Annotated in this window: 103 protein-coding genes and 2 tRNA genes (2 of these 105 only partly in view); 58 read left to right on the top strand and 47 right to left on the bottom strand. The window is 32.5% G+C overall.

What is annotated here, in order from left to right:
• From AAFU52_RS18150 to AAFU52_RS18140, 3 genes are all read right to left on the bottom strand, one after another.
• Nucleotides 1–1537, bottom strand: partial view of a leucine-rich repeat domain-containing protein gene (locus AAFU52_RS18150; protein ID WP_438422952.1) — the 5' portion only. It extends 3434 nt beyond the left edge of the window; the window shows 1537 of its 4971 coding nt (coding positions 1–1537); it begins with the start codon at nt 1535–1537; its stop codon lies off the left edge, out of view.
• Nucleotides 1538–2386: 849 nt separating this feature from the next.
• The gene (gene ccsA / locus AAFU52_RS18145) at nt 2387–5572 is read right to left on the bottom strand and encodes a cytochrome c biogenesis protein CcsA (RefSeq protein WP_024771104.1); all 3186 of its coding nucleotides are present in this window, start codon (nt 5570–5572) and stop codon (nt 2387–2389) included.
• Nucleotides 5573–5810: 238 nt separating this feature from the next.
• On the bottom strand, nt 5811–7139 hold the full coding sequence (locus tag AAFU52_RS18140) for a hypothetical protein (RefSeq protein WP_438422950.1): 1329 nt from the start codon (nt 7137–7139) through the stop codon (nt 5811–5813).
• 300 nt (nt 7140–7439) lie between these two features.
• Here AAFU52_RS18140 and AAFU52_RS18135 point away from each other — a divergent pair, with 300 nt between their 5' ends.
• The 3 genes from AAFU52_RS18135 to AAFU52_RS18125 are packed head-to-tail and all read left to right on the top strand — an operon-like array spanning nt 7440 to nt 9321.
• Nucleotides 7440–8204 carry a Rossmann-like and DUF2520 domain-containing protein gene (locus tag AAFU52_RS18135; RefSeq protein WP_438422949.1) on the top strand — a complete coding sequence of 255 codons (765 nt, stop codon included), beginning with the start codon at nt 7440–7442 and terminating at the stop codon, nt 8202–8204.
• Nucleotides 8188–8712 carry a KdsC family phosphatase gene (locus AAFU52_RS18130; RefSeq protein ID WP_438422948.1) on the top strand — a complete coding sequence of 175 codons (525 nt, stop codon included), beginning with the start codon at nt 8188–8190 and terminating at the stop codon, nt 8710–8712. Before AAFU52_RS18135 ends, AAFU52_RS18130 begins: the two co-directional genes overlap by 17 nt.
• A 39-nt stretch (nt 8713–8751) precedes the next feature.
• Nucleotides 8752–9321 (top strand): non-canonical purine NTP diphosphatase, encoded by a 570-nt coding sequence (locus AAFU52_RS18125; protein ID WP_438422947.1) that lies wholly within the window; start codon nt 8752–8754, stop codon nt 9319–9321.
• Between the two features lies 1 nt (nt 9322).
• Here the strand turns inward: AAFU52_RS18125 and AAFU52_RS18120 are convergent, their stop codons facing one another.
• A complete protein-coding gene (locus AAFU52_RS18120; protein WP_438422945.1) occupies nt 9323–9955 on the bottom strand; it encodes a CPBP family intramembrane glutamic endopeptidase in 633 nt (210 codons plus the stop codon).
• 864 nt (nt 9956–10819) lie between these two features.
• On the opposite strand from AAFU52_RS18120, the gene nhaC reads away from it, so the two are divergent.
• On the top strand, nt 10820–12304 hold the full coding sequence (gene nhaC, locus AAFU52_RS18115; protein ID WP_438422944.1) for a Na+/H+ antiporter NhaC: 1485 nt from the start codon (nt 10820–10822) through the stop codon (nt 12302–12304).
• Nucleotides 12305–12590: 286 nt separating this feature from the next.
• Nucleotides 12591–13835 (top strand): S8 family serine peptidase, encoded by a 1245-nt coding sequence (locus AAFU52_RS18110; RefSeq protein ID WP_438422943.1) that lies wholly within the window; start codon nt 12591–12593, stop codon nt 13833–13835.
• 469 nt (nt 13836–14304) lie between these two features.
• Here the strand turns inward: AAFU52_RS18110 and AAFU52_RS18105 are convergent, their stop codons facing one another.
• The 4 genes from AAFU52_RS18105 to AAFU52_RS18090 are packed head-to-tail and all read right to left on the bottom strand — an operon-like array spanning nt 14305 to nt 19180.
• A complete protein-coding gene (locus AAFU52_RS18105; protein WP_438422942.1) occupies nt 14305–14862 on the bottom strand; it encodes an OsmC family protein in 558 nt (185 codons plus the stop codon).
• A gap of 30 nt (nt 14863–14892) precedes the next feature.
• Nucleotides 14893–16710, bottom strand: a complete 1818-nt coding sequence (locus AAFU52_RS18100) for a trans-sulfuration enzyme family protein (protein WP_438422941.1) — start codon at nt 16708–16710, stop codon at nt 14893–14895.
• Nucleotides 16711–16723: 13 nt separating this feature from the next.
• Complete coding sequence (locus AAFU52_RS18095; RefSeq protein ID WP_206538799.1) at nt 16724–18166, bottom strand: aldehyde dehydrogenase family protein; 1443 nt, start codon at nt 18164–18166, stop codon at nt 16724–16726.
• 3 nt (nt 18167–18169) lie between these two features.
• A complete protein-coding gene (locus AAFU52_RS18090) occupies nt 18170–19180 on the bottom strand; it encodes a homoserine dehydrogenase (protein ID WP_438422939.1) in 1011 nt (336 codons plus the stop codon).
• Nucleotides 19181–19296: 116 nt separating this feature from the next.
• On the opposite strand from AAFU52_RS18090, the gene AAFU52_RS18085 reads away from it, so the two are divergent.
• On the top strand, nt 19297–19767 hold the full coding sequence (locus AAFU52_RS18085; protein WP_024771116.1) for an Lrp/AsnC family transcriptional regulator: 471 nt from the start codon (nt 19297–19299) through the stop codon (nt 19765–19767).
• A gap of 21 nt (nt 19768–19788) precedes the next feature.
• Here the strand turns inward: AAFU52_RS18085 and AAFU52_RS18080 are convergent, their stop codons facing one another.
• On the bottom strand, nt 19789–20181 hold the full coding sequence (locus tag AAFU52_RS18080) for an acyl-CoA thioesterase (protein ID WP_024771117.1): 393 nt from the start codon (nt 20179–20181) through the stop codon (nt 19789–19791).
• Nucleotides 20182–20271: 90 nt separating this feature from the next.
• Here AAFU52_RS18080 and AAFU52_RS18075 point away from each other — a divergent pair, with 90 nt between their 5' ends.
• Together AAFU52_RS18075 and AAFU52_RS18070 are read left to right on the top strand one after the other, a co-directional pair.
• Nucleotides 20272–20901, top strand: a complete 630-nt coding sequence (locus AAFU52_RS18075) for an NAD(P)H-dependent oxidoreductase (protein WP_024771118.1) — start codon at nt 20272–20274, stop codon at nt 20899–20901.
• A gap of 142 nt (nt 20902–21043) precedes the next feature.
• Nucleotides 21044–22249 carry a DegT/DnrJ/EryC1/StrS family aminotransferase gene (locus tag AAFU52_RS18070; RefSeq protein WP_438422937.1) on the top strand — a complete coding sequence of 402 codons (1206 nt, stop codon included), beginning with the start codon at nt 21044–21046 and terminating at the stop codon, nt 22247–22249.
• Nucleotides 22250–22264: 15 nt separating this feature from the next.
• Here the strand turns inward: AAFU52_RS18070 and ribB are convergent, their stop codons facing one another.
• From ribB to AAFU52_RS18025, 9 genes are all read right to left on the bottom strand, one after another.
• Nucleotides 22265–23386, bottom strand: coding sequence for a 3,4-dihydroxy-2-butanone-4-phosphate synthase (gene ribB, locus AAFU52_RS18065; RefSeq protein ID WP_438422936.1), 1122 nt, complete (start codon nt 23384–23386; stop codon nt 22265–22267).
• 77 nt (nt 23387–23463) lie between these two features.
• Nucleotides 23464–24909, bottom strand: coding sequence for an LptF/LptG family permease (locus AAFU52_RS18060; protein WP_438422935.1), 1446 nt, complete (start codon nt 24907–24909; stop codon nt 23464–23466).
• Between the two features lie 116 nt (nt 24910–25025).
• The gene (locus tag AAFU52_RS18055; RefSeq protein WP_438422934.1) at nt 25026–25661 is read right to left on the bottom strand and encodes a LolA family protein; all 636 of its coding nucleotides are present in this window, start codon (nt 25659–25661) and stop codon (nt 25026–25028) included.
• 55 nt (nt 25662–25716) lie between these two features.
• Entirely contained in the window at nt 25717–28218 is a 2502-nt protein-coding gene (locus AAFU52_RS18050; protein WP_024771123.1) for an FtsK/SpoIIIE family DNA translocase, read from the bottom strand.
• 67 nt (nt 28219–28285) lie between these two features.
• Nucleotides 28286–28654 carry a diacylglycerol kinase gene (locus tag AAFU52_RS18045; RefSeq protein WP_024771124.1) on the bottom strand — a complete coding sequence of 123 codons (369 nt, stop codon included), beginning with the start codon at nt 28652–28654 and terminating at the stop codon, nt 28286–28288.
• 6 nt (nt 28655–28660) lie between these two features.
• Nucleotides 28661–29161 carry a thiol peroxidase gene (gene tpx / locus AAFU52_RS18040; protein WP_024771125.1) on the bottom strand — a complete coding sequence of 167 codons (501 nt, stop codon included), beginning with the start codon at nt 29159–29161 and terminating at the stop codon, nt 28661–28663.
• 116 nt (nt 29162–29277) lie between these two features.
• A complete protein-coding gene (locus AAFU52_RS18035; protein WP_024771126.1) occupies nt 29278–29535 on the bottom strand; it encodes a DUF6952 family protein in 258 nt (85 codons plus the stop codon).
• Nucleotides 29516–29830: a thioredoxin family protein gene (locus AAFU52_RS18030; protein ID WP_024771127.1), complete on the bottom strand. Its 315-nt coding sequence runs from the start codon at nt 29828–29830 to the stop codon at nt 29516–29518. Before AAFU52_RS18030 ends, AAFU52_RS18035 begins: the two co-directional genes overlap by 20 nt.
• Before the next feature lie 74 nt (nt 29831–29904).
• Nucleotides 29905–30543, bottom strand: coding sequence for a peroxiredoxin (locus AAFU52_RS18025; RefSeq protein ID WP_024771128.1), 639 nt, complete (start codon nt 30541–30543; stop codon nt 29905–29907).
• A gap of 279 nt (nt 30544–30822) precedes the next feature.
• On the opposite strand from AAFU52_RS18025, the gene AAFU52_RS18020 reads away from it, so the two are divergent.
• From AAFU52_RS18020 to AAFU52_RS18005, 4 genes are all read left to right on the top strand, one after another.
• On the top strand, nt 30823–33057 hold the full coding sequence (locus tag AAFU52_RS18020; protein ID WP_024771129.1) for a tetratricopeptide repeat-containing hybrid sensor histidine kinase/response regulator: 2235 nt from the start codon (nt 30823–30825) through the stop codon (nt 33055–33057).
• A 121-nt stretch (nt 33058–33178) separates the two neighbouring features.
• Nucleotides 33179–34348, top strand: coding sequence for a trans-sulfuration enzyme family protein (locus AAFU52_RS18015; RefSeq protein ID WP_438422932.1), 1170 nt, complete (start codon nt 33179–33181; stop codon nt 34346–34348).
• 3 nt (nt 34349–34351) lie between these two features.
• The gene (gene bshB1, locus AAFU52_RS18010) at nt 34352–35068 is read left to right on the top strand and encodes a bacillithiol biosynthesis deacetylase BshB1 (protein ID WP_024771131.1); all 717 of its coding nucleotides are present in this window, start codon (nt 34352–34354) and stop codon (nt 35066–35068) included.
• Between the two features lie 58 nt (nt 35069–35126).
• Nucleotides 35127–35202, top strand: a tRNA-His gene (locus AAFU52_RS18005).
• Nucleotides 35203–35275: 73 nt separating this feature from the next.
• Here the strand turns inward: AAFU52_RS18005 and AAFU52_RS18000 are convergent.
• Nucleotides 35276–36334: a M28 family metallopeptidase gene (locus AAFU52_RS18000; RefSeq protein WP_024771132.1), complete on the bottom strand. Its 1059-nt coding sequence runs from the start codon at nt 36332–36334 to the stop codon at nt 35276–35278.
• A 172-nt stretch (nt 36335–36506) separates the two neighbouring features.
• On the opposite strand from AAFU52_RS18000, the gene AAFU52_RS17995 reads away from it, so the two are divergent.
• Nucleotides 36507–36591, top strand: a tRNA-Ser gene (locus tag AAFU52_RS17995).
• 133 nt (nt 36592–36724) lie between these two features.
• Here the strand turns inward: AAFU52_RS17995 and AAFU52_RS17990 are convergent.
• From AAFU52_RS17990 to AAFU52_RS17970, 5 genes are all read right to left on the bottom strand, one after another.
• Entirely contained in the window at nt 36725–37396 is a 672-nt protein-coding gene (locus AAFU52_RS17990) for a DUF4332 domain-containing protein (protein ID WP_438422930.1), read from the bottom strand.
• A 182-nt stretch (nt 37397–37578) separates the two neighbouring features.
• The gene (locus AAFU52_RS17985; RefSeq protein ID WP_024771134.1) at nt 37579–37974 is read right to left on the bottom strand and encodes a DUF302 domain-containing protein; all 396 of its coding nucleotides are present in this window, start codon (nt 37972–37974) and stop codon (nt 37579–37581) included.
• Nucleotides 37975–37994: 20 nt separating this feature from the next.
• Entirely contained in the window at nt 37995–38528 is a 534-nt protein-coding gene (locus AAFU52_RS17980) for a flavodoxin family protein (RefSeq protein ID WP_024771135.1), read from the bottom strand.
• A 122-nt stretch (nt 38529–38650) separates the two neighbouring features.
• Complete coding sequence (locus AAFU52_RS17975; RefSeq protein ID WP_024771136.1) at nt 38651–39250, bottom strand: hypothetical protein; 600 nt, start codon at nt 39248–39250, stop codon at nt 38651–38653.
• A 150-nt stretch (nt 39251–39400) separates the two neighbouring features.
• The gene (locus AAFU52_RS17970) at nt 39401–39787 is read right to left on the bottom strand and encodes a hypothetical protein (protein WP_438422928.1); all 387 of its coding nucleotides are present in this window, start codon (nt 39785–39787) and stop codon (nt 39401–39403) included.
• Nucleotides 39788–40007: 220 nt separating this feature from the next.
• Between AAFU52_RS17970 and AAFU52_RS17965 the strand changes: the two genes are divergently transcribed.
• Entirely contained in the window at nt 40008–40250 is a 243-nt protein-coding gene (locus AAFU52_RS17965; protein ID WP_438422926.1) for a BRO-N domain-containing protein, read from the top strand.
• A gap of 490 nt (nt 40251–40740) precedes the next feature.
• Here AAFU52_RS17965 and AAFU52_RS17960 read toward each other — a convergent pair whose 3' ends face one another.
• The 6 genes from AAFU52_RS17960 to AAFU52_RS17935 all read right to left on the bottom strand — a co-directional run bounded on the left by AAFU52_RS17960 (nt 40741) and on the right by AAFU52_RS17935 (nt 45826).
• Nucleotides 40741–41484 (bottom strand): sulfite exporter TauE/SafE family protein, encoded by a 744-nt coding sequence (locus AAFU52_RS17960; protein ID WP_024771139.1) that lies wholly within the window; start codon nt 41482–41484, stop codon nt 40741–40743.
• Between the two features lie 180 nt (nt 41485–41664).
• Complete coding sequence (locus tag AAFU52_RS17955; protein ID WP_438422925.1) at nt 41665–41910, bottom strand: hypothetical protein; 246 nt, start codon at nt 41908–41910, stop codon at nt 41665–41667.
• 208 nt (nt 41911–42118) lie between these two features.
• Complete coding sequence (locus AAFU52_RS17950; RefSeq protein WP_438422924.1) at nt 42119–43039, bottom strand: lysostaphin resistance A-like protein; 921 nt, start codon at nt 43037–43039, stop codon at nt 42119–42121.
• Between the two features lie 115 nt (nt 43040–43154).
• A complete protein-coding gene (locus tag AAFU52_RS17945; protein WP_438422923.1) occupies nt 43155–43937 on the bottom strand; it encodes a helix-turn-helix domain-containing protein in 783 nt (260 codons plus the stop codon).
• Nucleotides 43938–44133: 196 nt separating this feature from the next.
• On the bottom strand, nt 44134–44586 hold the full coding sequence (locus AAFU52_RS17940; protein WP_438422921.1) for a GNAT family N-acetyltransferase: 453 nt from the start codon (nt 44584–44586) through the stop codon (nt 44134–44136).
• A 1-nt stretch (nt 44587) separates the two neighbouring features.
• Nucleotides 44588–45826 carry a hypothetical protein gene (locus AAFU52_RS17935; protein ID WP_438422920.1) on the bottom strand — a complete coding sequence of 413 codons (1239 nt, stop codon included), beginning with the start codon at nt 45824–45826 and terminating at the stop codon, nt 44588–44590.
• A 277-nt stretch (nt 45827–46103) separates the two neighbouring features.
• Between AAFU52_RS17935 and AAFU52_RS17930 the strand changes: the two genes are divergently transcribed.
• Nucleotides 46104–46895, top strand: coding sequence for a LytR/AlgR family response regulator transcription factor (locus tag AAFU52_RS17930; RefSeq protein ID WP_438422918.1), 792 nt, complete (start codon nt 46104–46106; stop codon nt 46893–46895).
• A 1-nt stretch (nt 46896) separates the two neighbouring features.
• Nucleotides 46897–47973, top strand: a complete 1077-nt coding sequence (locus AAFU52_RS17925) for a sensor histidine kinase (protein WP_438422917.1) — start codon at nt 46897–46899, stop codon at nt 47971–47973.
• Between the two features lie 28 nt (nt 47974–48001).
• Here the strand turns inward: AAFU52_RS17925 and AAFU52_RS17920 are convergent, their stop codons facing one another.
• A complete protein-coding gene (locus AAFU52_RS17920) occupies nt 48002–48676 on the bottom strand; it encodes an SGNH/GDSL hydrolase family protein (RefSeq protein ID WP_438422916.1) in 675 nt (224 codons plus the stop codon).
• 548 nt (nt 48677–49224) lie between these two features.
• Between AAFU52_RS17920 and AAFU52_RS17915 the strand changes: the two genes are divergently transcribed.
• The 4 genes from AAFU52_RS17915 to AAFU52_RS17900 all read left to right on the top strand — a co-directional run bounded on the left by AAFU52_RS17915 (nt 49225) and on the right by AAFU52_RS17900 (nt 54270).
• Nucleotides 49225–50121: a LysR family transcriptional regulator gene (locus tag AAFU52_RS17915; protein WP_024771148.1), complete on the top strand. Its 897-nt coding sequence runs from the start codon at nt 49225–49227 to the stop codon at nt 50119–50121.
• A 91-nt stretch (nt 50122–50212) separates the two neighbouring features.
• Nucleotides 50213–51148 carry a YeiH family protein gene (locus AAFU52_RS17910; protein ID WP_024771149.1) on the top strand — a complete coding sequence of 312 codons (936 nt, stop codon included), beginning with the start codon at nt 50213–50215 and terminating at the stop codon, nt 51146–51148.
• 543 nt (nt 51149–51691) lie between these two features.
• The gene (locus tag AAFU52_RS17905; protein ID WP_438422915.1) at nt 51692–53896 is read left to right on the top strand and encodes an ATP-binding protein; all 2205 of its coding nucleotides are present in this window, start codon (nt 51692–51694) and stop codon (nt 53894–53896) included.
• On the top strand, nt 53893–54270 hold the full coding sequence (locus tag AAFU52_RS17900) for a response regulator (protein ID WP_024771151.1): 378 nt from the start codon (nt 53893–53895) through the stop codon (nt 54268–54270). The genes AAFU52_RS17905 and AAFU52_RS17900 overlap by 4 nt, the downstream gene beginning before the upstream one ends.
• Nucleotides 54271–54312: 42 nt before the next feature.
• Here the strand turns inward: AAFU52_RS17900 and AAFU52_RS17895 are convergent, their stop codons facing one another.
• The 3 genes from AAFU52_RS17895 to AAFU52_RS17885 form a co-directional block, all read right to left on the bottom strand.
• A complete protein-coding gene (locus AAFU52_RS17895; RefSeq protein ID WP_106792965.1) occupies nt 54313–55422 on the bottom strand; it encodes a DEAD/DEAH box helicase in 1110 nt (369 codons plus the stop codon).
• Between the two features lie 89 nt (nt 55423–55511).
• Complete coding sequence (locus AAFU52_RS17890) at nt 55512–55907, bottom strand: hypothetical protein (RefSeq protein WP_438422914.1); 396 nt, start codon at nt 55905–55907, stop codon at nt 55512–55514.
• 212 nt (nt 55908–56119) lie between these two features.
• The gene (locus AAFU52_RS17885) at nt 56120–57010 is read right to left on the bottom strand and encodes a DUF72 domain-containing protein (protein WP_438422913.1); all 891 of its coding nucleotides are present in this window, start codon (nt 57008–57010) and stop codon (nt 56120–56122) included.
• A 158-nt stretch (nt 57011–57168) separates the two neighbouring features.
• On the opposite strand from AAFU52_RS17885, the gene AAFU52_RS17880 reads away from it, so the two are divergent.
• The 4 genes from AAFU52_RS17880 (at nt 57169) to AAFU52_RS17865 (ending at nt 61952) form a co-directional block, all read left to right on the top strand.
• Nucleotides 57169–57906: an outer membrane lipoprotein-sorting protein gene (locus AAFU52_RS17880; RefSeq protein WP_438422912.1), complete on the top strand. Its 738-nt coding sequence runs from the start codon at nt 57169–57171 to the stop codon at nt 57904–57906.
• Between the two features lie 66 nt (nt 57907–57972).
• Nucleotides 57973–61041 carry a WD40/YVTN/BNR-like repeat-containing protein gene (locus AAFU52_RS17875; RefSeq protein WP_438422911.1) on the top strand — a complete coding sequence of 1023 codons (3069 nt, stop codon included), beginning with the start codon at nt 57973–57975 and terminating at the stop codon, nt 61039–61041.
• A gap of 229 nt (nt 61042–61270) precedes the next feature.
• Nucleotides 61271–61675, top strand: a complete 405-nt coding sequence (locus AAFU52_RS17870) for a hypothetical protein (protein WP_024771157.1) — start codon at nt 61271–61273, stop codon at nt 61673–61675.
• 112 nt (nt 61676–61787) lie between these two features.
• A complete protein-coding gene (locus AAFU52_RS17865; protein WP_158237243.1) occupies nt 61788–61952 on the top strand; it encodes a hypothetical protein in 165 nt (54 codons plus the stop codon).
• A gap of 71 nt (nt 61953–62023) precedes the next feature.
• Here the strand turns inward: AAFU52_RS17865 and AAFU52_RS17860 are convergent, their stop codons facing one another.
• Both AAFU52_RS17860 and AAFU52_RS17855 read right to left on the bottom strand, forming a co-directional pair.
• Nucleotides 62024–62971: a phosphoribosylaminoimidazolesuccinocarboxamide synthase gene (locus AAFU52_RS17860; RefSeq protein ID WP_024771158.1), complete on the bottom strand. Its 948-nt coding sequence runs from the start codon at nt 62969–62971 to the stop codon at nt 62024–62026.
• 59 nt (nt 62972–63030) lie between these two features.
• Nucleotides 63031–63987, bottom strand: a complete 957-nt coding sequence (locus AAFU52_RS17855; RefSeq protein WP_024771159.1) for a PhoH family protein — start codon at nt 63985–63987, stop codon at nt 63031–63033.
• A 264-nt stretch (nt 63988–64251) separates the two neighbouring features.
• Between AAFU52_RS17855 and AAFU52_RS17850 the strand changes: the two genes are divergently transcribed.
• From AAFU52_RS17850 to AAFU52_RS17790, 13 genes are all read left to right on the top strand, one after another.
• Nucleotides 64252–65082 (top strand): SAM hydrolase/SAM-dependent halogenase family protein, encoded by an 831-nt coding sequence (locus AAFU52_RS17850; protein WP_106792973.1) that lies wholly within the window; start codon nt 64252–64254, stop codon nt 65080–65082.
• 66 nt (nt 65083–65148) lie between these two features.
• Entirely contained in the window at nt 65149–65433 is a 285-nt protein-coding gene (locus tag AAFU52_RS17845) for a putative quinol monooxygenase (RefSeq protein ID WP_035092304.1), read from the top strand.
• A 54-nt stretch (nt 65434–65487) separates the two neighbouring features.
• On the top strand, nt 65488–67887 hold the full coding sequence (gene gldG / locus AAFU52_RS17840; RefSeq protein WP_438422910.1) for a gliding motility-associated ABC transporter substrate-binding protein GldG: 2400 nt from the start codon (nt 65488–65490) through the stop codon (nt 67885–67887).
• A gap of 56 nt (nt 67888–67943) precedes the next feature.
• Entirely contained in the window at nt 67944–68738 is a 795-nt protein-coding gene (locus AAFU52_RS17835) for an ABC transporter ATP-binding protein (protein WP_024771162.1), read from the top strand.
• Nucleotides 68739–68900: 162 nt separating this feature from the next.
• Nucleotides 68901–69923, top strand: a complete 1023-nt coding sequence (locus AAFU52_RS17830; RefSeq protein WP_438422909.1) for a hypothetical protein — start codon at nt 68901–68903, stop codon at nt 69921–69923.
• Nucleotides 69924–70055: 132 nt separating this feature from the next.
• Nucleotides 70056–70412, top strand: coding sequence for an MmcQ/YjbR family DNA-binding protein (locus AAFU52_RS17825; RefSeq protein ID WP_438422907.1), 357 nt, complete (start codon nt 70056–70058; stop codon nt 70410–70412).
• 82 nt (nt 70413–70494) lie between these two features.
• Complete coding sequence (gene rmuC / locus AAFU52_RS17820) at nt 70495–71841, top strand: DNA recombination protein RmuC (protein WP_024771165.1); 1347 nt, start codon at nt 70495–70497, stop codon at nt 71839–71841.
• Nucleotides 71842–71865: 24 nt separating this feature from the next.
• The gene (locus tag AAFU52_RS17815) at nt 71866–72204 is read left to right on the top strand and encodes a hypothetical protein (RefSeq protein ID WP_438422905.1); all 339 of its coding nucleotides are present in this window, start codon (nt 71866–71868) and stop codon (nt 72202–72204) included.
• Between the two features lie 10 nt (nt 72205–72214).
• Entirely contained in the window at nt 72215–72568 is a 354-nt protein-coding gene (locus tag AAFU52_RS17810) for a hypothetical protein (RefSeq protein WP_024771167.1), read from the top strand.
• A 13-nt stretch (nt 72569–72581) separates the two neighbouring features.
• Nucleotides 72582–73742 (top strand): serine hydrolase domain-containing protein, encoded by a 1161-nt coding sequence (locus AAFU52_RS17805; protein ID WP_024771168.1) that lies wholly within the window; start codon nt 72582–72584, stop codon nt 73740–73742.
• Nucleotides 73743–73744: 2 nt separating this feature from the next.
• Entirely contained in the window at nt 73745–74113 is a 369-nt protein-coding gene (locus AAFU52_RS17800) for a hypothetical protein (protein ID WP_024771169.1), read from the top strand.
• A gap of 43 nt (nt 74114–74156) precedes the next feature.
• Nucleotides 74157–74699 carry an acyl-CoA thioesterase gene (locus AAFU52_RS17795; protein ID WP_024771170.1) on the top strand — a complete coding sequence of 181 codons (543 nt, stop codon included), beginning with the start codon at nt 74157–74159 and terminating at the stop codon, nt 74697–74699.
• Between the two features lie 70 nt (nt 74700–74769).
• Nucleotides 74770–75150, top strand: coding sequence for a c-type cytochrome (locus tag AAFU52_RS17790; RefSeq protein ID WP_024771171.1), 381 nt, complete (start codon nt 74770–74772; stop codon nt 75148–75150).
• A gap of 97 nt (nt 75151–75247) precedes the next feature.
• Here AAFU52_RS17790 and AAFU52_RS17785 read toward each other — a convergent pair whose 3' ends face one another.
• Complete coding sequence (locus tag AAFU52_RS17785; protein WP_024771172.1) at nt 75248–76465, bottom strand: S8 family peptidase; 1218 nt, start codon at nt 76463–76465, stop codon at nt 75248–75250.
• Between the two features lie 696 nt (nt 76466–77161).
• On the opposite strand from AAFU52_RS17785, the gene AAFU52_RS17780 reads away from it, so the two are divergent.
• A complete protein-coding gene (locus AAFU52_RS17780) occupies nt 77162–79414 on the top strand; it encodes a TonB-dependent receptor (protein WP_035092311.1) in 2253 nt (750 codons plus the stop codon).
• Nucleotides 79415–79605: 191 nt separating this feature from the next.
• On the opposite strand, the gene carB is transcribed toward AAFU52_RS17780, so the two are convergent.
• Complete coding sequence (gene carB / locus AAFU52_RS17775; RefSeq protein ID WP_438422901.1) at nt 79606–82458, bottom strand: carbamoyl-phosphate synthase large subunit; 2853 nt, start codon at nt 82456–82458, stop codon at nt 79606–79608.
• A 101-nt stretch (nt 82459–82559) separates the two neighbouring features.
• Nucleotides 82560–82718, bottom strand: coding sequence for a 50S ribosomal protein L34 (gene rpmH / locus AAFU52_RS17770; RefSeq protein ID WP_074410140.1), 159 nt, complete (start codon nt 82716–82718; stop codon nt 82560–82562).
• Nucleotides 82719–82894: 176 nt separating this feature from the next.
• Between rpmH and AAFU52_RS17765 the strand changes: the two genes are divergently transcribed.
• From AAFU52_RS17765 to AAFU52_RS17750, 4 genes are all read left to right on the top strand, one after another.
• Nucleotides 82895–83779: a DUF6263 family protein gene (locus AAFU52_RS17765; RefSeq protein ID WP_024771175.1), complete on the top strand. Its 885-nt coding sequence runs from the start codon at nt 82895–82897 to the stop codon at nt 83777–83779.
• A gap of 8 nt (nt 83780–83787) precedes the next feature.
• On the top strand, nt 83788–84303 hold the full coding sequence (locus tag AAFU52_RS17760; RefSeq protein WP_024771176.1) for a hypothetical protein: 516 nt from the start codon (nt 83788–83790) through the stop codon (nt 84301–84303).
• A gap of 150 nt (nt 84304–84453) precedes the next feature.
• Complete coding sequence (locus AAFU52_RS17755) at nt 84454–85263, top strand: TlpA family protein disulfide reductase (RefSeq protein ID WP_438422900.1); 810 nt, start codon at nt 84454–84456, stop codon at nt 85261–85263.
• Nucleotides 85264–85421: 158 nt separating this feature from the next.
• On the top strand, nt 85422–86294 hold the full coding sequence (locus tag AAFU52_RS17750) for a hypothetical protein (protein ID WP_438422899.1): 873 nt from the start codon (nt 85422–85424) through the stop codon (nt 86292–86294).
• A 7-nt stretch (nt 86295–86301) separates the two neighbouring features.
• On the opposite strand, the gene AAFU52_RS17745 is transcribed toward AAFU52_RS17750, so the two are convergent.
• The 3 genes from AAFU52_RS17745 to AAFU52_RS17735 all read right to left on the bottom strand — a co-directional run bounded on the left by AAFU52_RS17745 (nt 86302) and on the right by AAFU52_RS17735 (nt 88571).
• Entirely contained in the window at nt 86302–86670 is a 369-nt protein-coding gene (locus tag AAFU52_RS17745) for a sulfite exporter TauE/SafE family protein (protein WP_438422898.1), read from the bottom strand.
• Between the two features lie 211 nt (nt 86671–86881).
• Nucleotides 86882–87832, bottom strand: a complete 951-nt coding sequence (locus AAFU52_RS17740; RefSeq protein ID WP_024771180.1) for a lytic transglycosylase domain-containing protein — start codon at nt 87830–87832, stop codon at nt 86882–86884.
• 67 nt (nt 87833–87899) lie between these two features.
• Nucleotides 87900–88571 (bottom strand): alpha/beta hydrolase, encoded by a 672-nt coding sequence (locus AAFU52_RS17735; protein WP_438422897.1) that lies wholly within the window; start codon nt 88569–88571, stop codon nt 87900–87902.
• Nucleotides 88572–88868: 297 nt separating this feature from the next.
• Between AAFU52_RS17735 and AAFU52_RS17730 the strand changes: the two genes are divergently transcribed.
• Nucleotides 88869–89180: a GNAT family N-acetyltransferase gene (locus AAFU52_RS17730; protein WP_084050413.1), complete on the top strand. Its 312-nt coding sequence runs from the start codon at nt 88869–88871 to the stop codon at nt 89178–89180.
• Between the two features lie 79 nt (nt 89181–89259).
• Here AAFU52_RS17730 and mtaB read toward each other — a convergent pair whose 3' ends face one another.
• Nucleotides 89260–90573: a tRNA (N(6)-L-threonylcarbamoyladenosine(37)-C(2))-methylthiotransferase MtaB gene (gene mtaB, locus AAFU52_RS17725; protein WP_438422896.1), complete on the bottom strand. Its 1314-nt coding sequence runs from the start codon at nt 90571–90573 to the stop codon at nt 89260–89262.
• Nucleotides 90574–90705: 132 nt separating this feature from the next.
• Here mtaB and AAFU52_RS17720 point away from each other — a divergent pair, with 132 nt between their 5' ends.
• Complete coding sequence (locus AAFU52_RS17720; protein WP_438422894.1) at nt 90706–92337, top strand: ABC transporter substrate-binding protein; 1632 nt, start codon at nt 90706–90708, stop codon at nt 92335–92337.
• 108 nt (nt 92338–92445) lie between these two features.
• The gene (locus AAFU52_RS17715; RefSeq protein ID WP_438422893.1) at nt 92446–92613 is read left to right on the top strand and encodes a hypothetical protein; all 168 of its coding nucleotides are present in this window, start codon (nt 92446–92448) and stop codon (nt 92611–92613) included.
• 194 nt (nt 92614–92807) lie between these two features.
• Here the strand turns inward: AAFU52_RS17715 and AAFU52_RS17710 are convergent, their stop codons facing one another.
• The 3 genes from AAFU52_RS17710 to AAFU52_RS17700 all read right to left on the bottom strand — a co-directional run bounded on the left by AAFU52_RS17710 (nt 92808) and on the right by AAFU52_RS17700 (nt 95411).
• The gene (locus AAFU52_RS17710; RefSeq protein WP_438422892.1) at nt 92808–93986 is read right to left on the bottom strand and encodes a GlmU family protein; all 1179 of its coding nucleotides are present in this window, start codon (nt 93984–93986) and stop codon (nt 92808–92810) included.
• 600 nt (nt 93987–94586) lie between these two features.
• On the bottom strand, nt 94587–94838 hold the full coding sequence (locus AAFU52_RS17705; RefSeq protein ID WP_024771186.1) for a type B 50S ribosomal protein L31: 252 nt from the start codon (nt 94836–94838) through the stop codon (nt 94587–94589).
• Between the two features lie 114 nt (nt 94839–94952).
• Complete coding sequence (locus AAFU52_RS17700; RefSeq protein ID WP_438422891.1) at nt 94953–95411, bottom strand: hypothetical protein; 459 nt, start codon at nt 95409–95411, stop codon at nt 94953–94955.
• Between the two features lie 325 nt (nt 95412–95736).
• Between AAFU52_RS17700 and AAFU52_RS17695 the strand changes: the two genes are divergently transcribed.
• From AAFU52_RS17695 to AAFU52_RS17655, 9 genes are all read left to right on the top strand, one after another.
• Nucleotides 95737–96243: a DUF4199 domain-containing protein gene (locus AAFU52_RS17695; RefSeq protein ID WP_438422890.1), complete on the top strand. Its 507-nt coding sequence runs from the start codon at nt 95737–95739 to the stop codon at nt 96241–96243.
• 164 nt (nt 96244–96407) lie between these two features.
• On the top strand, nt 96408–96929 hold the full coding sequence (locus AAFU52_RS17690) for a DUF4199 domain-containing protein (protein WP_438422889.1): 522 nt from the start codon (nt 96408–96410) through the stop codon (nt 96927–96929).
• Nucleotides 96930–96932: 3 nt separating this feature from the next.
• Nucleotides 96933–97880, top strand: a complete 948-nt coding sequence (locus AAFU52_RS17685) for a glycosyltransferase family 2 protein (protein ID WP_438422888.1) — start codon at nt 96933–96935, stop codon at nt 97878–97880.
• A 121-nt stretch (nt 97881–98001) separates the two neighbouring features.
• Nucleotides 98002–99729: a phospho-sugar mutase gene (locus AAFU52_RS17680; protein WP_438422887.1), complete on the top strand. Its 1728-nt coding sequence runs from the start codon at nt 98002–98004 to the stop codon at nt 99727–99729.
• A 31-nt stretch (nt 99730–99760) separates the two neighbouring features.
• Nucleotides 99761–101587 (top strand): ABC transporter ATP-binding protein, encoded by a 1827-nt coding sequence (locus AAFU52_RS17675; RefSeq protein ID WP_438422886.1) that lies wholly within the window; start codon nt 99761–99763, stop codon nt 101585–101587.
• 483 nt (nt 101588–102070) lie between these two features.
• Nucleotides 102071–104629, top strand: a complete 2559-nt coding sequence (locus AAFU52_RS17670) for a GEVED domain-containing protein (protein WP_438422885.1) — start codon at nt 102071–102073, stop codon at nt 104627–104629.
• A 1533-nt stretch (nt 104630–106162) separates the two neighbouring features.
• Nucleotides 106163–106711, top strand: coding sequence for an RNA polymerase sigma factor (locus AAFU52_RS17665; protein ID WP_438422884.1), 549 nt, complete (start codon nt 106163–106165; stop codon nt 106709–106711).
• Between the two features lie 31 nt (nt 106712–106742).
• Nucleotides 106743–107267, top strand: a complete 525-nt coding sequence (locus AAFU52_RS17660; protein ID WP_024771032.1) for a hypothetical protein — start codon at nt 106743–106745, stop codon at nt 107265–107267.
• Nucleotides 107268–107375: 108 nt separating this feature from the next.
• Nucleotides 107376–107822 (top strand): sensor of ECF-type sigma factor, encoded by a 447-nt coding sequence (locus AAFU52_RS17655; protein ID WP_438422883.1) that lies wholly within the window; start codon nt 107376–107378, stop codon nt 107820–107822.
• A gap of 49 nt (nt 107823–107871) precedes the next feature.
• Here the strand turns inward: AAFU52_RS17655 and AAFU52_RS17650 are convergent, their stop codons facing one another.
• Nucleotides 107872–108936, bottom strand: a complete 1065-nt coding sequence (locus tag AAFU52_RS17650) for a WD40/YVTN/BNR-like repeat-containing protein (protein WP_438422882.1) — start codon at nt 108934–108936, stop codon at nt 107872–107874.
• Nucleotides 108937–109020: 84 nt separating this feature from the next.
• Here AAFU52_RS17650 and AAFU52_RS17645 point away from each other — a divergent pair, with 84 nt between their 5' ends.
• The 4 genes from AAFU52_RS17645 to AAFU52_RS17630 form a co-directional block, all read left to right on the top strand.
• On the top strand, nt 109021–110229 hold the full coding sequence (locus tag AAFU52_RS17645; protein ID WP_024771029.1) for an RsmB/NOP family class I SAM-dependent RNA methyltransferase: 1209 nt from the start codon (nt 109021–109023) through the stop codon (nt 110227–110229).
• Nucleotides 110230–110480: 251 nt separating this feature from the next.
• Nucleotides 110481–114155, top strand: a complete 3675-nt coding sequence (gene purL, locus AAFU52_RS17640) for a phosphoribosylformylglycinamidine synthase (protein ID WP_438422881.1) — start codon at nt 110481–110483, stop codon at nt 114153–114155.
• Nucleotides 114152–114709 carry an isochorismatase family protein gene (locus AAFU52_RS17635; protein WP_438422880.1) on the top strand — a complete coding sequence of 186 codons (558 nt, stop codon included), beginning with the start codon at nt 114152–114154 and terminating at the stop codon, nt 114707–114709. The genes purL and AAFU52_RS17635 overlap by 4 nt, the downstream gene beginning before the upstream one ends.
• A 333-nt stretch (nt 114710–115042) precedes the next feature.
• Nucleotides 115043–115343, top strand: partial view of an AMP-dependent synthetase/ligase gene (locus tag AAFU52_RS17630; protein ID WP_024771026.1) — the beginning only. The gene runs 1472 nt beyond the window's last position; only the first 301 of its 1773 coding nucleotides appear in the window; the start codon lies at nt 115043–115045; its stop codon lies off the right edge, out of view.

The raw sequence follows: 115343 nt of genomic DNA, 5'->3' as shown, positions 1-115343 counted from the left end.
CATCGGTTTCACTTGCATTTGTAATCGTATATTCTCTATTAGTTGCTCCAGAAATAGCAGTAGTCCCTTTATACCACTGATACGTATTATTAGGATTAGTAAATACGTTTGATGTTAGTGTTATACTTCCACCTATAGACACATTAAGTGTTTCTTCGACATCTGCATTTTTTTGTTTATTATAGTTAAAACTAGACAAGTTTGCTTTATACGTAGCGAACTCAGGTTCGAAATCAGAAAACACAAATTGATTTCCCGAAATTCCCAAATTACTAAGCTTGGGTAACGTACTTATTTCTGGTGGAATTTTTCCAGAAAAGTTATTATTATAAAGGTATAATGATTTTAAATTAACCAATTGTTTAAATGATATTGGAACCGAACCGGTTAACTCATTATTATGAAAGTGAATGTGTTCTATTTTTGTTAATTGGCCTAATTCTGAAGGAATACTACCGCTAATTTTATTACCAGATAAACCAATTCTCACCACATTAGACAATAAGCCCATTTCTGCAGGAATACTACCAGTAAGTTGATTCGCTCCCAATTGTAAATTTTCTAATTTAGACAACTGCCCAAAACTAGAAGGAATACTTCCTGAGATTTGATTATCTGCAATATACAAACGTTTCATATTTGCCAATTGCCCTAGTTCTGAAGGTAATGCCCCAGTTAAATTATTGTCATTTAGGCTTAAAGCATACAATTTTGATAGTTGCCCTAATTGAGGAGGAATAGTTCCTGTAAGTTGATTACCACTAAGCGATAAAGATCCAAGCTTAGTCAATAAGGCAAGGCTTTCAGGAATAGTACCTGTAAGTGTATTATTTGCTAAGGAAAGTTTTTGAAGATTAGCTAATTGGCCTAATTCTATAGGTATAGCTCCTGTGAGTTTATTATTTGTTAAATATAAGGATCCTAATTTTGAAAGCTGAGCCAGTTCAACCGGTATCGCTCCAGTTAACTGATTATATCCCATATTAATAAACAAAAGATTTGTTAATTGACCTAATTGAGGCGGAATCGTACCCGAAAAGTTATTACTATCAAAATATAAATGTGTTAAACCTGGTGCATTTAATAATGTAGTTATTGGCAGTATTCCAGAAAACTCATTACCACTCAAATGAAGAGACTTTAATCCTGTCATTTGTCCCAAACCTGCAGGTAATGCTCCTCCAATATCATTGCTACTAAGTACTAGTTGAGTTATATAAGGTAAATCCCCTATAGAGTTTGGCAGAGTACCAGTTAAATTATTTTTAAAAAAGTCTAACTTTACAACCTTACCATTAGATACTGTAACACCATACCAATCATTCACTAAAGAATTAGGGTCACTAATTAACCAAGGTTGATTTCCCGCTATTGTATTTTTCCAATTATTTCCATTAGTAGAATTATATAAATCTATCAATGCCTGGCGTTCTGTCGAAGAAACTTGAGCCAGTAAAGGAAATGTTAAAACAAGAGTTAAAAATACTGTTAAGACAAATGCAATAGAATCACTAAAACGTGCTTTTATCTGCTTCATTTATTTTTTATTTTTAGTCAGTTAGTTACTTTTAATTAATGTGAAAAATGGTTTTGAAATAAGCCAAATACCCCCTACCCAACAGCTTAACGCTATTAGCCATAATCAATACATATCGCTCAAAATCAAACGTTTAAACGCTTCATATTAAGTAATACTTTTTTTAATATTTATGAAATTATCTGTAGGACTAGCACTAAAATTAATGGGGTTTTATATTAATCTCATTGCTCGGGCAAACATACTATTTTTTCAAATCAAAATAAAACAATTTATGGTTAACTTATCTTTAACAGGATTGGTATTTTTAAGTAAAAAAGAGTAAAACAATTGAACACTAAATACTTAAAAAAAACTTCATCTCTTAAAAACTTTATTTAAATTTATTTATTAATAATAATCTAAAATCACTAAATAAAAACTCTACTTTATCTAAAGTTTATTTTCATTAGTTAAAGAGTTATTACACTAGTTTTAGATACTACAATCTCAAAGTTTAATACTAAACAAAGAAGCTCTTAATTTGCTACTTCGTAAAATTTATAATTTTCTTTAAAATTAGCTTTCGTTAAACTAAGTATTACTCTTTATTATTTATTACAGTACAAGAATACGAGTATTGAGTCCCATTTTTCGGGACTGAGGAATATATTTTTTTATTTTTTTTAAGATGGTCTTAAATAAAACATAAAAACTGCAGTATACAGTGAGTTTTACAGTACAGTTCTTCTTAAAATTATTTTTAATAATCGCAAAAAACATGTAGCTCTATCTTTTAAGAAAACCACAAGATGATTATCAAAATATCATAGAAATGAATTTTGGAGATTTTAGAAATAAAGATTATAATTATTTTTCTGTAGAAATTATTTTTTTAGTTTTCTTATAGTGCACCTTGTTTCTCCAATATGAAACAGCTCCAAAGACAGCTAAGAAAGCAACAGAATAGTAGACGGCATTAGGGGTAATCACCTTATCCCCACTAGCATACGAATGTAATCCTTTTAGGTAAAAATTAACTCCAAAATATGTCATTAGAATACTATAGACAGCAATAACAGAAGCCAGATTAAACCACCATCTTCCTCGTAATCCTGGAACTAATCTCATATGAATTATAAAAGCATATACCATAATACTTATCAAAGCCCAAGTTTCTTTTGGGTCCCAACCCCAGTAACGTCCCCAACTCTCATTGGCCCACATTCCGCCCAGAAAATTACCTATAGTAAGCATCACTAATCCAATAGTAAGAGCCATCTCATTGATAATAGTTATCTCTTTAATATTAAGATCCATTCGTTTCTTATTCGATTCTGTTGTCAATATCATTAATAACAACGATAGAATTCCTAAAATTGCTCCTACAAAGAATGGACCATAGCTACCTACGATAATAGATACATGAATCAATACCCAATATGAATCTAATACAGGTTGTAAGTTTGCGATAGCTGGATCTGTCCAGTTTTCATGCGCAAAAAACAAGATGATCGCAGCAACAAAGGTTGTAGCTGCAATAGTTAGATTACTTCTTTTACCAAAAGCAAGGCCTATTGCCAGAGTCATCCAGCCCACATAAATCATAGATTCGTATGCATCACTCCATGGAGCATGCCCAGAAACATACCAGCGTATAATCAATCCTGCCGTATGCAGAATAAAAAGAAGAATAACGATCCCTATCGAACCATTAATTAATCCTCTAACAATTTTATAATCTTTAAATATTCTTACAATTACAAAAATCATTAGCAGTAAACCTATCACCCCGTAGTATTTATATAATGTTCTAAAAACATCATATTTATTCAATGCAATTTCTGCTTTGATTTTTTCATCAGTTGGCAATACTTCACTCCCAAATTTTTTCTGAAAGCTTTTAATACTTGATATATATTGATCTGGCTTACTATAATCTCCTGTTTTTCTGGCTTCTCGTAAAGACTGGCGATAAATCGGAATAATCTGTTTAGTATATACAGAATCCATCCCAGTAAATTTAAATTCATTTAATTCGGGAACAGAAACCCATTTGTTACCTTCATCACCTGGAACTGGAAAAATTCTTAAAATTCCTCCTCCTAAAGCCTGATTTAGTAAATAAAATTTCTCGTGAGTCTTAAGGAAATCTTTTTCAAAACTACTAGGCGTATTGGTACTACTAGCTTTTTCTAAATAAGGAGTTAATTTATAAGACCCATCTGGTTCTACAAGATCTATTAAAGATACTCTTCTTTCAGTTTTTGGAACTCCTAATATTTTACGTATACTATCATTTTCTTTTTGGATTTCTATAATCGGAATACTATACCAGATAAATGGATTCTCTACCATAGACACAAAGACCTGATCTGCATTTAATCCTTCATAAGTATCCTTTTTGCTAAGTTTACGTAATAATTCTGAAGAAAATGTATTTACAGGTTTCATTCTTCCTCTTTCATCCTGAATCACAATACTACCAAATTTAGCCGCATGAACAGCAGGAACAACATTAGCCAAAATAACCGAATCCAATTGTGCTTTGCTAGGCAACGATGGTAAATGATTTGTATGATCAGGTTGAGATTGATCTTGTGCGAAAGAAAAAGTAGATATTATTAATGCCAAAAATATGGTTAATGCTTTTTTCTTTTTCTTCACTTTACTCAATTTATATTCTATTTCCTTAAAACGTGATCCTTTAGTAAAAAGAATTAGCATTAATCCTAAGTATAACAACATATAGCCTATGTAGGTAATCCATGTACCCCAACGATCATGATTTACAGAAAGTACAGTTCCTTTTTCATCCTGATCAAAAGAAGCTTGAAAAAACCGATACCCTTTATGATCTAGTACATGATTCATATAAATATCATACGGGCGAGAAGAATTTCCTTCTACAATATCAACTTTACTCTTAAAAGATTTATAAACACTCTCTGTACCAGGGAATTTTTCGGCTATAAAGTCATTCAATTTTAATGCAAAAGGTAATTCCATTTGTTTAGAACCATAACTAAAATACATATCCAAACCTCCTAATGAGATTTTGCTCATGTCATTATTATATCCTTTTCCTCCCAATAATTTAACTTCTTTGGTTTCTCCATTAGTAGAAACATTTATTACCAAAGCATCTTCTTGTCCTTTACCTTTAACTTCTATAGGAACTACATCATATTTACCGGTAATTACAGGATCGGGGATTACAAATTGCATTCCGGCAGTTTGATATAGAGATCTAAGCATCAAAGGCTGAAGACTGTCCTTAAATACTAATCCTTGCATCTGATCTGCCATTCTCATAAATGATCCATCAAAAGGAGATTCTATAAAGTAATCATCATTTTTATATGTGATATTTATTGCTCCTTTGGTTGGCTTATTAAAACTAACCAATATATTATGAATATTAGAAACCTCTCCTTCTCTTAAAAAATGATCATGACGATTACCATCTCCTGCTTCTACTACTTTAAGATAGTTTTCTCCATCTTCTGTCTCAACTAATCCCATCTCTGCTCCCTGGATATAGTTTTGATATGTTATCGTAACGGGTTGCTTATTATAATCTGTATTAATCGTAAAATCATTATTGGTCGCTTCGGCTAGTTCTAAGGCTTCCGCAATTATACGTCTGCGAGGTTCTCCATTAATTTCTCCATCCAAAAAAACGGATAAGTATGTTTTTTCAGAAAGAAAAGTGGATGTAGTTTCACCTTCTCTAATAGGCATAACTCCTTCATAGCTTATATATCGGGTAACAAAAGCTCCTATGATAATTAAAATAAAAGATAAATGGAGTAGTAATGTTGCCCATTTACCTTTCTTATATAATTTGTAACGTACAATATTTCCACAGAAATTAATAACGAAAAACACCATTATAGCCTCAAACCACCATGTGTTATACACCCAAATTCTAGCGGCTGTAGTTCCATGTGCATCTTCTAAAAACGTTCCTACTCCCATAGAAAACGCAAAAACAATAAATAAAACTGCCATTAATCGTGTGGAGAACAAAATACTCGCTAGCTTATCTTGCATAGTAACCTTTCTTTTTTTGCTGGGCAAATTTACTATTTTTGGCAGGATAATATACCATGATCGCCTTTTGATTTTATGGTTTTAACAGAAGTATAAGTATAAGTGATATTACTTTTTCGTTTTTCGCAAAAACATATCGCATTAGATATACTTATAATTCTAACTACTTATGAAAAAAAATATCAAAAAAAGTAAGGCCAAAACCCATTATAAATATAGAATTTGGCCTTTTTTTCTTCTATAGTGCTTTTAGATATTCGACCAGATCATCTTGTTCCTGATTTGTTAACTCCAAAGCAAAATGATCATTATAATGCATAACCACATCATTAAGAGTAGTAAATCGTCCGTCATGAAAGAAACCATTGCCTTCAGATTTAACAAATATTCCTCTTAACGGAGGTGTTCTATACATTTCTGTCGGAGATCTCTTTGCTTCAAAGTCATCGATCCCGATTTCTTCTGGAGTATGCAATATATTATCTGCAAAAGCGCGCCCCGAATGGCAAGAAGTACAATTTGCTTTGCCATCAAACAATATTTTACCCCGAATTGCCGAAGTCTCATCATAACTATCCGGATCTGGATTTGGGGCTAAGATTGATAATTGATATACTCGTAAACCTTCTAGTTTCGAATCTACCATATCTACAGGAGCACTAACATCAAACAATCCTCTTTCTACCGCAAGTGGAAATTTATCAGGATCATTTAACCTCTGATCAGAAAAATTTCCTTGTCCTCCCATGACCAAAACACCAATAAACCTATTCCAATAAGATACTTCGCCCCAACCGGTATATGTTTCATGTGTTATCCCTTGTAATCCATAGGCTGGTGGTATCACCAATGTTGCCAGTTCTCCATTCGGTTTAGTTACTTTTCCGTCCATTAATAATGTAGGTGCAAACCTTCCTGGGCCCCATGCATTAACAACACTATTAAAAGTCTCGACATCAACACTTAGAATATCAGCGAGAGCAGCATTTTTAACAAATCCCAAAATAGCTCCCACATTAAGATCGGTATTTGCCCAACCATCTTTTCTATTTCCTATTCCTGAAGTAAATGAATCATCAACTGTAGAATGACATAAGGCACATGTGATCCCAACGGACATTAATTTTTTATTTTCATTAAAGCTCCCTTTTACACCAACAACAGCATCCAAATCTAATAAAGCTACTGTGGTCATTGGATCGGTTAAATCAATACTTCCATCTGTAATACCATCTACCACAGCTTGTGGTAATACTTCGGCATCTACTTTAAGCCCTATTGCTAAAGCTGTAGCTGGATCAAGGCCAGGTCCAAATCCACCATTTGATTCTCCCAAAATAGCTTTATCCAACTCTAATAAATCTGTCCATTGTGCTTCGCTTCCAAAAGTATCGTGTCTAAATACTTCTTTTCCTTGAGCGACCAAAGCAGGATCTAAATTAAGTTCAATCGGAGGTGATATTACCAGTTCATCTGGTATCGGAATCAAATCATCATCCTTACATTGAATAAAAATTGTACTAATGCCAAATAGCATCAGAAAGAATATTGTTTTTCTTAGTTTCATAGCGGTCATTTTTATGAGTTATGTAAAAGTTTTAATTGTTGATTTACTATTGATTTTTAAGAGTCCTTCTATTTGTATAAACTAAATGAGGGTCTATTGTAAACCTTAGATAAATGGGTTTGAAAAAGGTTACAAAATTTTGCTTTTTTTTAAATCAGGATTAATTTTGGTGAGCATTATGGTTGCAATATTTTATTCTGAATTAACCTAAGCACTCCCTTTTATCTTAGAACTTGTTTAAAATAAAAATGAAAAAATGTATTGCTCTGCTTTTTAAGGGAACTTCCTTATTTTAGCCAAATGATTAGAGTTATAATTCTTGGTGCCGGTAATGTGGCCAAACACTTGTATACTGCTTTTTACAATCAAAAATCGGTAGAGGTTGTGCAGTGTTATAATCGTAAAGGATTGTCCTTACATCCTGATCAGAGAGAAGATACTATTACACAAGGTTTTAGCTCACTAAAAGAAGCTGATATTTATATTTTGGCAGTAAGCGATGATGCTATTGAGGAAGTTTCTAATCTATTACCATTTACGAATAAACTTATCGTTCATACCTCTGGCAGTGTTCCTATGAATGTCCTTACAGATACGAATAAAAGAGGTGTTTTTTACCCATTACAAACATTTAGTAGAGATAAAGCCGTTGATTTCACCACTATTCCTTTTTGTTTGGAAGCTGAAAATGAAACAGATCTTACCTTATTAAAAAAACTAAGTTCTACTCTTTCTAAAAAAGTATATGAAGTTTCTTCAGAACAACGTAATGTGCTTCATGTTTCTGCTGTATTCGTAAATAATTTCACTAATTATTTGTTTTCAACAGCAAACGATATTTGTAATGAACATGATGTCCCTTTTGAAATTTTGCATCCTTTGATTCTGGAAACCGCCCAAAAAATTACAAAAATGAATCCTGACCTGGCCCAAACAGGGCCTGGGATACGTAATGATTCTAAAACTATAAATCGGCATTTAAAAATTTTAACAGATACTACACAACAAGAACTATATAAAACCCTTACCAAAGCAATTCAATCTAAATATGGAAAAAAGTTATAAAGAATACCTGCAGCACGTTACCACCTTTATTTTTGATGTAGATGGTGTACTTACCGATGGCACTGTTATTATCAATACAGATGGCCAATTACTAAGAACAATGAACATTAAAGATGGATACGCTTTGAAAACTGCAATACAACAGGGTTTTAATATTTGTATTATTTCTGGAGGTACAAATGAAGGTGTTCGCCAACGCTTAAAAGGGTTAGGAATAACCGATATATATCTTGGAGCACATCAAAAAGTAGAACAATTAAACGAATATCTCGATACAAATAATATCAATATTAAAAATGTATTATACATGGGAGATGATATTCCCGATTTGCCGGTCATGAAAATGGTAGGATTACCAACTTGCCCTCAGGATGCAGTTGCAGAAGTAAAAGAAGCCTCTAAATATGTATCCTATAAAAAAGGAGGCAAAGGATGTGTAAGAGATGTTATTGAACAAGTACTCAAAGTTCAGGAGAAATGGGTATTAGATTTTGATGCAAAAGCATAACAATATCATTTTTTCAAAAACTAAAAACTACTTATTTAAATGAAGATCGTATTTGCTACCAACAATCTTAATAAAATAAAAGAAGTACAGGCTTTAATGCCTTCTGCTATTCAAATAGTAGGACTTAGTGATATAGGTTGTATAGAAGACATTCCTGAAACTTCTTCTACTATAGAAGGTAATGCACTACAAAAGGTAAATTATATCAAAGAGCATTATGGGTTTGATTGCTTTGCCGATGATACGGGTCTTGAAGTCGAATCGTTGCATGGTGCTCCCGGGGTATACTCGGCGAGGTATGCCGGCGAAGCCAAAGATTCGAATGCTAATATGGATAAACTTTTAAAAGAACTAAAAGAAAAAGAAAATCGCAAAGCGCAATTTAAAACTGTGATCGCTCTGGTGTTAAATGGAGAATTAAAAACATTTACAGGAGTATGTTCTGGTTCTATTACCGAAGATAAGAGAGGTAAAGGAGGTTTTGGATATGATTCTGTTTTTTTACCAGATGGGTATCTTGAAACATTTGCCGAACTTTCTTTATCAGAAAAAAACAAGATTGGTCATCGTGGAAAGGCAGTACGACAGCTTATAGAGTATTTTTTGTGATTTATCCTGAACCAGGAAAGGCCAACATTTCTCCCATACCAACAGTGAATAACCAATTACCATAAATCGCATGTTCTATAGAAACCAAGGTAGTCGATTTTGTTTTTTGATAGGTATAGGCAAATAATAAACCACCTACAAAAGTTAATACTTGTACTAAAAAACTACCCAAAAAAAGATGGGCTAAAGAAAAAAGGATTGCGTTTATAAAAATAAATAACCACTTATTATTAATTAGTCCCTCATAACGCTCATAAAAAAAAGTTCTATATATAACTTCCTGTGGCCAAACAGACAAAAATGTATACACAAAAAGAATAATTATCCATAACCCCGGTCTTTTTATCAGCACAGAAAACAACTTATCCGGAGCTATTAAAAAGACATATACTCCAGTTACTATAACTATAATGCTAAACTTAACAATGATCTCCCTCCAAAAAGGTTTCCAATATTCTTTAACAGGAAATTTCAATCTCAACAGACCTTTCTTTTTAAGAAGAATTAAAATATAAGCAAACCCCAAAACAGTAGGTATAACTTTAAAAAGAAAGTGAGAATCTAATAAAAAACTTACCGGCAGTAGTATAAAAAAACAAAATAACTCTAAGCCTTTATACATATTAGTTTCCATCCAATTAGTTTTTGACTAATTTCAGTATAAAAAATGAAACTTACACTACCAAACCCCTATTGAGACAAGAATAATGAATATTTAGCTATAATAATATGTTGTGGTATATCTATAATAATAAAAAAAGCCTCTGGGGTATGAGGCTTATTAGGGCTTGGGGCGAAATAAATTTGGGGTAAAAAAGACTAATTCTAGTTCAATGGGCTAATCAATATTTTAATTTCTTTATGTTTCTTTATTTGTATACATCAAAAGTATGTTGTTATCACTAAAATCTTACAAAAAGGCAATATAAAAAACAATCAATTATCGATAAAATGCAATAATCATAGATAAAAAACAATATTTGTTTAACATTTAATTATGATTAGGTTATAATCAACTCACAAAATATCGTATCTCTATTAGAATAAAAGTTAAAAAATCAGAGAGATAATGTATACCGGTATGACCGATTATTGTTCATACTATATTTTATACATACATATATAAAAAGCAAAAAGCCTCTGGGTATGAGGCTTATTAGGTTTAGTGGTTAAAATAATTACTCAGAATTATTTTACTGGGACAAAAAAAGTCACAAAACAATCAAAAAATTCCAATTTTTCTCTTACTCTTCTTCTTTCGTACTCCAAAAATAGAACATATCACAAAATTTATCATAAAATAGCTATGTAATAAGATTAATAATATCGACAAAAAGCACAAAAATCCGATTAAAGAATGTTTTCGTTATTATAAATCAACATTCTATCCTTTTACATCTTTTTTATTTAGGTTTAAAAGTAATTAAACTCAATGTAGACGTTGCATAGCTTTTATTAATATCGTAACATTACATCCATAAAATTTCGAATTTAGCATATGGAAAGTCAAAACATCACACCTACTGATCCCCAAAACGAAGATATCATTGAAAATAAAGAATTAAACATCTGGGAAGCATTAATCCCAATTATAGCATTGGTTATCATGTTATTCTTTAATGTCTACTATGTTTATGGAAATGAGGCAATTGATGGAAGTAATCAATTTGTTCTGCTCATGGGAGCTGCAGTAGCTGCTATAGTAGGATTCTATAATAAGGTATCCTATAAGCAAATGATGGAAGAGGTTGCCAAAAATATAAAATCGACCTCTAGTGCACTAATTATACTATTATTAGTAGGATCATTAGCAGGAACCTGGTTGATTAGCGGTATTATCCCTACAATGATTTATTATGGTTTACAAATCCTTAATCCAACCATATTTCTGGCTGCCTGTGTGATTATTTGCGCCATTATATCTATCGCAACGGGTAGCTCCTGGACTACTTCTGCAACTGTAGGTATTGCACTTATCGGTATTGGTGATACCTTAGGAATCTCTCTCGGAATGACAGCAGGTGCTGTAATATCTGGAGCTTATTTTGGAGATAAAATGTCTCCCCTATCCGACACCACTAATTTGGCCCCGGCAATGGCCGGTGGAGAATTATTTTCTCATATAAAATATATGGCGTATACAACTATACCAACTATAGTAATCACGCTACTAGTTTTTATTGTTATAGGATTTACAATTGATACATCTGGAACTCCAGAAATTAGTGAGCAGTTAAATGCTATTGATAGTGCTTTTAATATTTCTCCCTGGTTATTTATTGTTCCTGTTTTGATAATCGGTCTAATTATTAAAAAAACACCTCCTGTAGTTGCCTTATTTATAGGTACATTGCTTGGGGCTATAGCAGCAATTATTGCTCAGCCAGAAATTGTAACGACCGTTGCCGGAAGTGACGAATTCACATTCAATTCTGCATATAAAGGAGTGATGAATGCAATGACAACAAAAACATCAGTACAGACATCCAATGAAGACCTTACTAAACTCTTTACTTCTAAAGGAATGTTTGGAATGCTAAATACCATTTGGCTAATATTATGCGCTATGGTATTTGGTGGTGTGATGGATGCTATTGGAGCGTTAGCCAGAATTAGTAAAGCCTTATTGAATTTATTTGATTCTGTATTTGGGCTTTTTGCCAGCACAGTAGTAAGTTGCCTTGCATTAAATATAACTGCTTCTGACCAATATTTAGCAATTGTTGTACCGGGAAGAATGTATGCCAAAGCATACGAAGATAAAGGACTGGCTCCAGAAAACCTTAGTCGTACTCTAGAGGATTCGGGAACTGTTACTTCTGTTTTAATTCCCTGGAACACTTGTGGAGCATATCAAAGTGGAGTACTTGGTGTACCTGTAGTAGATTATTTCTTTTTTGCTATTTTTAACTGGCTTAGTCCATTTATGACATTACTTTTTGCTGCTTTCAGAATTAAAATAAAACAATTAGCTCAAAACTAACCTGCAAACAAAATATAAAGTAAAAGCACATTGAGATCAATGTGCTTTTTTTTATTCCCGAATGTTTTAAAAGTATACTTATTCGAAATAAGGAAAACAGTAATAACCTATTAAACAACTCATTACTCCTCTCTACTTACTTACGAGACACTAATAAAATTCGAATACAGCATCAAAAAACCTTCTTTTTTAGAATTTTTTTCAGTTTTTAACAAAAAAGTTAAGAATACGATTGTCAAATACATGTATTTATAGATTTTTGAAACCTTAACATAAACTTAATATTATGAAAACAATTCAAAAAATTATTCGCATTAAAATGGTTCTAATCATGTTTGGAATCGCAATTTTTTTAAATTCTTGTTCTAAAGAAGAAGTTTCTGAAGAACTATCAACAGAAATTCCTTCTACAGATATTAGCGCTGCTCAAGCAGTTCCTAATAGCTATATTATTGTTTTTAAAGAGGATGAAAAATTAAAAAAGAACAAACAAAAAGTAACTCAAAAAGCATCTGGTATCTTATCGAAGTACAAAATTTCTTCAAAAAAAATGAAATTTGTTTACGAAACTGCGATACAAGGATTTAACGTTGACGATATTTCTACAAAAGAAGCTGAGTTACTTAAAAATGATCCTGACATTCTTGCTGTAGAACCTAATTACATTGAGAAGTTAGACGTTACTGTAGAACAAGGAGTAATGCCTACTGTAACAACAGGAAAAGACTCTAATAAGGCTGCAGCTACCACTGGTTATTTTGAAACCGGAGGAGATTATGTAGACTGGGGAGTTGCAAGAGTTGGAGGATACACCTACTCTACCGGAAAAACGGCTTGGATTCTGGATAGCGGTGTGTATGCACACCCTGATCTTAACATCGATTATAACCGTAGTACCACTTTTGTAGACAACAATTGGGGAGACAGAAATGGGCATGGTACTCACGTGGCAGGAACCATTGGTGCAATGCACAATGGAGATGGTATTGTTGGAGTTGCTCCTGGGGCTACAATTGTTGCTGTAAAAGTATTAAGTGATGGTGGAGGTGGAACACAGGCACAAATTATTGCAGGAATCAATTATGTTGCTAATAATGCGAGTTATGGTGATGTATGGAACTATAGTATTGGATTTAAAAAAAGGACTACTAGTACAGCTTACGAAACTGCTTTTAAGAATTTAGCCAAAGTTACTTTTGGAGCTATGGCCGCGGGTAATAATAATGATGATGTACAATATTACTCACCACAAAGAGCATATATCGAAGGATGCTGGGTAGTTGGAAACATGACCAATACAGATGCTGCTGCAAGTGGTTCTAGCTACGGAGATAATGTACATGCATGGGCTCCCGGAACAGGAATCTGGTCTTGTGGTATAGGTGGTAATGAATTTGCACAAAAATCTGGTACTTCAATGGCTTCTCCTCATTTGGCAGGTATATTACTTATAAATGATGGTAAGATTTATAGTGATGGTGATGTTACTAAAGGAGGACATACAGCTTCTATAGCAGTTGCAAAAAAATAAAATCATTCTAATGATATATTCTTAGAAATTAATTAGTTGTAAATAAGCAAACTTAGTTGTTTGTGTATTCTGTAAAAGGCTGTTTAACATGTTAAACAGCCTTTTTTATCACTATACACAGTACAATGAGAAACTTTATAAATTCATCTTTCAATTTACTGCTCATATCTTTATGCATGACAAAAATTTACGTAATATAAAAATGCGTTGATTTGTCATTCCGTTGAAGAATAAAATCTATTCATTAATAAAACAATTCCAGCCTTTAGTTTATCTGAGTAAGTTAAGTCGATGGACTGAAATAACAAAAAACAACGAAGCCACATGCAGGTTACTGATTATCAATAACCCATATTGAAATATGGATCTCTTATCTTGTAGTTAAACATCATATATGTTAAAAGGCTGCATGAAAAATATCATACAGCCTTTCCTTTTTACCGCCAAACGGTAATTCAAACTAAACTAACTAGTTTTTTACCATAGTAGGATTAACTACCAAGCTAGAAATCATTTTCACTTTATTTGATACCGTAGCATAGTTTGGTGAAAATTGGATAACCTGATCAGCAATTTCTTTAAAATCTTGCTCTGTACCGTTTCCTTCAACAGTAAAACAATATTCTACCGCATCATATCCCACAGGAGAAGTTTCGTTTATACCCAGAAATCCTTGTAAATCCAAAGTTGATTTTATTTCTAAAGAAACTCCTTCTAATTCGATTCCCTTTATTGAAGCCATAGCAACAAAAGTTACCATCATACAGCCAGAAAGTCCACCTAATAAATAATCCTGAGGTGTTGGAGAAGAATGCTCTCCTAATAATTGTTCTGGCTCATCAATAACAAAAGAAAAACTGTGAGGTATTTTCTCATCTCCAAGCTGTAATGCATTGGTTTCAACCCCTACTTTTGTACCACCTAACCAGGTTGCTTTAATACCACCAGAATACATTCCATTCTTAGGATCCTGCTCAACTGTATTTTTGTAAGCTCCTAAAGCCTCTAAATTAATTCCGTTAATCATAATGTTTAAAGTTTTAAATTGTTAATGTATTTAATTTAAGTATCCGTGATCTATTAACTGTTGTTGTACTTCCATATATGTATCTGCATATAATTTATCTACTTCACCTTTAGATAAGAAAGAACTAGAGAATCCTGGTTTTTCTGGATCTATCATTAGTTTTACAGATTGCATAAAGTGTTGTATCAATTCTTTTGGATTCTCATTACCAACAGATACTCTCATTGTAGTTTTGTGAATACCTGCTTCTAGTAATGCTTCTTTATTTAACTCTGAGTGAGATGTAAATGCAGGACATAAAAGTGTAGTGTTAATCTGTCCTAAACTTACCTGAAGACCAAATGCAGGAGCCAAAGTATCAAAGAACATTTTAAATGCCTTATCCGATACTTTTGCTTTTTCAAAATCAATAGTAAATAAAGGCGAAGCTAATTGATACTTACTAATCTTCTTCATAATCTCATGATTATGATTATTTTCTAATCCATTGCAGTGTACTGTTATACCAGGATTAGAGTCAAAAAACTTAGCCAGCACCAAAGTATTTACGCATTTTTGAGCCATTCTCATACTTAGTGTTTTCATACCCGATAACACCTCGAATGCAGTATCAGAATTTAAGAAAGCACCCTTGATGTAGTATACATTCCAGAATAAAGTTTCATCCCATTTTATACCATCTACTTCATCCCCTTTAGGTAAGAACATTAAGTTATTTTTACCTATAATACCTCCCGCTATTGCATTACCAGATCCAGTAATATCTTTGGTATAACTATGAAATAAGAAATCTGGTCTACACTCTTCATCTTCATGTTGTAGTGGTTTGATCAGGAATGGTGTTGCTACCGTAGCATCCAGCATTACTGTTGCTCCGTTTTGCTTAGAAAATTTACAAATAGCAGGCACATCCAGCATATAACCATGAGGATTACATGGAGACTCCATATACACATGTAATTTATTACCAGAAGAGAGTATATCCTGGTAATCTTCTTTGGCTTTTTCTAATACTGGTTTAAAATCTTCTATAGAATATCCATCAAACCAAACTACATTAATCGCGAACTTATTCTTTTTAGCAAAAAAATCTTCGATTAACTGGTAAACTCCTCCATAGATATTTCTAGAAAGTATAAGAACATCTTTATGATTTAATACATTACTCAATAGCGCATCTACAGCAGCCATACCACTATTAAAATTCCATGCGGTATACTCATCTGCATATTTACCTGCTTCTATATGTACCATATGGGTAGCCAGAGCCATAGAAGTAGGGTTTAATAATCTGGAGTATATATGATGTATCGATTCTTTACCATTAAAAGCATCGTCAACCCATTCTGTACAAGAGTAATCATATGTAGAAGTACGTGCAATCACTGGAGTCGCAGAAAATAAAGCTGCAATATTATTAAACAAAGGATGAGGTCCTTTGGCTTGTAAAGACTCATCTGATTGCCCTAAAGACTGATAAGTTTTACTTAATGGACTTTGTAATGTTTCTAATACTTTTGCTATTTGGAAAGATAAAAAACGCTTAGCATTAAAATATGCTACTTTTTCTCCCTGATCTAATTTTGCAATGGTATTATTTGTTATTTCCTGTAATTTAGAAATATCTGATTGTGCATTGTAAATATCCATAGCAGCACCTTTCAGGGCTTCTCCATATGCACTATCAACATCTATTTGAAAATGTTCTAACTGTTCGATTGCCAACTCTTCTATAGTTGTACTTGCTGTAGATTTTCTTCTAGGTGATAATACTTTAGCTATATCTATGTTTTCATTTTTTGCTATAGCTTCGTCTGATAACATCTCTACGTTTTCTATACTATTCATATCTATAATTTATTTAAAGGTTAAAACATGCGATTTTAGTTGTGGTCATTTCCCGTATAGCAGATTTTACTCCTTCCCGGCCAATACCACTTTGTTTAATTCCGCCAAAAGGCATCATATCTATTCGGTAATCTGAAGAATCATTAACCATAACCCCACCACACTGTAATTCGTTAACCGCTTTAAATGCGGCTTCGATTGAATTTGTAAAAATCCCTGCATGCAATCCGTAAGGAGAATCATTACTTGCGTTGATACCTTCTTCTAATGAACTAATTCTGGAAATTGTTGCTACTGGCCCAAAGATTTCTTGTTTACCATTTAATGGGTGATCATGATTTCCTTCTATAAGCGTTGCTTCAAAAGCATTGCCTACCCGGTTTCCTCCACATAAAACTTCGTAACCAGATTTTTCTAAATCAGAAATCGAATGCTCTATAACATCAATTGCATCTTGAGTAATAATAGGTCCCATGTCGGTATTAGCATCATTAGGATCTCCAAGTTGTATTGATTTAGAAAGAGTAACCACTTTTTTCTTGAACGCATCGTAGATCGTATCATGAACATACATACGTTTTACGCCCACACAGTTTTGGCCTGCAGCCCATACCATACCTCCTACACAGTTTTCTGCGACAGCATCTATATCAACATCATCCATGACTATTACCGGAGAGCTTGAACCAAGTTCCATTGCCACTTTTTTAATTCCTGCAGCTTTTATGATTGCCTCTCCGGATTTTGTTCCCCCAGTAAAACTTACCATATTAACACGCGAGTCTGTAATTAATGCATTTCCAAAATTACTTACCGGCCCGGTTATGATATTTAGAATATGATAAGGTAAACCAGCTTCTAGGAATAACTCACCTAGTTTTATTGCAGAAATAGGAGTGAAATCTGAAGGTTTAAGTATAACTGCATTACCAGAGGCTATTGCAGGGCCTAATTTATGTGCCACCAAATTAAGAGGGTCATTAAATGGTGTGATTGCTGTAATGATACCTATTGGATCATATACATAATAACCTGTTCGGGAAGCAGCACCAGCGAATGCATTAAAAGGCACAGTTTCTCCCGTAAGCCTTTTAGCTTCTTCACTACAAAGGGTTAATGTATTGATACATCTATCCACTTCTTTAGCCGCCTCAATTTTAGTTTTAACTCCCTCGTTTACTATAGTTTGGGTAAACTCTTCTTTTCTTTCTTTTAAGAAAACAACTACCCTGGCTATAATTTCACTTCTATCATATGGTGATAAATTTCTGGATATCTCTTTTCCTAACTCTGCAGATTTCAAAGCTTTTTGTATGTGATCAGCATCAGCACAGGAAACAGAATACACCTCTTTTCCTGAATAAGGATTTAATACCGATAATTTTGTTGAACTTTCTACCCAATCTTCTCCAATTAACATTTTCATGGAATCAATCTTGTCTAAAGTGCTTATCATACCTCAACTATTTTTAATTATTGATAATACATCTGAGAATACAGAATAGCCTGTTTCAAGTTTTCCAGCTCCAGGTCCTGTAACCATAAGTTTTCCTAAGTATGCAGTAGAGACTTCTATCGCATTAGTAACACCTCCTATATTTGATAGCGCATCTTCGTTATCCAAAGCTTCTGGCTGTACTCTTGCTTTTATAGTCTTACCAGTTTTTGTTAGACTCCCTATAAGACGAATGTTTTTTCCTTCCTTTTTAGCAGCATCCAGTTCTTCTATAGAAATAGCATCAATACCAACAGTAGGTATATTTTCTAATCCCAGATCAACACCAAAGACTTTATGAGAAAGTATAGCTACTTTTCCTCTTGCATCATACCCCTTAACATCATTAGTAGGATCTGCTTCTGCATATCCCTTTTCTTGAGCAACTCCTAATGCATTTTCAAAAGAGTCTCCCTGGGACATTTTTGATAGTATATAATTACTTGTCCCATTGAGAATTCCTCGTATACTTAGGATATCATCTCCAGCAAGGCATTCTTCTATTAATGAAAATGTAGGAGTACCACTTAGTACTGTACCTTCATATCGTAACATCGCTTTATTATCATTTGCTAACTTGTTTAGTTCTGTATAATGCAATGCAACCGGACCTTTATTTGTAGTAACCACATGTTTACCATTAGTAAGAGCGTCTTTAATGAAAGTATATGCAGGATCTCCTGTTGTATAATCACTATAAGTTGCCTCTACAATAAGATCTACACTATCTATTTCAGAAAGAGAATCCCCATCTTTTAATGAAGTATCACTAATTTTTTCCCCATTATTAAGTTTTTTTAAAAGCTCACTAATATCTATCCCCTGTGGATTATATATGTTTCCTCTTGCAATATCTTTGACAGCTACTACCTTGATATCACTTCCAAATTTTTGAGAAATCCAATCTGTTTTTTGCTCCAGAATTTCTAAAAAACCTCTACTTACGGTACCCAATCCTATTATACCTATATTCATTTTTGAATTTAATTTTATAAGTTCACGAACAAAATTCACTATATTTACAAATTATATGAATTATATTCATATTAAATTTTAGTAAAACCGAAATAAATTCTAAATAGATAGTAGATATGAAGTTAGATCAGAAGGATATTCAGATTTTGAACTTATTACAAAATAATGCTCGGCTTTCAAATAAAGAGTTAGCTGCAGAGCTAGATATTGCGCCCTCTACCTGCCATGAGCGATTAAAAAGATTAACAAGAGAAGGATTTTTTAAAGCTTTTAATGCTGATCTTAATTTAAAAAAATTAGGAATCAATGTACAAGTAATAGTCGCTATACGTTTAAAAAAGCATGAAAGAGAAATTATAAATTCTTTTATTAAAAGAATACGAACACTTAAAGGAGTTATTAAATTTTATCATATGGCCGGTGATACCGATTTTATGATCCACATTGGAGTAAAAGATTCTGATGATCTTAGATCTTTTATTCTTGATAAATTAGCAAACTTTAGTTACATAGACCATATAGAAACGGCTATGATTTTTTATGATGAATGTGTATGTAATCTTTCTATTTTCGAATCTGAAAACTAAAAACAGCTAATTCACAAAGAACTACTTGTTAACTATAGGAATTGGATTTTTATTATTATCTATGGCAACAAACTTGAAGTGCCCAGAAACTGCAAGTTCTCTATCATTGCTATACATATCTTCTTTGTAAATATCAACTTTTACCAAACAACTAGTTCTTCCTACTTCTGCAATTCTTGCTACGAGTTCTATAATGGTTCCTTCGGGTATTGGTTTCCCAAAATCAATTTTATCTGTAGAAATGGTGACTACTTTCTTTCTGCTAAAACGAGTAGCACATATAAAAGACACTTCATCCATAAGCTGTAATGCTGTACCACCAAATAAAGTTTCGTAATGATTGGTAGTATTAGGGAATACAGCTTTAAAGATTCTTGTTTCAGATTTATTAATCAATTCTTCTATAGCATTCATACAATTGTGATATAGTTTTTTCTTATCATTTTACCTGTCAAAGGTAAATCTTATCATACTATCTTTGCCATATACTTAAAAAAACTTCGAATGAATATTATAGAAAGTTTACATTGGCGTTATGCCACCAAAAAATTCGATAATAAAAAAATCCTTTCTCAGGAAAAAATAGATATATTAACAGAAGCTTTTAACCTTACTGCCACTTCATATGGCTTGCAACCCTTAAAATTAGTGGTAATTAAGAATAAAGACCTGCAAAAAGAACTTACTCCACACTCCTGGAACCAACAGCAAGTTGCCGATGCATCTCACGTGCTGGTATTTTGTATCGAAAAGACAATAGGAGAACAATACATATCTAAATATTTTGATAATGTAAAAGAGATAAGAGATACTCCCGAAGAAATATTAAAACCTTTTAAAGAGCATCTTGTAGATTCTTTTACTTATAAATCCCCTGAAGAGATATCCAATTGGGCAGCAAAACAAGCATATTTGGCCTTGGGAAATATACTTACCGTATGCGCTATCGAAAAAATAGATTCCTGTCCTATGGAAGGTTTTATACCAGAAAAATATGATGAGGTCCTTAATCTTAATGATTTAGGATTAACATCAGTACTGGTACTACCTATTGGGTATAGAGCAGAAGATGATATGTTTTCTGAGTTCAAAAAAGTAAGACGCCCAATTAAAGATACTATCATTACTATCTAAATTTTGGTTTCTTAAATTTTTATTCATTCTATAAAAATTATTCTATATCATCGTAATTAAAAAAATCTAGTATATCCACTGTAAAATCAAAACTCTTTTCGGTATTTTTGCCGGAAAGAGTTTTTAATTTAACACTATACCTATGCCAGGATTTGAGTTATTTGGTGCTGAAGAGCAAAAAGAAGTTCAAGATGTTTTAGATAATGGAGTTTTAATGCGATATGGATTTGATCCTATGAGAAATGGTCATCATAAAGCGTTAGAATTAGAAAGAGATTTAGCAAACAGAATGCAATCCAAATACGCTCAGGTAGTATCCAGTGGAACTGCAGCTTTAACAGTTGCATTGACATGTGCTGGTATCGGATCCGGAGATGAAGTAATTATGCCTACATTTACTTTTGTAGCAAGTTTTGAAGCTATATTATCTGTTGGAGCCACCCCAATACTATGTGATATAGACGATACACTTACTTTGGACCCTAAAGCTGTTGAAGCATCTATAACTTCAAAGACAAAAGCAATCATGCCCGTGCATATGTGTGGATCTATGGCAGATCTTAGTGCATTAAAAGTAATTTGTGATACGCACGATCTTATTTTATTAGAAGATGCTTGTCAGGCTATCGGAGCCACTTACGATGGAAAACCATTAGGAAGTTATGGAGATCTGGGTTGTTTTTCTTTTGATTATGTTAAAACAATTACTTGTGGTGAAGGTGGGGGTATAATTACTAATTCTGAAACCTATGCAGATCGGGCACACAAATACCAAGATCATGGTCATGACCATGTTGGTAATGATCGCGGTGCAGAGACACATCCATTTTTAGGATATAATTATAGATTATCCGAACTAAATGCGGCAGTGGGAATTGCACAGCTAAGAAAATTAGATCACACACTAACAATCCAGGAAAAAAACTATACTATACTTCGCAATGCTTTAGCAACAGTTCCCGAAGTTTCTTTTAGAAGAGTTCCAGAAACAGGAGTAGAAAATCATTCATTTTTAAATATATTTTTACCTACAGAAGATATTGCCAGAAAAGCACATAAAGCTTTAGGAGAAAACGGTGTAGATGCTTGTTTTTATTGGTTTGATAATAACTGGCATTACTATAAAAAATGGGAACATCTTTTAGAACAAAAATCTCTTAGTAAACTATCTCAGGAAATACAATTAGGGTTACAAAAAAACAATCGGTCATTTGATGCCAGTGATCTATGGATGGGGCGTACTATTTCTTGCCTTATCAAATTAAACTGGACTGAAACAGAAGTAGCAGATAGAGCTTCAAAAATGGTTGAAGCTTTAAAAGGTGTCCTTGTAAAAAGTGTACTATAAGATAAATATCAGATTTTAATACTCAACATAGTCTACGATTTCTAAACCGTATCCAATCATTCCAACACGTTTTTGTTGTACTGTATTAGATACTAATCGTAGTTTATGAATATTAATATCATGTAGAATCTGTGCTCCTATACCAAAGTCTTTAGTATCCATGGCAATTTTTGGTGCTTTTACTATATCTTTTCCATTTTGAATTTCTTTTAAGGCACTTAAACGTCCTAAAAGATTAAGGGATTGACTTTCTTGATTAATAAAAATTATCGCTCCTTTACCTTCAGCATTAATACGTTGAAACATAGCATCCAGTCGCTTATCAGCGTTATTGGTTAGCGTTCCCAGAATATCATTATTAAACAAGGTAGAATTAATTCTTGTAAGCACAGGTTCGTTTTCTTTCCAAGAACCCAATGTCAAGGCAATATGCACTTGATCATTGGTTGTTTGCTTATAAGCTCTAAGTCTATAACTTCCAAAACGTGTGGTAATATCAAAATCTTCTTTTTTCTCGATCAGAGAATCATGTTGCATACGATAAGCTACAAGGTCTTCAATCGATATTAATTTAAGGTCGAATTTCTTAGCAACCTCTACCAATTGAGGTAAACGCGCCATAGTACCATCTTCGTTCAAAATTTCGACCAAAATCCCTGCTGGTTTAAATCCTGCAAGTCTTGCAAGGTCTACAGCTGCTTCGGTATGCCCTGTACGCCTTAATACTCCTCCATTTTTCGCTTTAAGCGGAAAAATATGCCCCGGTCTTCCCAAGTCATCAGGTTTTGTATCTTCCTGGATCAATGCATTTATAGTCTTGGCTCTATCATGTACAGAAATCCCTGTTGTACATCCATGCCCAATTAAATCTACCGATACGGTAAATTGGGTTTCGTGCAAAACGGTATTGTTCTGAACCATCATATTAAGATTTAACTCCTCACAACGATCTCTTGTGAGTGGAGCACAAATCAATCCACGTCCATGGGTTGCCATAAAATTGATCATCTCTGGAGTTACTTTCTCTGCAGCAGCAATAAAATCTCCTTCATTTTCACGATCTTCATCATCTACCACAATAATCACCTTTCCTTGCCGAATATCTTCAATGGCTTCTTGAATGGTGTTCAGTTTCATTTTGTTTGTGGTATTAGTTGCTTGTGACATAATCATACTCTTAAATTTATTACCGGCAAAGATATTTAAAAAGAAATCTATTTTTTGGATTTAGAAGATCGTTTTGCAAAGAAATTCTTTATTGGCTGGATAAAAGTATCCATATTAAAGATTCCTTGATCCGTAGTTGCTCTATATGTTAGGAATATACTTAGCGGAAATATAATACATGTAGAAAGCCATGAGCCTACATATGGAGGAATCCCACCTTCTTCTGCGCTATTTTTAGCAAAAATTCCTATAAAATGGTATGTCAAAAACAATACTACTCCAATAACTATAGGTAATCCTAACCCTCCTTTACGAATTATAGCCCCCAAAGGAGCTCCAACAAAGAACAATAAAATGCACGAAATCCCTAAAGCATATTTATCATGCAATGACATTTCATATTTATTTAGAGCTCTTTTCTTAAAACTTAGATTTTTTTGCGTCGAATTTAGTTTTCTTAATACTCCATCTACAGTAGATGAAGCAATCTGGTATATCTGTATTTTTTTAAGTGTATTAAAATGATCTTTTACATGCAATGTATCATTACTTGTTTTTGAAAGAGAATCAATTATTTTTATATTTTTATTTAATCCTTCAAACCCAATCATTCTATCAATTTCAACCGTCATATTCTTCACACTCTTATTAACTTCAATAGATATTGTGTCTATCTGATCCTTTAGTTCATTAACATTAAGCATATTATACCCTTTACTATATTGTTGTTCATCCATATCTACATTATCCAGAGATGACAAATCTATATTAAGAACATATTTTTTAAAATGCGTTTTGACAAAAGGTAATCTATTTCTTTTTTGAGGAGAGTTTTGCTGAACCTCCTTATAATAATTACCATCATTGAGGGCCAAAGTAATTAAATCAGAATTGATATTACCTTTCAACTCTCCTCCTACTGCTTTTATAACCGTAAAATTACCAGGTCTTGCAGCTTTCTTATGAATGATAACGTCTCTAAGAAACTCATCATTATCACCATATTTTTCTGCTACTTTTATATTTATATCCCCTAGATCATTAAACTGATTAGGGGTTATTACCATTGCTGGTTTTACTTTAACTATATTTTTACGAAGATTTATAAATCTTTTCTCTGAGGACGGAATTACTGTATTCGAAAATAGAAAGGCTCCTATTCCTACAAAAAAGATAAAAACAGATAATGTTCTCATAGCTCGTTGCAGGGATATCCCAGAAGATTTCATCGCGGCAAATTCATAATTCTCGGCAAAATTCCCAAAAATCATAATAGACGTTAGCAAGATGGTAAGCGGCAAAACCATAGGGATTAATCTAGGTGTTGCAAACGTCAAAAACTTCAATATTACTGAAAAATCCAAGTCTTTTCCTGCCAATTCTGATATAAACAACCAGATGGTTTGCAATAAAAGGATAAACATAATAATTACAAAGAGCGGAAAAAATGTCTTCACAAAAGTTGTTAAAATATACCTATCTAGAATCTTCACTCGTTTTCTGTTTTCTAATCGCTAAAAATATACATTAATTAAAAACTAAAGAACGTGTGTAAATTTTTACACCCGTTCTTTTCTATACTTTTGTATTTTCTTATGTCTTATTGTTTCTAATCTAAGCGATTGATATAATAATTTTCATATTTTGATTTATCAAACACAAATAATGTTTTTGAAAGCGGTTGATTAGTTTTGAAACTATTAACCGTAATTGTAACATTAGTACCATTATTTTGTTTCTGAATCATTTTGTAAATATGCTTTGTTTGCTTATCAATACCAAGCAATATTTCTTTTAAATCACTTTTTGAGTCAATAGGTATTAATTTTACATATTGAATTTTTCTACCTTTTATATCCTGAACAATATCCATTTTATAGGTATAACCATCTTCATAAAAAGTTAACATTTTTGAAGGAGTCACACTGGTACCATCATCTTCATCTTGTGAAGAAATATTGATTTCTTCGTCTTCTGGGACAATTACATGTAACTTTTTACCATCATACATACGTTTGGTTCCCATGATATTAAGCAGATACTTGTTTCCTTGTAATGTTACATCTCCTCTGGTTTCCTGAGCAACATTCTCTGCCTGATTATTAATAGAATATTTAAAGTCAATAACAATATTGGTGTAGCTATTTACTTTTTTGGAAACCTCATCCAAAAGATCTTTGGCACTTTGAGCTTGTGCAGTACTTATGCCTAATACAAATAGTAAAAATATAGCCTTTTTTATCATTTTATTTATTCTTCTTTAATTACTAATTATCATTACCATATTATTAATCAGCTCATTACTCATTATCCAGTAACTGCTGAAGCGAAATTAAATCGGGTACTAAAACCTGTCTTGCTTTACTTCCTTCAAAGGGACCAACAATTCCGGCAGCTTCTAATTGATCTATTAATCTACCTGCCCTATTGTACCCTAATTTTAATTTCCTTTGTAATAAAGACGCCGATCCTTGTTGAGCTGTTACAATTACCTCTGCAGCTTCAGCAAAAAGTTTATCTCTATCCTTTTTATCTATATCAAGACTTGTGCCACTTTCTTCACCTACATATTCTGGTAACAGATGTGCATCGGGGTATGCTTTTTGGCTACCAATATAATCTGTTATTCGTTCTACTTCTGGAGTATCTACAAAGGCACATTGTATTCTTACAATATCATTTCCTTGTGTATACAACATATCCCCTCTACCAATTAATTGATCGGCTCCTCCTGTATCCAAAATTGTACGAGAATCTATTTTAGAAGTTACCCTAAATGCTATTCTGGCAGGGAAATTAGCTTTAATCATACCTGTTATTACATTTACAGATGGTCGTTGCGTAGCTATAATAAGATGTATACCTATTGCGCGGGCCAATTGAGCCAATCTAGCTATAGGGGTTTCTACCTCTTTTCCTGCAGTCATAATTAGGTCTGCAAACTCATCTACTACAAGTACAATATATGGTAAAAATTTATGTCCGTTCTCGGGATTTAACTTTCTTGCTTTAAACTTTACATTATACTCTTTAATATTTCTAACCATTGCCTGTTTTAACAGGTCATATCGGGCATCCATCTCAATACACAAAGAATTAAGTGTATTAATCACTTTAGTATTATCTGTAATAATAGCTTCTTCTGTATCGGGTAATTTGGCCAGGTAATGTCGTTCGATTTTATTAAACAATGTAAGTTCTACCTTTTTAGGGTCTACCAAAACAAATTTTACTTCTGCGGGATGCTTTTTATAAAGCAACGACGTAAGTATCGCATTAAGTCCAACAGATTTTCCTTGTCCCGTAGCCCCTGCCATAAGAAGGTGAGGCATTTTGGCAAGATCAACCACAAACGTTTCGTTCGAAATCGTTTTACCCAAAGATAATGGTAATTCCATTTCTGCATTTTGAAACTTAGAAGACGAAATTGCAGATCGCATTGATACAATAGTAGCTTTTTTATTTGGTACTTCTATACCAATGGTTCCTTTACCAGGTATAGGAGCAATTATACGAATCCCTAACGCTGCTAATGATAATGCAATATCATCTTCCAGGTTTTTAATTTTAGAAATTCGAATTCCAGCTTCGGGTACAATTTCGTATAATGTTACTGTAGGACCAACTGTAGCTTTAATTTGAGCTATTTCAATTTTATAATTCTTAAGCGTCTCTACAATACGGTTTTTATTTTCTTCTAACTCTCCTTGATCAATTGTAATTCCTCCCGATTGCGTAGTATAATCTTTTAATAAGCTAATTGCAGGAAACTTATAGTTCCCTAACTCTAGTTTTGGATCAAATTCGCCAAAATCTTTAACCAGCTTAGCACTTAGGTCTCCAACTACTTCTTCTTCTACTGTAGTTTCGACCTCCATTGCAATATCCTCTGGATTATCTTCTGATTTTATAATTAGTTTCTCGGGAACCTCGTTATCTTGATTATTCGGATCTCCATAAAAATCATTAATTGTAGGATTTAATGTAACCTCTTTGGTATTACTATCTTTTTTGATTGCTTCTTCTTTCTCCTTTTGCTTTTTCTCGTCATACTTTTTATTAAAGTCTTTGGATTTAGCAATAATAGAATCTATTTTTTCTTTAATACTAGAACTAGAGTTATCAGTATCGGATGAAGGAGTTGATACTACTTGTCCATTATTTGTTTCTGGTGTTACTTCAAAATCCTTTGCAATAGCTTTTTGAGTATTTTTTAAAGAATCAGATATTTTCTCTGGAGTATATCTTAGACGTACTACAATATATACTATTGCAAAAAAGGCAAGTACAAGAACAGTCCCTATAAAACCTATATAGTCTCTTAAAAAGTCATTAGTTTCATATCCTATAATACCAGCTAATAATCCCCCATCTTTTTCTACAAAGCCCAAAACAATAGATATCCATAGCATGACTAGTCCACCCCAAAACCAAAATCCAAATAGCTTTTTTTTGTTGAGGTCAAAGAACAAATACACTCCTGTTAATGAGGTTAGCACAGGGATAATCAATGCAGAAATTCCAAATCCTTTAAAAATAAAGAAATGACTTACTGTAGCTCCAAATTTACTTAACCAGTTCTTTGGAGATGATGTTCTATTATAAAATTGTGATATTTCACTTTGATCAATTTTCCAATTAAAGAAAAACGAAACAAAAGCAAAAAATAATCCTATCCCTAAAAAGAACAAGAAGCTACCCAAAACAACTTTCTGCTGTCTCGATAGCGTAAATTTTTCTTTTAGTGATGTTTTAGGTTTTTTTGTTGTTTTCCTTTTTGTACTTACCTTTCTTTTGGCCATTTTTTGGGTATCTTATCGCAAAAATACGAATATCTATATTGGAACGTAAAAATGACTAAAAAATTTTCTAAACTAAATATGGGATATAAATTAATAATCCAATTATTATAGCTGTAATTGCAGCAATAAAAACGGCTCCCGCGGCTATATCTTTTATAATACCTATCTTATTATGAAAATCCGGGTGAATAAAATCTGCAATTGCTTCGATTGTGGTATTTAGCCCTTCGATACTCATTACCAAACCAATAGCAAAAATTTGTAAAATCCACTCGATCGAAGTAATCTCGAAATAAAAACCTAATATCGTCATTAATATTGCAATACCAACCTGTACTTGTATACTTGGTTCTGTCTTTATCAATAACAAAGCTCCTTTAAAAGCATAACCACAACCCCGCAATCTGCCAACCACAAATTTTATTACTTTACTCATAGGGCATTAAGACAATATTTCTAGTGCCGCAGAATAATCTGGTTCCTGTACAATTTCTGGCACTTGTTCTGTATACAATACGGTTCCTTTCTCATCCAAAACGATAACTGCTCTAGAATGTAACCCTTGTAATGGCCCATCTACAATTTCTAATCCATAGTTTTTTCCAAACTCTCCGGTTTTAAAATCAGAATGATTGATTACATTTTCTAATCCTTCTGCTCCACAAAAACGACCTTGAGCAAAGGGTAAATCACGTGATATACACAATACTTTAGTGTTTGATAAATTGCTTGCTTCCTTATTAAATGCTCTTACTGAAGCTGCGCAAATTCCGGTATCTATAGAAGGAAAAACATTTAAAACTACTCTATTTCCTTTATAATCAGATAATTTTGCAGTAGATAAATCAGCATTCACCATCTCAAAATCTGGTGCGTTTTGTCCTACTTCTGGTAAATTTCCACTAGTGTGGATTGTATTTCCTTTTAATGTTATTGAAGCCATAATAAATGATTGTTGTTTTAAGAGTTATAAAATTAGTAAGATTATATTGTAATATTAATAAAGTTTTTAGAAAATAAAAAAACCTACTATTTAGTAATAGTAGGTTTTTTTATTTCTCAGGTATCTATAGATCCAAGGACTCTTTTCATGAAGCTGTTTAGGGCTTCTTTTTTTGGAGTACCTTCTTTAATCATTTTATCCACCTCTAGAGCTCCATACATATTCGAGATTAGTTCTCCTATAACATCCAACTCTTCATCTTTTAATGAAGGCACTTCTGTTAAAGCCTCTAGGGTTTCAATAGTTTCTACGATAAAATCTTCATCGTTTTCTTCGATAAAGCCTGTAAGGTGTTTAATTACTGGTAACTTCATCTACCAAATTTTTTAGAATATCAAATTTATTAGTTTGAACCTGATTTACAAAAGCTCCACCTTTGAATGTAGCAAATGTTGGAAGATTATCTACCGTAGCAAGTTTTCTGGATTCAGGATATTTCTCAGCATCAACAATAACAAAAGTTGTATCCCTATTTTCTGAGGCCAGTTTTTTGAATTTTGGTTTCATAATCCGACAATTACCACACCAAGTGGCAGAATACTGCACAATCACAGTATCACTATCCTGTATTAGCTGTGAAAGATTGTCTGTTGCTAGTTCTTGTACCATACTATTTGAATTAAAGTTTAGAAAAAATTTCTCTGGGTAAAAATCCCAGAGAAATTTTTAATTCGGATTGTCAATTAATGAGCTGCCAGGTAAGAAGCCACTCCTTTTCTATCCGCGTTCATTGCATCTTTTCCTTCTTCCCAGTTTGCCGGGCATACTTCTCCATTTTTTTGTACATGCGCATATGCATCGATCAATCTTAAAAACTCAGCTACATTTCGACCAACAGGCATATGGTTTATTCCTTCATGAAAAACTGTACCTTCTTCATCGATTAAATAAGTCGCTCTATACGTTACATTATCACCTTCTACAGTTACAACTCCAGTTTCTTCATTATAAGTTTCATTTGTAATATCAAGGATACCTAATGTACTAGAAAGATTACGATTAGAATCTGCAAGAATTGGATATGTAACTCCTTCTATACCACCATTATCTTTAGAAGTATTTAACCATGCAAAATGAACTTCTGGAGTATCACAAGAAGCTCCAATCACAATCGTATTTCTTTTTTCAAATTCATTTAAAGCCTCTTGAAAAGCATGCAGTTCTGTTGGGCAAACAAATGTAAAATCCTTAGGGTACCAAAAAAGCAGTACTTTTTTATTTTTATTTTTAGCTTCTTCTAAAACATTAAGCTTAAAAGTATCTCCCATATCGTTCATTGCATCAACGTCCAGATTTGGGAATTTTTTACCTACAAATGCCATTTTTTTACTTTTTAAAATTTATAATTGATTAATTTTTTGACAATGCAAATATACACCTACTTATAGAACAATAATTACTGTATAATTTTAATTATTTATATTTAAATAGTTTTTTCTAATCATAGAAAGATTTCTTATAAAACGAATCAAATTCCTACACAAACATCTAATTACCTACAAAAATTACGGATAAATAGCACTTTTTTTACGGTGAATTACACTATGTTAAATCTATTTTTGTATTTTCGTCAACGTAAATAAACCAAGAATTATTGAACGTTGAAAAATTTTATTCAACATATAATAGTAATATTTTTAGTAAGCTTTAGTCTTACTGTACAATCTCAATCTTCTATAACTTCTGATAGTATTCAAAGTTATATTGAAAAGGCTGAAAAATTACAGGAAGAATACAAGTACGAGCAATCATTGGAAATAGCTCAAGCTGCACTTCATTATGCGCAATACAATAATGATGACAAAAGTCTTGGGTATATCAATAATATTATTGCCAAAAATTACGAAACTAGCGAAGATGATAATGAAGCAAGAAGATATTACAGAAGGGCATTAACCTATGCCCGAAGTTCAAAGAGCGAAGTATTAGAGACAGATCTTTATAATAACCTTGCACGAGTATACACCAAACACAACCTTACACGTAAACAAGGAGTTGGTTATTACAAAAAATCTTATGAGTTTGCAGTACGATTAAAAGATACCATAAGAATGATACGCCCATTATTAAATCTTGGAGAATATTATATTTCCAGAAATGATTTTGACAGTTCTTATGAATACCTCGCACCTGCAAGAAAATTGATTCATCAAAAGTCTTCTAACCTTGATAAAACCAAATTAAATAGTCTTTTAGGAAAATACTTCCTAAGTGTACGAAAATTTAAAAAATCAGAAGAATATACAGATAAGGCAATATCATATGCCATTGGCGAGACTAAAAATAAGAAAAATAATGATGAACTTATTTCTAGATATTATGAAGAGTTAGCCTCGGCCTATGAAACCAAATCTGGTCTATATGTTAAACAAGATGATTATCAAAAAGCATACAGTTATCAGAAAAAACAATTTCAAAATATATTACAAGCTAATAACCATAAGAAACTAAAAGAGCTGAGACGTGCTAATATTAAGTACGAGGTTGATATTTTTGAAAAAAGAGCAAAAAAGGCAGAATCAGAAAAAAAAGAAAGTGAATCAGAAGTTGTAAAATGGAGAATCAGTATTATCCTAGGCATCATCTTGATTCTAATATCATTAGCTTTCTTAATTAGTTCCTATAAAAATAATATACAAAAGAAAAGGCTTAACAATGATCTTATTGACAAAAACAAGGAATTAATAGGTGCCAAAGAGACTGCAGAGCAAGTATCTACTTTAAAATCCCAGTTTATCTCTACTGTAAGTCATGAACTTAGAACACCTCTATACGGTGTAATTGGGCTTACCTCTTTATTGATGGAAGACCCTGACAAAAAGAAGACCAATGAATATCTAGAATCTTTAAAATTTTCTGGTGATTACCTTTTGGCTTTAATTAATGATGTTTTACAATTAAGTAAAATAGAAACTAATGAAGTTAAACTCGAAAAGGTTTCTTTTGATATCAAAACACTAATCGAAGGAATTGTTAATTCTCTTCATACCAAACAAAAGAGCAACAACAATACTGTTCATATTGATATAGACAAAAAAATAACCGCTACTTTACTTGGAGACTCGGTAAGATTATCACAAATACTAATTAACCTGATCGGTAACGCGCTTAAATTCACCAAAGATGGAAACATCTGGGTTAGTGTAAAATGTATCGATGATAAGGATGATAACTATGCTTTACGCTTTATTGTTAGAGATGATGGAATAGGAATACCTAAAAATAAGCAACAGACAATTTTTGACAATTTTGCTCAGGTAAAGAACGAAAATCAAGAATATGAAGGTACAGGATTAGGATTGGCAATTGTTAAGAAACTAATTCATCTTCATAATAGTGAAATTCATATAAAGAGTAAAGAAAATCAGGGATCTGAATTCTATTTTGATCTATTTTATGAAAAAGCTGTAAAAGAACAAGAGATTTCATTAAAAACAGGAGAGAATCTAAGTATCGGAACAAGCAATTTCTATGTTCTTATTGTAGATGACAATAAAATAAATCAAATTGTTACTCAAAATATCCTAAAAAAGAAAGGATACACTTGTAGTATTGCAAACAATGGTATGGATGCAATCGAAATGTTAAAAAATGAAAAGTTTGATTTGGTATTAATGGATATAAATATGCCCGAAATGAATGGCCTTGAAGCCACCAAAGTAGTACGAACTTTTAATACCACTATTCCAATTATAGCATTAACAGCTGTTGAAGAAGGAGAAATAAGAAATCAAGCTTTATCAGTAGGCATGAATGATGTAATCATTAAACCCTATGATACTCAACAATTCTTCCAGACAATAATGAGAAACATCTCAAAAGTAAAAATGATATAGCCAAGTTAAAAAAGGCGAAACGAAATCTGTAATATCTATCATTTAATCTGTTAAATCTTATTTGATTTCTTCTGAAAATCTTAATTTAGATGCGATAACTATAAGATTTACCGCATTCATTATGGACACAAAAAACATGGGATTTAATACCATCTGCACTCACCTTGGCGAAATCAAAGATGAACAATTTAAAGGAGCTATATCACCGATATATATGTCTACCTCTTATGCTTTTGAAGATGTAGATGTAAAACGTTATCCGAGATATTTTAATACTCCCAATCAAGAAGCATTATGCAAAAAAATAGCTAAGCTCGAAAAAGGAGAATCTTCTCTGATTTTTGGTAGCGGTATGGCAGCAATAAGTACTACACTATTTGCATTTTTACAGAAAGGAGATCATATTGTTTTGCAACGCACACTCTATGGAGGAACTGCTAATCTCATCAATGAAGAGTTTGAAAAACACGGTATAGAATTTTCTTATGTAGATTCTCATACCACAGAAGGTTTTAAACAAAAAATACAACCCAACACCAAGGTAATTTATATAGAAACTCCTTCTAATCCTTTGCTCACAATTATTGACATTAAACCTATTGCAGAGTTAGCAAAGGAAAATGATATTATTACTATTATAGACAATACCTTTGCATCTCCTGTAAATCAAAACCCAATTCTATTAGGTATAGATATTGTTATTCACTCTGCTACCAAATACCTGGGAGGCCATAGTGATATCCTTGCAGGAGCTGTCATTTCTACCGAAAAAAATATAGATCAAGTATTTCAGGTTGCTAAGAACTTTGGCGGTAGTTTAAGTGACTTTACAGTATGGATGTTAGAGAGAAGTATAAAAACATTAGGGATTAGAGTACAACGCCAGAATAAGAATGCCCTAAAGCTTGCTAAATGGCTTAAAAAGCATGAAGACATCGCTACAGTCTATTATCCCGGGTTAAAATCACACCCCGACCATGAAATTGCAAAAAAACAAATGACTGGTTATGGTGGCATGTTATCTTTTGAATTAAAAGAAGGATTGGATGCCAGTAAGTTTCAAAAAGAATTAAAATTAATTAAAAGCTCTATGAGTCTTGCCGGAGTCGAAAGCACCATGCTATCCCCTACTCTTACCTCACATGCTTTACTTACCGAAGAAGAACGAAATTTACAAGGAATTAAAGATGGATTAGTGCGATTTAGCGTAGGTATAGAAGAAAAAGAAGATTTAATGCAAGATATACAACAAGCCATAGAAAAAGTAAAAGTCCCAGAATTAGAACATTAAAATATGAAGTTAGATATTCTAGCCATAGGAGCTCATCCTGATGATGTAGAACTAAGTTGCTCAGGAACCATAGCCAAAGAAGTTAGTAGAGGTAAAAAAGTTGGAATACTCGATCTTACCCGCGGAGAGTTAGGAACAAGAGGTACTCCCGAAATTAGAGATCAGGAAGCAAAAAATGCTTCTGAAATCTTAGGAGTTGTCACTCGTGAAAATCTAGGTTTTAAAGATGGGTTTTTCACAAATGATCAGGATCATCAATTAGAGGTCATAAAAAAGATAAGAAAATATAAACCTGAGATTGTACTTTGTAATGCAATTATAGATCGCCATATAGATCATGGTAAAGGAAGTAAGCTAGCTAGTGACGCTTGTTTTCTGTCGGGATTAAAAAAAATTGAAACTACTCTTGATGGCGAGAATCAAGATCCCTGGAGACCAAAACAAGTGTATCACTATATCCAATGGGCTAATATTGAACCAGATTTTGTAGTTGACATTAGTAACTATATTGATAAAAAGATAGAAAGTGTAATGGCATATACCTCTCAATTTTATGATGCAGGTAGTAAAGAGCCTGTTACTCCTATATCAAGTAAGAATTTTATAGAAAGCGTAAAGTATCGTGCTGCCGATTTAGGGCGAATAGTAGGTGTACACCATGCCGAAGGCTATACCGTAGAACGCTATGTAGCAGTCGATTCTATTTTTGATTTAATTTAATTCAAAAAAATGTTTGTAGAAAGGTAGAAATACTTTATTTTTGCACCCGAAATTAAATGGTGGTTGTAGCTCAGTTGGTTAGAGCATTGGTTTGTGGTACCAAGGGTCGCGGGTTCGAATCCCGTCTTCCACCCCTAAAATTTAAAAAGCCCTTTTTCAAGGGCTTTTTTATTTTATCACAATGGTGTTTTTTATCTTAACATCTGGTTATTCACCTTCTTTAGCACCATCAACTATAATTCTTTCTGCTCTATTAGCTACCTCCCAGGCAGTATAAAACACCAACTTTGCTCTTTTAGTCATAAGTTCATATTCTATTTTATCTGGCGTATCTGTTGGTTTATGATAATCCTCGTGCACTCCATTAAAATAAAATATGATCGGAATATTATGTTTTGCAAAATTGTAATGATCACTTCTAAAATAAAATCGATTTGGATCATTTTCGGCATTATACGTATAATCCAAATCCAATTTGGTATGCTCTGTATTTGCTTTTTCGCTAATATCATGTAATTCTGTACTTAATCGGTCACTACCTATCAAGTATATATAGTTACTTTTATCCTCTCCCTCATGTTTCTTATCAATTCTTCCTATCATATCAATATTAAGGTCTGTTACCGTATTTTCTAAAGGAAAAACAGGGTTTTCTGTATAAAATTTTGAACCATATAGTCCTTTTTCTTCACCTGTAACATGCAGAAACAGGATAGATCTCTTTGGTCCAACCCCATCTTTCTTTGCTTTCATAAATGCATCTGCTATTTCTAATAAACTTACGGTTCCAGAACCATCATCATCGGCACCATTATGAATATTACCCTTTTCATCGGTTCCTACATGATCATAATGAGCAGAAATCACGACAATCTCATCAGGTTTTTCTGTACCTTCAATAAACGCCAATACATTCTCTGAAGATTTAATGCCTCCTCTAAAATAACTTTCGGGTATTTCCTGGTAGTAATCATCTCCACCTAAAGGAGAAGGAATACCCATTCTTTGATATTGTTTTTTTAAATATTCTGCAGCTTTTTTCTGACCTGGTTCTCCTGTATCACGCCCTTCGAAATCATCACTAGCAAAAACGTATAAATATTCTTTTAATTCTTTGGCAGTAATGCTTTCAGCATAAGTAACAGCAGTTAATTCTGTATTCACACTAGTATGTGAATCTATCTTTGGATTAGTAGGTGTAGAATTTTGAGAGGTTCCACAACAACAGACTATAAATGAGCTGACTAGTATTATAGTATTTTTCATGAAATTATTTAATTAAAGATGTACAATATACTCAATTCATCCCATATGAATATGCGAATGTTTTCTTAAAAGAAAATAACTCTTAAAATTTTTTAAAATTTTTCTTTTTAGAATTAAAAAAGGTTTTATATTTGCACCCGCATTCAGGGAATACCTGATGAGACTAAACACTGGAGAATTGGCAGAGTGGTCGAATGCGGCAGTCTTGAAAACTGTTGAGGGTCACACCTCCGGGGGTTCGAATCCCTCATTCTCCGCAAGGAATTTACTAAATTCCATAAAAGCCCATAACATAATGTTATGGGCCTTTTTAATTTTTACACTTTTAAAAGAAAGCCATCCGAATCAAAAACATTAAAATATATGTTGTAATTGCTCTTTTCACTTCTTTTAATATTCAATATCAAGAGGTAACATTTCTGCACATTCTACAAGCATTTTCATATCATTTAAACCAATATGAGCTGGATAAAACTTTCTTTCTGCATTCAATGTTGTTATTTTCTTGTATAATAGATCTGGATTAGTATTTGTTATTTTTTCTACTGCATCATACCCAGCTTCGTACAGGACATAAGCAAAAGTATGATTCACCCATCGAATTCTAGATAGATCAGTTAATTTGGCTAATCTCAAAATTTCTTCATCATTTATATTTATTTGTTTAGAAAGTAAAGTTCTGTCACCTATGGTTATAATTTTATCAAATAAATGACGTGTGTGTTTAATCCCAATTTTTTCTAATTTTAATACAACATCTGCAGAAGTTTCAGGAAAATCTTTAATCCTATTGGGTTTTCGAAGACACCCATTGATCATTCTTCGAAGTACATTAAGATACTGTTCTGATAAACCACTTTGTTTTGAAAACTCAAGAAGTTGATCCTTTTTCTTCAGTCTTTGCTGCAGTTCTTTCAGATTACAAATACCATGTTTTTTAATCGTATTAAGATAATCTATATTCTCTTTCAGCACTTTCCAACTAGGAATAAGATGTGTAGATTCTAAAATCTTCTTATAATCATCTATGCTAATTTTTGATAAATCAATATCATATCCCATTGTATAGAATTATTAATGTTCTTTCTGTTTTTATACCTCTGCAAAGAATACCATATAATTATGACCAGCCTCTTCACTTTGATCAGCTAGATAAGTATTGATTTCTTTTTAATAATTAGACATTTCATTAGGAGAGGCATCAATTATCTTAGATATAATTTTTCCTAATATCCCCATAATATCTATTCTTTTAGGCTGCTAATTACTCTTATCAATTTTTCTCTAACCTTTTCGGCTGTTTCAATCAAGTCCTTATTCTCTACTGCTATCATAGAAGCGGCAGGATCTACCCCAGATACTTCTATCATTCCTTTATGTTTTTCCTGAACGATTACATTACAAGGAAGCATGGTTCCTATTTTGTCTTCTGCCTGTAATGCTTTATAGGCAAAAGAAGGATTACAAGCTCCTAAAATTTTGTAGTTATAGAAATCTACATTCAACTTCTTCTTTAAAGTAGCTTTCATATCTATTTCTGTTAATATCCCGAAACCTTCATTTTTTAATTCATGAATCACTTTTTCAGTAGCTTCATCAAAAGAGACATTTTTTAATATAGTGGTGATATGATAATTCATTTTTTTTGTTTTTATAATGTTTATACAGTTTCTTTTTTGGCTACATATGTTTCTAAAAATTTATGGTACGCCTCTTCTTTTTTTAGCTTCTGTACATCTTCTTTAGTTAATTTATAAGCTCCTTTACTCTCTTGTTCTGAGGTAATGAATGTTCTGGTTTCTAATTCTATAACAACTTTAGGCTCATAGCTTGCCAACTTTTTTAATTGAGCTGCTATCTTTTCTTTTTGTGTATCACGCCCCGAACAAAGTGTTATAAATGAATAGTTTTTTAGATGTTCTTTATTTTTTTTGATAAAGGTTTTCATTGGGTGAGCTATGATATAGTTCCAGATTGGGGCTATCAAAACGATATGATGGTAGTCACTCCATAAGATATCCAGTTCATTGATCTTGGGAAAACGATTAAATAACATGTCCAATATAACCTTGAACATCCCTCGTTTTTTGGACTCGGTGATCTGCAATAGATCGGCTTCCAGGTCTTTGGTTAGATCTTTGGCCAGTAATTCATTATTTCCAGAAAAGGAAAAGTAAACGATAAGAGTTTTCATTACAGCACTATTTTGTATAAGAATTATTTAAAAAGCAACTTAAATTTCGGTAACTGTAAAAACAAAAAAAAAGACAGCTAACCAATTATAGATCAAATAGTAAAAACCATAAATATTTTGGATTATTTTTTAATTCTTTCAGCTACTTCTTTTCCAAAATTATTTGCTTTTTCTACAGCGATTTTACTATTCGATCTTTTTGTTTTTGATTCAGTGTTAGGTTTCATTAACCAAAATGTTCTTGAATCAATAAGTATAGCGTCTTTTTGTTTGATCAGATCTTCAAGCAAACGTTGGGATCTTTTTGTAGAGCCACTACCTAAGGTAATAGCAACTACATGCTCTCCTTGTAAGTAATCATTATTTTTTATATGATTGCGAATTGCTCTGTCAGGAGCCCAATTATAAGTATTCGCACAGAACACATATAAGTCAAAAAACTCCTTTTCAAAATTTTTAGCAGCAGCAACTGTCACTACTTTTGAGACCCAACCTTTCTCGGATAAGCCTTCTGCAAACGATTTACTTATCTTTTCATCAAGGTTATAAATCGGATCAGGATCATATACGATCAGCGCCTTGTGACCGGCGTTAGGCATCCCTATAACAGCAACTTTCTCAGGTCCTTTTTTACCCACAACAACAGTAAGCACTATCCAAACAATCAACGTTGATCCTAATATCACCAGAATATTCGTCATCATCCTTTTTCCTCTTTTCATTATCAGTAACTATGTTTTTTTTATTGAAACAGAGTTTTTTAATCAGCGATAGTGGTTATATATGACTTTACTTTGTTAATGTTTTTTATTTCTTTCTTCAAAGTAACAGTAAACTCACTAGCCTCTTACTCCTTCAATCTTTTTAAAAGATTAATACGGAACTATCTCATACCCTGCATTTAACAAGAGAATCCCTGTTAAAAATAGTAGTATGTATAGCACTTGTACCAATTTTATATTAATAAACTCTAACCATTTAGCGGTTCCTTTCGGAAAGATAAATAACAGCAAACCTATACCTAATGAAATCCAACCTATAGCAGTGACGATAAATTTCCAGTTTGGTTCCCATATATTATGAAAAAGGATATTGAGTAATCCTACTATAATCGCTACAAACGAAGTTACAATTACAAATTTTTGGTCCTTCAGGTCCTCAAAAATCTGTTTAATCCTGTTGGGATTAAAGCTCAATATGAAAAAAAATATAATTAAATACCAGCCCCAAAATTTTGCTAAAAACATAGATGTGTCCATAATAAATTTTTATATGATCTATATCTCAAATATAAGGACTACACTTCTTTTTTAATATGACCAATATCATAAGAACAATCTATAAAATTGAAGTTTAATTTTTAAAATTCGCTCATAAGTCAGATGCTATACTATTTTTTTAAAGATTACAAAACCTGATAATTATCATAGTGAGATAATCTATATGCGATTATTTTTATTTCTCTTGAAAATCACCATGATGAAAACAGGAATAGTAAAAAAAGAAACTAATTATTTTCAGCAGCTAACATCTGTAGAAATCAACAATCAAATCTGGTTTATAGTTGATGAGGTAGTGGATGTACTGGAGTTAGGAAATCCAAATGAAGTGTGGAGTACACTGGACATAGAAGAACGTTTTGCTACCGAAATATTTCATAATGGAGTTCAAAAAAATGCGAACCTGATTTCTGAAAGCGGTTTGTATTCTTTAATTTTTTAAGAGTACTACAGGCAGTGCCAAAAAATTTAGGAAATGGGTTACTAATCAGGTATTACCACTAATACGAATTAGAGGGTATTACACTACAAAACGGCTAGAAATACCTAATTTTGTAATCCGGTTTAATGACAATTGGGATCGTATATCTTCTGGGTATTTTTCAATATTAAGCGAGCTTTTTATTAGATTATATGGGCGGTTTGAACAAGAAGGTTATATTCTACCCAACAAAGCTTTAGACGGTAAAGAAATAAGACCCGATATTAGTGTTTCTCTTCATTTCGAAAAACATCTTGAAGAAAAGTTCCCACAATATAATCGTGAATTTAAAACATACCTTCATCGATTACCAAATGGTAAAGAAATAGAAGTAAAACAATACAGAAATCATTTGCTACCCATATTTATAGATTTTATTGACAAATATTGGTTACCTGAACATGCATATGTATATTTTGAAAGACGAGATAAAGAAGCCTTAAAATACTTATCAAAATTGATTAAATAAGAAATTTGATATTACACTAGCTATTCCGATTCCCAAAATAAGAAAAAGTACAAATTTTCTAAATTGTTCTTGAGATATTTTATTAAGAATCTTTTTTCCAATCCATGTGCCTACAACACTTACAACAATCAAAATAGGAACTAAATACAGATCATGTGAATGCATATAGCCATTATAGTAGTAAACAATTGTTCTACTAAAATCTACACCAAGATCAATTATCGCTGATGTTGCAATAAATTTTTCTTTATCCATCTTGAAAGCTGCCAAAGTTATCCCTCTTATTGCTCCACCTGTTCCTAAAAGCCCTGCGCTTAATCCAGATAGAGAACCTCCCAACATTGCGTTTCCTGTTTTAGGTTTTATTCTAAGTTGTTTAAATAGTAAAAACAATAAGCTTAGGGAAATCAGGAAAATCCCAAGGAAGTATGTTAGCATTTTGGGATCCAGATATTTACTAAAATGTGCTCCTACTGAAACAAAAAGGATTGCCGGAATACCTAAAGTCAATACTATTTTTTTATCAAAACCTTTTTTGAATAAAGCAATTTTTGAAACATTACTCGATAAATGAAATAAAGCAGTAATACCTAAAACAGATTGAAAATCAAGAAAGAAATTTGCAATTGGAACAAAATATACTGAGGAACCAAAACCGCCAACGGTTCCCAGTATTTCTGAAAGGATCGCTAAGATTACAAAAACGGGAAGGTATTTACTTAACATAAGCTTCAATTAAATATTTTAAATGTATTTTAAACTATAATTAGAGACTATGTATTTGTACAGCTATTTAACTGAATATATGCATCATTTATATAGCCTTTATTTGTCCCTTATTTACGTTTGCCATAATCAAATATACAATACCAAAATTTGGGGTTTTTAGCATTCACAAACTTTAATCTAATATTTCGAAACTGAATACCATATATCAATATTGTCTTTCTTTACTGCTATATACTGTTCAAATATTTTAGAAGGCGAAGTGGTTCGAGCATCAAAAATAGGTACTGTTGAAGTTTTCCCCTTTATGTAAACACGATCTCTAAAATTTAATCTTCCGCTAATAGTATAAGTATCAGCTTCAACTTCAACCGTATCTCCGCTACTTCCCAAAGCCAATACAGCATTTAATTCTGAAAACATCATTCAGTTAGTAATGGTGTAAGTAGTTCCTCTTTTTTGTGATGTTTCTAGCTGTGGTTTGTCTTCATTAATTCATTTTGTAATTCTTTAAATTGTAATTCTTCATCTTCAGAATTACATGAAATAACTGTAATGAAACTAAATAAAATAACTGGAAAAATAAGAGTGTCCTAATAAGTTTTATACCCCATAAAAAAGATGAAAAATTATCTCAGATATCATTTTTAATAAGCAAAGGATTAACTATAGCACTGTATCCTTTAATTTTTTTCCATAATAATAGTAGTGCTACAGCAATTACACATATAAATAGAAATAGCAAACTTCCTTCTGGTCCAAAAACTCCACCAGTTAAAGCATTGTTAGACACATCCACACTAATTATGGATACTTTTGTACTATTGCCGCTAACTGCAAAACCAAAAAAGACTCCTTGCACCAGATTCCATGAAAAATGCATTCCGGTTGACATCCCTAATCGGCCAGTTATCAAAAACGGAAGGCATAATATAATTCCGTAAAGACCTAAATTGATAGTCGAAACAAAAGTTGCTCCTTCATTATCCATATGAGCAATACCAAATACTATAGAAATAATAAAAAGAACGAGTATAGCTCTTTTTGCAGGGTCTTTTTTTACGTTACGTAAAACTTCATATAGTATATAGAACAGAAAAGCTCGAAAAAATATCTCTTCAACAGAAGTCCCAATAATCAGACTAAACACTTCAGAAAGGAAACCTTCAATAAATGTGAAGTCAGATGATTGAGTTGTAAAATAATCAACAATCTTTAAATTACCCGTTAGATACATTATCAGAAAAAACAGAGATAGTTGAAGCAATGAAAAGGCACAACCGACAAAGAACTCTTGCACCCATTTTTTACTAAGTTTTAATCCATATTTTTCAAAAGATGATTTGTCAAGGTATTTTATTTGAACAAATAAACTCAAAAGAACAGATACAAAATATATTGAACCAGATATATATCCACGAAAAAGGCTTTGATCTAGGATTTTTTGTAACCCAATTTGTAACGGGATATTAATTGCAAAAGTTATGAATAGAAAAAGTAGTAAACGCCATATTGGCCGTACCTTATTTTTAGAATTGAAGATAATTTTGTTCATATGTAAGACTTAATTTAAAATAACTCTTAAAAGGAATTATTTTAGTTATTTAATTAATCGCAAATTAAGTCTGATAATGCTAAAAAAATAGAATGGTATTAGTCAAATAGAAATTTTAGAATTGACGAATCTTTTTAGGATTAAAACCAACATAAATTCTAAATACTCTTATCATATGGCTATGATCAGAAAAGCCACAAGTAAAAGCTATTTCTGTAATCGACATATCTGTATAAAGTAAAAAGTGTAATGCTTTTTTAACTTTAATTTTCCTCATATAATCCCCCAAAGTACCATTGTAATATTTTTTAAAGTATTTTGAAATTGTAACAGGGTGAACATTAAGTTCTAGCGCTAATTCGCTCAAAGAGATAAACTCGTCCCAACGGTCCTCGATTATTTCTCTTAGTCGTTTTATCCAAGAAGGCATAAACGAAGATTCATTGTTCATAGCAAACAATGATTTTAAGGAAAGGTCGATAGAATCGCTTGTATAGTAATCATTAATACACAACTCATGATAGATTTTTATAAAATCTAAATATGCACCACTGTTTTTTGTTAGGGACAAATTCAAATTAATAAATTCTAAATCATTAACAGAGAAGAATTCTTTTTGTAGTTCTAGATTAAGATTTTTTGATGGAAATGCAGTAAATCGATTGCGATGCAACTCCCCTTCATTATAAACCATTATTTTTCCCTCAGACACCTGGACATCCTCTTTTTTTCTAGACTCTAGATTACCTCCCTGGAGAATTAATGACATATGAATATTCTCATGAGAATGCCAATCTTCTGAAACGGGCTTTGTATAGTTTACTAATGATACAGTACAATATTTTGAATGAAATTTATCCGACGATGTTCCTAAAAAGTTATTGTATTTCAATTTCATTTAAAGTATAGTTTTAATTATCACTTGCAGATAAAAAAGGGTGTTCTTTCTATAATAAATGACGATTTAAGGTCAATTATGTTACTTTAAACTACACAAACTTTGTTTCTTTTTAATTTCAAATTCTTATCCCGAAAAAAACAGAACCTCCTTGTAGTACCTCTTAGGAGTATCATATTATATTCATTGTATCTTATTAAAACTCTTTTCTCGACTTCATTTTATAAAGATGTAGGTTTTTTTCCCAATAATGCTCTTCAATATGGTATGTTTCTAATCCAAATTTGGCATAAAATTGATAGGCATGTTGTGAAGTCCAAACCTCAATATTATGTATATCTGGATCTTTTCTTATCTCTTCAATACAATGTGAAATCATTTTTCTCCCTATGCCTTTACCTTTGAACTCTGGGTGAATAAAATCCCACGAAAGCCTTGCTGTATCTGGAGTACTTTTATGATATCCACCGCAACCAATCATTTTATTTTCATTCTTTGCAAGAAAATATGTAGTACTATGCAATTTTAAATACGCTGTAAAATCGTCCCACTCTTTTTTTGCAAAATACTTAGGAACATTTAGAAAAAATATGCTCTTGATTTCGGGCAACTGCTCTTCTGTATATCTAATAATTTGCTCTTCAAGCATTTTAAAGGGTATTGAAAATTCTTATTCTTTGTGGCTCCCATTGCTCTATTAATGGGGTATTCTTTTTATCATAAAAAGGCCATTGACTATTCGAAATATAAAGATACCCCATTTCTTTATAGAATTTACCATTAGTAGGCTCTCCTTTATACGGTAATGCATTATCCAAAATTTCTACTTTAGTTACCTTATTAGAATCTATACTAAGCTTTACTACCTTTTTTGGGTTCGAATTATTTTGAATGGCTATCAATGTTTTATCATTAATATAACTTAAACCATCTATTCCTTTTAATAAATACTCTTTGGATTCATACCACTTTCTATTTGAAAAATCAGCTAAACTTAATTTCATGATTCCTTTTATATAATCGGCTATAAACACATATTCATGTGTATTATCAAGTGTTATCCCTTGTAGGTTAAAAGCTTCTTCAATTTCAAAAGAATTTTCGAGTATTGCTTTATAGGTATCTATTACAAATATTTTTGGTGATACCGAATTAGTCGCATAGATTTTATTATTCTTAGCTAACACCATACTCCCAATAACAGCTTCTTCCGGTATTTCTATTTTAGCAATCACATTTCCATTTTTGGTGTTTATCTTATAAACAAATGACTTATTATTTTGCTCTTTATCATATTTACTATAGTTCGGAAACATAGATGATGATACCCAAATAGAGTTCTTATCCACTCCTTTTATAATTGCAAAAGCAGAGCCTGCTAATGATAGAAATTCTTTAGATTTTTTAGTTTTTAGATTATATGTAATGACAAGTCCATTTCTCACATCTGTTAGGTAAGCAATATCTTCTATTACCACTATGTCTTCGATATGGTATTTACCTGGTACTTCGAAAAAAACAGAGCTTGATTCTTTTTGAGTTGAAAAAAAGGAGGCTTTTTTCTTTAAATCGTTTGTAAACTTTTCCTCTTCTAAAAGGTTTTTAAAATCTTCATCCTCAAATTTTAGTTTGGCATTCCAACTCAATAAAGTACTCAAAAGCTCAAAAGATTGCTTATTCTTACTATTAAGAGCATAAGAAGCTGCTAAATTAAACAATATTGTAGGCTGTGAAGGATGTAATTCCAAGGCTTCTAAATTAAGTTTTTCGAATGCTTCATAATTTTTATTTTTATAAGCTTCTACACTCTTCTTGTAGAGTTCATTTAAGCTTTGCGTATAGCCGGTTACGGTCGAAAAAAATATGATTGCTAATATTTTAAGTTTCATGGTCTTTATACTTTTTGTAAAAACATCTTCTAATATTTCTAGAGGTTATTTTTTGATAATTTATAGATCAAATATGATAAATTACTGTGTAAATAATTAGGTGAAAATATCATGAAATGGTTTGTAAATATCATTTTTTTGACAATTTGATAAACGTTTCGTTTACTTACAGTCAATTTTATACTTCGGTCTGTATAAAAAATGATTTGATACTATGAATTAAAAGTTTAAATTATGAACGGCATAAAAAACGATATACTTATCTAGATTCATTATTATGAAAATACTTATTGTTGATGATGAGGCTTTGGCTAGAAAAAGGATTTTAAAATTAATTACAGAAGCCGAAGTAACAGATTCTATTATTGAAGCATCTTCTGGTAAGGAAGCAATACAATTTATTCTTAAGTTAGAACCTGATCTTGTTTTCTTAGATATACAAATGACAGATATGACAGGTTTTGATGTGCTAAAAGAGGTACATGCAGAATATATTCCTAATATCATTTTTGTGACTGCTTTTGATAGTTTTGCAGTAAAAGCATTTGAAGTACAAGCCATTGACTTTTTATTAAAACCTTTTAAAAAAGATAGATTCTTTGATGCTTTACATAGAGGAATTAATCGTATTAAATTGAATGAAAAAGAAATTTTTACATCAAAAATGAGTAGCTTGATTCAATTTCTAAAAAATGAAGAAACAAGTATCTTAGAAGAGCGTAATACATACTTAGAGCGAATTGTTTTAAAACTTGGTAAGAAGTATTATTTTGTTGAGACCAGTACTGTAAAATATATCATTTCATCTGCATATTATGCCGAAATCTTTACGTATTCGGATCAAAAACATGTGTATCGAATTTCTATGAGTGAGTTTATTAAAAAATTGGACCCAAAAGAATTTATTCGTATAAACAGGTCAACTATCCTAAGATTAAAAGAAATTAAAGAGGTTATCGGAGAAGGTATGGGAGATTATAGCATTACTATGAATGATGGAAAGTCATTCTCTTTAACAAAAACATATAAAGCCTCTTTTTTAAAGAAAATTGATATTAAGAATTCTTAAGATGCTAGATAAAAAACTTTTTAGATTTATAGTTCTCTTTTATATTTTGGCATGCCTTTTTGCTCTTGTAAATGCTCTCTTTCAAAAAATAAGTGGAGTTTCATTTAAATCATTTACCTGGACTGGACTCATCATGAATTATTTATTTAATTATGGCACCAAGTTCATATTTATTATAGCTTCAATCATATTTACGAGAGTCTATATTATGCGCAAATTCTCTCTACCCATTAGTATTATTCTTCATACTTTAATTTCTGTTTTATTATCGCTCTACAGTTCGATTCTATTATTAGGGTATGAGAAATATATTTTGGGGTATACCGATGTTATAGATATCAAAGTAATTTTATCGAGATTAGCCTATAGTTCGAATTTTAACTTTTTTGTCTATTTTACATTAATCACCATTCTGTATGCCTATTACTATTTTCAAAAACAAAAAGATCAGGAGATAAAAGAATCCAATTTAAAAGCACAATTACTGGATTCAAAAATTAAAGTCTTACAGTCACAGCTTCAACCACATTTTCTATTTAACGCATTAAACGACATTTCTTCCTTAATGGATATTGATATTGAAAAATCGCAAGATGCAATAGCCGATTTAAGTGAAATGTTAAGAAAGACACTTAGCATTAAAGATGTAAAATATATTACTTTAAAAGAAGAGTTATCAATTTTAAACAAATATTTAGGGATCGAAAAATTGCGGTTTGGCGATAAGTTAAATTTTGATATTGATACTACCAACTCCATGTTGTCTGAAAAAATCCCACCACTTATTTTACAACCTATTGTAGAAAACTCTATAAAACATGGTTTTTCGTATACTCATGATACTGTCACTATTGGTATAAAAATTTTTATTCACCATGATGATATCGTTTTTGAAATAACTAATAATGGGCTACAATTGCAACAAGAGAAGATTATTTTTGGTAATGGTATCAGCAATGTTTTAGAACGAATAGACACCCTGTATCAGGGTAATTATTCATTTGACATTAGAAATAATGGAGATTCAGGAGTAATCAATATCATAAAAATACCAAGGATTTCTGAAGGAAACGCTTAACCAAATTCCATATAGTATATCTAAGCAATTAGTTAGCGAATAAAGAAGTAACTATTACCCTAGCAGCAACTTGACTACCAGATAAGGAAGGATGAAATTGATCAGGACTGTAATATGAAAAGTCGTTAGTTTTATCAAAATGTTGTTTCCAAATTTTCCCTACCGGGCACAATATTGCATTATTCTTGATAGCTGCATCGGTATAGTTTTTAATAACACCTTCAAAAGTATGATAATATACCCTTGATGGCCATACCATAAAATAGGCCAGTTTGGCATCATTTGCATTACATAAGTTACTATACCCTTTTCCTGAGTTAAGAAGCATTTCTCTTCCATCAGCCTGGGAAGAAGGGCCTTGCTGTATAATCACAAAATCGAATTTCTTTGTTTTAATCAGACGTTGAACCTCTCTGTCTGCCCAATGATCTATGATAGCATAATTAGGCTTAGCCAACATTGTAGTGGTAACAATTATCCCTTTATTTTTAGCTTCTTCTCTTACTAGTTTGGGTAAATCATTACTATAAGTCAAACTATTACCCACAAACAAGAGGCTATATTCTTTATTCGATATATCACGTTCATCTCCTTGCTGGTCAAAACTTTCGATTTCTGATTCTTGAGTAACATGAGTTGATGAACAAGATATGCACACTATGAATAATCCAATAAATATTACAACCGTTCTCTTAATCATCATTTTTTATTATGCTTTATTTATTAAATAAACCTATCATCTTGTTTTACATTAATAAGTACATAAGTTTACGTAAATATTCCGATCCCAGAGATAAATGATATTGATGAACCATTTTTTGCTAATAATACACTAAAAGTTGATATCTATTATACCAAAAACTTTCAATATTTTAATCAACCACTAATGGATTATAACATAATATAATACCCCATAACAAATTGCAATAGCCTATTTACATACGAGATTTATACATTTGAACTTTAACTCAAAACTGCATTCTAAGAAACAAATTTGTAGTAATTTTAAATGTTCTTTAAGCGCTTCTTTTTTAAAAAACAATTCTTATCCATTGTTAGGAATGTATCATACTAAAATTATGAAGTTATTTTTCACTACTTTAAAGTCAAATTGGCATACCTGGTAGGGAATACACAAGGTAAAACGTTATAATTAATACTATCAATAAAGAGGCTTTAATATATTGAAATCAAAATTTACTTTTTCAATATATCTTTTTACTGAAAGAAAAACCGCTTAAGTATAGTCTAATGATCTACAGATTAAAAGTTTTCAAAAAAGTTGCAGATTTTCTAAGTTTTACCAAAGCTGCCAAAATACTTTTTATTACCCAACCTGCGATAACAAAACATATCAACGAATTAGAAAAACATTTTGGTAAAGCATTATTTAACAGGCATGGCAACAAAATAAGTTTAACTTCCGAAGGAAAATTATTACTACAATACACCAATAAAATACTAAGTCTATATAATCAATTAGAAGATGATTTTTTGGCTTTGAACAGTAAATTCCCCGATAAGATCACTATTGGAGCAAGTACTACAATTTCTCAATACATTTTACCTAAAATATTATCAAAATTTAAAGCAAAATACAGCACTACCAATATCACTCTTCTCAATAATAATTCTGAACATATAGAAGCATCAATTATTAATAAACAAGTAGATATTGGTTTTACCGAAGGAAACACTTCTAATCCATTATTGCACTACGAAACATTTGTTTTAGATGAAATCGTTTTGGTAACCAGTGCCGATAACACTTCACTAAAAAAACAAGAAATTACTTTAGAAGAACTCAAAAAATTACCATTAATACTAAGAGAGAAAGGTTCTGGTACCAGAAACGTGATAAAAGATACTTTAGGAAATTCTGGTATAGATATTAAACAATTATCTATAGAGATGACTCTGGGAAGTACAGAAAGTATCAAAACCTATTTAATGCACTCGGGTTCTTACTCTTTTCTATCTATTCATTGCATTACAGATGAACTAATGAATAATAAATTAAAAATTATTGATATTACTTCTTTTACTATTAAGCGTGTTTTTCATATGGTAAATTTACATGGCGAATACTCCAATACAGTAGAAAAAACAAAGCATTTCTTTGCTGCCCACTATAACCAAATGGAATAAGGGATTACAAATTGTAATAAAACTTATTCTATAAAAATATTCAAATTTGCATCTGCAATACAATATTAACAAGATGTAGACGAATATTTTGATGAAAGAAAAAGCTACTCAACTTACCAGAATAATTATATTTTCTCTAATTATTATAGCATGTTTATGTTCGATTATAAATAGCTCTGTAGCATTATTATTAGGTTTTTTATATGCCAATTTATTCGGAAATCAATTTCTTGCATTTAACAACAAGGTCATTAGTTTTTTACTGAAACTTGCCATTATCGGAATTGGTTTTAATCTCGATATTCAGGAAACATGGGGTATTGGGCAAAATGGTTTTATATATACTATGATTTTTGTAGCTTTTGCTTTATGCATTGGGATTTTATTAGGAAAAACCTTTAAAGTAGAACAAAAAACAGCTCATCTAATTTCATCGGGAACGGCCATTTGTGGCGGAAGCGCAATTGCTGCAATTGCATCTACAATTAACGCCCCAAAAGAAGATATTTCTATTGCCTTAAGTATAGTTTTTATTCTTAATGCTATAGCACTATTAGTTTTCCCCACTCTAGGACACATATTTAATTTATCTGAATATCAATTTGGTCTATGGAGTGCGATTGCTATTCATGATACCAGTTCTGTAGTTGGTGCTGCACAAATTTACGGAGAAGAAGCTTTAAAAATAGCTACAGTCATTAAGTTGGTTAAGACGTTATGGATTATTCCCGTAGCTATTTTTTCTTCTTTGTTATTTAAAGGCGAATTCGATTCAAAAAAAATACCATGGTTTATAGCAATTTTTGCTTTGGTAATTATCATAAATAGCTATTGGTCTATCTCAAGTACAATTACAAATTCGGTATATACGATTTCAAAATCAATATTCGTAGTTGTTCTCTTCCTGATAGGAACGAATTTATCTATTTCTAAAATAAAAGCGGTTGGGTGGAAACCTGCAGTTCTAGGAATATCAACATGGTTTATTATATCAACAATCTCATTAATTATAATACTTAATTTATAGTCTAATTCTATAATATAATGATCATAAAAATAAAACATAAAATAATCAGAGAATACGTAGGTATAGTACATCTGATATTTTTATTAAAGCCCCTTTTTAGATTCCCCTTTCCAAATGTATCCGGGTTACATTATATATACATCTGGGAAGATATAGTAATAGTACCTTAATCTGTCTAAAAATAAGTCGGTTGTTTTACGGTTAGGTAGTATTTACTATTTTATGTTAAGCCCTCTAAAGCTAGCTTTAGAGGGCTTTTCTTTATTTCATTACAAAGTTTAATATTTTATTTTTAAGATCAAAGTTCCAATACTTTTGCTTTGTATACTTCAAAATAAAATATTGTCCTTATAAATTATAAAAACATTAATATTCACATTATCAGAAACATCTGTAACCATTCTTGTATTTCATTGAGAAAATAATACGAGCAAGGTTTGAGGTTTCTCAACTATGATAAAAAGAAAATTATTTTATTGAAGTCAATTCCAAACAGAGAATTACAAATCATTTTGTAACTTTAAGTAGAATTAACCAGTACGTATGTCTTTAACTTTAGAAAAATTTGGAATCTCATCAGAAAAAACATTATTATTTCTTTTTATTCTAAAAAAAAATGGAGAAATAATTTCTTTCAATAATAGGTGTGAACTATTATTTCCTCTGGATAAAAATAAAATCGAAGGAAAGCTCATTACCGATTTTATAATTGATAATGATGTATCAGTGTTTTTAAATTCGGTATCTGGTTTATCTGATGACAACCCACTCATCAATGTATCTTTAAACTTCCCTACCGAAAAACAAGGAGTTGTATCAATAAAATTTGATTTCAAACTACATAATAATTTGATTTATGCAACAGGAATAGATACTACAGAAGAATACAAAGAACATAGAGCGTTATTAACTATTTCAAAGCTTGCCAAAACGGGTGCCTGGTATTTTAATCCCAAGAATAATGAAATGTACTGGTCTGATGGTTGTTACTTAATAAACGAACTAAGTTCCTGTACTCCTATAACAAGAGAAAAGGAAATTAGCTTTTACCCCAAAGATGCAAGAGTAAGAATAAAAAGTTTCCTTGACAACCTCATCAAAGACAAAGAAACTTATGAGTATACAGAAAAAATTATTACTGAAAAAGGAAATGAAAAATGGGTTAAAGTTGTAGGACAACCCGTTATTTATAAAGATGAGGTTGTATATGTAAACGGAACTATTACGGATGTTACAGATCGGTACAATTATATTGAAAAGCTAAAATATAGCGAAGAAACCAAACATTTGGCTTTAAAAGGGATACAATCTGGATTGTTTGATTATCATGTAAAAAGGAATGAAGTTTTTTATAGCTCAGATTTTAAAAAAATGTTGGGATTACCTCTGGATCAGGATTTTGTAGCAGAAGAAGAGTTTAGAAAAATGATACACCCAGATGATGTAGAAAAAATGCTTACTAGGCGATATGATAACTTTAATCAAGAAGGTAATTACTATTATAATTACTATCGACTTAAGCATATTAATGAAGGGTATCGACATTATGAAGTGTACGGTTTCAAAAGAAAAAATTCAAAAGGAGAAACAACCCGAATGATTGGTAATTTGATCGATGTTCATCAAAAAAAGATCAATGAAAAAACTATTGTAGAAAGCAAAAATCGATTGCAGGCAATCGTTAATAATGGATTTGCATATACAATTTTGTTAGATACCAAAGGGACAATTCTAATGACTGATGAGAAATCTGTAAAAATTATAAAAAGAGATTTTAATGTAAATCCAAACGAAGTGTCTTGCCGTTTTATAGATGTTATGCCTCTTAATTTCAAAAATTCCTTTGCTCATGAATTTAATGAAGCTCTAAAAGGAAATATTGTAAAAAAAGAAATAGAACGCATTACTTATAAAGGTGATTTACAATGGCTTGAAGCCAAATACACTCCTGTTTTTGACCAAGGAGAAACGGTAAATTCTGTTCTTGTTAGTTTTCTGGATATCACAGAACGAAAATTAGCTGAAATCGCAATTAAAGAATCACATATTAAAGAACAAGAGCTAAATAGCCTTAAATCAAATATATTATCCAATTTTAGTCATGAAATAAGAACTCCGCTAAATGGTATAATGACTGTGAGTAAGCTATTACTGGACGAGGAAAAACCCGACGAAAGAGAAAAACTCTTGGAATATTTGGAAGAAAGTAAAAACAGACTTCTGGATACAATCAATAACTTATCTAATTTTAGCGAAATAGAAGCTATAAAAAAGAACATAAACGTACAAAAATTAGACATTAACTATACTATAGAAACTTCGCATAGAGAATATAAACATATGGCCGAAGCAAAGGAATTAACTTATCAATTAGAGCTTGATAAGACCAGTCCACAAGTTAGGATAGATAAAGATTTATTTAGAGCTGCAATAAACAATATTATCCATAACGCCATTAAATACACTAACAAGGGAAGTATAATTATTAAAGTTAATTCTAAAAATTCAAAAAATAATGTTTATATTTCAATAACTGATACTGGAATTGGAATAGACAACGAAAATCTTAAGAAAATTTTTGATCCTTTCATGCAAGAAAGTATCGGTATGAGTCGTAAATATGAAGGAACCGGTATTGGCCTAAGCTTATCTAAGCGATATATTGAAATCCTGGATGGGAAAATAGAAGTAAAAAGTGAAATAGGTAAGGGTACCGAGTTTAATATTATAATTCCAAAATGCCTATGAATGTTCTCTACGTAGAAGATAATAAGATAAATGCAATGGTAATGGATAAAATGTTATCCAGAAACGATTCAAATGTTATCATTGCAGAAAATGGTTCACAAGCACTTAAAGTTGTGAAAGAAGAAATGCTTGATCTTATCCTGGTTGATATTAACCTGGGACTTAATCAAATGGATGGCTGTGAATTACTTCAAAGATTCCGTAAGTTGGAAATTCTTAAAAACATCCCTGTTTTTGCAGTAACTGCCTATGCTATGCCAGGAGATGAGCAACGTTTTATCAATATCGGGTTTGATAATTATTTCTCAAAGCCTGTAAATTTTGATCAACTTTTATCGGTAATATCAGAAATAGGTACATCCCAACCTACATAATTACAGAAATAACTATTATAAAAATCAAAAACTATATTTTGATTATCTAATCTGGTTAAATCGTATCCCTAGTTGTTTTTCGAGTTCTCTTATAACCTGTACTTCTGATTTGGTTATTAAAGCCAAAGATAGGCCTGTTTTTCCTGCTCTAGCTGTTCTACCACTTCTATGCGTATAATATTCTATTTGATCTGGTAATTGAAAATGTGCAACAAAAGCCAAATTAGCAACATCAATACCTCTTGCGGCAACATCTGTGGACACCAGTAATTGTAAAGTTTTTTTTCTAAAAGCTCTCATTACCTTATCCCTATCTTTTTGTGTCATTTCTCCTTCGAGAAGACCTACTTCATAATTTTTAGCTTTCAGTTGTTTATGAAGTGTACGAGCAGCAGCTTTAGTTCTTGTAAAAATAATTCCCCTACCCTCTTTTTGTGTTTTCAGAAAATACGTAAGCGTATCTAATTTGTTAACCTCATCACCTACTACAAATTGATGATCTATACCTTTATTAACAGCTTCATCTTTATCAATACTTATTTGTACTGCGCTTTTACTAACATAAGAATTAATAATTTCGTTGAGAGAAGATGGCATCGTTGCAGAAAAAAGCCAAACATTTCTATTTCCTTTGGTTTTGGACAAAATTGTAGTAAGATCTTTCTTAAATCCCATACTTAACATTTCATCCGCTTCATCCATAACCAATGTTTTGATCTCAGAAATATCAACCGCTTTCCTATTAATTAAATCTATAAGTCTGCCGGGTGTTGCTACAATGATATGTGTAGGTCTTTTTAATCTCGAAAGCTGTCTTTCAATTTTTTCACCACCATATACCGATTCGGTAAAAATCTTATCCGTATACTTTGTGAACTTAAAAAGTTGTTTTGCTATCTGTTGACCCAATTCGCGAGTAGGAGCTAAAACCAAGGCCTGTACATGTTTTTTAGAAGGATTAATCTGGGATAATAACGGAATTCCAAAAGCTGCAGTTTTTCCTGTTCCAGTTTGAGCTTTCCCAATAAAATCGGTCCGTTGACTCATTAAAACAGGAATTGCCTGTTCTTGAATCTTTGTAGGAACTGTAATTCCCATCTCTTTAAGACCTTTATTAAGATCTTTGGGTACTCCTAACTCTAAAAACGTCATACATATCTGATTTAAGTTGCAAAAGTAATTGAATATCTATTCATAATTCAACTTAATCAGAAAATAACCAGCATAATTATTAAATCCTATTAACAAGCAATACTCATGAAATAGTCAAAGAGTTGCTTTTTCATAGTTAATCCCTTTTTATGAAAATGAGATTTATTCATACAAAAACCGCCAGAGCAGTTAAAATCAGATCCTTCATCAGAGAAAATGATATCCAACAAAACTACTTCACTGGCATGATCATGATCATGCTCTAAATGATGATGTTCGGTTTCAACGATATTAAAATCGTAAGAAAAAACCTTCTTTTTAGTACATGTTTGATTTTGGATCAAGATAGGATGATCAGAAAGAAAAGAAAATATATTTTCCTGTTCGTGATTAGAATGATTGATGGTAGTACTAGATTGAGAATTAGCTAGATTAGCAATTAACAAAAAAACCAGTATAAGAGGATAGCGTAAAAGTTTATTCATACAATTGATATTTTAGGGACCATGAAGTAATCGTAATCGAATTCAAAACAATAATATTAAGTAATTTCCTACAACATTGATTTTAAATTCATCGGCAAAGTACACATATGTTCGCTAAAAAGCAATAAAAACTAAACTTTTAACATTTATAAAAGTAAGGTAATACCATCAAATCGTATGTAAAGCCTATCAAATAGCTCCACATCTCTATGTTAAAACAATTTGAGGTCGTCTGATAAATGGTTAGGCAAACCTAATTGGGTTCCTATATGAGCATTCAATTCTTTAATGAAATACTTAGAAAGTAAAGGCGATTCTACTTCTAGGTTTTGATGCACAAAAAAGTGTATCTGGTTAATTCCCTGATCTTTCCAGGTAGAAAGTCTCTTTACCCAATCGTCTAGCCTTGTATAATCTGTTTCATGATTTGCTCCAACATACCTTACAAAAGCTTCATCATTGGTTAAACGCATGTGCAGTAAATCTCTTCTACCCGCTGTGTCTGTAATGATATTCGATATATTGTTACTTTCAAGAAGACTATATAACTCATCGGCTACCACTAAATCATTAAACCAATCTGTATGCCTAAACTCTACCGCCAGACGTATTTCTTTAGGCCACTTTTCTATAAATCGAATAACTCTGTCAAAATTTTTAGGAGCAAAATTACCATGCATCTGTAAAAATATAGTTCCTAACTTTTCTTTTAGGTGAATTACATTAGATAGGTATTCATCAACATAAGGCTCTACATCTTCATTTAATCTTTTTAGATGAGAAATATTCTGTACAAGTTTTGGGAAAAACTTAAATCCCTCCGGAGTTTTATCGTACCATTTTTTGAATTGATCTTCAGGAAAAATTCTATAAAATGTAGCATTCAATTCGATACTATTAAACTGCCTCGAATAATACTCTAGTTCATCTTTGGTTCCCCTGGGATAAAACCCTTTTAAATCTTGTCTATTCCATTTGGCACAGCCAACATAAGTCGATAAATTTTCTTTAGCTGTAGTATTTAAAATTCTTACCGTATCCTTATGATCTTCTGGTAAGCTAAAATCTATGATATCAGGATATTCTACTTTGCCAAATTTCATGCACCTGGTTTTTTATATTTATTTGATGAAAATTAATTAAAAAATTAAGACCTTGGGTAATTACTTCACCCTTATTACTATAAAAGATTAAAAAAAGTGTAACAAAAATATAACTCGATTGACTAACTATTACAACAACATCATAAAAATCACAACTAATGAATGCTTTAAAATCTATTACAGTAGCTCTTGTATTAGCTATCTCAACATCATTTTATGCACAAACTGCAGATGAAATAGTTAATAATTACTTCGAAAATACAGGAGGAAAAGAAAATTGGGAAAAACTAGAAGGCATTACTATGAAAGGAGTAATGAAAATGCAGGGGATGGAAATTCCTTTTGAACAAGTTATGATGAAAGATGGGCGCCAGTCTACCACTATTGAATTACAAGGAAACAAGATGATCTGGGCAGCATATGACGGAAAAGTCTCATGGTCTAGAAATCAACAAACTATGGAAGCTGAAAAAAGCGACAATGAAGCCACAGAAAATATGAAGAAGCAAATGAAAGATTGGCCTTCTCCATTTTTAAATTATAAAGAAAAAGGATATGCCATAGAGCTTATTGGTAATGAGACTGTAGATGGAACCGATACCTTTAAAATAAAGGTAACCAAAGATCCTATTACGGTTAATGGTGAATCACAACCTAATATTTCTCATTACTATTTTGATACCGAAAATTTTGTACCTATTATAATTGAAGAAGAAATTCAGGAAGGTCCAATGAAGGGTCAGAAAATAAAAATGTCTATTAGCGATTATCAGGAAGTAGAAGGATTATACTTCCCATTCTCACAAAGTAGTCAATTCCAAAGTATGGATTTTAAGGAGTTCAATCTCAATCCAGAAGTAGAAACTACATTATTCGCTTTCCCAGAAGGAAAATAAACACAAATCATAATCCCCAAATTAAAAACTTGGGGATTTTTTATTCTAAATTAACAACCAGTAATTATGAACAAACAATTTATAATTGCAAGCTTGGCTATACTCTTTTCCATACACTTGCAAGCACAAGAAGTTGTTCTAAAAGGCAAAGAATTATTCGGAAACCTTGAAGCACGACAAATCGGACCCGCACTCATGAGTGGTCGAATTATAGACTTAGAAAATCACCCTACTAATGATAAAATACTATACGCCGGTACTGCTGGTGGTGGGGTTTGGAAATCCTCGAATGGAGGAGCAAGCTTCTCCTCTGTATTCGATGATCATGCACAATCAATAGGAGTAGTAAAGATTGATCCCAACGATCCAGACAATACCATTTGGGTAGGAACGGGTGAAATATGGACCAGAAACAGTGTTTCTATCGGTGATGGTTTATACAAATCCACAGATGGTGGTGCGAACTGGAAAAAAATGGGGTTTGAAAATTCAGAACGAATTGGTAGTATAGAAATTAACCCAAACAACTCTAATGAAGTCTATGTAGGAGTCTTAGGAGCATTATGGGGAGATAGTGAAGACAGAGGAGTATACAAAACAATAGATGGAGGAAAAACCTGGGAAAAAATACTTTACATTAATGAGAAAACGGGAGTCAATGATCTTATAATGGATCCCAAAGATCCTAATACGCTCTATGCTGCAATGTGGGAGTTTAGAAGGACTGCATGGGGATTTAATTCTGGAGGACCTAGTAGTGCACTGTACAAATCTACAGATGCAGGAAAAACATGGAATAAAATCCACAATGGCTTTCCTAAAGGTGATCTGGGTAGATTTGCATTGGCAATAGCACCTTCAAACTCTAAAATAGTATATGCTGTTGTAGAAAGCAAAGAAGATAAAGGACTATATCGTTCTGATGATGCAGGAGCCAATTGGAAATTATTAAATGGAGATTTTGGCTTAGTCGTGAGACCTTTCTATTTCGCTAGAATAGTTGTAGATCCAAAAAACCCGGATATTCTGGTTAAAGGAGGATTGTTTGGTTCTATCTCTAGAGATGGAGGAAAGACATTCAAAAACTTGGGGAACATGCATGCAGATATACATGATATTGTTTTTGACATCAACAATTCAGACAGAATGTATGTAGGAACCGATGGTGGAGTCTACAGAAGCTGGGATGGTGGATCAACAATGGATATGGTGGATAATTTACCTATTTCTCAATTCTATCATATTAGTGTAGATAATGAAGAACCCTATAATATTTATGGTGGTCTGCAAGATAATGGTTCCTGGTGGGGGCCATCTTCTTCTCCAGGAGGTATAGAAGCTCGTGACTGGAATCGTGTTGGATATGGAGATGGATTTAGAGTATTAAAACACCCTGCCAAGAATATTATATATTCTGAAATGCAAGGAGCACAAAATGTTTGGAGATATGATGTAAACAAGAATTACACCAAAAATGTTGCCCCTTTACCTATTAAGGGAGAGGCAGATTTACGCTTTAACTGGAACGCTCCAATGGCTGTGAGTAATCATCAACCAGATCGGTTTTATATGGGTAGCCAATTCCTTCATGTAAGTGAAGATATGGGCGATAACTGGAAAAAAATATCACCAGACCTAACCACCAATGATCCTACAAAGCAAGATAAAGAATCAGGAGGTATCTCTACAGATAAATCGGGAGCCGAAACTCACACTACAATTTTTACAATTGCAGAGTCCCCGATTGATCAAAAGGTAATTTGGGTAGGAACCGATGATGGTAATGTACAGGTTACACAGGATGGCGGAGCGACCTGGACCAATACAGTAGCTAATATTCAAGGAGTACCAAAAAATACCTGGGTATATCATATAGAAGCTAGTTCACACAATAAAGGAACAGCATATGCTGTGTTTGATGGTCATGCATCGGGAGATATGAATACCTATGTATATAAAACATCAGATTTTGGAAAAACATGGAAATCCCTTGTGACAGACGAGATTATAGGGTTTGCAAGAAACATTCAGGAAGATTATGTAAATGAAGATTTACTATACTTAGGTACCGAGTTTGGATTGTTTATATCCATAAATGGTGGTGAAAACTGGTCTCGTTTTACTAATAATATGCCTGCTGCTGCAGTGCATTTTATTGATCTACAGAAAAAAACTAATGATTTGGTATTAGGAACCCACGGTAGAGGTGTTATTATTATTGATGATATATCTCCTCTAAGACAAATAAACCAACAAGTTCTTGTTAAAGATGTTCACTTTTTTGATACCAAACCCTCAATAATCAAAGAAGAAGGTGGTTTTGGTGGCGGAAGTACAGAACTTCAATTTATAGGTGATAACCCAAGCTCTTCTGCAAAAGTTATCTACTACCTCAAAAAGAGACATACTTTTGGAAAAATGACACTATCTGTCCAGGATCAAAATGGTAATGAGATAGTAAGCCTTGTTCCCGGAAAAGCTAAAGGGATTAATATAGTAACCTGGAATTTCAGAAAAAAAGGACCTAAAGTAGCTGCAGGAAAAACATTCACCTTTGGTGGATTCACTGCTCCAAGAGTTTCTGCTGGGACTTATAAAATAGTGCTTAAAAAAGGTAAGAAACAATATGAAAGTGCGATAACATTATTAAATGATCCCACCTCATTAATTTCAGAAAAAGACAGAATTACTCATAATAAAACGACGCAAGAGTTATTTAATGACATGGAAGATCTGGCATATCTGGTTCATAAAATTGATCAAAATATAAAGAAGTCCGAAGCAGTATTAAAAAAAGATCCGGCTTCGCAAAAAGTTACTTCTGCCGTTATTAAGGAACTAAATACCTTAAAAGAAACTCTGGTAGTAACCACGGGTGATAATTATGTTGATGAAGCTGAACCCCAGCTGAGAGAAAAATTATCTGATTTATATGGTGAAGTGGCAGAGCAATTCGAGAAACCTTCATTTGCTCAATTAGAAAATCAGGAAGTATTAGAAACAAGATTAAATGAAGCTAAAACTGCATACGAGAAAATCAATGGTAAGCAGGTAGCTAAACTTAATAAATATCTTGAAAAAGCAGGGAACACTCCTGTCAAAATTTTAAGTAAAGAAGAATTCTTAAAAAAATAAACTAAAAAACATCTTGTTGCATAAAAGCCCTCTATAATAGGGGGCTTTTATTATATATAACTTATTGTTTAGGTAATGTAACAGAAAAATAAAAAGATTAGATTAGTATAACAAAACATCCCATATAATATATGTAACTCTATTATTGTTTATAAGTCGTTTAAAACTCTAATCACCATCTTGATTTTTGAGCACAACAAATACTTATTTTTAGTAAACCTTCTTTATTATGGAAAACAGGGAATCAAATTTATTGGCAATACGACCACAGTTATTAAATGCAAGAGTTTCTGAAAACATGTCTAATGATGAGCAATTTCAGAACAAAACGATTAGGCCTATTATAAAACTACAAGGAGGCCTATTAATCGAAGTATTTAAAAACTACATTAAAAAAAGAAAGAATACTTTCTACGAATTATCCTTAGAAAAACGTTTCGATTTTATTGAAAATGCTATCCAAAAGGACATGAAATTCAGAAATAGTTTAAAAGGAATGATTATAGGTCAATTTACTGTAGAAGAATACCAGGCCTATATGGAAAATTCTTCTGCATTAAACAAACGAATGATGAGTATCGTAAAAGAGCGCCTACAAGATAATATACAATTATTAGAGTATAAGGTAGCATAATTGATGATGATTCTTCATATCATAATACACTGTTAATTGTGGTAATGCCGTAGTAGAAAACAGGACATTTCATATATCTTTAAAAGTATAATAACTTTTAAAACCTATAGTCATGTTAAATAACATTATGAACCTTAATGGTGTTGAGAAATTAAACAGGAAACAACAATTATCTGTTAATGGAGGAAGAAAACAATGCATTGATCCCAGAACTGGCTTGTGTACAGATTATGGGCGTCATTGTGCAGAACTAGAATGCGTTCTTATAATCGACTAATTCTGTATTTTATATCAAAAAAAGCTGTCGTTTATTAGCGACAGCTTTTTTAATACGATAATATCGTTTTTCTATTTGCTCAAATATTCTAGTACATTCTCTTCTATCCTTCCTTGTATATCAGAGACATCTTCTTTTATAAAAGATACTCCTGTTATATTTTCATATAATTCGATATATCGTTCAGAGACAGAATTAATATATTCATCTGTCATCTCAGGAATCTGTTGACCTTCTTTACCTTGAAAACCTTTACTAATTAGCCACTGTCTTACGAACTCTTTAGATAATTGTTTCTGTGATTCCCCATTCTGTTGTCGTTCTTCATATCCTTCTTCATAAAAATAGCGAGAAGAATCCGGAGTGTGTATTTCATCGATCAGTACAATTTTACCATCTTTTGTTTTACCAAACTCATATTTGGTATCCACAAGGATCAACCCTCTTTTTGCTGCAATCTCTGTTCCTCTTTGAAAAAGTTTACGTGTATAATCTTCTAAGATGAGGTAATCTGTTTCAGAAACAATTCCTTTTGATAATATTTCTTCTCTAGAAATATCCTCATCATGCTCTCCATTATCAGCTTTGGTAGAAGGTGTTATGATTGGTTGAGGAAACTTATCATTCTCTTTCATACCATCGGGCATAGATACACCACACAATATTCTCTTATCGGCTTTATATTCTCGAGCTGCATGACCAGAAAGATAGCCTCTAATCACCATTTCTACTTTAAAAGGTTGGCATAAATGCCCTACAGCTACATTTGGATCTGGAGTGGCTATTAACCAATTTGGCACCAAATCTTCTGTTTCTTTCATCATCTTGGTCGCAATTTGATTAAGAATCTGCCCCTTAAAAGGAATTCCTCGTGGCATTACTACATCAAACGCAGATAAACGATCAGTTGCAATCATCACCAAAAGTTCATCATTTATACTATATACTTCTCTTACTTTCCCTTTGTATACTGATTTTTGATTAGGAAAATTATAGTTTGTATCTACAATTGTATTCATTACTTAGGTTTCGGGTTTCGGGCTTTAATTTCAATTAGAAACTAAAAACCTGAAACTATTTATCCATTTCTATGTTCTATCTCTTTATAAGCTGCAATTACCTTTTTTACCAATTTATGGCGAATCACATCTTTGTCATCCAGGTAAATCATACCTATCCCCTGTGTGTTTTTAAGCACTAGTAGAGCTTCTTTAAGTCCAGAAGTAACTCTTCTTGGTAAATCTATCTGTCCAGGATCACCTGTAATAATAAATTTAGCATTTTTTCCCATACGCGTCAGAAACATTTTCATCTGTGCATGTGTTGTATTTTGTGCCTCATCAAGGATCACAAAAGCATTATCCAATGTTCTACCTCGCATAAATGCCATAGGTGCGATTTGTATAACTCCTTTTTCTATATAACTGTCGAGTTTTTCATTAGGGATCATATCACGTAAAGCATCATATAAAGGTTGCATATACGGATCCAGTTTCTCTTTAAGATCTCCTGGTAAGAATCCGAGATTTTCTCCAGCTTCTACTGCGGGACGTGTAAGAATAATACGTCTTACCTCTTTTTCTTTTAGTGCCTTAATAGCTAGTGCAACACTGGTATACGTTTTTCCGGTACCTGCTGGACCAATAGCAAAAACCATATCGTTCTTTTTACAAGTCTCCACCAGCTTACGTTGGTTAGCAGTCTGAGCCTTAATTAGTTTACCTCCTACTCCATGCACTAATGTTTCTCCACTGTTAGGCGATGTTTCATAATCTGCCTTACTCACACTGGTAAGCACTCGCTCTATTGCATTCTCATCCAGCTTATTGTATTTGCTAAAATGCTCGAGAAGCATATTAAGACGCATATCAAACTCTTTGAGCATGTCATCGTCTCCATACACTTTTATTTTACTGCCTCTTGCTACAATTTTTAACTTAGGGAAGTACTTTTTTAATAATTGAATATTGCTATTCTGAAGTCCGAAAAACTCTCTCGGATTGATTTCTGTAAGTTCTATAATAAGTTCGTTCAAAAGCTATACGAATTTTAGTATGATTTTTTTTTAGGATTGACTAAGTTTGCTAAAGTTGTTCAAGTTTTTGTCGGGAAAACAAAATAGAAATTTAAAACGAAGCAAAATGTTTATATTATCACTATATAAGTTAGTGATCAAAAAACAGTAAATACGATGGTTTTATCATCATTTTGTTGTCCAAAGAAAAGCCTTGAATAACTTCAAAACAAATTTACATATTTTTAAGTGCTTACAACTAAAAGATATTAACAATTCTTATACATGCCAATAATCACCTTAACTACAGATTTTGGAATCAAAGATCATTTTGTATCTGCGGTTAAAGGAGCTATTTATACAGAATTGCCAGATGCCAAAGTTGTTGATATATCTCATGAGATCTCACCTTTTCATATAACAGAAGCTGCATACATCATACAAAATGCTTATAAAAGTTTTCCAAAAGGAAGTATACATATCATAGGAATCGATAGTGAACTTAATCCAGAAAATAAACATATTGCTGTAGAACTAGACGGTCATTACTTTATATGTGCTAATAATGGACTAGTGTGTTTAATCACATCAGAATTTAATCCAGAGAAGATTGTCGAAATAAATATTCACGATGCTATAGTATCTAATTTTCCTGTGTTGGATGTTTTTGTGGCCGTGGCTTGTCATATTGCCCGAGGTGGTACACTAGAAGTAATTGGAAAAACAATCTCAGAAATCAAAACAATAAAAGGGATTACCCCTATTGTAAACCTTGGAGATAAACAAATAGTAGGTAGTATTATCTATATCGATAATTATGGTAATTTGGTTACCAACATTACACGTAAGCTTTTTGAGGAAATTGGAAAAGGACGTAAATTTAAAATTACAGCACGTACAGCGGTATTTCAAAACGTATATAACCGATATAGCGATGCTATTAATTTTGATATCGAAAAAAGTAAACGCGAAGAAGATGGTAAAAAATTGGCTGTCTTTAATTCTTCGGGATACTTAGAACTAGCTATCTATAAGAGTAACCCTAAAACTGTAGGAGGAGCCTCCAATCTCTTTGGATTGTACTATAGAGATACGGTAAGCATTAGTTTTGAATAATTAATATCTGAAAAGAAGCAAAAATAAACTGTAAAACCTTGTGGTTATACTTTTGAAAATTAAAAAATGATAATACGAATCGTAAAAATGGGATTCTTACCCGATCAAATTGATGCTTTTTTAGAAAACTTTGAACAGAATAAAGAGAAGATCAGAAATTTTGAAGGATGTAGTCATCTAAAATTAGTAAGAGATGTACATCAAACTAATCAATTTTTCACCTATAGCCATTGGGAATCTGAAGAACATCTCAATAACTACAGAAACTCTGCGTTATTCAAAGGAGTTTGGGCAAATACTAAAAATAAGTTTAGTCAAAGACCAGAAGCATGGAGTGTAATCGAGGTATAAAGTTTATGACACATGACTTCATAAACTTAAAAAAACTTCAATCCTAAAAAAACTATGTTTGCATTAATACGAAAAGAAATCAATACCTTTTTCTCCTCTGCTGTAGGGTATTTGGTGATTGCTATATTTTTAATCCTTAACGGACTCTTTTTGTGGGTCTTTAAAGGACAATTTAATATCCTGGATAGTGGGTTTGCTGATCTTTCGCCTTTTTTCCAGATTGCACCGTGGATATTGTTATTCCTCATTCCCGCTGTAACCATGAGAAGTTTTGCAGAAGAAAAGAAACAAGGAACTTTGGAGGTATTGATTACAAAACCAATCAAAAACTGGCAATTGGTACTTGGAAAATATCTAGGTAGCTTATCCTTAATCCTAATTGCTTTAATCCCTAGCCTCCTTTATATCGTTGCTATTTATCAATTAGGGAACCCAATTGGTAACCTCGATATAGGTAGTACAATGGGATCGTACATTGCACTATTATTACTTGCCGCAGCATATACCGCAATGGGTATATTTTCGTCTTCGATTACCAACAATCAGATTGTTGCTTTTTTGATCTCGCTGTTTCTATGTTTCATTTTTTATTTTGGTTTTAGCGGACTCGTAGATTACAACTTGCTAGGAGCAATGAATACTATCGTTGAACAACTAGGAATGCAATTGCATTATGAACGTATGAGTCGAGGTATTTTGGATACCAGAGATATCTTTTATTTTTTAAGTAGTATTCTACTATTTGTGATTCTTACCATTATCGTTCTTAAAAAAGGTGCAATAAAGCAGAAAATCAAACCTATTGGTATTACATTAATCTCTGTCATTGTTCTATTTTTAATCGGAAACTCATTATATAATCGTTTTGACCTTACCCAGGATAGTCGTTTTACACTTTCTGAAGCTACCAAAAACTTAGTAAAAGGAGCAACGGCTCCTGTTGTTATTGATGTATTGCTAGAAGGAGATTTCCCTTCAGAGTTTAGACGTTTACAATCTGAAACCAAACAAATATTAGAAGAGTTTAATGCTATAAACCCTAATGTTCAACACATTTTTACCAATCCTTTAGAGGAAGAAGGAATACGAGCACAAACAATTACAGAACTACAAAAATTTGGTCTAACCCCAATGGAGGTCAGCGTACAGGAAAACGGAAAAACCGAAATTGAAACTGTAGTTCCCTGGGCTATTCTAAGTTTTCAAAACAGAAGTGTAAAAATTCCTTTAATCAAAAATACCATTGGAGCCACTTCAGAAGAGCGAGTAAACAGCTCTATTCAACAATTAGAATATGCTTTTGCAGATGGATTAACCAAGTTACTACATCCTAAAAAACACAAAATTGCAGTGCTTAAAGGAAATGGGCAATTACCAGATATCAAAATTGCCGATTTTATTAAAACGCTACAAAACTATTACTTTGTCGGGGCATTTACTTTGGATTCGGTAGCGAGTAATACAACAAAGACATTACAAGAGTTGCAAAAGTTTGATATGATTATCAATGCTAAGCCTACAAAAGCTTTTTCTGAAAAAGAAAAATATGTACTGGATCAATTTGTAATGAATGGAGGAAAATCATTATGGCTATTAGAATCTGTTACTATGGAAATCGATAGTTTAATGAATCCAGAAGGTTCTTCTGTTGCAATCATGCAGGATCTAAGATTAGGAGATGCTTTATTCTCTTATGGAGTAAGAGTTAATCCCGTTTTGGTAAATGATTTGTACTCTGCACCATTGGTATTAGCTTCTGGGCAAGGTAGTGAAACTCAATTCACCCCATATCCATGGTTTTATGGATCACTAACTAAAAGTGCCAGCAACCACCCTATTGTTAAAAATACAGAATCTGTGAAATTTGAATTTTCAAACCAGATTGACACCTTAAAAAATAGTATCAAAAAGACGATACTACTCACTAGTTCTGATAAATCAAAAATAGAGGGAGTACCTAAAGAAATACTATTAGAAAATATTATTAGAAAAAAACCAGACATTGCTAGTTATAATGCAGGTCCTCAAAGTTTGGCTGTATTACTTGAAGGAAATTTTAAATCTACCTATAAAGACAGAATAAAACCTCATAAAATTAAAGATCATAAAGATAAAAGTGATTCTACAAAAATGATCGTTATTGCCGATGGGGATATTATTAAAAACCAAACGCGAAAAGGGCAGCCAATAGAATTAGGTTTTGATCCGACCATGAATTTAAAATATGGAAATAAAGAGTTTCTGTTAAACGCAGTAAATTACCTGTTAGATGATTCTGGCCTTATTGAAATTAGAAGTAAAGAGATCAATATTTCATTTCTAAATGTAGAAAAAGTTGTTGAAAACAAAACCCTATGGCAAGTTATCAATATCCTGATCCCCTTACTTATCCTTATGGTTTTTGGGTTCTTATTTTCGTTAATCAGAAAGAAAAAGTATCAAAAAACCGTTTAAAATTCTATTCTCTATATTTGATATAGAAAAATCTCAAAACTTAAAACGTTAAATCTATTAATCGCGAAGCCCTAAATATCGTTCTTAAAACAGAAGACCTCTCTATTGGTTATCGTACCAAAAAGGAGCTTAATGTTATTGCTGCTGATATCAATCTAAAATTGCATGAAGGAGAACTGGTAGGATTAGTAGGTGCCAACGGAATCGGAAAATCTACTTTATTACGTACTCTATCCCGTGTGCAGCCAGCCCTACATGGTAAAATCATGTTGTCTGATATAGAGCTTCAATCTTATAAATCTGTCGAACTAGCTTCGCAACTGAGTATTGTTTTAACAGAGCAAATTGCTTCAAAAAATCTTACAGTACAGGAATTGGTAGCCCTAGGTAGACAACCTTATACCAACTGGGTAGGAAAAATGGCAGAAGAAGATATAGAGCAAATTCGCAAAGCAATCGAGGTAACACATATTGGTGACTTGGTAGCCAAGAGATGTTTTGAACTTAGTGATGGGCAATTGCAAAAAGTACTTATAGCCCGTGCTATTGCACAGGATACGCCTTTTATTATGCTTGATGAGCCTACAACTCACTTAGATGTATACCACAAAGCTTACATCCTCAAACTACTAAAACGTTTGGCCTTTGAGACCAGAAAAACTATTCTTTTTTCTACTCATGAAATTGATTTTGCCATACAATTATGTGATAAAATGATTGTAATGAATGAGGACGGTTTCGAATTTGGAAGACCCAAAGAATTAGTACAATGCCGTGCATTTTCATCTCTTTTTCCTGAAGACCTGATTCTTTTTGATTCTAAATCCGGGAGATATAAAGTAAGAAACTAAATTCTTGTAAAACACTACTTTTCTCCTACCTCTCTTTGCTTTTAATTACACTTTATCGAATAAATCTGCTTATCAAGGGAAAACTGTAAAAATTTGAAGTTGCTAACCTCGTACTATTAGTCTGGAAAGTCATAATTTTATCCCAAATTATAAATTAAACCTATGAATACCATGTTAAAACTCAAATCAATTGTAACTTTATTAATTATCGCAGCTTTTACATTTAGTTGTAGCTCCGATGACAATGATGATCTTATCCCAACCGATGGTGAGGTATTTGATGCAGAACTTATCGTATCAGAATCTGGTGTTGGCGATAAACGCGATGTTAATGTTACTGGTGGTGTTACCAAAACAACTATAAAATCAAAAGTAAAATTTTCTTCTACCACCAAATCAATGAGAAGATTATATATCACTCAGGATATTAATGGTACAGGAGAAGAGCCTTTTGTATTTGATACTCAAGAAGTTGATGAAAAACCTGATAAATCTCTTGATCTTGTGGGTGGAGATAAAAAAGATTTCGAATTTAAGATCGATCTACCAACACCAAATATGACCAATGGTACTATTGTATATAAATTCTGGGCAACTACAGGAAGAGGTGATTTTAGAGATATTACAAAAAGAAATGCATTAGGAGATAATGTTGTTGGTACAATAACTGTAACGTATGGTTCTGGTACAAATAGCGGTTCTGGAATTAAATCTTTTACACAAACTATCTTATCTGCTCCTCTTGCAGATGGTTCTTCTGAAACGTTTATTTCTTTATTCAATGAAACGGTATATAAAATAAACCAAGGAGAAGAATTTGCAGCTTTATGGGATTTTGGATATTATTATGGATTAACAGGAAAAGCTTCTTTGGCTTCTTCTAACAACTATCCTACAAATATTATAGACGTACCAACCATAGGTGGTGTTACTGCTGATGAATTAAACAAAGCATATTTTGGGCTATCCTCTAAAACTGTAGTAGAATTTGATGCGATAAGTAGTAGAAGTGAATTAGATTTTGTTGTACAACCAACAAGCCAAAGAATTAATAATTTAGCCGTTACCAATATTATTGATTTTGTTGATAATTACGGGAACAAAGGACTTATAAAAGTAGTAGAAATTTCTGGTACTGATGGAACAGGAGATTTTATTAAACTAGAGATTAAAGTACAAAACTAGACTCTTGATTCATAAATAAAGCCAGTCTTTCATAGCTATGAAAGACTGGCTTTATTGTTTACTATGATTGATTATCCTTCACTTTGTATTAATTTTGTAACTTCTCTAAACCGGGTTAAAGAATAAACAGTGATGAATATAGAAGACTATAGAGAGTACTGCATTAGTAAAAAAGGAGTAACTGAATCTTTTCCTTTTGGAAAACTTCCTGATGTTTTAGTTTTTAAAGTATTAGGAAAAATGTTTACCGCTACAGATATATCATCTTTTAAAGCTATAAGTGTGAAATGTAATCCCAATGATGTTGATACTCTTCGAGAAACCTATACCGCCGTAGCACCTCCATCATACATGAGTAAAAAACATTGGAATAAAATAATAATGGATCACTCTATCCCCGATACGCTTATCAAACAATGGATAGATGATTCTTATAATCTGGTAGTCAAAAAATTACCTGTTCGGGATCGAGATAAGCTAAAAGAATAGTAACATCATAAATATGAAAACTTCGAATACTTCATCCAAATTTTCATTGCTTATCTTTATCTTTGAGTAAACAAAAGATTACATGTCAGAATACACACCGATTATCATTGCCGTTGGGGTAATCATTATATCAATTATTGTAGGTTTTTTTATTGGTAAATATGTAGTTTCATTACAACATAATAGTGAAAAAAGTGCTACTAATGAAAGAGCAAATTTGCTTCAATCTCAGTTCGATGAGCTTAAAAATAACACCGAAAAACAACTTTCTGAATTAATTAAAGAACGTGAAGAGATTCGTAGAGAAAAAGATTTTCTGAATACCGAACTTACTCGTCGTAATGCAGAATATGAAAATCTTCAGCTTAAAAATGCATCGCAAAAAGAAGAAGTAGAAAAACTTCAGGAAAAATTTACCAAAGAATTCGAAAACCTTGCTAATAAAATCCTAGAGGAGAAGTCTAATAAATTTACCGAACAGAATAAAGAGAATATTAAAAATATCCTGAATCCATTACAGGAAAAGATCAATACTTTTGAGAAAAAAGTAGAACAAACCCATAAAGAAAGTATCGATTATCACGCAGCACTGCGCCAGCAAATAGTAGGTCTTAAAGACCTTAATGAGCAAATGAGTAAGGAGGCGACCAATCTCACCAAGGCACTTAAAGGCGATAGTAAAATGCAGGGTAATTGGGGAGAATTAGTACTGGAACGTGTATTAGAAAAATCTGGATTAGAGAAAGATAGAGAGTATTTTGTGCAACAAAGTTTTACTCTTGATAACGGACAAAGAGTGATGCCAGATGTAGTGATTTATCTACCAGACAATAAAAAAATGATTATTGACGCTAAGGTGACACTTACCGCATATGAGCGTTATATCAATGAAGAAAATGAAGAGTTAAGAGCTACTCATCTCAAAGAACACATCACATCATTGAAACGTCATGTAGATCAGCTTTCAGAAAAAAACTATCAAGATTTGTATGATATCGAATCACCCGATTTTATTTTAATGTTTGTTCCTATAGAACCTGCTTTCGCAATAGCAATTAATCAGGATAGCAAATTATACAATCAGGCTTTCGAGAAAAATATAGTAATCGTTACTCCTTCTACTCTTTTGGCCACCCTACGTACGATTGATACCATGTGGAATAATGAAAAACAACAACGTAACGCTATTGAGATTGCACGACAGGCTGGAGCTTTATATGATAAGTTTGAAGGGTTAGTAAAAGATCTTACCGGTGTAGGCAAAAAGATAGATGATGCCAAAAAAGATTATTCTGCTGCAATGAACAAACTTGTAGAAGGTAAAGGAAATCTGATTACAAGTGTCGAAAAACTTAAAAAGATGGGGGCTAAAGCCAAAAAATCATTACCCGAAGCTGTGATTAAAAGAGCCACCGAAGAAAATGAATAATCAACAAAACATATATCAATAATTATGGTATCAAATTCAAACTTATCAGAAATCATACATAGGTTCATTGGAGGATTGTTTTACATGCTACCCATCCTGGTATTTATAATTCTTACGATTTACTATATGAGTAAAAAAGGAGCAACAAAAGAAGGAGTTCTTATACTTATCGGTAATATCCTGATCCTGATAGTCGCAATTTTACATCAATTCATATATAGGTTTGTAGATTCATGGGGACTTGACACATATCTTATTATCAACTCTGGAATAAATACTATTTCATTTATTGGATCCATACTTTTTATAATCGGTTTCTATATGATGATCCAGAAAATTATTAAAAATAAGGTTTCAGAATAAAAAAACAACTATGGGGCAAGACATTACAGAAATTATTAAACATATTTTTTTGGGTATTCTAACCTCTATCCCACAATTAGTTATAGTTATATTATGTATCTATTACATAACCAAAATAGGGTCAAAAACAGAAGCAATATTATTAACCACAGGTAGCATTATATCTTTATTATGTGGTATTTCGAATGTTGTAGGTGCTACATATATTAGTACGTTAGGAGTAGATTCTTATGTAATCTTTATATATATTATCCAAGGTTTTTCCTTTTTAGGATCAATTCTTTTTGTAATTGGTTTTTTTATTCTGATAAGAAAAATAATAAAGAGTAAAGTATTTGCGCCCAATACTAAAACAAGTAATTAAAAGATGTAAACACATGAAATCTATACTTATAAAAATATATTTCTTTGTATTTCTTTTCGGAAACGTTTTTCATATTGCTACTGCACAGCAGGCTTATTTTCCCGAGCGGGGAAACTGGCAAGAAAAAAGTCCCGCCGAATTTAAAATAGATGCACAAAAACTTCAAGAAGCAGTACAGTTTGCTCAGGATCATGAGTATTCGGGATCAAAAGATCTACGTGAAGCAATCGTAAAAGGTTTTGAGCGAGAACCATATCACAAAATTCTGGGGCCTACCAAAAAAAGAGGCGGCCCTGCAGGACTTATCATTAAAGACGGGTACATTATATCGAAATGGGGAGATATAGACAGGGTAGATATGACATTTAGCGTTACCAAAAGTTATTTATCTACTATGGCAGGATTAGCTGTAGATGATAGGTTGATACGTTCTGTTGATGATCACACCCATACTACCATATGGGATCATACATTTGATGGAAAGCATAATAAGAAAATTACCTGGAGACACTTACTTACGCAATCCTCAGATTGGTCTGGGCAACTATGGGGTGGATATGACTGGGCAGATCGTCCCCCAAAAGAAGGTGGTATTGACGATTGGAAATTTAGAAAACTTAATGAACCCGGAACTGTTTTTGAGTACAACGATGTTCGAGTTAACGTATTAGCCTATTCCTTACTAAATGTTTGGAGAAAACCACTGCCACAGGTCCTAAAAGAAAAAATAATGAACCCCATTGGTGCATCAACCACATGGAGGTGGTATGGATACAATAACTCCTGGGTTGCTATTGATGGTATCAATATGCAGTCTGTAAGCGGTGGTGGTCATTCTGGTGGTGGATTATTCATTAACACATTAGATCATGCCCGGTTTGGATTACTTTTTCTTAATGATGGAAACTGGAACGGAACACAATTACTATCAAAAGAATGGATCAAAGAAGCTATCAAACCCTCACAGGCAAACCCGAACTATGGATTTATGTGGTGGCTTAACCAAAAAGGATCAAGACACTGGGAAGGATTACCAGAACATTTGTACTATGCTGCAGGTTTTGGTGGTAATTTTATCGTAGTGGATCAAAAACAAAACCTGGTAGTAGTTACTCGATGGCTCGAACCCAATCAAATCGATGAATTTATGACCAAAGTATATAACGCATTCTAAAAATGAAAAAAATACTCGGAATACTTATCATTGTAATCTTAATTCTTTTTGCAGCATGGTATGCATTTATATATTATGCATCATATAGTGAAGGAACCAGAAGTGGCGAGCTCATAAAATTTAGTAATAAAGGAGTAGTATTTAAAACCTGGGAAGGCGAAATTAGCCAAGGGATCTCTGGAGCACAAATATTTAGTTTTTCTGTTGAAAGCCAGAAAGAAGACATTATTAAGAAACTCGAAAAATTTCAGGGTAGATATGTAAAACTTAAATATAAGGAGCGTTTTGCAAAAATTTCCTGGCTTGGAGACACAAAGTATTTTGTGATCGATGTCGTTGAAGAAGACTCTCCACACTTTAGAAATAAATAGTATGGGTCTTACATCATACATTATCAACTAAATGAATACTAGAATGAAAAAGTACAAAACCAATACCGAATCCAGAGTAACTATTTCAGAATTGATGCTTCCCTCCCATTCTAATTTTAGTGGAAAAATACATGGTGGTTATATCTTGTCTTTGATGGATCAAATTGCTTTTGCATGTGCTTCTAAACACTCAGAAACCTATTGTGTTACTGCCAGTGTTGATAAAGTAGATTTCTTAAAACCTATTGAGGTTGGTGAACTTGTAACCCTTAAAGCATCTGTTAATCATGTAGGCAATACCTCTATGGTAGTAGGTGTAAGAGTCGAATCAGAAAACATACAGACCAGTAAAGTAAAACATTGCAACTCTAGTTATTTTACTATGGTGGCCAAAAATGATAAAGGCAAAAGTGTGCCTATACCTGGATTGATCTTAGAAAACAAAACTTCGATACGTCGTTTTGTAAGAAGTATTATACGTAAAGAAGATGCAGTTACAAGGCGTAATCGTTTCAAAGACTCAGAATTTGATCCCGAATCCCATTTCGAAATTCTTGACCAATACAATGTAAAGATTGATTTATAATTAAATCAAGATCATTACGTTATACCATCTATTAGCAAAATCTTTGTATATTTCATATAAAAACCCCGTTATGGAAAATATATTCAAAAAAAATTTAATGTTACTTATAGCTGTACTTTGCTTTAATTGTAGCAGTGGTGATGATAGCCCACAACCTAATCCCGATCCGGACCCTGATACAAATCCAAACCCAAATAAAATTACAACATATGATGCAGATGTTAAGGCTATTATAGATGGTCAATGTGTACGTTGCCATACTGTTCCTGCTCAAAACGGGGCTCCTTTCCCTATGCGTAATTTCACAGAAACTATAGTTGGTGTAAATAGAGATCTTGTACTTTTAGTTAACTCAACGGGAGTAAATGTAATGCCACCAGAAGGTAGGTTGCCACAAGCCACAATAGATATTATCCTGGATTGGGAAGCGGATGGTTTTTTAGAAAAATAACATCCCATTTTTTTAGAGTATCTACTTAAAATACAAAAAAGAGGCTGGAGTTACCCAGCCTCTAAATACATACTCAAAAATATGAAACTACCGTATATTAATTTGTGGTAGCTATAGGAGCCGTATGGCCTCCTTTACTTACAGAACCATCTGTTCCTGTACTGTTACCTCTTAGTAATAATATTCCTGCCACATGTGGTGACGCCATAGAAGTACCAGAGATTTTATTAAACCCTCCATTTAACCACGTAGACCATACCTGACTACCTGGAGCCCAACGATCTACACTTCTTCCGTAATTAGAAGATCCTGCAGGACGATCACCATTTGCCATATTACCAACATTCCAAGAGTTTCTAGTTTGTAATCTTTGTGGTGAATAATACTGTGTATCATCATTACTATTACCTGCAGCCATAGCACCATAAGTTGTTCGCTCTAGGTTTCTAAAAGCATTGTCTGTAGCTGCATCAGTATGACGATTTCTATACCCTATACTATAGTTCCAGGTATCTCCATTCCTTGCATTTCTGGCAACATAATCTACACCACCAAGTATAGCTGCATCACTACCGCTACCCTGTGCGTTTAAAACTCTTACAGAAACAACTGTAGCACCATAAGCCACACCAATAACTCCAGAACCATTATTTTTTGCAGCAACAGTTCCTGCTACATGAGTTCCGTGTCCGTTTTGATCTTGCCATGATCCACCAACAAAACTTCTGCTTCGGTTAGTATCGATATTTAAATCACTATGAGGTGAGATTCCACTATCAATAATCCAGCAAGTTTTACCAGCACCATTTGCTCTACCTACTCTATTTATACCCCATGGTAAAAAGTCTCCGCTAGGTAACCAAGAACCTTTGTTCGCTCCTTTATTATGCACAGTTGCAGGAAGGGCCTTAACTGGTGTTCCCATTTCAACATCCAATGTTCTAATATAATTAGGCTGGATATATGCAATTTCAGGATCATTTTTAAGCGTTTTTACCTGCTCTTCTGATAAGTTTTCTACATGAAAACCTTGGATAGCACTGCTATAGGTTTGTTTTATGTTATCCTCTGCTATTGCATATTTGGATAACGTTTGCTGCGATTTAGCTTTCATACCAGCGCTTTTACCAGAGAGAGATTTATCTTCTTTATAAATTATGATATATTCTCCAGGTATTGCCTGTTCTGCTCCGACTTCTTCAGTAGTATCTATTCCGGTTTCGATATCAGTAACACCATCAGCATCTTTTTCACAACTATAAAAGAAGAGAGAAAAGACTGTTAGCATACTTAAAATTCTCAGTTGAGTTTTCATTATTGTTTGATTTTTTGTGTTAAACGTTTGATTGTAAATTAAAAATGTTGAGCTCTCATTAAAATTTGTTGTTCAAAAGTAGAAATTAATTCAAATAAACAAATACGGCAAACACGTAACAAACAGCTAGTTATGACTCGGTTATTGTTTTCAAAGCAGATAAATCACCTCTTGATTTTCAATAATGCAACAGTGTTGCATTATTGAAAATCAAGAGGTTAAACAAAAAAAAGAATGTCTAAATAGAATAAAATTTCAGAAGAAAAAATCAATACTAGTTTAATCAAATTTAACTTTATTTAACAGTAAATTAACTCTGAATTAACAAATCAATAAATATTATTCGGAATAAATCAGTATTATTTTTACGGTATTCGTATTTACAAACCGATATTACATTTAAATTTATAATCATTTATTAATACATTGAAACAAAAAATCCATTATTCAACACTTTCACTCATGATCGAACATTAGTTTTTGTGTGATTCCTTTATAAAAACCTAAAAACTAACACTTTCTAAATCCTCCTCCATAAACCCATTTCCTTTTCTTTTCAAGACAACTCGTACTCTTCTTATTATTCTTGCTTTTATAATGTATTAACATCTAAGTTTTTCATCTAAATAATGATAATTATCATTATTTAGATTTAATTAAAATAAAATATTTGTTTCATAATTCAACTATCAAAAAATGAAACATATCTTTATTCTTCTACTATTATTATCAAATATTTTAAGGGCCAACGATACTTTTGATATTTCGGGAAAAGTAACAACAAATAACGAATCCTTACCTTTTGTGAATATATACTTAAAAGGTACTAAAACAGGTACCGTAAGTCAGGAAAACGGGAATTTTATAATTGAAAATATACCTGAAGGTGATTATGTTTTGGTAGCGTCTTTTACAGGGTTTAAAACGTTTCAAAAACGAATCTCTTTACAAGGAAAGAACATTACAATTGACATCAATCTTGAAGAGGTTGAACTTCTTGATGAAATCGTAATAACCGGAACTCTAAAACCTGTAAAAAGACTTGAAAGCCCTGTTCCTGTAGAAGTATATTCACCAACTTTCTTAAAAAAGAATCCCGCTCCTAATATTTTTGAAGCTTTGCAAAATGTAAATGGTGTACGGCCACAAATTAATTGTAGCGTATGTAACACCGGTGATATTCATATAAATGGTCTAGAAGGACCCTATACTTTGGTTTTAATCGATGGTATGCCCATCGTTAGTGGTTTATCAACTGTTTACGGGCTTTCTGGAATACCAAACTCTTTAATTGAGCAAGTTGAAATAGTTAAAGGCCCAGCTTCTTCTCTATATGGTAGTGAAGCTGTTGGTGGGTTAATTAATGTAATTACAAAATTACCAGAAAACGCTCCCATATTTTTTGCCGATAGTTATGTGACAGATTGGGGAGAAGCAAATTTTGATTTGGGTTTTAAAGCAAAAGTTGGTAAAAAATCCAATATGCTTTTCGGAGCTAATTACTTTAATTACTCAAATCCGATCGATAATAACAATGATAATTTTACAGATGTTACTTTACAAGATAGAATTTCTATTTTTCAAAAATGGGATTTTTCCCGAAAAAACAATCGTGTGTTTTCTGTAGCCGGACGTTTCTTTTATGAAGATCGTTGGGGAGGCGAAATGCAATGGACTCCAGAATTCAGAGGTGGTAAAGACATATATGGTGAAAGTATTTATACAACTCGTTACGAAGTAATTGGTAAATATCAATTGCCGATAGAAGAAAATATGATGTTTCAGTTTTCCTACTCAGATCACGATCAAAATTCTGCTTATGGAGATACTTTTTATCTAGCAAAACAGCGTATTGGTTTTGGGCAATTAACTTGGGATAAATCCAAACAAAATCACGATTTACTTTTTGGTGCGGCAATGCGCTATAATTATTATGATGACAATACACCTATTACAGAAAATTCAGATAAAATTGTAATTCCTTCGTTTTTTGCTCAAGACGAAATAACTATAAGTGAAAAACATAAACTATTACTTGGAGCAAGATATGACTATGACAAAAGGCACGGTAACATTTTTACTCCAAGATTAGCATACAAATTTAAACCCACAGAACACGACATTTTTAGGATAAACGCAGGAACAGGTTTTAGAGTTGTAAATTTATTTGCAGAAGAACATGCTGCTTTAACAGGTTCTCGGGATGTAATCATAGAAGAAGAATTAAAGCCCGAAAAATCGTATAATGTTAATGTTAATTATCTAAGAAAATTATACACCAAAAACAGTATGATTATCGGTATTGATGCTTCTGCCTGGTACACTTATTTTACCAATGCGATCTTACCAGATTATGATACCAACCCAAATCAAGTTATTTATGATAATTTAGATGGTTCTGCTACAAGTAAGGGCTTAAGTTTTAATTTAGATGCTGTTCTGTCTAGTAACGTTAAAGCTTTGGCTGGATTTACAATTCAAGACGTATCTCAAAAAGAAAATGGTATTAAACAACAACAAGTACTTACCGAAAAATATTCTGGAACCTGGACTATTTCTTATAAAAACTTCAATTATAATTTTACTATTGATTACACAGGAAATCTATATGGCCCAATGCGTTTACCTGTTTTGGGTGAATTAGATCCAAGAAAAGATGAATCTCAAGTTTGGAGTATCCAGAATATTCAACTAACCTATGATGGTTTGAAAAACTTTGAAGTATACGGTGGAGTAAAAAACTTGTTGAACTGGACACCTAATAAAGGTAATCCTTTTATCATAGCAAGAGCCAATGATCCTTTTGATGAAAATGTGGTTTTTGACACTAGTGGCAATGTCATTCCTACGGCAGACAATCCTTATGGATTATCTTTTGACCCAACATATATTTATGCACCAAATCAAGGTAGACGTTTATTTATCGGTTTAAGATATAAATTAGATTAATCATCTTTCATACTATAAAAGCTGTATGCATTACTAATACCTGTCTTCATCTATAAACATGAATTCAAAAAATAAAGCACAAGACCAGATTAAGAAAACTATACATTTTCTTATGCCTAAAACGAGTTAAATAAAAAAACCAGATTGTAAAGTATACAATCTGGTTTTTTATAATTTCTATATATAAAGTACTATTTACTCAAATACATTTTACGTCTCGAATATAGATCATAAAACTGATCATCTTTAAGGTCGTCAATAAACAAAATACTCTCTCCTGTACTTTTCATTTCTGGACCTAATTTCTTATTAACATTAGGGAATTTATTGAAAGAAAATACCGGTTGTTTAATCGCATATCCATTTAGATGAGGTTTGAAATCAAAATCTGTCACTTTCTTTTCTCCCAGCATTACTTTGGTTGCATAGTTTACATAAGGTTCTCCGTATGCCTTAGCAATAAAAGGTACTGTTCTCGAAGCTCTTGGATTTGCTTCAATGATATATACTGTATCATCTTTGATAGCAAACTGAATATTTATTAATCCCACGGTATTTAAAGCCAGAGCTATCTTATGTGTATGATCTTTAATCTGTTGCATTACAAACTCTCCCAAATTAAATGGAGGTAAAGTAGCATTAGAATCTCCTGAGTGAATTCCACACGGTTCTATATGCTCCATAATTCCTATGATATACACATTTTCACCATCACATATTGCATCTGCTTCTGCTTCGATCGCACCATCCAGATAATGATCTAATAGTAATTTATTATTAGGGATTTTGCGTAGTAAGTCGACAACATGCTCTTCTAATTCCTGCTTATTGATTACGATCTTCATTCCTTGCCCTCCTAATACATAAGATGGTCTCACCAAAATTGGAAAATCCAAACGATCTGCCACTTCAAGTGCTTGATCTGCAGTTTCTGCAATATCAAACTCGGGATATGGAATATTGTTTTCCTGTAATAATTTAGAGAAATGCCCTCTATCTTCAGCAAGGTCAAGTGATTGGTAACTTGTTCCTATAATCTTAATTCCGTAGCGATCTAATTTTTCAGCAAGTTTTAATGCCGTTTGACCACCAAGTTGAACAATTACTCCTTCAGGTTTCTCATGTCTGATAACATCATAAATATGTTCCCAAAATACAGGTTCAAAATATAATTTATCGGCAGTGTCAAAATCAGTAGATACAGTTTCTGGGTTACAATTGATCATTATCGTTTCATATCCGCACTCTGCAGATGCCAAAACGCCATGCACACAACAATAATCAAACTCAATTCCTTGTCCAATCCTGTTAGGGCCTGAACCTAAAACAACAATTTTCTTTTTATCACTAACAACACTTTCATTAGAAACATATTTTTCTCCTTCTGGTGTTTCTATTTCTGCTTCAAACGTAGAATAAAAGTAAGGAGTTTCGGCTTTAAATTCTGCAGCACATGTGTCTACTAATTTATACACTCTTTTTATTCCTAACTCATCTCTTTTGTTGTAGACTTCACTTTCATAACACCCTACCATATGAGCAATCTGTCTATCTGCAAAACCTTTTTGTTTAGCTTCCAGTATTAATTCTTTGGTAACAGATTGAATGGTATATGTCGAAATTTCTTTTTCAAGATTATATAATTCCTCATACTGTTTTAGGAACCACATATCTATTTTTGTGATTTCGTGTATTCTGCTTAATGGGATTCCCATCTGGATAGCGTCATAGATTACAAATACACGATCCCAGCTGGCATAGGTAAGTTTATCTATAATTTGATCATAGTCTTTATATCCTTTTCCATCGGCACCAAGTCCGTTTCTCTTAATTTCTAATGACTGAGTAGCTTTATGCAATGCTTCCTGAAACGATCTACCAATTGCCATTACTTCTCCAACAGATTTCATCTGAAGTCCTAATGTACGATCAGACCCTTCGAATTTATCAAAATTCCATCGTGGTATTTTTACAATTACATAATCCAATGTAGGTTCGAATAAAGCCGAAGTAGATTTGGTAATCTGGTTATCTAGTTCATCCAGGTTATATCCAATAGCCAGCTTTGCTGCTATTTTAGCAATCGGATATCCTGTTGCTTTTGATGCCAATGCAGAAGAACGAGAAACTCTAGGGTTAATCTCGATCGCAATAATATCTTCATTTTCATCTGGGCTTACCGCAAACTGTACATTACATCCTCCTGCAAAATCTCCAATACTACGCATCATATGGATCGCCATATCACGCATACGCTGAAAAGTTTTATCACTTAAAGTCATTGCGGGAGCAACGGTGATAGAATCGCCTGTATGGATTCCCATAGGATCCATATTCTCTATAGTACAAATAATAACTACATTGTCATTATTATCTCTTAACAATTCTAATTCATACTCTTTCCACCCGATAAGGGCTTTATCAATCATTACTTCATGAATAGGAGAAACTTCTAGTCCACGAGTTAATAACTCGTCAAAATCTTCTTCCTTATAAACTATAGACGCACCTGCCCCACCAAGTGTATATGATGCTCTAATTACAAGAGGAAATCCAAATTCCTGAGCAATCTCTTTTCCTTTTAGATAAGAATTAGCAGTTGCCTGAGGAGCCATTGGAATCCCAATAGAAAGCATTAGTTCTCTAAACTGTTCTCTATCTTCAGTAATATTTATAGCATCAATATCTACTCCTATGATCTCTACTTCAAAATCTTTCCATATTCCTTTTTCATCTGCTTCAATACAAAGATTAAGCGCAGTTTGACCTCCCATAGTGGGTAATACAGCATCAATCTGAGGGTGTTCTTTTAGAATCTGTATTATTGATTTGGTATTTAACGGTTTAAGATATACATGATCCGCCATAGAAGGATCTGTCATAATAGTAGCAGGATTCGAATTGATCAGAATAGTTTCTATTCCATCTTCTCTTAAAGAACGTAGTGCTTGTGTACCAGAATAATCAAACTCACACGCTTGACCAATAACAATTGGTCCCGATCCTATAATAAGTATACTTTTTAGTTTTTCTCTTTTTGGCATGTAATAACAGTATTGGCTTTTCCTATAAAATTATGTATTAGATATAAAAAAAGGCGTTACCTATAAAGTAACACCTTCAATATTTTTAATGAACGTTATCATTAGTGCTTATGTCTTAGTTCAGACGAAACAGATATTTTCTTTCTTCCTTTTGCTCTTCTACGAGCCAACACCTTTCTACCATTTGCAGAAGCCATACGCTCTCTGAAACCGTGTTTGTTTTTTCTCTTTCTCTTCGATGGTTGAAACGTTCTTTTCATTGCTGTATATCTTTATAAATCTTCTTGAAATATCTAACTTGATCTTTTATGAGAACTTCTTCCCAAAACTGCGGGCAAATATACAAAGAGTTTTTACTTTGACAAACGTAAATATCAAATATTTTTTATCCAAAAAAATTAGTTTCTTTGCACAAGAAAATCACAATCCTATTTTCATGAAAAAATCAATCATTTTTATACTAGTACTATTACTATCAATTACCGGGTTTTCTCAAGCTACTTTGCAATATAATTTAAATGTTGGAGATTCTTTTGCAATTCGCCAGGATTCTGAACAGATAATTACACAAGATATTTCTGGAACGAAGCAAACGATCACAAATGATATTAGCGCAGAGATGTCTTTTGTAGTGAAAAAAGTAGAAAATAGCCTGTTTTATATAGAAATGAAATATCAAATATTAAAAATGAAAACGAGTTCTCCCTCTTTAGGAGTTCTTATGGATATGGATACTTCTATAATACCAGATTCTACTGATATACAAGGTCTTATTTTTCAAGGACTTATTAACTCCCCTATTACCATGGTAATGCAAAAAAATGGCAAAATTAATGCTTTAGAGGGAACAGAAGTCCTTATTGATAATATGATAAAAAATGCTGGCATTACAGATCCAAATGCTGTGGCACAAGTACGCACTAGTTTAGATCAACAATGGGGAGATAACCAATTATTGGGTAATTTTGAGCAAATGACCTATATCTATGGTGATAATAAAGCTACATTAGGTGACCAATGGGAAAATGAGTATACTGGGAAAATGAAAAGTAAAAATAAATGGAATATTGCCTCAATTACGGATGAAAATGCTACTATTGCAGGTACATCAGAAGTAGAAATGGAAAATGTAAATGCTAGCGCTACTGTAATCGTATCGGGTTCTCAAAAAGCAATGATAACTGTTAATAGTAAAACAGGGCTTATGCTAGAAGGAAGCACAGAAGGTATCTGTAAAGGAAATACATTAATCTCTACCATGCCGGACACTAAAATACCTACGTCAATAAAATTTAAAAACAACTACAAAACAATAAAATAAGGTTTAAAATGTACAATAAAAATATAAAATTAGTAATCGCAGCAATCGTTACCGGAGTAGCAATATGGCAGATAGTAGAAGGATATGTAGGTAATGGAATTATGCTTATTTTATTAGCTGCTATTTTTGTCTTTTTATACTTTAAAAACGAATTAATTCTCCTGGCTTTCTTAAGGTTACGTAAACAAGATTTTGAGGGTGCCAAAAAATGGTTAAACAAAATCAAAAACCCCGAAAGTGCTCTTACTATAAAACAACAAGGATACCACAACTACCTTCTTGGTATTATGCTATCGCAAACCAATATCACACAAGCCGAAAAACATCTTAAAAAAGCAATTAAGCTAGGATTATCGATGAATCAGGATCTTGCAGTGGCAAAATTAAATCTTGCTGGTATTGCAATGACTAAACGTCGTAAAAGAGAGGCCCAAATGTTACTCACAGAAGCTAAAAAATTAGACAAACACAACATGCTTAAGGATCAGATAACAATGATGAAACAGCAAATGAAGAAAATTTAGGCATACTAATTGTATTAAAAATTACGTTTAATGATAGTTTAATACAATCTTTAGAACGTTTTTTAATTAAGCTAACAACTAAAGTTTTACACCTAAAAAATGTTATTTTTGATGGCATTATATTACATTAGCTACCGTAATCTATTTATAATGAAGAAATTATTAGTATTAGGAATACTCTCTTTATATTTTAGCAATTCCTTTGCTCAAGAAGAAAGACAAATACCATTTTCGGTTGCTATTTCGGCACATATCGTAAAATATAACCAAAAAATTGATCTTGCTTATCAAGATAAAGATTTGGAACGTGCTGAATTCTTATTTGACTCTCTGGTAACTAATCACCTTAGTGGAACTTATATGGATAACTTTAATGTATATCCACTAAAAGGAGATCCTATTCTTTTAAGAGATTACGAAAAACCAATTTTTCTTATTACATATGCTTCCTGGTGTGTTCCTGGCATTGGAGAAATCCCTGCGCTAAATGATCTAGCCGATAGATTTCATGATCAGATTGACTTTGTAGTGCTCTTCTGGGATAATAAAGAAAAATTAAAAGAAAAAGTAAAAGAGTACAATAGCAACATTCACCTAGTCCACATTGATGAAAAAACGAATCAGGACTCATATATTATCAATAAATTAAAGCACGCATTGGGCTTTCCTATGATGTATTTTATGGGTGGAGATAAAAAGATACTGGATATTAGAAAAATTGTTACTCATCACTCAAGTGAAACACTAACCAACTCTTACAATATCCACTTTAATTCATTATCAAAAGGTGTTTCTCTTTTAATTGCTGATTTGGATTTAAATACTGAAATAAACAATGCCGAGGCTGAAGCAAAAGAAAATGAAGATCGACGTACAGATGAAGAACGTGATATTGATGAAGAATATGAAAGATATAAACGAGAACGCGACTCTATAAATATCAAAAAGGATAATAACTAAAATTACTCTTTACTTTATTGCTCTTGTTTTTTAACATCATTCCATAACAAACTTTCACTAGAAACAGGGTATTTGTATTCTTTTAAAAATACTAATTTTAAAAACCTAATTGAAAGATTATTTATCGAAAGTGGTTTAAGAATTCAAAAAGTAATATAATGAATTTACCAAAGGTTTTAGCATTATCTCTGTTCATTTTAACAAGCTATTCTAATTCTTCTAAAAAGGAAGAAGCAATTATCAGAAACATAGAAAAAGAAGGGCAAAGCACTAAAATTCAAAAAATTAAAGTGACAAAATTTTATCTTCTTGTTCATTTTTATAATGAATCTTATGGTAGTATATTCATAAACGGGCTTCCCATACTTTACAGGTCTCAAGAAGATACCAAATCTGGCGCCAGAAGTAAATCATCGCAGATACCTATAGAAGATTTTTTAATCAATGGGATAAATACAATACGGCTTTCAGGGAATTTTAAAAAATATGAAATTGGTGTTTATCAACCCGAAATTGGTCAATTCATTAATGAAGGTATAAAAATAGAATTGAAAGAAGAAAAACCAGAATTTTTTACCTTTGAAATAGATGGTATTGATGATCGCCTATGGGATCATACTGAAGATTTTGAATCCTCGGATCATAAAAGTTTTACAGAGTTTGTATCCCAAGTAGATCAAATGATTAAAAAAGGGTTGATCGACAAATATTTAAAAGTCAATCAGGTTAGAATGCAAAAATCATTAAAAGAAAGGAATTCTAACGGGTCATCAGTATCTATAAAAGATCTAGAAGCTGATATTCAAGAGTCTTTTCAGACTATTACAGAAGGAAAAGAATATACTCCAATAGACATTCCTGAGAATGAGGTTACATATCACATCTCTGGTTCAAAAAAACTAGCAACAATAACTCACAAAAACAAGCCGTACTTTACTGGTTTTATAAATAACAAATATAATAACGTTTGGAGTTGGAAAATCATATATATGAAAAAGGACGGAGGTTTTATACCTATTATAGATTTTTAAGATAATATTATTTCCCAAAAATCATTTTTATCGCTACTATTAACAATACTCCACCAAAGATTTTTTTTAGTAATGCCTGATTTATAGAAATTGCTAGTTTACTTCCTAAATATCCTCCAATAATAAAAGTTACTGCTATTATAATCGCGTATTTCCAATTCACAAATCCTTCCTGATAGTAATTATATGCTGCTAACAACGTTACAGGGACTGCTAGTACTGCAAGACTAGTTCCTTGTGCTTCGTGTTGAGAAAAGTTTACCCATAAAATCAGAAGAGGAATCATAATCACACTTCCTCCTATCCCCAATGTACCACTAAAAAAACCTGCTAATAACCCAATTAAAATTAACGAAATAAGTACTGAAGTATTCACACATTTAAATTTTAGTAATCACTTGGTAACTAGTCATAAAATTAAGAACGTATGATCTCAACGTTCTCTTATTAAAAGTAGTTTCAAACATTTCCATTTACCAGAAATCCAAACAATAACCGGCATTAGATATTTTTCTTAATGCCATATCATGCCATATTTCATACTACTTTAAAACAAGTAGCTAACTTAGATAAAAAATCTCAAATTATTATTGTCCGGTTGTAGTTTTGTAATAACCTTCTCTTGGTATTTTTATAAGATACTCTTTACCAGAATGATTATTTAAACGGGCTTCTCTAAGCCAGGGATTATGTAGTTTTAAAATTTTATAATTGATATCATATTGCTCGGCAAAAGCAGTGAAATCAGCAATAGGTTCATCTACCAAAACATTAAATGTAGGGATATGAGTATATAAATCTTCATTACTAAAATTAAAGCCGTATTTCTTTGGGTTGCTTAAGATTTCTTTCACTGCAACAATTCTAAACACATATCTTCCAGTCTCTTCTCCTAATAAAAGATCATAGTATGAAGCCACTTTTTGTTTTTCTAGTCGTTTATTGACCCCTGCTCTACCAGCATTATAGGCTGCTGCTGCCAAAGTCCAGGAACCAAATTTTTCTTTTGCTTTTTTAAGATATCTACAAGCCACCATTGTGGATTTCTCGATATGATAACGTTCGTCTACATTTTCATTTACCTCTAGTCCGTACTCTTTAGCTGTGCCTTTTAAGATTTGCCAAAACCCTGTTGCTCTTGCTGGAGATACTGCTTGAGTCAAGCTACTTTCGATTACCGCCAGATATTTAAAATCATCAGGAACGCCTTGTTCTTTAAGGATTGGTTCTATAATCGGGAAATACTTATTTGCTCTTTTAAAAAGAAGTAAACCATTAGATTGCCAGTAGGTATTAACCAACAATTCTCTATCCATTCGCTCTCTTATATCTGGATTTTCTATTGGAACTAATTCTCCAGAAAAATTAAGATTATCTGGCATTGCTATAGCATATACATTATAATCATTTATCAATTTTTCTTCTAGAACTTCTTGTGCCAAAGGTTTTTCTGGCTGATGGTCTTGTGTAGCATTTACTAAAATTCCGAAGGTGAACAGCACACCTAAGAGAACTAAAAATTTCTTAATTGTTTTCATTACTTAAGTAGATTTTGATTTTATTGGGGAATAAAATTTATTTTACAATATAGCGTAAAAAGTTAGATTAACGCAAGTTATCACTAATTATTTCGGGCAAATGTTTATTAAACCACTTAGCTCTATTTACAATCATAACATGAGTTCCCCCATCAACTGTTATACATTTTTTTATATTTGCGATAGGAAAAACGATGTCTTTATCACCATGAATATGAATAAGCTCATCTGGTGTTTTTTCCTGATCCCAGCATACCATTTTTTCAATAGCCCAATCTAAATATCTTTTATCATTAATTGATAAATATTTTTGATACATAGCAGCTCGTTTTTTTGCAAAATCACCAAAAGCCAATTTTTCCCAATTATCTATTTTAGAAACTATTGCTGTAGGCAACAATTTATAAGCCCTGGTTTTTCTGGCAATTTTAATTCGGGTAGGTAACTCAAACTTGTTTTTAACACTCGAAATAATGATAAGTTTCTTTAAATTCAAATACCTACTCATCTCTTGCACCATCACTCCACCAAACGATACTCCGATCAAGATGCAATTTTTATGCTCAATTTCTTCACACATACGTTTGGCATAATTCTCAATAGATTCGTTCTTATCAGGAATCTTCCATGGTAGAGTTTGAGTCACAAATTTATCCTCGGGAAGCTTAATATATTCGAATATCGAAACATCTGCTGCCATCCCTGGAACAAAATAAACATGGCTAACTTCCTGCGACATAGGTATTTTAACAGTGGGTATTAAATTTAAAACTCTAATTTTCTTATCTTTGCGTATCAAAATTATAGTATTCCTTTGTTAGAAAAAAGGAAATATTGAGTTAAATTTTTGCAAAAGGGAATTTTAGAACTAACTAATCTTAGTTAGAAGAGGCAAGGTTAAACCTTATTTTTTTTAAGTTAATAACCTTTATTTCAGATAGATATATCTAGAAAACCTTCTCTAATAAGGTTGTTATGATTAGTAAGGTTAACTCCTTATAAACATTTGATTAAATACCTCATAATTTTAAAAAATATGGAGAACATGAGTGCTGTTGAATTAGAAATTATCGACAATGAATTTCTAAGACAATTCGAAACTACAATTGACGGTCAAAAAGCAAAGATCGAATACGCGCTACAAGAAAGAAAAATTTTTCTTACTAAACTTATCATGAGTGAAGAACACCTTGAAAAAGGTTATGAACAAGATTTTATCATTGCAGTATTTAATGTAATTGAAGATCGCAATATTAGATTAGTACCTACTAGCCCTATTATTGCAAAATTTATGCGAAAGAACCGAAGGAAATATAAAGATCTGCTTCCTGTCGGAATAAACATATAGTTTACTACATTATTAGTACAAAAAAAGTCTGCTTTACGGCAGACTTTTTTTGTACTATATATCGAATTCTTCTTAGTTTTTACGTTACAAAATCAAATCTCACTATCCCATCTTCATCAATAGTTGTTAGCCTTATCTCATGTAAAGTATTTACATACAACGGATTCCACGGCATTTTTACTTTCACATAATTTTCGGTAAAACCGTGTATATATCCTTCCTTATTTTCAGACTCAAACAGAACTGTTCTTTCTGTTCCCAACTGGCTTTCATAAAACGCTCTTCTTTTCTTTGCAGATAATCCACGTAACATTTTACTTCTTTTCTTTCTTACATCTTGTGAAACCACGCCATCTAAAGCTGCTGCAACAGTATTATCTCTTTCAGAATAGGTAAATACATGTAAATATGATATATCCAGACGAGATAAGAAATTATAGGTATCCAAAAAGCAATCATCAGTTTCCCCAGGGAAACCAACAATAACATCAACCCCAATACAAGCATGAGGCATTACTTCTTTTATTCTATGTACCCTATCAACATATAGATCGCTAAGGTATCTGCGTCGCATTAGTTTTAGGATATGATCACTACCAGACTGTAAAGGAATATGAAAATGAGGCACAAAAGTCCTGGATCCTGATACAAAATCTATAGTTTCATTTTTAAGTAAATTTGGCTCTATAGATGAAATTCGTAATCGCTCTATACCATCGACTTTATCTAATGCTTGTACCAGTTCAAAAAACGTATGTTCATGTTTCTTATTTCCATACTCACCCTTACCATAGTCTCCTATATTAACTCCGGTAAGCACAATCTCTTTAATTCCTTTTTCAGAAATTTCCTTAGCATTTTTCAGCACATTCTGTAGGGTATCACTTCTTGAAATTCCTCTGGCAAGCGGGATTGTACAATAGGTACATTTATAATCGCAACCGTCCTGCACTTTTAAGAATGCGCGGGTACGATCCCCTATAGAATAACTACCCACATAAAAATCGGCTTCTTCGATTTCACAAGAATGTACTTCTCCAAAATCATTCTTAGAAAGATCATTAATATAATCGGTAATCTTAAATTTCTCTGTAGCTCCCAAAACTAAGTCTACACCATCAACAGAAGCTAATTCTTCTGGTTTTAACTGGGCATAGCATCCCACAGCAGCAACAAAAGCATCAGGGTTTACCTTTTGAGCTTGTTTAACTATAGTTTTAAATCTTTTATCTGCGTTTTCGGTAACAGAACATGTATTAATTACATAGATATCAGCATTCTCAGAAAAATCTACACGATCAAAGCCTTCATTTGTAAAATCTCTAGCTATTGTAGAGGTTTCTGAAAAATTCAGTTTACAACCTAAAGTATAAAAAGCAACTTTTTTTCTCATAAAACATAAGTGTCATTTCCGCAGGGGCAGAAATCTCATTATATTTACCCATACCAAAACTCAAAAATATTGAGTCGCTCTAGAATAAATTTTCAGGGTGCAAATATACCAACAATAATTCGTTTACTAAAATTGAAGTGTATTCATTATTTTTTCATAACTCGTTATTTAGCAATAGCTTATATTTTATTAACTCTAACATCCTGTAGAGATTCTTCTCAAGAAAACAGAGATCATTTGATATTTCGGTACAATCAATATGAAAATATAAGTTCATTAGACCCGGCATTTGCCAGAGATGTAGCTAATATCTGGTCTACAAATCAACTGTTTAACAGCTTGATACAACTAGATGATTCATTACATATTAAGCCAGACGTTGCAAAAAGATGGGAAATTTCTGAAGACGCTCTTACCTATACTTTTATACTTCGAAATGATGTAAAATTTCATAAGCACGAACAATTCAAGACCAAAGACAGCACCCGACATGTTATTGCAGAGGATTTTGTGTATAGCTTTAGCAGATTGGTTGATCCCAAAGTAGCATCGCCTGGTAATTGGGTTCTAAAGACTGTAGACACCTACAAAGCTATTAATGATACTATTTTCGAAATCAAACTAAAAAAACCTTTTCCTGCATTTTTGGGATTGATGAGTATGCGGTATTGCTCTGTTGTCCCTAAAGAAGTGGTAGCATTTTACGGGAATCAATTTAGAGCCAATCCCATTGGCACTGGTCCTTTTAAATTTAAATTATGGGAAGAAAATATCAAGCTCGTTTTACGTAAAAACGAATTGTATTATGAAAAGGACAAAAAAGGCAAACAACTCCCCTATCTTGAAGCTGTAGCCATTACCTTTTTACCAGACAAGCAAAGTGAATTTTTACAGTTTGCCAAAGGAAATATCGATTTATTAAACAGCCTGGATGCTTCATATAAAGATGAGTTATTAACGCCTAGCGGTAAGTTGAGAGAGAAATACAAAGACCGTGTCAATATTAGTAAAGGCTCTTATCTGAATTCTGAATACCTGGGCTTCTATCTGGATACAGACAAGAAGGAAATACAATCAGAACTATTAAGAAAAGCTATTAATTATGGCTTCGACAGAAAGAAGATGATCACCTATCTAAAGAATGGCATAGGAACTCCTGCAACACATGGTTTTATTCCCAAGGGTATTCCCGGATTTAATAGTATTCCCGGTTATGACTATGATCCTGAAAAAGCCCGTAAGTTAGTCGAAACCTACAAAAAACAAACAGGAGAAAACAATCCAACCATACGAATTGCAACAGATGCAAATTACCAAAGCATTTGTGAGTTTATACAACGAGAGCTTGAAAAGGCAGGATTAAATATCATAGTAGATGTAATGCCCCCTTCGACAATACGCCAAAAGAAATGGAAAGGAAAACTAGAATCATTTCGTGCCAGTTGGATTGCAGACTACCCGGATGCCGAAAATTTTCTATCGCCATATTACAGTAAAAACTTTACTCCCCATGGTCCCAACTACACACATTTTAAAAATGAGACTTTTGATCGGTTATACGAAGAAAGTTTCTTAATAACAGATATTAAAATAAGAGAGCAGCACTATGTAAAAATGGATTCTATTATTATTGCCAATGCTCCCATCGTTCCTCTATATTATGATCAGGTAGTTCGATTTACTCAAAAAAACGTAAAAGGTCTTACCAATAATCCACAAAACTTCCTGGTATTAAAACGAGTATGGAAAGAGAAGACAAAGTAAGCATTTTTGTGAATTTTTTTTACTTTATATCGACTTAAAATGCTTTATATCGACGAAAATTGTATTTTAGCAGAAATAAATAATTTTATTAATCTAAACAAATTAAGTATGAAATCTATTTTAAACATTAAGGGAGTACAGAAACTCGACAAGAATCAACAATCAAAAGTAAAAGCAGGAGGTTTTTGTGATTCATTTTGCGGAAGCCCAACACATCTACTAGGAGGGATTGGAGGAGCTATCACAGGATGGGCTTGTGTTTGTGAAAAACGATAAAGTTAATTTCTAAAAAGACTTGGGCAATAAAATAATTAAAAATAATGTTTCTTTTTTTTATTGTATGTCTACATAAATAGAGGGGGTTTGAAAAGTCAAACACCCTTTTTAATTATGTATTTTCATTTTAGTATATTAGTTAATTTCATAGTTAAAACGAATTATTTCATATTTTTGAGCTATTCCAATTTCATTTACTCATAACTCTTTCGCCACTGCTTGGTGTCTTCAAAGACCTGTTCCAGAATCTGCTCTTCTTGTTTTGTAAATTCAATTTTTCGTCGAGACATGACTACATTAGCTACTTCAAAAGCTTTTTTGGTTAAATAAGTACTAAAACCTGCACTCCCTCCCCAGCTATAGCTAGGCACAAAATTACGAGGAAAACCTGTACCAAAAATATTAGCATTTACTCCCACAACAGTTCCTGTATTAAACATGGTATTGATACCACATTTAGAGTGATCGCCCATCATTAAGCCGCAGAATCGCAATCCTGTCTTTGTAAAGCTTTCTGTTTCATAGTTCCACAAACGAACTTCGGCATAATTATTTTTAAGGTTAGAGGTATTCGTATCTGCTCCCAGATTACACCACTCTCCTATTACAGAATTCCCCATATATCCATCATGACCCTTATTAGAGCATCCAAATATTACCGAGTTATTGATCTCTCCTCCTACCTTAGAATGCACTCCAATAGTAGTGCCTCCATAAATCTTTGCTCCCATCTTTACCACAGCACGATCACAAAGCGCAAAAGGCCCTCTAATCATACTACCTTCCATGATTTCGGCATCTTTTCCTATGTATATTGGTCCTTTACTAGCATTAAGCATTGTAAATTCGAGTTTTGCTCCTTCTTCAATAAAAATATTTTCGAGTGCAATGCAATTATTACTTTCAGGAATAGGCTGACTCTCCCTATCCTGTGTTAATAGTTTAAAATCATCAGCAATCGCTTGTTCATTTTTTGAAAAAATATCCCAGGTATGCTGTACGGTAAACACATCAGTATCACATGCTATTATTTCATAAGTTTCAAAATCTACCTCCTGATCTTCTTTGACGTAAAAAGCGATAGGCTCATCATCGCAAAAAATAGCTTGTTCGGGTTTCAGGTTTTTAATTGCTGTTACCAATTGTTCTGATGGTAAGTAAGAAGCATTGATCATTACATTCTCAGCTAACTCTACCATAGGAAATTTTTCACTTAGGTATTCTTCTGTTACTGTAGAGGTAGTAGATCCCAAATATTTCTCCCATTTCTCACGAATGGTTAATATCCCAATCCTAATCTCGGCAACTGGTCGTGTATAAGTAAATGGTAATAACGCATTACGTGAAGCACCGTCAAAAAGAATATAATTCATGTTTCGATTTCAAAAAATTAGTTAGTTATACGGCTGCAAAAATAAAGACGTTAATATTAAAAATAGTGCTGTTTGACGAATTTATTTGTAAAATAACATAAATAATATTTAGGAGCAGATACGTCACTTCGAGTGAAATTCTGTAAGAATTTAGTATCGAGAAGTACTTTTTAGTTATAAATTTTCTTGTTTTCGATACACCAAATCAGAGATTTAGCACTCAAACTGACGAAAATTTCTTACCCATTATTCACATTAAAATAATAAAATGAGCTTGTCTTAACCTGAATTCGATCTAAGAAAATCACGTCGATTCGAGTGCCATGTTTTTGGGTGTAGTGTATCGAGCCCTTCGATACACTCAGGATGACAGGGTTTGGAATCAAAAAAGCTATTCTCGATACAGTTTTTCTCCATGTCATCTCGAGCGTAGTCGAGAGATCATTCTGAAAAACCACTCGAATTGACGCTTTTTTAAACATCATAATTTACGTCGAACTCGGATTCTAATTAATGTGAATTTTTGGGGATGGTCTAAATAAGCATAAAAAAAGCCTTTCCGTTTGGAAAAGCTTTTTACTATAGTATAGTACTACTAAATTACTTTTTGAATTTAGCGTATTTGTTTTTGAATTTGTCAATACGTCCTGCAGTATCGATAAGTTTTGATTTACCGGTATAGAAAGGATGTGATGTTCTTGAAATTTCTAATTTCACTAACGGATACTCTACACCCTCTACTTCTAAAGTTTCTTTAGTATTGGCTGTAGATTTAGTTAAAAAAACTTCATCGTTAGACATATCTTTAAAAGCAACTAATCTATAATTTTCTGGGTGAATATCTTTTCTCATTGTAGTATTTCTTTTCTATTTTCGAGGTGCAAATTTACAACTATTTTTTTAAATGCAAAATTATTTTACAAATAAAGAAACGTAAATTAATTGATGGTTATTATCTAAAAAACATCAAGATTTCTCACAACCAATAACAAAATCAAAAATAGCCACCAATAAACCACCTCCAGAATTACAAATATCCGAAGAACTCTTATCTAATTCTTTAGTATCTAATCTTAAATACCCAAATTGATGAGCAATACTATAAAATTCTTCTGGTGTTACATTAAGAGCATTGAGTTGATGATATAAATCCAAAAAAGCCTGTGTTTGATCGCCCATAAATTTCTTAATTACTAGCTCCAATTCCTGATCATTAATACCTGTGTTTAATGATTTTTGATACAGTGATTTAGTAAATTTCTGTAATCGACCCGTCCTAATGGCACTTTTATTAAACTCAACTAAAGTCTGTTTAACTATGAGTTCTTTATCCTCTTGAAGAGTTTCATATGCTCTCTCATCTTTGGAACAAGAAAAAGTTGTAATGAAAGAAATTATGTATATAAAAAGTAATAGTTTTCTCATAAATACTAGTTTCGTTAATATATTTTTATACAATTAAATTGGGGTAAGTAATTTTAAAAAAGTTTATTTTATCAATAATTCACAACAATATTACTCTTAAAACACAAGATATCAACAGATTAATCCTTTACAACCGTTTTAAGCGAATCCCCATATTTCACGCCTGTTGAGACCTTATTTTTATTACGGAAAAACCGTAATTATCAGATAAATATACGACAAAAACACGAATTAACCCGATAAACCGTTATCTTTATTCAAACTGTAACATTTTATTATATTTGCTAACTTATGTTTTTATAACAGCTAAAAATATTTTTATATTATGGAAGAAACTACTATTTCTACCAAAAAAAATATCCTGAATTACGGATTAATTCTTGGACTTACATGGGTAGTATACGGACTTATTCGTCACATAACGGATAATCGAACCAGTACGAGTTGGGGAATAGTTATTATTGAATTATTTATTCATGTAACCATCATTGTATATGGTATTTACACATATAAACGTGCCAATAATGGATTTTTAAAATTAAGTCAAGCATTGAAGATTGGACTAGGAGTCGCTTTAATTGCAACAATTATCTACGTTATCTGGGACATATTTTTATTAAAAATTATATCTCCAGAAACAATGTACGAATTAATAAAATCGTCAAATCAGTTATCAGAAAATGAATCTATTAATGAAGATACCATAATGAGTAGAGAAAGTAACTTCCTTTTTACTACATCATTAGCTAGTATAATCTTCTACTCGATATTAGGGGGATTGATTTCCTTACTTGGCGGAGCTATTATGCAGAAAAACAGAGATACTTTTTAACGTACACCCCTATTTATCTATTCATTACCTTAAGATTTACCATTATTATATCTAAAAATACTAGTTGACACTTGTGATCAATACCATAAATTTATTACGCATACCTGTAACAATTTACTATATTTGTGTACTTATGGTTTATAATAACCAAAACAATAATATTTATGGAAAATCAAATTCCTACAGCGAAATTCAGCTCTAATTATGGTGTTATATTAGGTATAATTCTCATTCTTATTCATGTACTAATGTATGTTAGTGGAATGTTGTTAGAAGGCAAACAATGGCCCATGTATTTATACTATTTAATATTTCCAGTTTTTATATTTTCAACAATACATGCATACAAGAAAAAGAATAATGGTTTTTTAAGTTTAGGGCAAGCTATAAAAATAGGGATTAGTATTGCTGCACTTAGTGGTCTTGTGTATGCAGTATATAATGGTATTTTCAATTTTTTTATTGAACCCGATTTCATAGATCAAATGCTGGAACTTACAAGAGAAAAGATGATGGAGAATCCTAACATGACAGAAGAACAAATTGAAATGAGTATAAACTGGGCAAAGAAACTTGGAGGGCCGATTATAGGAGGTGCCTTTTTTATATTATTAAGTGTCTTTTTTGGTTTTATATATTCTCTTATTGGAGGTTTAATCATGCAAAAGAAACAAGACTTATATTAATATATGAATATATCTGTGGTCATACCACTGCTTAATGAGCAGGAATCACTTAATGAATTATACAATTGGATTGCAAAAGTTATGCAATCCAATTCTTTTTCTTATGAAATTATCTTTATCGATGATGGTAGTACTGATGGATCGTGGGATACGATCTCTACTCTATCAAAAAAAGACCAACAGGTAAAAGGAATTCGTTTCTTAAAAAACTTTGGAAAATCACAGGCATTACACGCTGGATTTGGTACAGCACTGGGAGATGTAGTCATTACTATGGATGCTGATTTACAAGACAATCCAGAAGAAATTCCAGAATTGTATGATATGATCACCAAAGAAGGCTATGATCTCATTTCCGGATGGAAAAAGAAACGATACGATTCTGTTATTGCCAAAAATCTACCTTCAAAACTGTTTAATGCTGCGGCCAGAAAAACATCTGGTGTTAAATTACATGATTTTAATTGTGGACTTAAGGCATATAAAAATATCGTAATAAAAAACATAGATGTACATGGCGAGATGCACAGATACATCCCTGTACTTGCCAAAAATGCCGGTTTTGCAAAAATCGGTGAGAAAGTAGTACTACACCAGGCTCGAAAATACGGTAAAACCAAATTCGGTATGAGTCGTTTTATTAACGGTTTTTTAGACTTAATCACCATTTGGTTTATGTCGCGTTTCGGCAAAAGACCCATGCACTTTTTTGGTCTTATCGGCACCTTACTTTTTATTATAGGATTCTGCTTTTCGTTATACCTGGGGATCGATAAACTTTTTATAGAAACCAAAGGAAGACTTATCGCACAACGCCCCGAGTTTTATGTAGCGCTAACCTCTATGATTTTAGGAACGCAGTTCTTTCTGGCAGGATTCTTAGGTGAAATTATCCTAACCAGCAAACGAAGTAAAGAGCGATATAGCATTGCAGAAAAGATACATCTTTAATGTAGCCAATTCATCGTGCAGATATAAAAAGTCATGATGAATTAAATATCGAAGCAGTTTATGCGTATTTCGAAACTTTTTTACCAAAATTAAATAGTATTTTTGCACTAAAATCACAAGCATGCAAATCACAGATTCTGATATAAACCTAAGAGTTGACGAGTGGTTAACTCCGGTTTTTGATACCACTACTCAAAAAGAAATTAAAAATTTACAGGATACTAATTCAGAAGAATTAAAAGAGAGCTTTTATAAAGATCTCGAATTTGGTACCGGAGGTATGCGTGGTATCATGGGTGTGGGAACCAATCGAATCAATAAATACACCTTGGGAAAAAGTACACAAGGGTTAAGTAATTATATGATCAAGCAATTTCCGGGAGAACAACCCAAAGCAGTAATTGCATATGATTGTAGACATAATAGTGATACGCTTGCGCAAGTAGTTGCAGATGTATTTTCTGCTAATGGTATTAAAGTCTATTTATTCTCCAGCCTTCGTCCTACTCCAGAATTGTCTTTTGCCGTGCGAGAATTAGGCTGTCATTGTGGTATTGTACTCACCGCGAGTCATAATCCACCAGAATATAATGGATATAAAGTATATTGGCAGGATGGTGGACAATTGGTTCCGCCGCAAGATGGTGAGATTATTGCAGAAATAAATGCATTAAAATATTCAGATATTCAATTTGATACGAATCCTAGTCTTATTCAAAAAATAGATCAGGAAATTGATACTGTTTTTATTGAACAGAGTGTGAAAAACGGAAGTTTCGCAGCTACCCAGGAAGCAAAAGATAATACGACAATTGTTTTTACTTCTTTACACGGTACTTCTATTACCGCCGTGCCTGAGACTCTTGAAAAAGCAGGATACAAAAATGTACATATTGTAAAAGAACAAGCAGAACCCGATGGTAATTTTCCTACCGTAAAATCTCCTAATCCAGAAGAACCAGAAGCCTTAGCTATGGCAATGGAACTCGCTACCAAAGTTGATGCAGATATTGTAATTGGTACTGATCCTGATTGTGATCGATTAGGAATAGCTATACGTAATAATCAAGGGGAATTACAATTACTTAACGGAAACCAAACTATGATTGTAATGACCTGGTTTTTGTTAGAAAATTATAAAAAACAAGGGTTTACAGGCAATGAATTTATTGCATCTACCATTGTATCTACTCCTATGATGCAAAGCCTGGCCCAGGCTTACGGTGTAGAATACAAAGAAGTACTAACCGGTTTTAAATGGATTGCCAAATTAATCAAAGATTTCCCTGATCAACACTTTATTGGTGGTGGTGAAGAAAGTTTTGGATTTATGGTAGGTGATTTTGTTAGAGATAAAGATGCAGTAACGGCTACCCTACTCGCTTGTGAGATTGTTGCTTTTGCTAAAGCAAATGGTAGTTCTTTTTATAGCACTTTATTAGATTTATATACAAAACATGGTTTTTACAAGGAACATTTGGTTTCATTGGTGAAAAAAGGAATCGATGGTGCTGCAGAGATTAAGCAAACTATGGTGGATTTAAGAAATAATCCTCCAAAATCTCTAAATGAAGAAAAAGTAGTACTGATCGAGGATTATCAAACCGGTATTGCCAAAAACGTTCAGGATCATACAGAGCATAGTATCGATATCCCAAAATCAAATGTTTTGATATTTTATACCGAAGCGGGAAGTAAAATTGCTGCCAGACCAAGCGGAACAGAACCAAAAATAAAATTTTATATCAGTGTACAGGAATCACTTCATACAAGTGCCGACTTTACTGCTGTGCAACAACAATTAGATGGTAGAATTGAAGCCATCAAAAAAGATTTACAATTAACTTAAATAACAGTGATAGCTGTTCAGTATATTTTTAATGAATTATTTTAAACAAATCCTTCGCTTTGCGAAACCCTATAAAGTATATGCTATATTAAATATAATTTCTAATATTTTTTATGCCCTTTTCGGAACACTATCTATGGTATCTTTATTTCCCATGCTAAAGGTTCTTTTTGACAAAACTGAAAAAATTAGGGTTAAACCAAAATGGGAAGGCATATTAAAAGCTAAAGAATATGGTGAAGATTATCTTAATTTTTTTGTAACACAAAAAGCCGATCAAGGTAGTGAGGATGTCCTGATTTTTATGGTGGTTCTTGTAATAAGTATGTTCTTTCTTAAGAATATTTTTAATTACCTGGCAATGTACTTTATTACATTTCTAAGAAATGGTGTTTTAAAGGATGTACGTAATGAATTATACAAAAAGACAGTAGAATTACCACTGTCATATTTTTCAGAAAAAAGAAAAGGAGATACTATGGCTAGAATATCTACAGATGTTCTAGAAATACAACATTCCTTTTTATCTATATTAGAACTTATCGTAAGAGAGCCTTTGATGATTCTATTTACGATATTGACCATGTTATTGATAAGTTTAAAATTAACAATATTTGTCTTTATTTTTATTCCGATATCAGGGTTTTTGATTTCTTTAATTGGAAAGAAGTTAAAAAAACACTCTGATAAAGTACAACAAGAACAAGGGTTCTTTCTTTCTATTGTCGAAGAAACTCTTGGTGGATTAAAAGTAATCAAAGGATTTAATGCTGAAAAAATATTTGGTAAAAAGTTCCAGGAATCTACTTCTCGTTTCTATAATTTTTCGAATACGCTACTTAACAGACAAAATCTTGCATCCCCAACAAGTGAGTTTTTGGGTATAACTGTTATCTCTATTTTATTATGGTATGGAGGGCAAATGGTACTAGTAGAAAAATCTTTAGATCCAGGGCTTTTTATTGTGTATATGGGTCTTGCCTATAATATTCTTACGCCAGCAAAAGCCATTTCTAAAGCAAGTTATGGAGTAAAAAGAGGTAATGCAGCGGCAGAGCGTGTACTAGAAATATTAAATACGACCTCTCCTCTACAAGATCACCCAGATGCAAAAGAGAAAAAAGAGTTTACCACCAATATTACTCTAGAGAATATATCTTTTAAATATGAAGATGAGTATGTTTTAAATGACTTTTCTTTAACAGTACCTAAAGGTAGTTCTGTTGCACTAGTTGGTCAGTCTGGTAGTGGTAAATCCACTATCGCCAATTTGGTTACTCGTTTTTATGATGTAAACAAAGGAAACATTAAAATAGATGGTGTAGATATTAAAGATCTAACCAAACACTCCTTAAGAGATCTCATGGGATTGGTTACCCAGGATTCTATTTTATTTAATGACTCTATAAAAAATAATTTGTTGGTTGGAGATCCATCTGCATCTGACGAAGAAATTATAAAAGCTTTAAAAATTGCCAATGCCTGGGAATTTGTAAAAGATTTACCAGCTGGGATCGAAACAAATATTGGAGATAGCGGTAATAAAATTAGTGGCGGACAAAAGCAGCGTTTATCTATAGCTCGTGCTGTATTAAAAAATCCTCCGATCATGATTTTGGATGAAGCTACTTCTGCCCTAGATACCGAAAGTGAACGATTGGTGCAATCTGCATTAGAGAATATGATGAAAAACAGAACAAGCATTGTGATCGCTCATAGATTATCTACAATACAAAATTCTGATCTAATCGTTGTAATGCAAAAAGGGAAAATTGTTGAACAAGGTACACATGATGAGCTTATTTCTAAAGACGGTATTTATCAAAAATTGGTGAATATGCAATCATTAGATCAATAAAGAGTTTATAGTAAACAATAAAACGACAAAAACCCCTGTAACTATTAAGTACAGGGGTTTGAATTTTCTAAGAACTATTTCTGGTTAAAGTTTACTCAATAAAAACAACTCGGATTGATATCTCCCCCCTCTGCTTGTTCCAATATTAATACCAATTTAACTTTGAAATGGTATAAGTTGTAATTACCACCATTTCTTCATCCGCAGTATTTCAAATATCCATTGATTATCTCATCGGTTATGTTTTCTGTATTCCTAACTACAATCTCTAATTTATCTAAAAAATGATGAGAGTTTAAAGTATCTAATCGTATTTTTTTGATAAAGATTACTTGACTAGATGGTCAAAAAGGTATAAAACAAAGGTTAGCACATATTAACAATATGGCCTTACCATTAAATAAAAAAAAGGTGTATTGAAATTAAAATTCCCGATGTTATTTATCTAACTTTAAGTCAGTTAAATCTCTTAAAACAAACTCAATGAAACTAAAAAATTTATTATTATTACCGCTATTGTTCGCCGTTTCTTTTATGACTCGCGCACAAGAAAATGACACTAAAGCTTTCTATCATGGAAAGATATCTTCTGTAGAGTATGTATCATCTCTAGAATCAAGACCCAATGATCTTACCCCCCCAGACAATTCGGTTAGGGAAGCAAAAGATAAAAAATCATTAGGAAATCAAATTGTATCTGGCAAAGACCCTCAAACGAAAAATGATTACTTCGTAAGAAATAAACATGAAAAGGAACAAAGCATGAAAAGAGCTCCTGCCAGCCTTGTTTTTGACACCTATTCATCAAATTCTCAACCGACAGATCCCTCTATGGCCATAGGCCCTAATCATGTGATGGTGGTTTATAATACTGGGTTTATGATTTATGATAAATCTGGTAATCAATTGTTAGGTCAAACCGCTCCTAATCCTGCTATTTTCCCTTCGGGTGGCTGTTGTGACCTTACGGCATCCTATGATAATGCAGCAGATAGATGGGTACTTTCGTTTCTGGGATCCGGAGCTCAGGTGGCGGTTTCAGATGGCCCTAACCCATTAACAGCAGGGTGGTATATATACAATATCCCAGGTATAAAGGATTATCAAAAATTATCTGTCTGGAGTGATGGATACTATATTACCGAAAATACGGGAGGTACTAATAAACTCTGGGTATTAGAAAGGACTGCTATGTTGGCGGGAAATTCTGCAGCTCAAATTATTGGTTTTAAACTTCCGGGGATTGTTACCAGTGGTTTTCATAGTCCACAAGCTTTAAATGTTACTAATGGCAATTTACCTGCTCCTGGAGGTGCTACCATAGTCTATTTACAGGACAATGCTTGGAGCGGAGTATCTGTGGATCATATTAAAGTTTGGACTGCTAATATAAATTGGACTACGCCAGGAAGCTCGACAGTTTCAAATCCTCAGGAAATCAATACAACACCTTTTATTAGTGTTTTTGATGGTGGAAGTTTTTCTAATTTAAGCCAACCCGGAGGAGGCTCTACTATTGATGCATTACAAGCAACAATTATGAATCAAGCTCAATTTAGAAAATTTGCAACTCATAATTCGGCGCTTTTTAATTTTGTAGTCGATACAGATGCTGGCTCAGGTAAACTGGCAGGAGTACGTTGGTACGAATTTCGACAGAGTGGGGATAATCAGCCTTGGTCTTTATATCAAGAAGGCACGTATACCGCACCAGATGGAAGACATGCCTGGAACGCAAGTCTTGCAATGGATGGAAACGGCAATATAGGAATGGGGTATACATCTATGTCAGGACCTACAACATCAACAACAGTTAGGGTAAGTTCTTATTTTACAGGTAGATTGAGTGCTGACCCATTAGGAACAATGACAAGTACAGAAGGACTCATCGCAAATGGAACTGGAAATATTAGTGGTACCCGATATGGGGATTATAGTAAGATTGATGTAGATCCATCTGATGATTCTTCTTTTTGGTTTATTACCGAGTATATGAAGGGTGGTAGAAAAGGTGTCGTTGGAAAATTTCAAATTGAAGCGGGTACTCCTGATACTGAAGCACCGACGAACCCTACTAATTTGACTGCTAGTAACATCACATCTAGTGGATCAGTACTTAATTGGACCGCATCTACAGATAATGTGGGTGTAGCTCGCTATAATATCTCTATAGGTGGTACTGTTGTTGGTACTTCTACAACTGCTACTTTTAACGTTACTGGGCTTTCCCCCTCAACCACGTATGCTGCTTCTGTAACTGCTGAAGATGCTGCTGGGAATGTTTCAGGAAATGCTACTACTTCGTTCACTACGACTGGAACCACTGTTACTTATTGTAGCTCTGCGAGTACAAATGTAAACGATGAGTTTATTAGCAATGTTCAGTTAAATACAATCAACAAGAGTTCTGGCGCACAATTTTATTCAGATTTCACTTCAATTTCTACAGATTTAAACGAAGGTCAAACATATACTGTTACGGTTGTTCCTACCTGGACAGGAACCACATACTCTGAAGCATATGCAGTTTGGATTGATTACAATAATAATGGGGATTTTAATGATTCGGGAGAATTAGTTTGGTCTAAAGCCGCTTCTACTAATACTTCTAATAGCGGATCTTTTACAGTTCCTAGCGGAACTTCTAAAACTTCGGTTAGAATGAGAGTTTCAATGAAGTATAATGGAATTCCAACCTCTTGTGAAACTTTCACATATGGTGAAGTGGAAGACTACACAATTAATCTTGGAACTGGAGTCACTGCTACTAATAATGTAGAAACATTGAGATCATTCACTCAAAACTCAAAAAGAAATATTAAAATACATCCTAATCCAGCAAAATCAAAGTTAACTATTGACATTTTGGGAGGTGATTATGATGAGATCATAATATTTGCATCCACAGGAGCAATCATTAAAAAGATAAACCCAAGTGTGGGTTCTCATGATATTGATGTCTCACAATTTACTACAGGTATGTATTTTGTAAGATTTGTTTCTAAAAGGTTGGCTGTTACCAAAAGATTTATAAAACAATAATAGTCTAATTAATAGTTATAAAAGGCTATCTCTAGGGATGGCCTTTTTTTTTGTGGTTATTGTTGAATTCATGTATTTCATAAAAATACAAACTCAAAACAAGCTTAACTATAGCTCTTTTGGAAAAAAGAACGATATCTAATCAAAGATGTTAGAACTGGAAGAATTTTACATTTCTGACTGACAAGGCATTTTCACAAATCAAAAATTGATTTTAACCCCATAAAACTATACTTTATCTATAAAAAATTGTATTTAAATTAAAACTATCGAAAAGATAAAACATAAAAAAGAGTGCTTTCGCACTCTTTTTCTTCACACAAATCATCTTAATTTAGGGGCTTATTCTAAAATTAAAACTCACTCTTATTAACATCTTCCATCTTGGGGGGAATGGAAGGACTAACTCTCTTTAATTATGATGTAAATATAATACAAAAATCCGGTACGTCCAAATAAAAATTGAACTTTATCTATAAATAGTACTTTTTAACAGTATTTTTTCAAAAATAACTATTATTGTGTAGTATAATTCTTACAAATATGAGATTTTATTTAAAGAATAAGTTTTCTTTAAATAAAAGTTATCGAATATATTAAGCATAAAAAAGAGTGCTTTCGCACTCTTTCTCTTCACACAAATCATCTTAATTTAGGGGCTTATTCTAAAATTAAAACTCACTTTTATAAAAAACTTTCATCTTGGGGGAAATGAAAGAACTCAATCATTATTACACTGTAAAGATAGTAATTATTTTCGATCTACCAAACAAAAAATGTATTTTATCTAACAATTACGTGTTTTAACTTTATAAAATTAAATAAATATTACAATTTGTAGTCTTTAACTTACAAATGTTAATATTCAAGAACAGCACCTAACAAAAGTATTAAGCATAAAAAAGAGTGCTTTCGCACTCTTTCTCTTCACACAAATCATCTTAATTTAGGGGCTTACTCTAAAATTAAAACTCACTTTTATAAAAACTTTCATCTTGGGGGGAATGAAAGAACTCAATCATTATTACACTGTAAAGATAGCATTTATTTTTAATCCACCAAATAAAAAATGTACTTTATCTAATAATTGTGTGTTTTAGCTTCTAAAAAATAAATAAATATTATAACATGTAGTCTTTTACTTACAAATATGGATATTTCAAAATAATGCCTAACAAAAAGTATTAAACATAAAAAAGAGTGCTTTCGCACTCTTTCTCTTCACACAAATCATCTTAATTTAGGGGCTTACTCTAAAATTAAAACTCACTTTTATAAAAAACTTTCATCTTGGGGGAAATGAAAGAACTCAATCATTATTACACTGTAAAGATAGTATTTATTTTCAATTAACCAAACAAAAAGTGCATTTTGTCTATAAAAAAAGTAAATAATCATTAGATTTAACATTTAATCCTACAAAATTCCTACAAAATATTATTTGAAACATGATTAAACCTTTTTTATGTACATTAGTCATATAGTAGTACCAAGATCAAATAATTGATCATTTCGATAAAACTAATTTTACCTTTGAACACTCAGGAAGAACAAGACCTACTTATTGCCTTACAATCAGACGAGGATATAAATACCGCTTTTGGTAAGCTTGTTGCTATATATCAACAGCGCCTTTATTGGCATATCAGAAATATGGTAAAAAATCATTACGATACAGATGATATACTACAAAATGTGTTTATTAAAGTGTATAAGAATATAAAAAAGTTTAAAGGAGATAGTAAATTATACTCTTGGTTATATCGTATAGCCACAAATGAGTCTATTACTTTTCTAAATCAAAAAGCAAAAAAATATAATATTAGTAATGAAGAGTTAAGTTTACAATTAATTCAGAACCTCGAAGCTGATGTTTATTATGAAGGAGATCAGATACAACTAATGTTGCAAAAGGCTATAGCTACTTTGCCACAAAAACAACAACAGGTCTTTAATATGAAATATTTTCAGGAACTAAAATATCGTGAGATGTCAGAAATTCTGGAGACCAGTGAAGGAGCATTAAAAGCTTCGTATCATTTAGCTTCAAAAAAAATTGAAGAATTTTTAAAAAAAGATTAAACCATTTTAAAATAAAAAAGTCATACTACCAGTGAAAAAAGATAAATCACATAAAAACAATGACGGTTTTAAAGTACCAGAAGGTTATTTTGAAAGTTTCGAAAGTAAACTTTTTGAAAAAATAGCTTCTGATAAAGATAACCAACTGAGTTCCAAAATGGATTCGGGTTTTAAAATCCCCGAAGACTATTTTACTACTTTAGAAGGTAATATATTGCAAAAAATTGATGATGATAAACCCAAAGGGAAACTTATCTCATTACGAACCAGGAAAAATATTTTATATCTCTCTGGTATTGCAGCAATGATTGCTATTATTATATCTATATCCATACCTAAAGAATCAGAATTAAATTTTAACTCTATCGAAGTTGCCGATATACATGCTTATTTTACCGAAGAAGATATTGAACTTAGTACTACAGAAATAGCAGCTCTATTAGATGATGATATTACATATTCGGAAACATTCGAAAAAGAATTAATCGATGATGAAACTTTATTAGAATATTTATCTGAAGAGGACTTAGATGATGAAATTATATTTACAGAATAAAACATACACATGAAACCGACTCGATTAAAATAATTATTAAAACATCAATCTATAATTCTTTTAATCGTCAAAGATTACATGTGACCTCTAAAACAATAAAACATACACATGAAAAAGATAGTTTTACTTATTTGCTTTGCCTGTTTTTATATAGGTGCTTTTGCTCAACACGGGTCAAGAGAAAAAATAAAGGCATTTAAAATTGCATATATTACTGAAAAATTAGATTTAACCAGTAAAGAAGCACAGCAATTCTGGCCTGTTTATAATGCACATGAAGAGACCGTTGGAAAACTTAGACGTCAAGAACGTAAATTAATTAAAAGTATAAAAGAAGCCAACGATAACCCTACTGGTTTAAGTGATAAGCAAGCTGAAGATGCTATAAACAGCTTTCTAGAGATTGAAGAACAGAAATCACAGTCCCGAAAAAAATTAATCGTCGATTTAAAGAAGGCCATACCAAATAAGAAGATTCTAAAACTCATAAAAGCAGAAGCCGATTTTCATAAACGTATGCTGGCAAGAATTAAAGAACGAAGAAAAAGGCATTAATGCCGTTGTAATAAAAACAGAAAAAGAGGTTATAATAAGCCTCTTTTTTTTATTTAAAAACCAGTTTAGCAATTCTTCCTTTACCTGCTGCTATTGCAGTACTATCATTTATAAATCTTACTGTATAAAAACCTTCTTTACTTAGCTCTTTCCAACTTCTTCCAAGATCATTAGAAATTGATATTCCCGTAAATCCAACAGCTACCATTTCTTTACCACCACCATTAGGTATATATCGTATACAGCTCTTATACCCTGCTCCACTTCCATCTGACACCAAATTCCAGGTTTTTCCTCCGTCTTTTGTAATCGCTTTATTTGCCTCGTTACTTTTTGGAGCTGTATAATCTCCTCCAAAAATGATTCCATTATTCTCGTCATAAAAATCAACAGAATACGCTCCTGTGGTTTCTTTTCCTTGAATGATCGGAGTATCAAAAACCTCCCATGTTTTTCCTTTATCAGGAGAGTAAAACACCCTGGACTTCATCCCTCCTGTCGCTATCCACGTCTTATCGCCTACAATTGCAATGTTTCCATTACTAGCAGCAAATGCTGCTTCTCCAACAAAAGTCTCAGGTAGATCATTACAAGAAACTTTTTTCCAGGTTTCTCCACCATCTCTTGTAATAATTATCGACAAACAAGTATCCGTAGGATCTCCCATGGCAATTCCTTCTTTAGCATTCCAAAACGCAATTGCATCATAAAATACCTTTTTATGCATTTCGGTATATACTATTTTTTCTTCTTTACTCTCTCTATCTATTTTTCTTAATCTTGCAGGAGAACTCACCCCCAGACTAAAGAACGAATTATCGTTAAAACTAACAGCGCGTTGTTCTGCAATCCAGTTTTCCTTTTTTTCTATAGTATCACTCTCCAAAAACTCGATAATAGTCTTCTTTTTTGTTGTAAGGTTCATAAACCCGTACCCTTTATTAAATCCAAAACCAATCAAAGTATCATTGTATATATCTAAAGCTCGTATACTTATAGAATCTTTTAAAATAACTTCTATTTCAACTTTAGAAAAATTATGAGTAACTACTTTCTCTTCTGTAGTACAAAAAACAAAAGTCAAAACAAATAATAAGGTGCAGATTAATTTCATAGGTTCTGATATCAATAATTATAGCCAAATATAATAGTATTTCATCACAAAGGTCTACCTTTGCACACCTTAAAAAATAATACAATGCGTTTACATAGAAATCTTGTCTTTGCTGTTATAGATGGATTACATGAAATATTTAATGAAGGAAGCTATGCAGATAAAGTGGTTCAGAAATTACTGAAACGAGATAAAAGATGGGGATCACGTGATCGTAGTTTTGTTGCAGAGACCGTATACGAAATCGTAAGATGGAAACGCTTATATACCGAAATAGCCGAAGTAAAAGAACCTTTCTCCAGAGATAACTTATGGAGAGTTTTCGCTGTTTGGGCTACTCTAAGAGGGATTTCTTTGCCCGATTGGAAACAAATTGGCCCTACGCCTACCCGTCGTATCAAAGGACGTTTTGATGAATTAAGCAAAATAAGAAAATTTAAAGAGTCTATCCCCGATTGGATGGATCAATTGGGAGAACAAGAACTAGGTAAGCTGTGGGATAAAGAAATTACTGCACTTAATGAGCAGGCTCCTGTAATTCTTCGTGCAAATACCTTAAAAACATCAAGAGAAAAACTTAGAAGTCTACTGGAAGACGAAAACATCGATACCGAATTTATTAAAGGATATCCAGATGCGCTTAAGCTTGTCGAAAGAACCAATGTGTTTACCACAGAAGCATTCAAAAACGGATTATTTGAAGTACAAGATGCTTCTTCTCAATTGGTAGCTGATTTTCTAGAAGTACAACCTGGGCAACGTGTTGTAGATACTTGTGCAGGTGCAGGCGGTAAAAGCCTTCATTTGGCTGCCTTGATGCAAAATAAAGGACAGGTTATCGCTATGGATATTTATGGTAATAAACTAAAAGAGCTTAAAAGAAGAGCTCGTAGAGATGGTGCCCATAATATCGAAACCCGAGTCATAGAAAGCACAAAAGACATCAAAAAATTATATGGCAAAGCAGATCGTGTTCTTATCGATGCCCCATGTAGTGGTTTGGGTGTTTTACGACGAAACCCAGATGCCAAATGGAAATTACAACCAGAATTTTTAGATAAAATCAAGCATACACAAGCCGAAATACTTGAGAATTATTCTAAAATGGTAAAATCTGGAGGAAAATTAGTATATGCTACCTGCTCTATTTTACCATCAGAAAATCAAGATCAGGTAAAAAGTTTCCTTTCTAAAGAAATCGGAAATGATTTCACCTTGATCAAAGACAAGAAAGTACTTTCACATAAATCAGGATATGATGGGTTTTATATGGCCCTACTAGAAAGAAAATAAAAAGTATCTGTATACAATAATATGTATACACTTATATAAAAATTTCACTCTTGCAAAGATGTAAAGCCTTCTAAAAACTATAGAAACATCAATACTGTAGTATTACGAAATTCGGTTATTACATTTTATCTCTTTTCTATTGTTCAAAATTCAGTGAATAACTCTGGGATTCTATCTTAGTTTTATACCAAATTTTAGTAAGAAAGTAGTAAATTTGCAGCTTAATAAAAATCAACACAAATAATCGAAGTATGATCCATTTCTTCGGAAACCAAAACGAGAAAGTATTTGCAGTTCAAACAAACAATGAAATCTCTCCTTCAACCATCAAAAAATTAACCTGGTTATTTGGCAACCAACCTCAACTATCTGTGGCGTCTATTGACGCTTTTTTTGTTGGTCCTCGTGCCGCAATGATTACTCCATGGAGTACCAATGCCGTAGAGATCACTCAGAATATGGGTATAGAAGGAATTATTAGAATAGAAGAATTTCAGGCCGTTACAAAAGATTACATTGATTTTGACCCTATGCTTTCTCAAAAGTATGATCTATTAAATCAGGATATCTATACTATTGATATAAAGCCAGAATCGATCATAGAAATTGATGATATTGCTGCTTATAATATCGCCGAAGGTTTAGCTCTTAATAACGAAGAGATTGAATACCTCGAAGGAGTTAGCAAAAAAATAGGACGGCAACTTACGGACTCAGAAGTTTTTGGATTTTCGCAAGTAAATTCTGAGCATTGTCGTCATAAAATATTTAATGGGACCTTTGTGATTGATGGAGAAGAACAACCTACATCGCTTTTTAAGTTAATTAAAAAGACATCAAAGATAAATCCAAACGATATTGTTTCTGCTTATAAAGATAATGTAGCTTTTATAAAAGGACCAAGAGTTACTCAGTTTGCTCCAAAAACTGCCGATAAGCCTGATTTTTATCAGGAAACCGAATTTAACAGTGTGATTTCGCTTAAAGCGGAAACACATAATTTTCCGACCACAGTAGAACCATTTAATGGAGCTGCTACAGGATCTGGAGGAGAAATCAGAGATCGCCTTGCCGGCGGAAAAGGCTCCTTGCCTCTTGCCGGGACAGCAGTATATATGACCTCATATTCACGATTAGAAAATAACCGTCCATGGGAGAAAGCTATGACAGAAAGAGATTGGCTATACCAAACTCCAATGGATATTCTGATAAAAGCTTCTAACGGAGCTTCTGATTTTGGGAATAAATTTGGCCAGCCTCTAATCACAGGATCTGTGCTCACTTTTGAGCACGAAGAAAATGCCCGTAAACTTGGTTTCGACAAAGTAATTATGCAGGCAGGTGGGATTGGATATGGTAAAGCCGAACAAGCTATCAAAGCTACTCCAGAAAAAGGAGATAAAATTGTAATCCTGGGAGGAGAAAATTATCGAATTGGTATGGGAGGTGCTGCTGTATCTTCTGCAGATACAGGAGAATTTAGCAGCGGTATCGAATTAAATGCGATACAACGCTCTAATCCAGAAATGCAAAAACGTGCCTCTAATGCAATTAGAGGTATGGTAGAAAATGAAGAAAATACAATTGTATCCATACACGATCATGGTGCAGGAGGCCATCTTAACTGTCTTTCTGAGCTAGTAGAAGAAACCGGAGGAAAAATTGATCTGGATAAACTACCTGTAGGAGACCCAACTTTATCGGCAAAAGAAATTATCGGTAACGAATCCCAGGAACGTATGGGATTAGTTATCGGGCAAAAAAATATAGATACACTGCAACGTATTGCAGAGCGCGAACGCTCACCCATGTATGAAGTAGGAGATGTTACCGGAGATCACCGTTTTACCTTTCAATCCAAGACCAAAGGAGACACACCAATGGATCTGGCATTAGAAGATATGTTTGGCAGTTCTCCTAAGACTATAATGAATGATAAAACCATTGAGCGTAATTATGAAAACATTTCATATAACAAAGAAAATTTTCAAAACTATCTCGAACAGGTACTACAACTAGAAGCTGTTGCCTGTAAAGATTGGTTAACCAATAAAGTAGATCGATGCGTAGGAGGAAAAGTTGCTAAACAACAATGTGTTGGACCATTACAATTACCTCTAAATAATTGTGGAGTAATGGCTCTTGATTATAATGGTAAAGAAGGTATTGCAACTAGTATTGGGCATTCTCCTATCTCAGGCTTGATTAACCCAGAAGCGGGCAGTAAAAATTCGATTGCCGAAGCATTGACTAATATGATATGGGCACCGCTAAATGAGGGATTACACTCCGTTTCATTATCCGCAAACTGGATGTGGCCTTGTAAAAATGAAGGAGAAGATGCCAGGTTATATAGAGCTGTAAAAGCAATTTCAGATTTTGCTATTGATTTAGGAATCAATGTACCTACGGGTAAAGATTCACTATCTATGAAGCAAAAATACCCAAATGAAGAAGTTATTGCTCCCGGAACCGTAGTGATATCTGCAGCTGCACATTGTAATGATATCACCAAAATTGTTGAACCCGTTTTACAAAAAAATGGTGGTGATATCTATTATATTAATCTTTCTAATGATAAACATCAGCTTGGAGGTTCTTCTTTTGCACAAATGTTAAATAAAATTGGTTCTGAAGCACCAAATATTAAGGACGCTGCTGATTTTAAGAACACCTTTAACGTGATTCAAGATTTAATTAGAGAAGATAAAATTGTAGCAGGTCATGATATAGCTTCAGGAGGTTTGATCACTACATTATTAGAGTTGTGTTTTGCAGACCTTAATCTTGGAGCAGAGCTTGATCTTACCAAAATTGGAGAATCTGACTCAATTAAGTTATTGTTTGCAGAAAACTCAGGGATTGTTTTTCAGAGTGCTTCAAACTCAGATATCGAGTCTATTCTTTCTAAAAACAACATTGAGTTTTTCAATATCGGTACCATAAAAGAAGAAGCTTCTTTATCAATTAAAAATCAAAATGACTCCTTTGATCTTCCTATAGAAGAATTAAGAAATACATGGTATAAAACTTCTTTCTTATTAGATCAGAAACAAACCGCAAATGATTTAGCAAAAGATCGATTTAAAAATTATACAGATCAACCATTACATTATTCTTTTCCAAAACACTTTGATGGTAAACGACCAGTCATTTCTGATAAGCTTAAAAGACCAAAAGCAGCTATCATACGTGAAAAAGGAAGTAATTCTGAACGAGAAATGGCCAATGCCATGTATCTGGCAGGTTTTGATGTAAAAGATGTACATATGACCGATTTGATATCTGGTCGAGAAACATTAGAAGATATTCAGTTTATTGGAGCCGTAGGAGGTTTCTCTAATAGTGACGTTTTAGGATCTGCAAAAGGATGGGCAGGTGCCTTTTTGTATAACGAAAAAGCAAATACAGCTTTAAAAAAATTCTTTAAAAGAGGAGACACTCTATCTGTAGGTATCTGTAACGGTTGCCAGTTGTTTATGGAGCTAGAAGTTATTAATCCAGAACATGAAAAACACGGTAAACTAACCTACAATGATTCTCATAAGCATGAGAGTGGTTTCACTTCTGTAAAAGTACAGGATAACAATTCTGTAATGCTATCTACTTTGGCAGGAAGTACACTGGGAGTATGGATTTCTCATGGTGAAGGAAAGTTTGACCTACCGTTACCAGAAGATCAATATAACATTGTAGCAAAATATGGATACGAAGGATACCCTTCTAACCCTAATGGATCAAATTACAACACAGCTATGATGACAGATAAAACTGGTCGCCATTTGGTAATGATGCCTCATATTGAGCGTTCAATTTTTCAATGGAACTGGGCCAACTATCCGCAAGATAGACATGATGAAGTATCCCCATGGATCGAAGCCTTTGTAAACGCCAGAAAATGGTTAGAGAAAAACGCTTCTGAATGAAAAACAGAAAAGCACTCTTAATAATTGACATGCAAAAGGGTTCTTTTACTCCAAAAACTCCACGCTTTGATGCAAAAGGAGTTGTAAATAGAATCAATACGCTTGCACAACTATTTAGAGCTTCTGATTTTTCAGTATTTTTTATTCAACATGATGGTACAAAAACAAATGAATTTGTACCAAATACAACAGAATGGGAGTTACTAGATGACTTAAAGATAAAATCAACAGACGTTTTTATAGATAAGTACGCAAATGATATATTTTATAAATCAAAGTTACAATCAAAGCTAAACGATTTAAATATTGATGAGTTATTTATTACAGGTTGTGCAACTGATTTTTGTGTAGAATCAACTGTCCAGTCAGCTTTAACAAAGGACTATAACATGACTGTAGTAGAAGATGGTCATACCACAGGAGACAGGCCACACTTAAAAGCTGAAAAAGTAATTGAGCATTACAATTGGGTGTGGCAAAATATGATTCCTACCAAAGGAAAAATAGATGTAAAAAACTTTGAGCAGATAAAAAACAATCTAACAAGTCATTAATAGGTATAGAATACATCCCTCAATTTGTTAAGAGATTATCCTATTTATATGTTATAAAGCTATTTTTGAATCTATAAATGGCAGATATTTTATTAAAAACGATAAAATATTAAAGAGTTAACAATTTACAGCACCTTTTTTTTATATCTTAGAGTTGTGTATTATAAGATTTTTTATAATTTGCAAAACTATGCGCGCATAGTAGTTCTTTTAAGTTCTTAAATAGTGGTGTAATCTAATTTGTTTATACGTAAATTAATCACCCAATTATTTTTAAAAATAACCATCTGAAAGGAGCTTTAGAATGCTACAAAAATTATTTTAAAACAACTTATGACGAAAATTACGAGATTATTTGATTTCCCACATTATCAATTAAAAAACTTTAATTTAGACAAGGCTTTAATAACTAAATATAATGGTGAATGGATTGCAACTTCTACTAAAGAATATGTAGAGAAAGCAAATCAAATTAGCCGTGGTTTATTACGGTTAGGAGTAAAACCTAATGACAAAATAGCAATTATATCTTCTAATAACAGAACAGAATGGAATATAACCGACATTGGTGTTCTTCAAATTGGTGCACAAGATGTTCCCATTTACCCAACAATTTCTCAAGAAGATTACGAAT

The sequence above is a fragment of the Aquimarina macrocephali genome, from assembly GCF_051627225.1.
GTDB lineage: Bacteria > Bacteroidota > Bacteroidia > Flavobacteriales > Flavobacteriaceae > Aquimarina > Aquimarina macrocephali.
This window is presented reverse-complemented; position numbering and strand designations above follow the sequence as displayed.

Bases quoted from the DNA above. Each gene is read 5' to 3' on its own strand.
- AAFU52_RS17730 (WP_084050413.1), top strand. From the start codon at position 88,869: ATGGAGAACATGAGTGCTGTTGAATTAGAAATTATCGACAATGAATTT.
- AAFU52_RS17685 (WP_438422888.1), top strand. From the start codon at position 96,933: ATGAATATATCTGTGGTCATACCACTGCTTAATGAGCAGGAATCACTT.
- AAFU52_RS18055 (WP_438422934.1), bottom strand. From the start codon at position 25,661: ATGATAAAAAAGGCTATATTTTTACTATTTGTATTAGGCATAAGTACT.
- AAFU52_RS17960 (WP_024771139.1), bottom strand. From the start codon at position 41,484: ATGTTAAGTAAATACCTTCCCGTTTTTGTAATCTTAGCGATCCTTTCA.
- AAFU52_RS17700 (WP_438422891.1), bottom strand. From the start codon at position 95,411: ATGAGAAAACTATTACTTTTTATATACATAATTTCTTTCATTACAACT.
- AAFU52_RS17790 (WP_024771171.1), top strand. From the start codon at position 74,770: ATGGAAAATATATTCAAAAAAAATTTAATGTTACTTATAGCTGTACTT.
- AAFU52_RS17785 (WP_024771172.1), bottom strand. From the start codon at position 76,465: ATGAAAACTCAACTGAGAATTTTAAGTATGCTAACAGTCTTTTCTCTC.
- AAFU52_RS17765 (WP_024771175.1), top strand. From the start codon at position 82,895: ATGAAAAAATCAATCATTTTTATACTAGTACTATTACTATCAATTACC.
- AAFU52_RS17825 (WP_438422907.1), top strand. From the start codon at position 70,056: ATGAATATAGAAGACTATAGAGAGTACTGCATTAGTAAAAAAGGAGTA.
- AAFU52_RS17980 (WP_024771135.1), bottom strand. From the start codon at position 38,528: ATGAAAACTCTTATCGTTTACTTTTCCTTTTCTGGAAATAATGAATTA.
- AAFU52_RS17945 (WP_438422923.1), bottom strand. From the start codon at position 43,937: ATGAAATTGAAATACAATAACTTTTTAGGAACATCGTCGGATAAATTT.
- AAFU52_RS17830 (WP_438422909.1), top strand. From the start codon at position 68,901: ATGAATACCATGTTAAAACTCAAATCAATTGTAACTTTATTAATTATC.
- ribB (WP_438422936.1), bottom strand. From the start codon at position 23,386: ATGAAACTGAACACCATTCAAGAAGCCATTGAAGATATTCGGCAAGGA.
- AAFU52_RS17870 (WP_024771157.1), top strand. From the start codon at position 61,271: ATGGAAAACAGGGAATCAAATTTATTGGCAATACGACCACAGTTATTA.
- AAFU52_RS18140 (WP_438422950.1), bottom strand. From the start codon at position 7,139: ATGAAACTAAGAAAAACAATATTCTTTCTGATGCTATTTGGCATTAGT.
- AAFU52_RS17885 (WP_438422913.1), bottom strand. From the start codon at position 57,010: ATGAAATTTGGCAAAGTAGAATATCCTGATATCATAGATTTTAGCTTA.
- carB (WP_438422901.1), bottom strand. From the start codon at position 82,458: ATGCCAAAAAGAGAAAAACTAAAAAGTATACTTATTATAGGATCGGGA.
- AAFU52_RS18035 (WP_024771126.1), bottom strand. From the start codon at position 29,535: ATGAAGTTACCAGTAATTAAACACCTTACAGGCTTTATCGAAGAAAAC.
- AAFU52_RS17975 (WP_024771136.1), bottom strand. From the start codon at position 39,250: ATGAAAAGAGGAAAAAGGATGATGACGAATATTCTGGTGATATTAGGA.
- AAFU52_RS17845 (WP_035092304.1), top strand. From the start codon at position 65,149: ATGATAATACGAATCGTAAAAATGGGATTCTTACCCGATCAAATTGAT.
- AAFU52_RS18110 (WP_438422943.1), top strand. From the start codon at position 12,591: ATGAAAACAATTCAAAAAATTATTCGCATTAAAATGGTTCTAATCATG.
- AAFU52_RS18075 (WP_024771118.1), top strand. From the start codon at position 20,272: ATGAATATTATAGAAAGTTTACATTGGCGTTATGCCACCAAAAAATTC.
- bshB1 (WP_024771131.1), top strand. From the start codon at position 34,352: ATGAAGTTAGATATTCTAGCCATAGGAGCTCATCCTGATGATGTAGAA.
- AAFU52_RS18080 (WP_024771117.1), bottom strand. From the start codon at position 20,181: ATGAATGCTATAGAAGAATTGATTAATAAATCTGAAACAAGAATCTTT.
- AAFU52_RS17860 (WP_024771158.1), bottom strand. From the start codon at position 62,971: ATGAATACAATTGTAGATACAAACTATAATTTTCCTAATCAAAAATCA.
- AAFU52_RS18095 (WP_206538799.1), bottom strand. From the start codon at position 18,166: ATGATAAGCACTTTAGACAAGATTGATTCCATGAAAATGTTAATTGGA.
- AAFU52_RS17645 (WP_024771029.1), top strand. From the start codon at position 109,021: ATGCGTTTACATAGAAATCTTGTCTTTGCTGTTATAGATGGATTACAT.
- AAFU52_RS18125 (WP_438422947.1), top strand. From the start codon at position 8,752: ATGAAGATCGTATTTGCTACCAACAATCTTAATAAAATAAAAGAAGTA.
- AAFU52_RS17880 (WP_438422912.1), top strand. From the start codon at position 57,169: ATGAATGCTTTAAAATCTATTACAGTAGCTCTTGTATTAGCTATCTCA.
- AAFU52_RS17850 (WP_106792973.1), top strand. From the start codon at position 64,252: ATGCCAATAATCACCTTAACTACAGATTTTGGAATCAAAGATCATTTT.
- AAFU52_RS17990 (WP_438422930.1), bottom strand. From the start codon at position 37,396: ATGGGATATGATATTGATTTATCAAAAATTAGCATAGATGATTATAAG.
- AAFU52_RS17905 (WP_438422915.1), top strand. From the start codon at position 51,692: ATGTCTTTAACTTTAGAAAAATTTGGAATCTCATCAGAAAAAACATTA.
- AAFU52_RS17810 (WP_024771167.1), top strand. From the start codon at position 72,215: ATGGGGCAAGACATTACAGAAATTATTAAACATATTTTTTTGGGTATT.
- AAFU52_RS17735 (WP_438422897.1), bottom strand. From the start codon at position 88,571: ATGTCGCAGGAAGTTAGCCATGTTTATTTTGTTCCAGGGATGGCAGCA.
- AAFU52_RS17755 (WP_438422900.1), top strand. From the start codon at position 84,454: ATGAAGAAATTATTAGTATTAGGAATACTCTCTTTATATTTTAGCAAT.
- mtaB (WP_438422896.1), bottom strand. From the start codon at position 90,573: ATGAGAAAAAAAGTTGCTTTTTATACTTTAGGTTGTAAACTGAATTTT.
- AAFU52_RS18025 (WP_024771128.1), bottom strand. From the start codon at position 30,543: ATGGCATTTGTAGGTAAAAAATTCCCAAATCTGGACGTTGATGCAATG.
- AAFU52_RS17965 (WP_438422926.1), top strand. From the start codon at position 40,008: ATGAAAACAGGAATAGTAAAAAAAGAAACTAATTATTTTCAGCAGCTA.
- AAFU52_RS17695 (WP_438422890.1), top strand. From the start codon at position 95,737: ATGGAAGAAACTACTATTTCTACCAAAAAAAATATCCTGAATTACGGA.
- nhaC (WP_438422944.1), top strand. From the start codon at position 10,820: ATGGAAAGTCAAAACATCACACCTACTGATCCCCAAAACGAAGATATC.
- AAFU52_RS18135 (WP_438422949.1), top strand. From the start codon at position 7,440: ATGATTAGAGTTATAATTCTTGGTGCCGGTAATGTGGCCAAACACTTG.
- gldG (WP_438422910.1), top strand. From the start codon at position 65,488: ATGTTTGCATTAATACGAAAAGAAATCAATACCTTTTTCTCCTCTGCT.
- AAFU52_RS17985 (WP_024771134.1), bottom strand. From the start codon at position 37,974: ATGAATTATCATATCACCACTATATTAAAAAATGTCTCTTTTGATGAA.
- rmuC (WP_024771165.1), top strand. From the start codon at position 70,495: ATGTCAGAATACACACCGATTATCATTGCCGTTGGGGTAATCATTATA.
- AAFU52_RS17955 (WP_438422925.1), bottom strand. From the start codon at position 41,910: ATGATGTTTTCAGAATTAAATGCTGTATTGGCTTTGGGAAGTAGCGGA.
- ccsA (WP_024771104.1), bottom strand. From the start codon at position 5,572: ATGCAAGATAAGCTAGCGAGTATTTTGTTCTCCACACGATTAATGGCA.
- AAFU52_RS17970 (WP_438422928.1), bottom strand. From the start codon at position 39,787: ATGGACACATCTATGTTTTTAGCAAAATTTTGGGGCTGGTATTTAATT.
- AAFU52_RS17750 (WP_438422899.1), top strand. From the start codon at position 85,422: ATGAATTTACCAAAGGTTTTAGCATTATCTCTGTTCATTTTAACAAGC.
- AAFU52_RS17675 (WP_438422886.1), top strand. From the start codon at position 99,761: ATGAATTATTTTAAACAAATCCTTCGCTTTGCGAAACCCTATAAAGTA.
- AAFU52_RS18120 (WP_438422945.1), bottom strand. From the start codon at position 9,955: ATGGAAACTAATATGTATAAAGGCTTAGAGTTATTTTGTTTTTTTATA.
- AAFU52_RS17800 (WP_024771169.1), top strand. From the start codon at position 73,745: ATGAAAAAAATACTCGGAATACTTATCATTGTAATCTTAATTCTTTTT.
- AAFU52_RS18090 (WP_438422939.1), bottom strand. From the start codon at position 19,180: ATGAATATAGGTATAATAGGATTGGGTACCGTAAGTAGAGGTTTTTTA.
- AAFU52_RS17815 (WP_438422905.1), top strand. From the start codon at position 71,866: ATGGTATCAAATTCAAACTTATCAGAAATCATACATAGGTTCATTGGA.
- AAFU52_RS18000 (WP_024771132.1), bottom strand. From the start codon at position 36,334: ATGAAAAATACTATAATACTAGTCAGCTCATTTATAGTCTGTTGTTGT.
- AAFU52_RS17930 (WP_438422918.1), top strand. From the start codon at position 46,104: ATGAAAATACTTATTGTTGATGATGAGGCTTTGGCTAGAAAAAGGATT.
- AAFU52_RS17680 (WP_438422887.1), top strand. From the start codon at position 98,002: ATGCAAATCACAGATTCTGATATAAACCTAAGAGTTGACGAGTGGTTA.
- AAFU52_RS17760 (WP_024771176.1), top strand. From the start codon at position 83,788: ATGTACAATAAAAATATAAAATTAGTAATCGCAGCAATCGTTACCGGA.
- tpx (WP_024771125.1), bottom strand. From the start codon at position 29,161: ATGGCTTCAATAACATTAAAAGGAAATACAATCCACACTAGTGGAAAT.
- AAFU52_RS17690 (WP_438422889.1), top strand. From the start codon at position 96,408: ATGGAAAATCAAATTCCTACAGCGAAATTCAGCTCTAATTATGGTGTT.
- AAFU52_RS18130 (WP_438422948.1), top strand. From the start codon at position 8,188: ATGGAAAAAAGTTATAAAGAATACCTGCAGCACGTTACCACCTTTATT.
- AAFU52_RS17895 (WP_106792965.1), bottom strand. From the start codon at position 55,422: ATGACGTTTTTAGAGTTAGGAGTACCCAAAGATCTTAATAAAGGTCTT.
- AAFU52_RS17875 (WP_438422911.1), top strand. From the start codon at position 57,973: ATGAACAAACAATTTATAATTGCAAGCTTGGCTATACTCTTTTCCATA.
- AAFU52_RS17670 (WP_438422885.1), top strand. From the start codon at position 102,071: ATGAAACTAAAAAATTTATTATTATTACCGCTATTGTTCGCCGTTTCT.
- AAFU52_RS18050 (WP_024771123.1), bottom strand. From the start codon at position 28,218: ATGGCCAAAAGAAAGGTAAGTACAAAAAGGAAAACAACAAAAAAACCT.
- AAFU52_RS18105 (WP_438422942.1), bottom strand. From the start codon at position 14,862: ATGATTAACGGAATTAATTTAGAGGCTTTAGGAGCTTACAAAAATACA.
- AAFU52_RS17715 (WP_438422893.1), top strand. From the start codon at position 92,446: ATGAAATCTATTTTAAACATTAAGGGAGTACAGAAACTCGACAAGAAT.
- AAFU52_RS17940 (WP_438422921.1), bottom strand. From the start codon at position 44,586: ATGCTTGAAGAGCAAATTATTAGATATACAGAAGAGCAGTTGCCCGAA.
- AAFU52_RS17925 (WP_438422917.1), top strand. From the start codon at position 46,897: ATGCTAGATAAAAAACTTTTTAGATTTATAGTTCTCTTTTATATTTTG.
- AAFU52_RS17865 (WP_158237243.1), top strand. From the start codon at position 61,788: ATGTTAAATAACATTATGAACCTTAATGGTGTTGAGAAATTAAACAGG.
- AAFU52_RS17900 (WP_024771151.1), top strand. From the start codon at position 53,893: ATGAATGTTCTCTACGTAGAAGATAATAAGATAAATGCAATGGTAATG.
- AAFU52_RS17910 (WP_024771149.1), top strand. From the start codon at position 50,213: ATGAAAGAAAAAGCTACTCAACTTACCAGAATAATTATATTTTCTCTA.
- AAFU52_RS17635 (WP_438422880.1), top strand. From the start codon at position 114,152: ATGAAAAACAGAAAAGCACTCTTAATAATTGACATGCAAAAGGGTTCT.
- AAFU52_RS17780 (WP_035092311.1), top strand. From the start codon at position 77,162: ATGAAACATATCTTTATTCTTCTACTATTATTATCAAATATTTTAAGG.
- rpmH (WP_074410140.1), bottom strand. From the start codon at position 82,718: ATGAAAAGAACGTTTCAACCATCGAAGAGAAAGAGAAAAAACAAACAC.
- AAFU52_RS17650 (WP_438422882.1), bottom strand. From the start codon at position 108,936: ATGAAATTAATCTGCACCTTATTATTTGTTTTGACTTTTGTTTTTTGT.
- AAFU52_RS17795 (WP_024771170.1), top strand. From the start codon at position 74,157: ATGAAAAAGTACAAAACCAATACCGAATCCAGAGTAACTATTTCAGAA.
- AAFU52_RS18030 (WP_024771127.1), bottom strand. From the start codon at position 29,830: ATGGTACAAGAACTAGCAACAGACAATCTTTCACAGCTAATACAGGAT.
- AAFU52_RS18085 (WP_024771116.1), top strand. From the start codon at position 19,297: ATGAAGTTAGATCAGAAGGATATTCAGATTTTGAACTTATTACAAAAT.
- AAFU52_RS17655 (WP_438422883.1), top strand. From the start codon at position 107,376: ATGAAAAAGATAGTTTTACTTATTTGCTTTGCCTGTTTTTATATAGGT.
- AAFU52_RS18070 (WP_438422937.1), top strand. From the start codon at position 21,044: ATGCCAGGATTTGAGTTATTTGGTGCTGAAGAGCAAAAAGAAGTTCAA.
- AAFU52_RS17805 (WP_024771168.1), top strand. From the start codon at position 72,582: ATGAAATCTATACTTATAAAAATATATTTCTTTGTATTTCTTTTCGGA.
- AAFU52_RS18045 (WP_024771124.1), bottom strand. From the start codon at position 28,654: ATGAGTAAAGTAATAAAATTTGTGGTTGGCAGATTGCGGGGTTGTGGT.
- AAFU52_RS17705 (WP_024771186.1), bottom strand. From the start codon at position 94,838: ATGAGAAAAGATATTCACCCAGAAAATTATAGATTAGTTGCTTTTAAA.
- AAFU52_RS17920 (WP_438422916.1), bottom strand. From the start codon at position 48,676: ATGATGATTAAGAGAACGGTTGTAATATTTATTGGATTATTCATAGTG.
- AAFU52_RS17935 (WP_438422920.1), bottom strand. From the start codon at position 45,826: ATGAAACTTAAAATATTAGCAATCATATTTTTTTCGACCGTAACCGGC.
- AAFU52_RS17890 (WP_438422914.1), bottom strand. From the start codon at position 55,907: ATGAATAAACTTTTACGCTATCCTCTTATACTGGTTTTTTTGTTAATT.
- AAFU52_RS17915 (WP_024771148.1), top strand. From the start codon at position 49,225: ATGATCTACAGATTAAAAGTTTTCAAAAAAGTTGCAGATTTTCTAAGT.
- AAFU52_RS18100 (WP_438422941.1), bottom strand. From the start codon at position 16,710: ATGAATAGTATAGAAAACGTAGAGATGTTATCAGACGAAGCTATAGCA.
- purL (WP_438422881.1), top strand. From the start codon at position 110,481: ATGATCCATTTCTTCGGAAACCAAAACGAGAAAGTATTTGCAGTTCAA.
- AAFU52_RS18015 (WP_438422932.1), top strand. From the start codon at position 33,179: ATGGACACAAAAAACATGGGATTTAATACCATCTGCACTCACCTTGGC.
- AAFU52_RS17950 (WP_438422924.1), bottom strand. From the start codon at position 43,039: ATGAACAAAATTATCTTCAATTCTAAAAATAAGGTACGGCCAATATGG.
- AAFU52_RS17710 (WP_438422892.1), bottom strand. From the start codon at position 93,986: ATGAATTATATTCTTTTTGACGGTGCTTCACGTAATGCGTTATTACCA.
- AAFU52_RS17740 (WP_024771180.1), bottom strand. From the start codon at position 87,832: ATGAAAACAATTAAGAAATTTTTAGTTCTCTTAGGTGTGCTGTTCACC.